Annotated in this window: 86 protein-coding genes, 3 tRNA genes and 1 pseudogene; 51 read left to right on the top strand and 39 right to left on the bottom strand. The window is 72.8% G+C overall.

The window, feature by feature from the left end:
* Window positions 1-45: 45 nt before the first annotated feature.
* The 3 genes from ABT403_RS29730 to ABT403_RS29740 form a co-directional block, all read right to left on the bottom strand.
* Window positions 46-1,341 carry a hypothetical protein gene (locus ABT403_RS29730; protein WP_344156394.1) on the bottom strand — a complete coding sequence of 432 codons (1,296 nt, stop codon included), beginning with the start codon at window positions 1,339-1,341 and terminating at the stop codon, window positions 46-48.
* A 219-nt stretch (window positions 1,342-1,560) separates the two neighbouring features.
* Window positions 1,561-3,033 carry a S8 family peptidase gene (locus tag ABT403_RS29735; protein ID WP_344156391.1) on the bottom strand — a complete coding sequence of 491 codons (1,473 nt, stop codon included), beginning with the start codon at window positions 3,031-3,033 and terminating at the stop codon, window positions 1,561-1,563.
* 330 nt (window positions 3,034-3,363) lie between these two features.
* The gene (locus tag ABT403_RS29740; protein ID WP_344156388.1) at window positions 3,364-4,065 is read right to left on the bottom strand and encodes a 4'-phosphopantetheinyl transferase family protein; all 702 of its coding nucleotides are present in this window, start codon (window positions 4,063-4,065) and stop codon (window positions 3,364-3,366) included.
* An 81-nt stretch (window positions 4,066-4,146) separates the two neighbouring features.
* Here ABT403_RS29740 and ABT403_RS29745 point away from each other — a divergent pair, with 81 nt between their 5' ends.
* A complete protein-coding gene (locus tag ABT403_RS29745) occupies window positions 4,147-4,917 on the top strand; it encodes an alpha/beta fold hydrolase (protein WP_344156385.1) in 771 nt (256 codons plus the stop codon).
* A gap of 4 nt (window positions 4,918-4,921) precedes the next feature.
* On the opposite strand, the gene ABT403_RS29750 is transcribed toward ABT403_RS29745, so the two are convergent.
* The gene (locus tag ABT403_RS29750) at window positions 4,922-5,464 is read right to left on the bottom strand and encodes a hypothetical protein (RefSeq protein ID WP_344156382.1); all 543 of its coding nucleotides are present in this window, start codon (window positions 5,462-5,464) and stop codon (window positions 4,922-4,924) included.
* Window positions 5,465-5,722: 258 nt separating this feature from the next.
* Here ABT403_RS29750 and ABT403_RS29755 point away from each other — a divergent pair, with 258 nt between their 5' ends.
* Window positions 5,723-6,217 carry a phospholipase gene (locus tag ABT403_RS29755; protein ID WP_344156379.1) on the top strand — a complete coding sequence of 165 codons (495 nt, stop codon included), beginning with the start codon at window positions 5,723-5,725 and terminating at the stop codon, window positions 6,215-6,217.
* Window positions 6,218-6,340: 123 nt separating this feature from the next.
* On the opposite strand, the gene ABT403_RS29760 is transcribed toward ABT403_RS29755, so the two are convergent.
* Window positions 6,341-6,413 (bottom strand) — tRNA-Arg (locus tag ABT403_RS29760).
* A 322-nt stretch (window positions 6,414-6,735) separates the two neighbouring features.
* On the opposite strand from ABT403_RS29760, the gene ABT403_RS29765 reads away from it, so the two are divergent.
* From ABT403_RS29765 to ABT403_RS29785, 5 genes are all read left to right on the top strand, one after another.
* Window positions 6,736-8,358: a dynamin family protein gene (locus tag ABT403_RS29765; protein WP_344156376.1), complete on the top strand. Its 1,623-nt coding sequence runs from the start codon at window positions 6,736-6,738 to the stop codon at window positions 8,356-8,358.
* Between the two features lie 4 nt (window positions 8,359-8,362).
* Entirely contained in the window at window positions 8,363-10,450 is a 2,088-nt protein-coding gene (locus ABT403_RS29770) for a GTPase (RefSeq protein WP_344156373.1), read from the top strand.
* A gap of 102 nt (window positions 10,451-10,552) precedes the next feature.
* Window positions 10,553-10,960, top strand: a complete 408-nt coding sequence (locus tag ABT403_RS29775) for a single-stranded DNA-binding protein (protein ID WP_344156370.1) — start codon at window positions 10,553-10,555, stop codon at window positions 10,958-10,960.
* 68 nt (window positions 10,961-11,028) lie between these two features.
* Window positions 11,029-12,447, top strand: a complete 1,419-nt coding sequence (locus ABT403_RS29780; protein WP_344156367.1) for a TQXA domain-containing protein — start codon at window positions 11,029-11,031, stop codon at window positions 12,445-12,447.
* 59 nt (window positions 12,448-12,506) lie between these two features.
* Complete coding sequence (locus tag ABT403_RS29785) at window positions 12,507-14,042, top strand: bifunctional phosphatase PAP2/diacylglycerol kinase family protein (RefSeq protein ID WP_344156364.1); 1,536 nt, start codon at window positions 12,507-12,509, stop codon at window positions 14,040-14,042.
* A 1-nt stretch (window position 14,043) separates the two neighbouring features.
* On the opposite strand, the gene ABT403_RS29790 is transcribed toward ABT403_RS29785, so the two are convergent.
* Window positions 14,044-14,601, bottom strand: a complete 558-nt coding sequence (locus tag ABT403_RS29790; protein ID WP_344156361.1) for a hypothetical protein — start codon at window positions 14,599-14,601, stop codon at window positions 14,044-14,046.
* A 251-nt stretch (window positions 14,602-14,852) separates the two neighbouring features.
* On the opposite strand from ABT403_RS29790, the gene ettA reads away from it, so the two are divergent.
* Genes ettA through ABT403_RS29805 form a run of 3 tightly spaced genes read left to right on the top strand, consistent with a single transcriptional unit; the run spans window position 14,853 to window position 17,725 of the window.
* On the top strand, window positions 14,853-16,517 hold the full coding sequence (gene ettA / locus ABT403_RS29795) for an energy-dependent translational throttle protein EttA (RefSeq protein WP_344156359.1): 1,665 nt from the start codon (window positions 14,853-14,855) through the stop codon (window positions 16,515-16,517).
* Between the two features lie 9 nt (window positions 16,518-16,526).
* On the top strand, window positions 16,527-17,006 hold the full coding sequence (locus ABT403_RS29800; protein ID WP_344156356.1) for an acyl-CoA thioesterase: 480 nt from the start codon (window positions 16,527-16,529) through the stop codon (window positions 17,004-17,006).
* Window positions 17,003-17,725, top strand: coding sequence for a DUF8010 domain-containing protein (locus ABT403_RS29805; RefSeq protein ID WP_344156353.1), 723 nt, complete (start codon window positions 17,003-17,005; stop codon window positions 17,723-17,725). Before ABT403_RS29800 ends, ABT403_RS29805 begins: the two co-directional genes overlap by 4 nt.
* 52 nt (window positions 17,726-17,777) lie before the next feature.
* Here ABT403_RS29805 and ABT403_RS29810 read toward each other — a convergent pair whose 3' ends face one another.
* Window positions 17,778-18,182: a globin gene (locus ABT403_RS29810; protein ID WP_042818584.1), complete on the bottom strand. Its 405-nt coding sequence runs from the start codon at window positions 18,180-18,182 to the stop codon at window positions 17,778-17,780.
* Between the two features lie 109 nt (window positions 18,183-18,291).
* Here ABT403_RS29810 and ABT403_RS29815 point away from each other — a divergent pair, with 109 nt between their 5' ends.
* Entirely contained in the window at window positions 18,292-19,335 is a 1,044-nt protein-coding gene (locus ABT403_RS29815) for a methyltransferase domain-containing protein (protein WP_344156344.1), read from the top strand.
* A 5-nt stretch (window positions 19,336-19,340) separates the two neighbouring features.
* Here ABT403_RS29815 and ABT403_RS29820 read toward each other — a convergent pair whose 3' ends face one another.
* From ABT403_RS29820 to ABT403_RS29885, 14 genes are all read right to left on the bottom strand, one after another.
* Complete coding sequence (locus ABT403_RS29820; protein ID WP_425580153.1) at window positions 19,341-20,387, bottom strand: FHA domain-containing protein; 1,047 nt, start codon at window positions 20,385-20,387, stop codon at window positions 19,341-19,343.
* Between the two features lie 16 nt (window positions 20,388-20,403).
* Window positions 20,404-21,729, bottom strand: coding sequence for a vWA domain-containing protein (locus ABT403_RS29825; protein WP_344156341.1), 1,326 nt, complete (start codon window positions 21,727-21,729; stop codon window positions 20,404-20,406).
* Window positions 21,730-21,771: 42 nt separating this feature from the next.
* A complete protein-coding gene (locus ABT403_RS29830; RefSeq protein ID WP_344156338.1) occupies window positions 21,772-23,670 on the bottom strand; it encodes a PP2C family protein-serine/threonine phosphatase in 1,899 nt (632 codons plus the stop codon).
* Between the two features lie 3 nt (window positions 23,671-23,673).
* Window positions 23,674-26,670 carry a serine/threonine-protein kinase gene (locus tag ABT403_RS29835; RefSeq protein WP_425580162.1) on the bottom strand — a complete coding sequence of 999 codons (2,997 nt, stop codon included), beginning with the start codon at window positions 26,668-26,670 and terminating at the stop codon, window positions 23,674-23,676.
* 5 nt (window positions 26,671-26,675) lie between these two features.
* Window positions 26,676-27,938: a coiled-coil domain-containing protein gene (locus ABT403_RS29840; protein ID WP_344156824.1), complete on the bottom strand. Its 1,263-nt coding sequence runs from the start codon at window positions 27,936-27,938 to the stop codon at window positions 26,676-26,678.
* A 68-nt stretch (window positions 27,939-28,006) separates the two neighbouring features.
* The gene (locus tag ABT403_RS29845; RefSeq protein ID WP_502966018.1) at window positions 28,007-28,993 is read right to left on the bottom strand and encodes a glutamate ABC transporter substrate-binding protein; all 987 of its coding nucleotides are present in this window, start codon (window positions 28,991-28,993) and stop codon (window positions 28,007-28,009) included.
* Between the two features lie 47 nt (window positions 28,994-29,040).
* The gene (locus tag ABT403_RS29850; RefSeq protein ID WP_425580151.1) at window positions 29,041-30,426 is read right to left on the bottom strand and encodes a GlnX family signal transduction membrane protein; all 1,386 of its coding nucleotides are present in this window, start codon (window positions 30,424-30,426) and stop codon (window positions 29,041-29,043) included.
* A gap of 202 nt (window positions 30,427-30,628) precedes the next feature.
* On the bottom strand, window positions 30,629-31,618 hold the full coding sequence (locus tag ABT403_RS29855) for an N-acetylglucosamine kinase (RefSeq protein ID WP_344156335.1): 990 nt from the start codon (window positions 31,616-31,618) through the stop codon (window positions 30,629-30,631).
* Window positions 31,609-32,874 (bottom strand): 6-phospho-beta-glucosidase, encoded by a 1,266-nt coding sequence (locus tag ABT403_RS29860; protein WP_344156332.1) that lies wholly within the window; start codon window positions 32,872-32,874, stop codon window positions 31,609-31,611. Before ABT403_RS29860 ends, ABT403_RS29855 begins: the two co-directional genes overlap by 10 nt.
* Before the next feature lie 5 nt (window positions 32,875-32,879).
* Window positions 32,880-33,722 carry a carbohydrate ABC transporter permease gene (locus ABT403_RS29865; RefSeq protein WP_344156329.1) on the bottom strand — a complete coding sequence of 281 codons (843 nt, stop codon included), beginning with the start codon at window positions 33,720-33,722 and terminating at the stop codon, window positions 32,880-32,882.
* On the bottom strand, window positions 33,719-34,660 hold the full coding sequence (locus tag ABT403_RS29870) for a carbohydrate ABC transporter permease (RefSeq protein ID WP_344156326.1): 942 nt from the start codon (window positions 34,658-34,660) through the stop codon (window positions 33,719-33,721). Before ABT403_RS29870 ends, ABT403_RS29865 begins: the two co-directional genes overlap by 4 nt.
* Before the next feature lie 4 nt (window positions 34,661-34,664).
* Window positions 34,665-36,008 (bottom strand): ABC transporter substrate-binding protein, encoded by a 1,344-nt coding sequence (locus ABT403_RS29875; protein WP_344156323.1) that lies wholly within the window; start codon window positions 36,006-36,008, stop codon window positions 34,665-34,667.
* Between the two features lie 88 nt (window positions 36,009-36,096).
* A complete protein-coding gene (locus ABT403_RS29880; RefSeq protein ID WP_344156320.1) occupies window positions 36,097-37,308 on the bottom strand; it encodes an ROK family transcriptional regulator in 1,212 nt (403 codons plus the stop codon).
* A gap of 119 nt (window positions 37,309-37,427) precedes the next feature.
* A complete protein-coding gene (locus ABT403_RS29885; RefSeq protein WP_344156317.1) occupies window positions 37,428-38,510 on the bottom strand; it encodes a mechanosensitive ion channel family protein in 1,083 nt (360 codons plus the stop codon).
* 248 nt (window positions 38,511-38,758) lie between these two features.
* Between ABT403_RS29885 and ABT403_RS29890 the strand changes: the two genes are divergently transcribed.
* Window positions 38,759-39,307 carry an HNH endonuclease gene (locus tag ABT403_RS29890; protein WP_344156314.1) on the top strand — a complete coding sequence of 183 codons (549 nt, stop codon included), beginning with the start codon at window positions 38,759-38,761 and terminating at the stop codon, window positions 39,305-39,307.
* A 45-nt stretch (window positions 39,308-39,352) separates the two neighbouring features.
* On the opposite strand, the gene ABT403_RS29895 is transcribed toward ABT403_RS29890, so the two are convergent.
* Complete coding sequence (locus tag ABT403_RS29895) at window positions 39,353-42,355, bottom strand: beta-N-acetylglucosaminidase domain-containing protein (RefSeq protein WP_344156311.1); 3,003 nt, start codon at window positions 42,353-42,355, stop codon at window positions 39,353-39,355.
* A gap of 228 nt (window positions 42,356-42,583) precedes the next feature.
* On the opposite strand from ABT403_RS29895, the gene ABT403_RS29900 reads away from it, so the two are divergent.
* Genes ABT403_RS29900 through ABT403_RS29910 form a run of 3 tightly spaced genes read left to right on the top strand, consistent with a single transcriptional unit; the run spans window position 42,584 to window position 45,089 of the window.
* Entirely contained in the window at window positions 42,584-42,814 is a 231-nt protein-coding gene (locus ABT403_RS29900) for a hypothetical protein (RefSeq protein WP_344156308.1), read from the top strand.
* Window positions 42,815-42,831: 17 nt separating this feature from the next.
* Window positions 42,832-44,829, top strand: coding sequence for a 4-alpha-glucanotransferase (locus ABT403_RS29905; protein ID WP_344156305.1), 1,998 nt, complete (start codon window positions 42,832-42,834; stop codon window positions 44,827-44,829).
* 20 nt (window positions 44,830-44,849) lie between these two features.
* Entirely contained in the window at window positions 44,850-45,089 is a 240-nt protein-coding gene (locus tag ABT403_RS29910) for a hypothetical protein (RefSeq protein ID WP_344156300.1), read from the top strand.
* A gap of 162 nt (window positions 45,090-45,251) precedes the next feature.
* Here ABT403_RS29910 and ABT403_RS29915 read toward each other — a convergent pair whose 3' ends face one another.
* Window positions 45,252-45,761 carry a MarR family winged helix-turn-helix transcriptional regulator gene (locus tag ABT403_RS29915; protein WP_344156297.1) on the bottom strand — a complete coding sequence of 170 codons (510 nt, stop codon included), beginning with the start codon at window positions 45,759-45,761 and terminating at the stop codon, window positions 45,252-45,254.
* A 178-nt stretch (window positions 45,762-45,939) separates the two neighbouring features.
* Between ABT403_RS29915 and ABT403_RS29920 the strand changes: the two genes are divergently transcribed.
* From ABT403_RS29920 to ABT403_RS29930, 3 genes are all read left to right on the top strand, one after another.
* A complete protein-coding gene (locus ABT403_RS29920) occupies window positions 45,940-46,860 on the top strand; it encodes an EamA family transporter (protein WP_344156294.1) in 921 nt (306 codons plus the stop codon).
* Between the two features lie 168 nt (window positions 46,861-47,028).
* Window positions 47,029-47,973, top strand: coding sequence for a DMT family transporter (locus ABT403_RS29925; protein ID WP_344156291.1), 945 nt, complete (start codon window positions 47,029-47,031; stop codon window positions 47,971-47,973).
* A gap of 9 nt (window positions 47,974-47,982) precedes the next feature.
* Window positions 47,983-48,882, top strand: a complete 900-nt coding sequence (locus ABT403_RS29930) for a LysR family transcriptional regulator (protein ID WP_344156288.1) — start codon at window positions 47,983-47,985, stop codon at window positions 48,880-48,882.
* Between the two features lie 604 nt (window positions 48,883-49,486).
* Here ABT403_RS29930 and cyaB read toward each other — a convergent pair.
* A pseudogene (cyaB, locus tag ABT403_RS29935) lies at window positions 49,487-50,035 on the bottom strand (class IV adenylate cyclase); the annotation flags it as partial.
* Between the two features lie 165 nt (window positions 50,036-50,200).
* Between cyaB and ABT403_RS29940 the strand changes: the two are divergent.
* Window positions 50,201-51,415, top strand: coding sequence for a helix-turn-helix domain-containing protein (locus ABT403_RS29940; RefSeq protein ID WP_344156285.1), 1,215 nt, complete (start codon window positions 50,201-50,203; stop codon window positions 51,413-51,415).
* An 85-nt stretch (window positions 51,416-51,500) separates the two neighbouring features.
* Window positions 51,501-51,758, top strand: a complete 258-nt coding sequence (locus ABT403_RS29945) for a hypothetical protein (protein WP_344156282.1) — start codon at window positions 51,501-51,503, stop codon at window positions 51,756-51,758.
* Window positions 51,759-52,283: 525 nt separating this feature from the next.
* On the opposite strand, the gene pepN (ABT403_RS29950) is transcribed toward ABT403_RS29945, so the two are convergent.
* Entirely contained in the window at window positions 52,284-54,857 is a 2,574-nt protein-coding gene (pepN, locus tag ABT403_RS29950) for an aminopeptidase N (protein WP_344156279.1), read from the bottom strand.
* Window positions 54,858-55,041: 184 nt separating this feature from the next.
* Entirely contained in the window at window positions 55,042-56,070 is a 1,029-nt protein-coding gene (locus tag ABT403_RS29955) for an aspartate-semialdehyde dehydrogenase (protein ID WP_344156276.1), read from the bottom strand.
* 264 nt (window positions 56,071-56,334) lie between these two features.
* Here ABT403_RS29955 and ABT403_RS29960 point away from each other — a divergent pair, with 264 nt between their 5' ends.
* Window positions 56,335-57,816: a M28 family metallopeptidase gene (locus ABT403_RS29960; protein ID WP_344156273.1), complete on the top strand. Its 1,482-nt coding sequence runs from the start codon at window positions 56,335-56,337 to the stop codon at window positions 57,814-57,816.
* An 82-nt stretch (window positions 57,817-57,898) separates the two neighbouring features.
* On the opposite strand, the gene ABT403_RS29965 is transcribed toward ABT403_RS29960, so the two are convergent.
* Both ABT403_RS29965 and ABT403_RS29970 read right to left on the bottom strand, forming a co-directional pair.
* Complete coding sequence (locus tag ABT403_RS29965; protein ID WP_344156270.1) at window positions 57,899-61,231, bottom strand: S8 family serine peptidase; 3,333 nt, start codon at window positions 61,229-61,231, stop codon at window positions 57,899-57,901.
* A gap of 273 nt (window positions 61,232-61,504) precedes the next feature.
* Window positions 61,505-62,074, bottom strand: coding sequence for a CGNR zinc finger domain-containing protein (locus tag ABT403_RS29970; protein WP_344156267.1), 570 nt, complete (start codon window positions 62,072-62,074; stop codon window positions 61,505-61,507).
* Between the two features lie 130 nt (window positions 62,075-62,204).
* On the opposite strand from ABT403_RS29970, the gene ABT403_RS29975 reads away from it, so the two are divergent.
* Together ABT403_RS29975 and ABT403_RS29980 are read left to right on the top strand one after the other, a co-directional pair.
* Window positions 62,205-62,666, top strand: a complete 462-nt coding sequence (locus ABT403_RS29975) for a VOC family protein (RefSeq protein ID WP_344156264.1) — start codon at window positions 62,205-62,207, stop codon at window positions 62,664-62,666.
* 23 nt (window positions 62,667-62,689) lie between these two features.
* Window positions 62,690-63,598, top strand: a complete 909-nt coding sequence (locus tag ABT403_RS29980; protein WP_344156261.1) for a pyridoxamine 5'-phosphate oxidase family protein — start codon at window positions 62,690-62,692, stop codon at window positions 63,596-63,598.
* Here the strand turns inward: ABT403_RS29980 and ABT403_RS29985 are convergent.
* Both ABT403_RS29985 and pepN (ABT403_RS29990) read right to left on the bottom strand, forming a co-directional pair.
* Window positions 63,574-64,536: a hypothetical protein gene (locus ABT403_RS29985; RefSeq protein WP_344156258.1), complete on the bottom strand. Its 963-nt coding sequence runs from the start codon at window positions 64,534-64,536 to the stop codon at window positions 63,574-63,576. The genes ABT403_RS29980 and ABT403_RS29985 overlap by 25 nt on opposite strands.
* Window positions 64,537-64,694: 158 nt before the next feature.
* On the bottom strand, window positions 64,695-67,241 hold the full coding sequence (gene pepN / locus ABT403_RS29990) for an aminopeptidase N (protein WP_344156256.1): 2,547 nt from the start codon (window positions 67,239-67,241) through the stop codon (window positions 64,695-64,697).
* A gap of 126 nt (window positions 67,242-67,367) precedes the next feature.
* On the opposite strand from pepN (ABT403_RS29990), the gene ABT403_RS29995 reads away from it, so the two are divergent.
* Complete coding sequence (locus tag ABT403_RS29995; RefSeq protein ID WP_344156253.1) at window positions 67,368-68,015, top strand: mycothiol-dependent nitroreductase Rv2466c family protein; 648 nt, start codon at window positions 67,368-67,370, stop codon at window positions 68,013-68,015.
* Window positions 68,016-68,136: 121 nt separating this feature from the next.
* Here the strand turns inward: ABT403_RS29995 and ABT403_RS30000 are convergent, their stop codons facing one another.
* The 3 genes from ABT403_RS30000 to ABT403_RS30010 form a co-directional block, all read right to left on the bottom strand.
* A complete protein-coding gene (locus ABT403_RS30000; RefSeq protein ID WP_344156250.1) occupies window positions 68,137-68,793 on the bottom strand; it encodes a superoxide dismutase in 657 nt (218 codons plus the stop codon).
* A gap of 171 nt (window positions 68,794-68,964) precedes the next feature.
* A complete protein-coding gene (locus ABT403_RS30005) occupies window positions 68,965-70,365 on the bottom strand; it encodes an amino acid permease (RefSeq protein ID WP_344156247.1) in 1,401 nt (466 codons plus the stop codon).
* A 156-nt stretch (window positions 70,366-70,521) separates the two neighbouring features.
* Window positions 70,522-71,919: an amino acid permease gene (locus ABT403_RS30010; RefSeq protein WP_344156244.1), complete on the bottom strand. Its 1,398-nt coding sequence runs from the start codon at window positions 71,917-71,919 to the stop codon at window positions 70,522-70,524.
* 286 nt (window positions 71,920-72,205) lie between these two features.
* On the opposite strand from ABT403_RS30010, the gene ABT403_RS30015 reads away from it, so the two are divergent.
* Window positions 72,206-72,790, top strand: coding sequence for a biotin transporter BioY (locus ABT403_RS30015; protein WP_344156241.1), 585 nt, complete (start codon window positions 72,206-72,208; stop codon window positions 72,788-72,790).
* Window positions 72,791-72,877: 87 nt separating this feature from the next.
* On the opposite strand, the gene ABT403_RS30020 is transcribed toward ABT403_RS30015, so the two are convergent.
* Window positions 72,878-74,344 carry an amino acid permease gene (locus tag ABT403_RS30020; protein ID WP_344156238.1) on the bottom strand — a complete coding sequence of 489 codons (1,467 nt, stop codon included), beginning with the start codon at window positions 74,342-74,344 and terminating at the stop codon, window positions 72,878-72,880.
* A 219-nt stretch (window positions 74,345-74,563) separates the two neighbouring features.
* Here ABT403_RS30020 and ABT403_RS30025 point away from each other — a divergent pair, with 219 nt between their 5' ends.
* Complete coding sequence (locus tag ABT403_RS30025) at window positions 74,564-75,052, top strand: ribose-5-phosphate isomerase (protein WP_344156235.1); 489 nt, start codon at window positions 74,564-74,566, stop codon at window positions 75,050-75,052.
* Between the two features lie 74 nt (window positions 75,053-75,126).
* On the top strand, window positions 75,127-75,933 hold the full coding sequence (locus tag ABT403_RS30030) for an Fpg/Nei family DNA glycosylase (protein ID WP_344156232.1): 807 nt from the start codon (window positions 75,127-75,129) through the stop codon (window positions 75,931-75,933).
* A gap of 31 nt (window positions 75,934-75,964) precedes the next feature.
* Here the strand turns inward: ABT403_RS30030 and ABT403_RS30035 are convergent, their stop codons facing one another.
* Complete coding sequence (locus tag ABT403_RS30035) at window positions 75,965-77,200, bottom strand: GNAT family N-acetyltransferase (protein ID WP_344156229.1); 1,236 nt, start codon at window positions 77,198-77,200, stop codon at window positions 75,965-75,967.
* Between the two features lie 116 nt (window positions 77,201-77,316).
* On the opposite strand from ABT403_RS30035, the gene ABT403_RS30040 reads away from it, so the two are divergent.
* From ABT403_RS30040 to ABT403_RS30055, 4 genes are all read left to right on the top strand, one after another.
* Complete coding sequence (locus ABT403_RS30040) at window positions 77,317-78,462, top strand: SpoIIE family protein phosphatase (protein WP_344156226.1); 1,146 nt, start codon at window positions 77,317-77,319, stop codon at window positions 78,460-78,462.
* A 198-nt stretch (window positions 78,463-78,660) separates the two neighbouring features.
* A complete protein-coding gene (locus ABT403_RS30045) occupies window positions 78,661-80,049 on the top strand; it encodes a pyridoxal phosphate-dependent decarboxylase family protein (protein ID WP_344156223.1) in 1,389 nt (462 codons plus the stop codon).
* On the top strand, window positions 80,046-80,501 hold the full coding sequence (locus tag ABT403_RS30050) for an HD domain-containing protein (protein WP_344156220.1): 456 nt from the start codon (window positions 80,046-80,048) through the stop codon (window positions 80,499-80,501). The genes ABT403_RS30045 and ABT403_RS30050 overlap by 4 nt, the downstream gene beginning before the upstream one ends.
* 188 nt (window positions 80,502-80,689) lie before the next feature.
* Window positions 80,690-80,884 carry a hypothetical protein gene (locus tag ABT403_RS30055; protein WP_030229627.1) on the top strand — a complete coding sequence of 65 codons (195 nt, stop codon included), beginning with the start codon at window positions 80,690-80,692 and terminating at the stop codon, window positions 80,882-80,884.
* A 74-nt stretch (window positions 80,885-80,958) separates the two neighbouring features.
* On the opposite strand, the gene ABT403_RS30060 is transcribed toward ABT403_RS30055, so the two are convergent.
* Window positions 80,959-81,029, bottom strand: a tRNA-Gly gene (locus tag ABT403_RS30060).
* A 181-nt stretch (window positions 81,030-81,210) separates the two neighbouring features.
* Here ABT403_RS30060 and ABT403_RS30065 point away from each other — a divergent pair.
* The 5 genes from ABT403_RS30065 (at window position 81,211) to clpX (ending at window position 85,927) form a co-directional block, all read left to right on the top strand.
* Window positions 81,211-81,287: transfer RNA gene (locus ABT403_RS30065), tRNA-Pro, on the top strand.
* Between the two features lie 165 nt (window positions 81,288-81,452).
* Window positions 81,453-82,847 carry a trigger factor gene (gene tig / locus ABT403_RS30070; protein ID WP_344156213.1) on the top strand — a complete coding sequence of 465 codons (1,395 nt, stop codon included), beginning with the start codon at window positions 81,453-81,455 and terminating at the stop codon, window positions 82,845-82,847.
* Between the two features lie 276 nt (window positions 82,848-83,123).
* A complete protein-coding gene (locus tag ABT403_RS30075) occupies window positions 83,124-83,741 on the top strand; it encodes an ATP-dependent Clp protease proteolytic subunit (RefSeq protein WP_344156210.1) in 618 nt (205 codons plus the stop codon).
* Window positions 83,742-83,819: 78 nt separating this feature from the next.
* Window positions 83,820-84,488, top strand: a complete 669-nt coding sequence (locus ABT403_RS30080; protein ID WP_045947945.1) for an ATP-dependent Clp protease proteolytic subunit — start codon at window positions 83,820-83,822, stop codon at window positions 84,486-84,488.
* Window positions 84,489-84,640: 152 nt separating this feature from the next.
* Window positions 84,641-85,927, top strand: coding sequence for an ATP-dependent Clp protease ATP-binding subunit ClpX (gene clpX / locus ABT403_RS30085; RefSeq protein WP_030297265.1), 1,287 nt, complete (start codon window positions 84,641-84,643; stop codon window positions 85,925-85,927).
* Window positions 85,928-85,997: 70 nt separating this feature from the next.
* On the opposite strand, the gene ABT403_RS30090 is transcribed toward clpX, so the two are convergent.
* Together ABT403_RS30090 and ABT403_RS30095 are read right to left on the bottom strand one after the other, a co-directional pair.
* Window positions 85,998-86,957 carry a hypothetical protein gene (locus ABT403_RS30090; protein WP_344156201.1) on the bottom strand — a complete coding sequence of 320 codons (960 nt, stop codon included), beginning with the start codon at window positions 86,955-86,957 and terminating at the stop codon, window positions 85,998-86,000.
* A gap of 93 nt (window positions 86,958-87,050) precedes the next feature.
* Window positions 87,051-87,353, bottom strand: a complete 303-nt coding sequence (locus tag ABT403_RS30095) for a hypothetical protein (protein ID WP_344156198.1) — start codon at window positions 87,351-87,353, stop codon at window positions 87,051-87,053.
* A gap of 193 nt (window positions 87,354-87,546) precedes the next feature.
* Between ABT403_RS30095 and ABT403_RS30100 the strand changes: the two genes are divergently transcribed.
* Window positions 87,547-90,168: a valine--tRNA ligase gene (locus ABT403_RS30100; RefSeq protein ID WP_344156195.1), complete on the top strand. Its 2,622-nt coding sequence runs from the start codon at window positions 87,547-87,549 to the stop codon at window positions 90,166-90,168.
* Window positions 90,169-90,326: 158 nt separating this feature from the next.
* Window positions 90,327-91,475, top strand: a complete 1,149-nt coding sequence (locus ABT403_RS30105; RefSeq protein ID WP_344156192.1) for a histidine kinase — start codon at window positions 90,327-90,329, stop codon at window positions 91,473-91,475.
* A gap of 22 nt (window positions 91,476-91,497) precedes the next feature.
* Here ABT403_RS30105 and ABT403_RS30110 read toward each other — a convergent pair whose 3' ends face one another.
* Window positions 91,498-92,547, bottom strand: coding sequence for a rod shape-determining protein (locus ABT403_RS30110; RefSeq protein WP_344156189.1), 1,050 nt, complete (start codon window positions 92,545-92,547; stop codon window positions 91,498-91,500).
* Window positions 92,548-92,664: 117 nt separating this feature from the next.
* Here ABT403_RS30110 and folC point away from each other — a divergent pair, with 117 nt between their 5' ends.
* The 13 genes from folC to ABT403_RS30175 all read left to right on the top strand — a co-directional run.
* A complete protein-coding gene (gene folC / locus ABT403_RS30115; protein ID WP_344156186.1) occupies window positions 92,665-94,191 on the top strand; it encodes a bifunctional tetrahydrofolate synthase/dihydrofolate synthase in 1,527 nt (508 codons plus the stop codon).
* Between the two features lie 7 nt (window positions 94,192-94,198).
* Window positions 94,199-94,549: a DUF4233 domain-containing protein gene (locus ABT403_RS30120; RefSeq protein ID WP_344156183.1), complete on the top strand. Its 351-nt coding sequence runs from the start codon at window positions 94,199-94,201 to the stop codon at window positions 94,547-94,549.
* A gap of 64 nt (window positions 94,550-94,613) precedes the next feature.
* Window positions 94,614-95,024, top strand: coding sequence for a nucleoside-diphosphate kinase (ndk, locus tag ABT403_RS30125; protein ID WP_344156180.1), 411 nt, complete (start codon window positions 94,614-94,616; stop codon window positions 95,022-95,024).
* Between the two features lie 306 nt (window positions 95,025-95,330).
* Window positions 95,331-96,350 (top strand): rod shape-determining protein, encoded by a 1,020-nt coding sequence (locus tag ABT403_RS30130; RefSeq protein ID WP_008738981.1) that lies wholly within the window; start codon window positions 95,331-95,333, stop codon window positions 96,348-96,350.
* Window positions 96,351-96,515: 165 nt separating this feature from the next.
* On the top strand, window positions 96,516-97,463 hold the full coding sequence (gene mreC, locus ABT403_RS30135; protein ID WP_344156177.1) for a rod shape-determining protein MreC: 948 nt from the start codon (window positions 96,516-96,518) through the stop codon (window positions 97,461-97,463).
* A 12-nt stretch (window positions 97,464-97,475) separates the two neighbouring features.
* Window positions 97,476-98,180, top strand: coding sequence for a rod shape-determining protein MreD (gene mreD, locus ABT403_RS30140; RefSeq protein WP_344156174.1), 705 nt, complete (start codon window positions 97,476-97,478; stop codon window positions 98,178-98,180).
* A gap of 13 nt (window positions 98,181-98,193) precedes the next feature.
* Window positions 98,194-100,368, top strand: a complete 2,175-nt coding sequence (mrdA, locus tag ABT403_RS30145) for a penicillin-binding protein 2 (RefSeq protein WP_344156171.1) — start codon at window positions 98,194-98,196, stop codon at window positions 100,366-100,368.
* A 7-nt stretch (window positions 100,369-100,375) separates the two neighbouring features.
* Complete coding sequence (rodA, locus tag ABT403_RS30150; protein WP_344156168.1) at window positions 100,376-101,575, top strand: rod shape-determining protein RodA; 1,200 nt, start codon at window positions 100,376-100,378, stop codon at window positions 101,573-101,575.
* Window positions 101,576-101,654: 79 nt separating this feature from the next.
* A complete protein-coding gene (locus ABT403_RS30155) occupies window positions 101,655-103,244 on the top strand; it encodes a CYTH and CHAD domain-containing protein (RefSeq protein WP_344156165.1) in 1,590 nt (529 codons plus the stop codon).
* A 72-nt stretch (window positions 103,245-103,316) separates the two neighbouring features.
* Window positions 103,317-105,242 (top strand): TIGR03960 family B12-binding radical SAM protein, encoded by a 1,926-nt coding sequence (locus ABT403_RS30160; RefSeq protein WP_344156162.1) that lies wholly within the window; start codon window positions 103,317-103,319, stop codon window positions 105,240-105,242.
* 117 nt (window positions 105,243-105,359) lie between these two features.
* Window positions 105,360-106,301, top strand: a complete 942-nt coding sequence (locus ABT403_RS30165; RefSeq protein WP_344156159.1) for a hypothetical protein — start codon at window positions 105,360-105,362, stop codon at window positions 106,299-106,301.
* Window positions 106,302-106,410: 109 nt separating this feature from the next.
* The gene (locus tag ABT403_RS30170) at window positions 106,411-107,190 is read left to right on the top strand and encodes a TIGR03936 family radical SAM-associated protein (RefSeq protein WP_344156156.1); all 780 of its coding nucleotides are present in this window, start codon (window positions 106,411-106,413) and stop codon (window positions 107,188-107,190) included.
* Window positions 107,191-107,425: 235 nt separating this feature from the next.
* A partial coding sequence (locus ABT403_RS30175) for a hypothetical protein (protein WP_351650265.1) occupies window positions 107,426-107,621 on the top strand: 196 nt, incomplete at its 3' end.

The following is a 107,621-nucleotide window of genomic DNA, read 5'->3' on the forward strand; positions in this document are numbered from 1 at the left end:
GGTGCGGCGCCCGGGCGCCGCACCACCCCGGGGCTGCGGTGCCGGTCAGGCGATCGAGAAGGTCACGACCGACTGGTAGGTGTCGGCGAACATGAACGGCGGCAGCTGGAGCATCGCCGCGCCGCCCACGGCGAACTCGCCGCCGGTCAGCTCGTCACCGCCGGCCGTCTGCGAGGCGACCTTCATCGGGGTCTCCGTGATGGCGCCCGGCGCACCCGCCGTGCAGGTGCTGGGGCTGTCCGGGTTGGTCACGGTGCAGGACGGCTGGATGCCGATCTGCGCCTTGGCCAGGGAGTGGCCCGTCGTCTGGTTCAGGAACGGCGTCCGGGTGGCCGTCACGTCCCAGCCGAGGGTGCCGCCGCGGAAGTCCTGGACGGTCGCCGCGTTGAACGCGCCGAACACCGACTGGGCCTTGCCGTTGATGGTCACCGAGCCGAAGCTGACGGCGGGCTGGCCGTCCTTCGGGCCGAGAGCCAGCGGCCCGGGCAGCACCTCGACGTCCACCGGGTTCTTCACGCCCGCCTGCTCCTCGACGAACACGAAGGGCTTGGCCGGCGGGACCGAGCCGTCGATCCTGATGGCGTCGGCCTTCTTGGTGACGGTGATGTTGCAGGTGGCGGCGCCGGAGGCGTCCGCCGTGCCGGTGCCGGTGTCACCGGTGGCCGCGCCCGCGAGGAGGGCGGAGCAGGTGACCGGTCCGGCCGGGAAGTTGGCGCCGGTGGCGACGACGGCGGTACCCGCCTTGCCGCTGTTGGGCGTCAGCCTGGTGGTGACCGGGTCCTTCGGGAGGGCCTCGACGGCGATCTGGGCGACGGAGGCGCTGGGGCGCGGGTCGGGGGTACAGGTCGTGGTGTAGACCGTGCCGCCCAGGTCGGCGTCCGTGACCACCTGGTCGATGGTGATCTGGACGGTGGTGCCCTCGCTGCCGTCGGGGATCTTGACGGTGCCGGAGAAGGCGGGCGGGTCGGACTTCTTGTTGGCTTCCTGGTGGCTGGGGACGGCGGGGCTGGTGACGGTCTGGGCGACCCCTCCGACGAGCAGCTTCGCCTTGATGGTGTTGACCGTGTCGATCGTGAACATCGGGATGACCGGCGTCTCGCCCGGGTCGATGGTGATCGGTACGGTCTCACCCGCCTTGGCGGTGTCCGGCACCGTGATCGTGTAGTCCTGGTTGCCGTTGGCGCCCGGCTGCGGGGCGGGGGCGACGCACTTCACGGGGACGGAAGTGGTCTTGGTCGCGGCCTGCGCCGGCCCCGTCAGGGCCACGACGCCGCCCGTCAGGGCCAGGGACAGGGCGCCCGCCCCGGCCAGCACTCTTCGTCTGAGCGTTCTCGTACTCACTGGGTCGCGACTCCTTCGTCATGACGAACCCTCCCCCCACCCGCTGTGCGGGGGAGGCCGAGCCGGTGCGGATGGCCGTCATTGACGCGTCGCGGTGCCGAGAAGTCAATGGATTGCCCGGGCGCGAAGCACACAGACATTGATGTCCCATCAGACCCGGTCTGATGGGACATCGGATACCGACCGGTCGGTGACCGGTGGTGGGGTGTCTGGCTGCGCTCAGGCCCCCTTCGGTACCTGGAGGAGCAGGTTCGGGGTGCCGGCGGGCAGACCCGTGATCAGGTCCGGGGCGGCGTCCCGGAGCAGGGCGGCACGGACCTGGTCGGGGCTGTGCGCCGTCCCGCCCGCCAGGAGCAGCGCGGCGGCGCCCGCGACGTGCGGGGCGGCCATGGAGGTGCCGGTGGCCCGGGCGAGGGCGGTCGGCGACCCCTTCCAGGCGGAGACGACGGCCACGCCCGGCGCCGAGAGGTCCACGCAGGGGCCGTGGTTGGAGAAGGAGGGGTGGCGGTCGGCGGCGTCGGTGGCGGCGACCGTGAGGGCCTGCGGGACGCCGGAGGGGGAGCCCGCGCAGGCGTCCCGGCCCTCGTTGCCGGCGGCCACGGTGACGGTGATCCCGTAGGCGACGGCACGGATGACCGCCGCGTCCATGGAGTGGCTGCGGGAGCCGCCCAGGCTCATGTTGGCGACGGCGGGGCGCAGCGGGAGGCCGGCCCGGACGGCGTCCCTCACCATCCAGTCGAGGCCGCGCAGGATGTGCGACAGCCGCGCGTCGCCCCGGCAGTCGGCCACCTTCACCCCGACGAGGGAGACCCCCTTCGCGACCCCGTACGAGGCCCCGCCGACGGTCGACGCGACGTGCGTGCCGTGGCCGTTGCAGTCGGCGGAGCCCTCCATCCAGAGGGCGTTGTAGCCGGCGCGGGCGCGGCCGCCGAACTCCTGGTGGGCGGTGTTGATGCCGGTGTCGACGACGTAGACCGTGACGCCCTCACCGGTGGCCGGGTACGCGTACGACCCGTCGAGCGGCAGCGCGCGCTGATCGATCCGGTCGAGATGCCAGGGCGCCTGCGCCTGGCTCCCACCGCCAGCAACGGGCCGCCCGGCGGCCGGACCGCCGGGAGGCACGGCGGGGCGCCCGGCGGGCGGGGCGGCGGGGTCGGTCGCGGGGCGGTCGGCGGGCGGGGTGGCGGGGTCGGCCGCGGGGTGGTCGGCGGCCGGGGTGGCCGGGGAGGCGGGGTCGGCCGCGGGGTGGTCGGCGGGCGGGGTGACGGGGCGGGTTGTGACCGGGAGGGTCGCGGGATGGTCGGAGGCCAGGCGGTCGGCGGCCGGGGCTGCGGGGAGGGGTGCGGTACGGCCGGTGGCCGGGGCGGCGGGGTCGGAGATCCGGTACACGGTGTCCGGTTCGACGGAGGCCACCCGGGGGTCGGCGGCGAGCGCGGCGGCGCGGGCCGCGGTGGTGCGGACCGCGAAGCCGTTGAGGGCGGTGTCGTAGACCGCCTCGACCCGGTCACCGGCCTCCTCCGCCTCGGAGGCCAGCGCCCGGGTCGGGGCGCGGGTGGTGGCGTCCTTGAGGACGACGACGTAGGGGGCGGTGGGCGCGTCGGCGCCGTCGGCGTACGCGGCGGTCGGGGCCGGCAGGACGGTGGCCGCCGCCAACAGGGCGGCGGCCGGGAGGAATGCGGTCATCGCGGTCATGCGCCCGATGCTCTGCCCGCCCGGGCGGGCTCGCGCGGAGGGTGCGCCGACTGGCCGCACGACACGCCGCCCCGCCGGGCGCGGCGCGCCGGCCCGAGCAAGGGGGAGCCGGAGCGCGCCTCGGCCCGCCGCCCCCGCCCACCCCTGCCGCACGACGCCCCGGCCTGCCGGGTCGTCAGGCGCCGCGCGCCGCCCGCCGCCTGCCGCGTCCGCCTCAGGCCGTCCGCTGTCTGGCTGCCGGTGTGAGGTTGCCCGCCGCCCGCCGCCCGCCGCCCGTCGCCCGCCGTCAGGCATCAGCGGCCGGCCCTCGGCGCCTGTGTCAGGTCGTCGTCAGGCCGTGTGGACGGCCAGGGCGGCGGCGTAGCCGGGTGGGGCCTGGACGTCGCTCAGGGTCCAGCCCGGGATCCGGGCGGGGTCGGCCGCCGCGCCCACGTACGGCTCGACCAGCCCCTCGGCGAGGCCCGTGCCGATGCCCTTGAGGCATGCCTCCTTGCGGGACCACACCCGGGCCAGCGCGGCCCGCCGGCCGTCCTCCGGCAGGGCGGTGATCTCGGCGGTCTCCGCAGGGTGCAGGCTGCTCAGGATGTCTGCCACGGCCTCGGCGCTCGGCAGCCCCTCCACGTCCACACCCACCGGCACCCCCGCGAAGGCGAAGTACGCCAGGTCCCCGCTGTGGGACAGGGAGAAGTGCACCCCGCCCCCGGCCACCGCCGGCCGCCCGTGCGGCCCCCCGCAGCCCGGGCAGTCCTCGCGGACGAACCGGACCTCGCCGGGCGCCACCCCCAGGTATCCGCCGAGCAGAATCCGTAGCCCCAGGTGCGAGGCCAGGTAGGTGCGCCGGTCGCCGGGGCGCAGCAGCCGGGCCGCCCGCTTGCGCTCGTCGTCGTCGAGCAGCGCCTCGGCCCCGCCGGCCTCGTGCCCGCCGATCACCCCGCGCGTGGTGTCCAGCGCCCACACCGCCGAGGCGGAGCCCGTCGGCAGGGCCCCCGGCCGGGGCTCAGCGCCGTCGAGTTGGTTCAGTTCCGCGATCACCTCTTGAGAGTAGTCGGGCCCGTCGTCGCCGCGGTTAACCTCGTGCTCGGCCGACCGTCGACGATTCAGGGGGAACACATCGTGCGCAGTGCCGCAGTGACACTGGAAGGCGACCGCGTCCGCTGGGTCGAACTGCCGGGCGAGGAGCCGGCCCGTCTCTACCTGCACGGTCTCGGATCCACCGCGCCCGCCTACTTCGCGGCGAGCGCGGTACACCCCCTGCTGGCCGGGCGGCGCTCGCTGCTGCTCGACTTCCTCGGGCACGGGCACAGCGACCGGCCCGAGGGGTTCCCGTACACCCTGGAGGCGCACGCGGACACCGTCGCCCTGGCGCTCACCGCCGCCGGCGTCGGCGCGGCCGAGGTGATCGCCCACAGCATGGGCGGGGCGGTGGCCATCGTGCTGGCCGCCCGGCACCCGCACCTGGTCTCCCGGCTGGTCCTGGTCGACGCCAACCTGGACCCCCTGCCGCCCGTCCCGGCCACGGCGGGCAGCAGCGGGATCGCCTCCTACACGGAGGAGGAGTTCCTGGCCGGCGGCTGGGCCGAGGTACGCGACCGGGCCGGGGCCCACTGGTGGTCCACCATGCGGCTGGCCGGCCGCACCGCCCTGTACCGCAGCGCCGTGCACCTCGCCGCGGGTACGACGCCCACCATGCGGGAGCTGCTGCTGGAGCTGAAGGTCCCGCGCGGCTTCCTCCACCCGGAGGCGGACGGAGCCCCCGACGGGGCCGAGGCCCTGGAGGCCGCCGGGGTCGCCGTCGTCGCCGTACCGGAGTGCGGGCACAACATCATGCTGGACAACCCCGAGGGCTTCGCCCGGGCCACCGCCGCGGTGCTCGCACGGGACTGACCCGTCAGCGGCGGCCGACCGGGACGGCCCCCGGCTGGGGGACGGCCGGTACGCCCTCCGGTATTCGCGCGCCCGGGGAAGGCGTCCCGTCGGTCCAGGCGTAGACCTTCTTCCCCCGTACCGACACCTGGTACTGATAGCGGTCCCGGCACTCGGGCCGCTCCTCGCCCCGGATGTCGCGCGGCCACCAGCGGGCGCCCAGCCGGGGGCCGCCCGCCTTCCTCGGGGTCTCCGCGGCGCACTGCGGCCCGTCGAGGGGCGTCTTGCCGAGGGTGAACCTGATGAGCCGGGCCTTGCCGTCGGTGCGGGCCTGGATGCGTATGTCCGTGGCGTCCCTCGGCATCCAGCTGGGCAGCGCGAGGTTGTGGTCCCCGCGCGTGTGCGACTCGGCGGCGCGGGCGGTGGCGAAGTGCCGGCCCTTCTCCTTGAAGAACCGGTCGTTGAGGGCGTTCGTGACCGGGTTGGGCGGGAGGTTGGGCAGCGCGAAGGCGGCCGTGGTGAGGACTCCCACGATGGCGGCGGCGATGACGAGCGGACGGCGGTTCATAGCGACAAGTGTTCGCGCCGGGGGCCGTTCACGCGTCCCTCCCGGGTACGAACTTCGAATCTGCCGCAAGTCGCATACGGAGTCATACCTGAGAGTGGTCCGTCCGGCCGTCAACCGTCGTAGGAAGAAACGCCCGGGCCGGGGCGGCGTTATAGGGGCAGCCCCCGTCAACTCCCGGCGCGGCGGCGGCTTCCGGCTCCGGGGCGGCTTCCGGTGCCGCGGCGGCCGTCCGCCGGCCGCCCGCCCCGCAGGGACACCATGCGCCGCAGCCCCCTCCCCCTCCCCCTCCTCGCGTCGGCCGCCGCCGTGCTCGCCCTCGCCGTGCCCGCGTCGGCGGTGCCGGCGGTGCCCACGGACAAACCGCAGGTGCTGAGCCGCTGGACGCGCTCCGACGCGGCCAGCCAGGACGCCTGGCTCGCCGCCCGTGCGCACCGGGCCGACTGGGCCGCCTACGGTTTCGACTGGTCGACGGACTACTGCACGTCCTCCCCGGACAACCCCTTCGGCTTCCCCTTCAAGGAGGCGTGCGCCCGCCACGACTTCGGATACCGCAACTACCGGGCGGCGGGCGCCTTCCAGGCCAACAAGTCCCGGCTCGACGACGCCTTCCACGCGGACCTCCAGCGGGTCTGCGCGCGGTACACGGGTGGCAGGAGGGCATCCTGCGAGGGCACGGCCTGGACGTACTACCAGGCGGTCAGGGCCTTTGGCGCCTCAGCGGAACCCGTCCCGGCGCAGCCGCCCGCGCCGTGAACCGCCCGTCCGGGCGACGGCCCTTTTGCGCCTGCAAGGATCCGGTCGGGTGATTTTCCGCCACCGCTGGACGGCGTCCCGAGGGACGCCCGTGCGGCGCTCCTCGGGCAGGAGGAGAAGAAGTGCCCCCGGCAGGACTCGAACCTGCGGCCAAGCGCTTAGAAGGCGCCTGCTCTATCCACTGAGCTACGGGGGCCGGTGGTGACCGTGGTGGCCTGGAGCCCCTTGGTGGGGGTGGGACTGCGGTCCGTACCGGGTCAAGGATAGGGCTCCGGTTGCCTTGTCCCGGTTGCTTCGCTCGCGTGCCACGTTGTGGAGGTTCGGTGAAGCGGTCCCGATAATCGCAGGCAGGTGCGATTCTCGCACCGCTTTTGCGCCGCGGCGGCCTGGGTGTTGTGCACTCGTTATGCCTGCGTCCCACTCGTCCTCGGTGTCCATGATGTCCCACTGGAGTCGCGGTCGGCGCGCAGAGGGCGTATAAGCTTCAAAAATGGTCCCAAATTGGGCATTCTTCGCATGTGGTGACCTTGGATGTTCGGCCTCAGCTGCTCGATGCCCTGTCCGCCCTGCGCGACCGGGTCGCGTCCGTGCGTCTGCCGCTGCCTCTGCCCGGCGCCCCGCGCGCCCGCCAGACCAGAGCCGAGCTGCTCGCGCAGCTCGACGACTACCTCGTACCCCGGCTCAAGGCGCCCGAGGCGCCGATGCTCGCCGTCGTCGGCGGGTCCACCGGGGCCGGTAAGTCCACCCTCGTCAACTCCCTCGTCGGCCGCCAGGTCAGCGAAGCCGGAGTGCTCCGCCCCACCACCCGCACCCCGGTGCTCGTCTGTCACCCGGACGACCACCACTGGTTCGCCGGGATGCGGGTCCTGCCCGACCTCATGCGCGTCTGGACCCCCCAGGACGAGGACGACCTGCTCCCCGCCTCCCGCAAGGGCCGCCGGCCCGGAGCGCACCATGGCTCCCCGGCCCGCGAACTGCGGATCGAGACCGTCGCCACCCTCCCGCGCGGCCTCGCCCTCCTCGACGCCCCGGACATCGACTCCCTCGTCGTCGAGAACCGGACCCTCGCCGCCCAGCTCATCTGCGCCGCCGACGTCTGGGTCATGGTCACCACCGCCTCGCGGTACGCCGACGCCATCCCCTGGCACCTGCTGCGCACCGCCAAGCAGTACAAGGCCACCCTGGTCATCGTCCTCGACCGGGTCCCGCACCAGGTCCTCGCCGAGGTCTCGCGCCAGTACGGCGCCCTGCTCACCCGGGCCGGGCTGGGCGACGTACCGCGGTTCACGGTGCCGGAACTTCCGGAGTCGGCCGGGGGCGGCGGGCTGCTGCCCGCCAGCGCCGTCGCACCGCTGCTCGCCTGGCTCAGCCACCACGTCCAGGACCCGGCCGCCCGGCAGTACGCCGTCGGCCGGACCGCCCTCGGCGCGCTCGACTCCCTCGGGCGGCGCATGCCGGAACTGGCCTCCGCCGTCGCCGCCCAGCACGCCGCCGCCGTCCGGCTGACCTCGGCCGTCGAGGACGCGTACAAGAGGGAGGGCAAACGGGTCCAGGGCCGCCTCGACAGCGGCGCCGTCCTCGCGGGGGACGCCCTCACCCGCTGGCGCGGCTACCCCCTCGACACCAGCGCGGACGAACTGCTCGACTCCCTCGCCGAATCCCTCGCCGCCCTGCTCCAGTGCGCCGTCGCCGCCGCCGACGAGCGCATCGCCGCCGCGTGGCGCCGTGAGCCGGCCGCCGGGGCGCTGCCGATGCCCGGGCCCGACCGGGAGGCGGCGGAACGTATCGGCATGGCCGTACGGCGCTGGCGACGCGTGCTGGAGGAACTCGCGGAGGAGGAGGTCGCCAAGCTCGACCGGCAGCCCGCTCCCGACCCCGACGGCATCGCCGCCCTCCTCGTCGCCGCCCTCCTCGGCGGCAAACGTGCCCGCCCGGCGGGGGAAAAGCTCGCCGAACGGATCGGCGTACAGGCCGCCGTACGGCTGCGCGACCGGGGCGGGGAGGTCGTCAGCGACCACCTCGACCAGGTCCTGCGCGCCGAACGGGACCGCCGGCTCGCCCCGCTCCAGGCGCTCGAAGTGACCCCGGAACCACAGGCCGAGCTGATCGCGGCGCTGTCCGTACTGCAGAAGGAGAGGTGAGGGGGTGACCGCCTTGACCGACCGCGACCAGGCCGGGGACCGCGACCACGTCGGCGACCCGGCCGGGGACGGCACGCGCGTGCGCGCCAGGGCCGGCGAACGCGCCCGGGACCGGGCCGCCGGCCGGACCGCCGACCCGGGCGCGGAGCGCCCGGACGGCCGTACGGACGTCCGGGCCGCAGCCCGGGCGGCCGACCGCTGGGACGACGGCTTCATCGCGCGCTCACGCCACCGGACCACCCGCAAGGGGGGATTCGGCAGGACCCGCCCGCGCGGCGCCGCCGACGAGCCCACGGCCGAGGAGCTCGACGACGCGCTGGACGCGGACGCGGACGTCGACGCGGAGGCGGACGAGGGCGACGAGGCCCTGGTCCGGGCCGTCTCCGGCGCCGGGAGCGACGGCGGCAAGGCCCCCGCGCCGCCGCTCAGCCCCGAGGCCCAGGCCCTGCGCACCCGCCTCGACGCCCTCCGCCAGCTGGTCGGGCTCTCCCGCACCCGCCTCGACGGCAAGACCCTCGCCGAAGCCGGCCGGGTCCTCGACGAGGCCGCCGCACGCCGGGGCCTGTCCGCCCAGCACACGGTCGTCGCCGTCGCAGGAGCCACCGGAAGCGGCAAGTCCACGCTCTTCAACTCACTCGCCGGAGTGCAGATCTCCGAGACCGGGCTGCGCCGTCCGACCACCGCCGCGCCGATCGCCTGCAGCTGGTCGGACGGGGCCGCCGGACTGCTGGACCGGCTGGAGATCCCCGGCCGGCTGCGCCGCCGCCCCCGCGAGACCTCCGAGGCCGAGGCGCTGCGCGGGATGGTCCTCGTCGACCTGCCCGACCTGGACTCGGCGCTCGGCGTGCACCGCGAACACGTCGACCGGGTCCTGGCGCTCGTCGACGCCGTCATCTGGGTCGTCGACCCGGAGAAGTACGCGGACGCGGTGCTGCACGAGCGGTACCTGCGGCCGCTGGCCGGGCACGCGGAGGTGACGTTCGTCGTGCTGAACCAGGTGGACCGGCTGCCCGGCGAGGCCGCCGACCTGGTCCTGGACGACCTGCGAAGGCTCCTCGACGAGGACGGCATCGCGCTCGGCGAGCACGGCGAACCCGGCGCCACCGTCCTCGGCCTGTCCGCCCTGACGGGTGAAGGGGTCGGGGAACTGCGCGAGCTCCTCGCACAGTTCACCCAGGAGAAGGGCGCCGCCACCCGGCGGATCGCCGCCGACGTCGACCGGGCCGCCGCCCGCCTGCGCCCGCTGTACGTCGCAGACGGGCAGGGAGCGCCCTCCGGGCCCGAGATCGGCGAGGCGGCGCGCGCCGAGTTCGAGGACCGCCTCGCCGAGGCCGTCGGGGCGTACGCCGCCGGGCTCGCCGCCGAACGGGCCTGGCGGCGCAATGCCGGCAAGGCCTGCGGGACGCCCTGGCTGCGGCTGTGGCGCTGGTACGAGAGCCGGCGCGCTCCCCGCTCGCTCGCCGGCCTGTCCGCCCTCGCGGTGATCGGCCGCTCCACGGCGGCCGCACCCGCGCCGGTCGAGGAGGAGGTGACCGCCCGGCAGCGGGTGGAGCAGGCCGTGCGGACCGTCGCCGACGAGGCCGCCGTCGGGCTGCCAGAACCCTGGGCGCAGGCCGTACGGGAGACGGCGGTGCGTGGTGCCGCCCGGCTGCCGGAGGCGCTGGACGAGCTGGCGGTGACCCTCGGCCCGGCCGTCCCGGCCCCCGGTACGAAGCCGCCCCGGCCCGCCTGGTGGCCGGCGGCGGTGCTGGCGCAGGCGGCGATGACGCTGGTGCAGGTCTTCGGCGGGCTGTGGCTCGTCGGGCAGATCGCGGGGGTCCTGGAACCGAAGCTGCTGCCGCCCGTGCTGTTCATGGTGGCGGGCATCATCGGCGGTCCGCTGGTCGAGTGGGCCTGCTCGATCGCCGCCCGGGGGCCCGCCCGCAGGTACGGGCAGGACGCCGAGCGGCGGTTGCGGCAGGCCGCGGCCGGCTGTGGGCGGGCCCGGGTGCTGGAGCCGGTGGCGGCGGAGTTGCTGCGCTACCGGGAGGTCCGGGAGCAGTACGCGACCGTCTCCGCAGGGGGGACGAGGTTGTCCACAACCCGCCAGTAGTCCACAGGCCGGAGCGGCCGGTCGGGGAGCCGGGCCAGCATGGTGCGTACCTCGTGCGGATGGTCCGCACGAGCCGTACGGAACGTGGGGAGGGCGACCGGGATGAACGACACCCTGGTGACGCTGGTGGGGCACGTGGCGACGCGGATCGACTTCAAGGAGACGGCGACCGGACCGTCGGCGAGGTTCCGCTTCGCGGTGACCCCGCGGTACTTCGACCGGCGGGCCGAGGCCTGGACGGACGGCACCACCAGCTTCTACACCGTGTGGGCGCGACGGGTACTGGCGGTGAACCTGGCCAGCTCCGTCTCGGTGGGGGAACCGCTCGTGGTGCACGGCCGGTTGAGGGTCCGGGAGGGGCCGCCCGACGGCGAAGGAGGCCGCTGGTTCTCGGCGGACATCGACGCGATCACCGTCGGACACGACCTGAACCGTGGAACTGCGGCCTTCCGCCGCGTGGTCAAGACGGAGACCCCGCTGATGGGCCCTCAGAAGGCGGCGGTGGTCTGAGTGTTCGATGGGGCTAGGATTCCCCGGTATTCACGGGCACCTGGGTCTTTGGCCCGAAGGGGAAGACTGTGTCGATTGCTGTTCCCGCGTCCTGCGCGTCCTTCGAGTCCCACGCCGCGTCCACGGGCGGACCGGCCTCCGCCCCGGCGGCCGACGAGGTGGCCCCGCCGGTGGTTCCGCTTCCGGGTGCGCCCGCCGCGCCCGCCGGTCCGGCGGGCCCCGTGCCCGCTCCCCGTGCCGCTTCCGGGCCCGGCCCGGGTGCCGCCTCGGGCCCTTCCGCCGCCGGCGGCGGGGTGCGGGGCTCCGCGCGGCGGCCGCTGGCCGCGGCCCTGCTGGCCGCGGCCCTCACCGCCGCCCCGGGCGCCCGGGCCTGGGCCGACGCCGACCCGGCGGCCTCGGCCGGGCCATCGGCCGGTGGCGCGCGCGCCGTGCTCGACGGACTGAAGACCTACGGCCAGGCGGTCCTGCGCGCCCGGGACGGGTCGGTCCGCCAGATCCCCGCCGGGCTGTACGAGATGCGGGTGGACGGCGGCGGCATGCTCCAGACGTACGGGGTCGGCGTCGAGGGCAACGCGCAGCCCCAGGCCCGCTACACCGAGAGCGGCTGGGGCGGCAGCCCCCTCGCCGGGAGCAGCGAGGCGGGCGGCCGGATCCGCTGGGTGCTGGAGCACTCCTACCCGCAGCACAACGACCTGGCCGGGCTGGCGAAGGCGGCCGGGGCCGGGACCCTGACGGCGGAGAGCGCGGCCGCCGGCACCCAGGTGGCCATCTGGCGGCTCGCGGACGGGGCGCAGGTGGAGGCGGCCGACCAGGCGGCCGCGAAGCTGGCCGAGTACCTCCAGCGGGAGGCGGGCCGGCTGCCGGAGCCGCCGGCCTCGCTGGGGCTGGACCCCGGCCGGGTCTCCGGCCCGGTGACCGGCCCCACCGGCACCCGGCTCGGCCCGGTCACCGTCCGCACGGGGGCGCAGAGCGTCACCGTCACCCCCGACGCGGCGGCCGTGGCCATGGGCGTGCGGGTGGTCGACGAGGAGGGGCGGGTGGTGAGCACCGCGGCCAACGGCAGCCGGCTGTTCTTCGAGGTGCCCGCCGGCACCCCCGACGGGACCGCCTCGGTCAGGGTGCAGGGCTCGACGAAGGTGCCGGTCGGGCGGGTCTTCAGCAGCGGGATCCCGGCCGAGGCGCAGGTCGTGGCCGGCTCCAGCGAGTCGGCCGCGGCCGCCACCGCCACGGCGGTCTGGCCGCAGCCGCCGGCCGGCCCGGCGGGGAAGGTGGGCACGCTCGCCGGCAGCGCCGAGGTGGCCCCGGCCCCCGACGCCGGGCCGGAGACGCAGTCCCCCGAGGAGGAGCGGCTGGCCGTCAGCGGCAGCTCCGCCGCCACCCCGGTGATCGCCTCGCTCGCGGTGGGCCTGGTGGTACTGGGCGGCATGGTGGTCCTGCTGCTGCGCAAGCGGCCGCTGGAAGGGGAGGAAGGGGAGACGGAGGGCTGAACGGGGGTGGAACGCGGGCGGGCTGCTTCACGCGGCCCCGGCCCGGGTAAGCGCGGGAAATGGCAGACCGGGAGCAGCGACTGACCTGGCGGGGCACCGCCGCGCAATGGGACCGGCGGCTGTTCGACGCCGTGGCCCGACGCCACTGGCCGGCGGCCGAGCGGGTGCTGCCCGCGCTCGGGCGGGCGGCCGACCACGGCGTGCTGTGGGGCGGGATCGCGGCGGCGCTCACCGCCCTGGGCCCCGCGCGGACCCGCAAGGCCGCACTGCGGGCGGCGGCCTCGCTCGCACTGGCGTCCGCGACCGTCAACACCGTCGGCAAGTGGTCCGTCCGCCGTCCGCGCCCGCTGCTGGACGGGGTGCCCGTGGTGCGGCGGCCGGCCGTGCCGCCGTGGACCACCTCCTTCCCGTCCGGGCACTCCGCCTCGGCCTTCGCCTTCGCGGCCGGACTGGCGCTGGAATCCCCGGCGTGGGGCGCCGTGGTGGCGCCCGTGGCCGTGTCCGTGGCGTTCTCCCGGATCTACACCGGAGTGCACTACCCGTCCGACGTCGCGGCGGGCGCCCTCCTCGGGGTGGCGGCGGGGCTCACCGTGCGCGAGCTCGCGCGGGGAGCGCGGCGGGCGCGGGCCGTCCCGGGCGACGAGCGGCCGGCCGCCGGGGTGCCCGCGCTGCCGGACGGGGCCGGGCTGACGGTGGTGGTGAACACCGGCGCGGGCACGGCCGGGGACGCGGTGCTCGGCGTCCTGCGGGACCGGCTGCCGGCGGCGGAGGTGGTGGAGTGCGGGGGCGAGGAGCTGGAGGCGGAGCTCGCGGCCGCCGCGGCCCGGTCGCAGGTCCTCGGGGTGTGCGGGGGCGACGGCACGGTCAACGCAGCCGCGACCGCCGCACTGCGCGCCGGGGTACCGCTGGCGGTGTTCCCCGGAGGCACCCTGAACCACTTCGCCCTCGACTTCGGCCTCACCGGCCCGGAGGACACCTGCCGGGCGATCACCGAGGGCCAGGCGGTCCGCGTGTCGGTGGGCCGCTTCACTCCGACAGACACCCCGGCAGCCACCCCGGCGGGCACCCCGGAAGGGGACGGCGGGGGCGAGGGCGGGGGCGAGGGCGGGTACTTCCTCAACACCTTCAGCTTCGGGGTCTACCCCCAGCTGCTGCGCCACCGGCTGCGCTGGGCGCCCCGGATCGGCGGCGGGCCGGCCGCGCTCGCCGCCGCCTGGCGGGTGCTGCGCGCCGAGCGGCCCGTACGGCTGACCCTGGCCGGGCGGCCCCGCAGCGCCTGGCTGCTCTTCGCCGGCAACGGCACCTACCACGGCTCCGGCCCCACCCCCCGCCGCCGCGACGGCCTCGGCGAGGGCCTGCTCGACCTGCGGCTCGTCCACGGCGGCGGTCGTCCCGGACCCCGTCTCCTCGCCGCCGCCCTGGCCGGACCGCTGACCCGGTCCCCGGCGCACACGGCCGTCCGCCTGCGCCGGCTGCGCATCGAGGACATCCCCCCGGGCACCCCCTTCGCCTACGACGGCGAGTACGCCAAGGCCCCGCCGGCCCTCGTCCTCGACGTCCTCCCCGACGCCCTGCCCGTCTACCGCCCCCGCTGAGTCACGGGCCGGCCCGCCCCGGCACCCCCAGGTCGGCCCGCATCACCCCGCGCATCCCCACCCACTGCTCGTTGGCGTGCAGCAGCGACATCCGTATCTCCTCGAACGTCCCCTCCGGCGTGTCGGCGTCCTCCTCCAGCCGCATGACCCGGTCGTACGCCCGGGCAAGGGTCTGCGCCATGGCGTCCAGCTCCGCCAGGACCGGGTCGGAGGCCGCCATCTGGGCCTCGGCGAAGGCGCCGTGCATCGTGTGCCGCGCCTCGTCCAGCGCCTCCCGCGCCTCCGGGGTGACCTCCCCCTTGTGGACCCGCCACAGGTAGTTCATCAGCTCGACCCGGTACCGCCGGTAGCCGGAGTTCGCCGCCACGTAGCACTCGCGCCGCTTGTCCAGCTCGGCGACCCGCTGCTCGCGCGCCCACTGGGCGTCGGCCGCCCGCTCCTGCCGCTCGAACTGGTCCGACTGCGCCCGTGACAGCAGGCGCTGCGACAGGACGGGGGCCAGGAGCGTCCCCACCACGGCGACCGTCGTACCCGCGAGCGCGACCAGGGTGCTTTCCATTGCTGCTGCGTCCTCCGAGAGAAGCGGACCGACGGACCGGACCGGACGGCCGGACCGGACGGCCGGACCGGACGGCCGGACCGGAACCGGCTGCCATCCTGCCGCCCGCCCCCGGCCCCCGCCGGGCTTTTCCGCCACCGGCCGCCCCCAGGCGCAGATCAGGGCCCTGACCATGCGCGTTTCCCCCCGGGGATGGACGTACGGCAAGATGGGGTGTATCTGCCCACCATCGATCTGCCGGACGGTTTCTCTTGGCTGAGTTCATCTACACCATGCGCAAGACGCGCAAGGCGCACGGCGACAAGGTGATCCTCGACGACGTGTTCCTGAACTTCCTGCCGGGGGCGAAGATCGGCGTGGTCGGCCCGAACGGCGCCGGCAAGTCGACCGTCCTGAAGATCATGGCGGGTATCGAGCAGCCGTCCAACGGTGACGCCTTCCTGTCGCCCGGCTACTCCGTCGGCATCCTCATGCAGGAGCCCAAGCTCGACGAGTCCAAGACCGTTCTGGAGAACGTCGAGGACGGCGTCGGCGAGATCAAGCAGAAGCTCAACCGGTTCAACGCGATCGCCGAGGAAATGGCGACGAACTACACCGACGAGCTCATGGAGGAGATGGGCAAGCTCCAGGACGACCTGGACCACGCCAACGCGTGGGACCTCGACGCCCAGCTGGAGCAGGCCATGGACGCCCTGGGCTGCCCGCCCGGCGACTGGCCGGTCACCAACCTCTCCGGTGGTGAGAAGCGCCGCGTGGCCCTCTGCAAGCTGCTGCTGGAGGCCCCCGACCTGCTGCTCCTCGACGAGCCCACCAACCACCTCGACGCCGAGTCCGTGAACTGGCTGGAGCAGCACCTGGCCCAGTACAAGGGCGCCGTCGTGGCCGTCACCCACGACCGCTACTTCCTCGACAACGTCGCCGAGTGGATCCTCGAGCTCGACCGCGGCCGTGCCCACCCCTACGAGGGCAACTACTCCACCTACCTGGAGAAGAAGGCCGAGCGCCTCAAGGTCGAGGGCAAGAAGGACGAGAAGCGCGCCAAGCGCCTCAAGGAAGAGCTGGAGTGGGTCCGCTCCAACGCCAAGGGCCGCCAGGCCAAGTCCAAGGCCCGTCTCGCCCGCTACGAGGAGATGGCGGCCGAGGCCGACAAGATGCGGAAGCTGGACTTCGAGGAGATCCAGATCCCGCCGGGCCCGCGTCTGGGCTCGATCGTGGTCGAGGTCAACAACCTCTCCAAGGCGTTCGGTGACAAGGTCCTCATCGACGACCTGTCCTTCACGCTGCCGCGCAACGGCATCGTCGGCATCATCGGCCCCAACGGCGCCGGCAAGACCACGCTCTTCAAGATGATCCAGGGCCTGGAGACCCCGGACTCCGGCGAGATCAAGGTCGGCGAGACCGTCAAGATCTCGTACGTCGACCAGGGCCGCGCCAACATCGACCCCAAGAAGACCCTCTGGGCGGTCGTGTCGGACGAGCTGGACTACATCAACGTCGGCAACGTCGAGATGCCGTCCCGCGCCTACGTCAGCGCCTTCGGCTTCAAGGGCCCGGACCAGCAGAAGCCGGCCGGCGTGCTCTCCGGCGGTGAACGCAACCGCCTGAACCTCGCGCTCACCCTCAAGCAGGGCGGCAACCTGCTGCTCCTCGACGAGCCCACCAACGACCTCGACGTCGAGACCCTGGGCTCCCTGGAGAACGCGCTGCTGGAGTTCCCCGGTGCGGCCGTGGTCGTCTCCCACGACCGCTGGTTCCTGGACCGGGTCGCCACCCACATCCTCGCCTACGAGGGTGACTCGAAGTGGTTCTGGTTCGAGGGCAACTTCGAGTCCTACGAGAAGAACAAGATCGAGCGGCTCGGCCCGGACGCCACCCGTCCGCACCGCGCCACCTACAAGAAGCTCACCCGGGGCTAGGTCGAGCACATGGCCAGACACCACTACCGGTGCCCGCTGCGCTGGGCGGACATGGATGCCTTCGGGCACGTCAACAACGTGGTCTTCCTCCGCTACCTGGAGGAGGCGCGCATCGACTTCATGTTCCGCCTGGCGCCCGGTGAGGGCAGCGAGTCCTTCACGGGCGGCTCCGTCGTGGCCCGTCACGAGATCGACTACAAGCTGCCCCTCGTGCACCGGCACGAGCCGGTGCTCATCGAGTCCTGGGTCACCCGGATAGGCGCCGCGTCCCTGACCATCCGCTACGAGGTCAAGGACGAGGCGACCGAGGACGCGCCCGAGACGGTCTACGTCCGGGCCGAGACGGTCGTCGTTCCCTACAACCTCGCCGAGGGGCGGCCCCGCCGCATCACGGACGAGGAGCGGGTCTTCCTCCAGGAGTACCTGGAGGAGCCCGCGGGCCGTGTCTCCGACCGCTCCAAGAGCGCGGAAGGGCGCCTCGCGGCATGACCGACCAGCTGCACTTCGCCGACTCCGGGGAGGCGGCGGACCTCGCCGCCTTCCTGGGCCGGCTGGTGCACTACGACCGCGCCGCCGCGGTCCGCCTGCAGGCGCCGGCGGGCGGCGGCGCGCTCGCCGTCTTCGGACGGCCCCCCTCTTTCGAGGTCCTCGCCGTCCGCGCGGTGCGGCTCGCCGCACCCCTCGCGGCGCCGCTGGACGTGACCGTCTCGGCGGGTGAGCTGCTGGAGTCGGTCGACGAGACCGGCGCCGGGGCCCGGGTGCCGGGCGCCGTCACCGGCCCGCCCTGGACCGGCGTCCTGCCGCCCAGGGGAGGCTGGACGCCCGTGCCCGGACTGCCCGCCCCCGAGGCGGTACGCGCGGCCCTGGCCGCGGCCGTCGCCGAGTTCCGGTCCCGGGACGAGGCCCTGCCCCCGCAGCACCGGACCCGCTCCGAACGCGACCGCATCGGCCGCGAGATCTGGTCCCGGACCGTCGGCGACACCGCACTCCCGCTGCGCGCCGCGCACGCCGCGCAGTCCCTGGGCTTCCTGCGGCCCGTACGCGTACCGGCACCCTCCGGCGGCGGCGCCGCGCCCGGCGCACCCGCCCCCCTGGCGTTGTTCGCCTCCGCCGGCTGGCTGCGGCTGAGCACCCCGTACGGGTCCGTCGCGACCCGCCTGCCCGGACCGGGCGGCGGACTCGGCGCCCTCCAGGTACGGCCGGTCTGACGGTCTCCGCGGCCCCGCCCGGGGCCGCGGAGACCACCGGCTCCTACGGCTCCTAGCCCGCCGTGTTGATCATCGAGGCGGCCGCGTAGGTCAGGTACCGCCACAGCTGCGCCTCGTGCTCCGGCGCCAGGCCCAGCTCGTCCAGGGCCTCCCGCATGTGCTTCAGCCACGCGTCGTGGGCGGCGGAGTCCACCTGGAACGGGGCGTGCCGCATGCGCAGGCGCGGGTGCCCGCGGTTCTCGCTGTACGTGCCCGGACCGCCCCAGTACTGCATCAGGAACAGCGCGAACCGCTCCTCGGCGGGCCCGAGGTCCCCCTCCGGGTACATCGGACGCAGCAGCGGGTCTTCCGCGACACCCTGGTAGAAGCGGTGGACCAGACGGCGGAAGGTCGCCTCGCCGCCCACCTGCTCGAAGAAGGTCGTCTCCTGGACGTTGCTCTGCGGATCGTCATTCACCCGACCATCGTCTCAGACACCCGGACGGAGGACCCCGGTCCTAGGACCACTCTCCGGCCGGGATCCGGGAGGGCTCGCACGCGGCGCCCGCCCGCCGCACAGTGGAGACATGGGCACGGGCGGCAAGAGCGCACACGCGGCACACACCCCGCGGGAACCGGAGGAACCGGTTCGCGACCTGCGGGAGATCGCGCACGCCGCCCAGGTACGGGAGCTCACCGCCGCCGGGGTGCTGGAGGACCCCGCCTGGCGGGCCGCCTTCGCGGCCGTGCCCCGGCACCTCTTCGTCCCGTATTTCTGGACCGGCCGCGGCGCCGGCCACGAACGGCTGTGGGCCGAGGACCCCGACCCCGAGCGGCGGGCCCGCTGGCTGCGCGGGGTCTACACCGACGCCCCGCTCGCGACCCGGCTGCGTGACGGTGAGCTGCTCTCCTCCAGCAGCCAGCCCTCCCTGATGGCGCGGATGCTCGACGCCCTCGACGTCCGCGACGGCGACGACGTGCTGGAGATCGGCGCGGGCACCGGCTACAACGCGGCCCTGCTCTGCCACCGGCTCGGCGACGAGCACGTCACCACGGTCGACCTGGACGAGGAGATCACCGAGTCGGCGCGGGCGCACCTGGCACTGCTCGGCTACCGCCCCGCCGTCGTCACCGGGGACGGGGCGCGCGGCTGCCCCTCCCGCGCCCCCTTCGACCGGATCCTGGTGACCTGCACCCTGCCGCTGATCCCGCACGCCTGGCTCGGCCAGTGCCGTCCGGGCGCCCGAATCCTGGCCCCGCTGTCCACCGGGCTGATCGCGCTCACGGTCCGCGACGCCGACTTCGCGGAGGGCCGTTTCCTGCACACCTCCGCCTACTTCGTCCCGCTGCGCGGGGCCACGGCCGGCCCGCCGCCGCCCGGGATGGGCGGCCCGCTGCACGGGGTCCCGTACGAGCTGGTGGAGAACGAGCGCTTCCAGTTCCTGCTGATTCTGACCGCGGGCGTGCTGCGCCCCCGGGAGGCGCTGGACCTGTGGCGCGGCGAGGGCCGGCCGGCGCGCGAGCGGTTCGGCGTCACGGTCACCGCCGAGGGGCAGTGGGCCTGGCTCGACGACCCCCGGGGGCCCTACGTGTGGCCCCTGGGGGAGACCGCCGGAGCGGCGGGGAGCTGAGCGGCTCAGCCCCGCCGGATGGTGATGGTGGTCCAGGCGCCCAGGTGGACCCGGTCGCCGTCGGCGAGGGGCACCGGGACGTAGGGCTGGATCGGGTCCTCGCCCATGTTGACGGTGGTGCCGTTGGTCGAGTTCTGGTCCACCACGGCCCAGCTGAGGTCGGGCTGCTGCACGAGCACCGCGTGGCTGTGCGAGACGCCAGGGTCCTCCGGCGGCACCGACAGGTCGACGTCCGGGGACTCGCCCGTGGAGGCGCGGCGCCGGCCGATGGTGATCTGGCCGCCGGACAGCGGCAGGTGCAGCTCGGGGGAGTACGCGGGCAGGTTGAGCCCGGCCGCCTCGGGGCCGCTGCGCCGCATCATCGCCATGAAGTACGAGCGGTCGGGCCCGATCGTCGCCGTCCAGGTCGCGGCGGCGGGCTGCTGCTCCGGGACGGGCGCCGGCGCGTACTCCGCCGGCGGGTACTCCGGCTGCACGGGCGGCCGCACCGGCGGCGGTACGGGCGCCTGCGCCACCGGCGGAGCGGGCGGCTCCGGGGCGGCGGGCGGCGGCAGCAGCCAGTCGTCGTCGGCCTGGAGCGGCTCGGCCGGGCGGTTGACCCGCGAGGGCCGCGAGCCCTGGTACTCGAAGTGGTCCTGGGAGTACACCGGCTGCGGCGGGAGCGGCGGCGGGGGCGGCGGGGCACCGGCGCCGGCCGGGGCCGCCGGGGGCTGCGCGCCGCCGACGGGGACGGGCGGGGCCGCCTCAGGGACGGGCGGGGCCGGCGGAGGGGTGTACGGGGTCGCCGTCCGCGTCAGGAAGTTGTACCGGCACTCCTCGCAGAACGGGGCCATGGCCTCGCGCGGGGTCCGGCACTGCGGGCACAGCTCCGCCTGGGCGGTCGGCTCACCGGTGGTGGGCGGGTAGCCGTAGCCGTAGGAGGGGGCCGCAGGGGGGCTCGTCGGGGCGGCCATACGGTGGCCGCAGACCTCGCACCAGTCGTCGGAGGCGGACTGGTGCCCGTTCGGGCAGGTCGGCATCGCGGCGCTTCCCCCTTCTTCGCCCTGCGCCATCGCGGCGGGCTTCTTCTCAGGTCTTCTTCACTCGGACGGTCTGTGTCGAACGGGTTTCAAGGGTCATCTCGTCGGCATCGGCGACCTTGGCTTTCAGGCGCACAGTACCCGCCGCCGCGTCCACGACATCCACCACCTTGGCGAGCAGTCTGGCGGTGTCGGCGTTCCCGGAGGCGCTCGCCAACTGCACGGCACGGCCCAGCTTGGCCGTGGCGCCGTCGACATCGCCCATTTTGCGGGCTTCCAGGCCCTGCTGGATAGCCTGCGCGAGCTCCGCCTGCCCCGTGTAGTGGGCCACCTGGGGGCTGATCGCGGTCGAGGCGGCGAGATCGTTCGTCCACACCGCCCTGACCAGCCCCTGAGCGATCGGCGCCTGCGGCTCGCCCGCCGGACCCGGCAGCACGAGCGAGGCGCGGGCGGCCAGCATCTCCTGGCCGACGGAGGCCTGCGGCACCCGCACGCACACGTGGTAGTCCCGGGACTCGTCCCCCCAGGAACCCGTCGGGTAGTCCCCGGCGCGCGGGCCCGCCTCGGTACGGCGGGCCGTGAGGTCCCGGACGGACGGCGAGACCTGCTTGACGTACCGGATCTCCGCCCCGACCGGTGTCCACACGCGCAGCGCGACGTCCGCGACCTCCTTGCCCATGACCTTCTCCATCATGAGCGTGAAGTCCTCGGCGAGGTGGGCCGGATCGGCCACGATGTCGGCGGAGCCGAGCAGGGCGTTCGCGATCCCCGTCACCTCCTTGACCTCCCAGTCGGTGCCCACCCCGCGCGCGTCGCAGGTGAAACGGCCGGCGCAGGCGTCGAGGGTGGCGCGCAGCACGGCCGGGTCCTCGTGCTCGTTGCGGCCGTCGGTGAGCAGGATGCCGTGCCGGATGGCGGCCGGGGAGCGGCGCAGCAGCCCGTCGGCCAGCCGCAGCCAGGTGCCGATGGCGGTGCCGCCGCCCGCGCTCAGGCCCCGCAGGGCCTCCTTGGCCCGGGCGCGGGTGTCCGGGCCGGCGGTGGCGAGGAGGCCCTGGCCGGGGTAGACCTCGCGGGCCTCGTGCGTACCGGCGATCACGGCGAAGGCCGTGCCGTCGCGCAGGGTGTCGATCGCGGCGGCGGTGGCCTCGCGGGCCCCGCGCATCTTCTCCGGCGGGTACTCCATCGAGCCGGAGCAGTCGACCATGATCACGACGGCCGCGTCCTGGCCGAGCGCCCGCGCGGTGGTGGCGGTGGCGCCGCCGGTGGAGGTCACCGTCACGATGGCGTGCACGTCCCGCCCGCCCTCGGGGAGGAACTCGTTCTGGTACACCTCCACGCTGAAGCGCGGGGCGCGCGGCTTGGCGAAGTTCGCCATCGGGGTGACTCCTCGGGGGCTGTCGGGGCGGGCGGTTCGGGATCAGGCCGCAGGGCGCGGCCGCTCGGCCGCCGGACCGGCTTCCGCTTCCGCTTCCGGTTCCGCTTCCTCCTGCGGCGGGACGGCCGTGAACGGCACGACGGCCACGGTGATGTTGTCGTGCCCGCCCCCGTCGAGGGCGTGCCCGACCAGCACCTGGGCGCAGTGCAGGGGCCGTTCGGCGGCGTCCGCCGGCAGGATCCGGGCCATGTCGGCCGCGGACTCGGCGTAGTTCCACAGTCCGTCGGTGCAGACGACGACCACACCGGGGTGGTCCGGTCTGAAGCTCGCGGTGTGCGGGTCGAGGTCGTACGCGTCGGCCCCGAGCCAGCCGGTGATGGCGTGCGCCCGGACGTCGGAGTAGGCCTCGGCCTCGCCCATCAGCCCCGCCGCGACCATCTGGGCGGCCCACGAGTCGTCCTCGGTGAGCCGGCGGGGCAGGACGGCGCGGTCGTCGGGGACCCAGTAGGCGCGGCTGTCGCCGACCCAGCCGATGGTCAGCTGCCCGCTGCTGACGACGGCGCCGACCAGGGTGCACGCGGGGGCGTTCTGCGCGCCGGGCGGCTGCGGGGCGAGGGCGCTGACGGCGGCGCCGGCCGCGAGGATCGCCTCGTGCATGGCCTCCGCCGGCTGCGCGCCCCGGGGCAGGGCGTCGAGCAGCGCCTCGCTGGCGGCGCCGGCGGCGGCCGCCGACGCGTCGTCGGGGCGGCTGGCGGAGGAGACGCCGTCGCAGACGATGGCGACGGTGGCGGCGGAGCCGTCGGGCAGGGCGGTGGCCGCCACCGCGAAGGAGTCCTCGTTGCGGTGGTGGCGCAGCCCGCGGTCACTGACGGCGGCGACGCTGCAGAGCTCCTCCTCCTGATGGTCCCGCTCACGCGGCTGGGCGTGGCCGCAGTGCTCGCAGTAGCCGTCGGTGTCCACGTACCCGGTCCGGCAGGCGACACAGGTCCGCGCGCCGCCGCCGCTCCCCTGCGGGTCCCCCTGCGGGGTGGCGTACGGGTCCTCGTGGGGGTCCGCCCGGGGCCCCTGCGGAGTGGCGCCGTACGGGTCCTGGTGCGGGTCCCCCTGCGGGGGGCCGGAGGGGGCTTCGTACGGGGCCTCGTGCGGGTTCGCGTACGGGCCCTGCTGCGGGTCCCCCTCGCGGGTGCTGTCGTACGGGCCCTGCTGCTGCTCCCCCTGGGGGGTGCCGGGCGGGGCCGTCTGTGCGGGGGCGCCGTACCCGGCTGCCTGGGCGGCCGGGTAGGGGTCCGCTTGCGGGTCCGGTCGCGGGGCGCCGGCGTACCGGGCCGCGTGCGGGTCCTCCCGGGCGGCCTCGTACGGGGTTCCCTGCGGGGCGGTGCCGTACGGGTCCCCGGGTGCGGTCGCTGCGGAGCGGCCGTGGTGGGCGTCGTCCGCGCCGCCGTAGGGGGTTCCGGGCCCGCCGGCCGTGGCGCCCCAGGGGGTGTCGCCGGCGGCGGGCGCGGAGCCCGGCGTCACGGGAGTGCCCTCCCAGCCTGGCGCGGGCACCCCGGCGGCGGACCCGCCGGAGTAGCCGCTCGCCGGGACGCCGTAGCCGGGGGCGGCCGGGGAGCCGGAGTCCCCGGCCGAGGCGGACGCACCGGACCCGGCGGGGGCCCCGCCGCCGGCCGGCGCCGGGACGCGGGCCGGCCGGGCGGGGCTGCCGAAGCCGGGGGTGGGGTCGGGCCCGGCGGCCTCCGCCGGCGCCGGGACCCGGGCCGCGTACGCGGGACCCGCCGCCGCGTCCGCGGACCCGCCGGCCGGGCCCGGGTCGGGCAGGGTCGGCGTGCGGTCCGGGGGAGGGGTCGGGGAGGAGAGGGCGTAACCGCACACCCCGCAGAAACGGTCACCCTCCTCCAGGGGCTCCGCGCAGCTGGGGCAGCCCGACGGCCGATGCATCGACATCTCTCACACCCACGTCCGGGGACGGAAACGGTTGGCCCGCTCCACCAGTTCGATCCTCTCCTCGCCCCGCTGCGCCAGCCGGGCGAGGACGCGGTAGGAGCGCTCCAGGCCGAAGCGCAGCCCCCGCTCGTCCAGTTGACTGCCGAGCAACGAGCTCCGGCCGGGGTCGGCACCCCGGCTACCCGACAGTACCCAGTCCAGGGCCGCGCCCAGAACCTCCGTTGCCAGCCGCTCCTGCCGTTCCGGGTCCAGCCCGAACCGCCGCAACGCCTCGACCTGGTCCGACGCGGCCCCCAGGTCGGCCAGCAGCTCCTCCTGCGGGGACCGGTCGCGCAGGCGTGCCCGTACCGCCGCCACCCGGGCGGCGGTGTAGTGGATGGAGGATTCCGGTACGGACTCCAGCGTACGGACGGCCGCCGCCCGGTCCCCGGCGGCCAGTTGGACGCGGGCCAGCCCGAAGGCCGCGCTCACGAACCCCGGGTCGGTGATCCAGACGAGCCGGTAGTACTCGGCGGCGTTGTCCAACTGGCCCAGGATCTCCGCGCACAGCGCGAGCGCCAGCTTCGGCGCGGGCTCGCCCGGGAAGGCGTCGTAGATGGCGTCGAAGGACAGGGCCGCTATCTCGTCGTCCCCGGTGGCCAGCGAGGCGATGCCGCGCGCCCACACCACCCGCCAGTCGTCCGGGTACGTGGCCTCCAGCTCGGCCAGGGTCCGCGCGGCCAGGGCCAGTTCGCCCAGTTCGAGCCGGGCCCGCAGCTCCCGCAGCCGCAGCTCCGCCGAGTCGGCGGGGGCCGCGCCCAGGGCGCCGAGCAGGTCGGCGGGGGCGGAGGCGAGGAGCCCCGTCAGGAACCCGGCGTTCGGGTCGGACGCGTCGACCAGCGGTACGGGCAGAGCCAGGGCCGTGTCGCGCACGTCGAGGGGACCCGGCCCCGCCGCCGCCGTGCGGAGGGGGACGGGGAAGGCGGCAGCGGCCGGAGCCTGCGCGGCCACCGGAGCCTGCCGCGGCCCGGGCACGCCGACGCCCCCCACGTGCGTGGCGGTCGTCCCGAGCACCGAGACCCCGCCACCGGCCCCGCCCTCGGCGCCCCCGGCGGCCCAGGATCCGGGCGCGCCGGTCCCGGCCGTCACCGCCCCGCCCCCGGGCACGCCGGTTCCGGGCACCCCGGCCCCGCCCCCGGCGGCACGGGAGCCCGAGGCCCCGGCCGGCACGGCGCCGGCGGTACCGGCCGCGGGCACTCCCGCAACGGCCTTCCCGGCCCCCGGTCCGCCGGTGCCGAAGCCCCCGGCCCCCGGAGCACCGAAGCCCCCGGCCCCCGGAGCACCGGACCCGGCACCCGGAGCGCCCAAGCCCCCGGCCCCCGGTCCGCCGGACCCGGCGGCCGCGAGTTCCGGCCCCTCGGCCACCGGCACCGGCGCGCCCGCTTCCGTGAGGCCTTCCGCCGCCGTGGCCCTGCGGCGGCGCAGGGCGAAGCCCCGGCGGGGGAGAGGGCGTGAGCCCAGACGGGAGACCTCCGCATCCGGGGTGTCCTCGTACAGCCGGGTGTCCGGAACACGCGTCTCCGGGCCGAACAGGGTCGACAGCTGCGGCCGCGGCCGGCCCGTCTGGAGCGCGACCACCTCCCGCAGCACGCCCGTCAGCTGGTCCGCCATCTCCTGCGCGGACGCGAACCGCCGTCCCGGATCCGGGTCGGTGGCCCGGACCAGCAGCCGGTAGAAGGACTCGTACCGCTGGAACACCTCGATGTGCTCCGGATTCGGCAGCGAGTCCACGAACACGTTCGTGTAGCCCTGGAAGTCGAACGTCAGCACCGCCAGCGTCCGCGCCACCGTGTACAGGTCCGAGGCCACCGAAGGCCCCAGTTCCGCCACCTCCGGCGCCTGGTAGCCCACCGTGCCGTAGATGGCCGACTCCTCGTCGTCCATCCGCCGCACCGCGCCCATGTCGATCAGCTTCAGCTGGTCCTGCTGCTGGATCGCGTTGTCCACCTTGAAGTCGCAGTACAGCAGGTTGCGGCTGTGCAGGTGCCCCAGCGCCTCCAGAGCCTCGATGCCGTACGCGCAGGCCTGCTCCACCGGCAGCGGATCGCGCCGCCCGTCCGGCCGGCGGCGCTCGTTCGCGATCTCCTTCAGCGACTTGCCGCCCACGTACTCCATGACGATGTAGCCGTCCAGCGAACCCGTCCGCTGGTCGAGGTGCTCCACGAAGTTGTAGATGCGCACGATGTTGGAGTGCTCGATCTCCGCCAGGAAGCGCCGCTCGGAGATCGCCGCCTCCATCGCGTCCTGGTCCCCGGTGTCCAGGAGGCCCTTGAGCACCACCCACCGGTCCGCCACCGCCCGGTCCACCGCCAGGTACACCCAGCCCAGACCGCCGTGCGCCAGACAGCCCGCCACCTCGTACTGGCCGTGCACCACGTCCCCGGCGCGCAGCTTCGGCACGAAGGAGTACGGGTGCCCGCACTTGGTGCAGAACCCCTCCGTCCGCCCCGGCCGGTCCCCCCGCGCGCGCCCCACCGGGGCCCCGCAGTCCGAACGCGAGCAGAACCGCTTGCGCTCCGGCACCTCCGGGTTCTCCAGCACCGCCGTCGAAGGATCCGGACGCGGCACCTCCGGCACGCTGACCAGGCCCGCGCCCAGTCGGCTGCGCCCCGAGGGCCCGGTCCCCGCACCCGAACTGCGCACCGACACCGACCGGCTGGACCCCGCGCCCGCCAGGGAGCGCGACAGCCGGCCCGACACCGAGCGGCGCGAGGACGAGGACCGGGAGGACGCCGAACGCGCCGACGCCGAGGAACGGCCGGAGCCGCGCGAGCCCGCCGAACCCCGGGAATCCCCGTGCCGGGCGGCGCTCGTCATCCCCGTCGGCGGGGACAGCAGCTCCTCCGCACCCGCCGCGACCGCGCCCACCGGCGCCAGCCCGCAGGTGTCGCAGTACACCTCGCCGCCGCCCATGTCCTCGTACGCGCCCGGGCAGCCGGAGCGCAGACAGGCCGTTCCGATCAGGCTCACGCGTCCTCCTCCCCCGGCCCCCCGGGCCGGTGGTCCTCCGGCGGGGCCAGGGCCTCGGCCGCCGCCCGCTGGTAGCGCAGCACCGCCCCCTCCGCCACCCGCAGATCGCACGGCGCGCTCCACAGCATCCGCCGGGCCGCGTCGTACCGCTCGACCAGCACGGGATCCTCCGCCAGACCGAGCCGGGCGACCTTCGCCTTGTACGCGTCGAGCCGCCCGCGCAACTCGGCCCGTACCGCCAGGGGCGCCGTCACAGCCGTCAACGATTCGCGGGCCCGCCGCAGTTCCTCGTCCGCCCGGTCCTCCAGTGCGTCCAGCAGCGGGGACAGCCGGTGCCACTGCGACTGCCGCCGGTACTCGGCCGCCGCCGCCAGCTGCTCCTGCAGGGCCGTCGGCGGACCGCTCACGGCCGGGACCTCCGACGCCGCGATCTTCGCCAGCACCTCACCGCGCGCCGTCCGCGCCTCCGCCAGGGTCCGGTCGGCCCGCGACAGCACGTCCCGCAGGGCGATCAGCCGGGCCTCCGCGTCCTGCCGCACGGTCAGGACCGCCTCCACCTCACGGCGTACGTCGTCCAGCGCGCGGGCCGCCCGGTCGTAGCGGGCGGTGTCGGGACGGCCGCCGCCCGGGGCGGAACTCCCCGCAGCGGGCACCCAGAAGGCCAGCGGGTCCGCGATCACCGCCTCGCGCAGCTGCGCCAGCTCGGCCGTGATCTCCTCCAGCTCGTCCCCCGCCGGGTGCTCGCCCGGCCGGACCCCCACCGAACGCGCCAGCGAACGCGTCCGGTGCAGCTCGGCGGCGAGCAGGTCGATCCGCGCCGGCAGCGCCGACCACACGGCGTCGGCCGCGACCACCACGTCCAGCGAGGCGGCGTACAGCTCGTTCATCCGGGCCACCAGCTCGGCCAGCGAGAACCGCTCCGCCAGCGAGGCGCCCTCCGCCCCGGCCCCCGCGATCGTCACGCCCGGCCCGCGCAGCCGCTCCGTCAGCTCGGCCAGGTCCTCGCGGGTCGGCCACCGCCGCCGCTCACGGATCTCCCGCGCGGCGGCCAGCGCCCCGCTGTAGGCGTCGAAATACGTCCACAGCCGGGTGACGGCCGCGTCGGCGACGGCCCAGCGCTCCTTGGTGACCCCGCTGAGCGCCGCGCCCTCCAGCAGCCGGCGCCCCGCGTGGTCCTGGAGCGCGAGCAGCGAGGTCTCGACGGCCTCGTGCTCGGCGCCGAGGCGCGTCAGCGCCCGGTCGACGTCGTCCCGGTCCATCAGCCCCGACTGGTTCACGTACGGCTCCGATCCTGTCCCGCGAGCGGGCGGTACCCCCACCACCGGCCTCAGCCCTCCCGGTACTTGGGCGCGGGCGGCACCGCGGCCTTCGGCAGCACGTCCTCGAAGTGCTTGCGGTACGACGTCGCCCACGGGCTCTGGTCACCGCCCGCGCGGTAGTTCTCCAGCACCTTGTTGACCCGGCGCACCAGGTCCGAGGCGTCCTTGTTCATCGCCACACCGTAGAACTCGCGGGTGAACGGCGCGCCGACCAGCTGCACCGACGGGTCCTGCGCCGCCTGCCCGGCGGCCAGCGCGTTGTCGGTGATGATCCCGTCGACCTCGCCGAGCTGGAGCCGCACCAGGCAGTCCAGCTGGTTCGGCACCGACACCGGGACCGAACCGTAGCCCTGCGCCTTGAGGGCGGCCTCCGCCGTGGACCCGGCGGCCGTGCAGATCCGGCGGCCCTTCAGCGAGGCGTCGTACCCGGTGATCGGGGAGCCCTTGGGCGCCAGCACCTGCTGCCCCGCCTCGAAGTAGGCGGTGGAGAAGGCCACGTCCTCCAGCCGCTTGCAGTTGATCGTCATCGTCCGCACCACGATGTCGACGCGGCCCTCCTGGAGCGCCGGGATGCGCTGACTGGTGGGGATCGCCCGGTAGATGACCGCCTCCTCGTTGCCCAGGATGTCCTTGGCTATGGCCTTCACCAGATCGATGTCGAAGCCGTCGAGGTGCCCGTCCGGATTGCGGTAGCCCCACTTGAAGCTGTTCTGGTCCACCCCCGCGACCAGCTTGCCCGCCCTGCGGATCCGCTCGATCGTCGGCCCGTCCAGCGCGGACGGCCGCAGGCTGGCCTCCGGGTCCGGGCAGGTGTCGGTGAGGGTGAAGGGCGCCGCCGCCATCGACGCGGGCTCCCGCACCACCCCCGGGTGGTGCCCGGTGCCCGGCGAGGACTGCGCCAGCGGCAGCAGCACCGCCGCGGCCGTCATCGCACAGGCGGCGGCCATCGCGCTCACCCCGCCCCAGCCGCGCAGCCGTCCCGCCGCGCGCCGCAGCCGGCCGGGCCGCCGCTCCGCCTGTGTCCGCCGTATCCGCACCGCACTCACCTGTACTCCGAAAGCCTGCGACCGATGCCGAGGAGGGCCGCGCCCGCGCCGACGGCGGCCAGCGCCGCCGACCCCGTCACCAGCCCGCCCAGCGCACCGAGCCCGCCCCGGGCGGCCGCGGTGAACTGCTTCTGCTCATGGGCCACGGCCTGCTCCAGGGAGGCGTCCACCGTGTCGAACGAGGCCCCGCTGCTGTCCGTCCGCCCCTTGCCCCCGATCACCTGGGGCAGCGCGAGGTCGTAGTCGCCCCGCACGTCCGTCTCCCGGGCCGCCGCGTGCCGCTGCTTCCACTGCGCCACGCCCGCCACGGCCTTCGACACCGGGTCCCGGCCGCTCGCGTCGTCGGCCAGCTCCAGCGCCCGGGCCAGCCCCGCGTCGAGCTGCCTCATGTTCTTCGCGTAGTCCACGTCGTACTTGTCGGACTTCTTGTCCTCGGCCAGGACGGCGCCCCGCGCGATCAGCGTCAGGTTCTCGTTCGCCCGCGCCTGGAGGGAGGCGATCCGGGCGTCGTTGAGCACCTTCAGCGACTCCTGCCCGTCCGCCCGGGCCTCGCCCAGCCCCGACCGGGCCAGCGTCTGCCCCACCGTCAGCCACAGCAGCACCACGGCCGTCGCCGCCGTCGCCGCCAGCAGACCGTGGTTGAAGACCCGGTTGGTCCGCAGGAAGTCGCGCCGCTGCGCCCACACCAGGGCGGCGAGCGCCAGCAACCCCGCGCCCGTCGCGGCCAGCGGCCAGCCCCGGGCCTCGTCGTAGTCCGTGTACAGCCGCCCGGTCTCCGCCTCGTACAGCCGCTGGGCGGCGGGCAGCAGGACCGTGCTCATCTGCTCGTTGGCGTAGCGCAGGTACGCGCCGCCCAGCGGCAGCCCCTGCCGGTTGTTCGCGCGCGCCTGCTCGATCAGGCCCGTGTAGCGGGGCAGCTGTTCGCCCAGCAGCGCTATCTCCTTGCGGGACTCCCCGCCGGCCCCCGTGCTGGCCGCCGCGTTCACCAGCAGCCGGGAAGCGTTCGCCATGTCCTTCTCGTAGCGCTGGCGGACCTCGCGGGGTTCCTGCGCACCCGCGAGGAACCCGCTGGAGGAAGCCGTGTCGGCATCGGCCAGGGAACGGTAGATGCTCGCCGCGTCCGCGCTCAGCGGCTGGCTGCGGCCCACCACGTCCTGTGCGGCCGTGACCCGGCCCGAGACCTCCCAGACCGCCACCAGGCCGAACAGCAGCACCAGCGCCGCCAGCACCGCGCCGATGATCCGCAGCCGGCCCGGCTCGGTCGTCGCGGCCGCGCGCAGCCGCTCCACGCCCTCGGCCCAGGCCGTACTCCGCCCGGCCGGCCCGGCGGGTACCCCGGAGGCACCGCCCCCGGGCGCGGACGGGCGTGTCGTGATGGCCACCCTGACCTCCCCCTCGGTCCCTCTGCTCCGCAGCAGTATGGCCGTAGTGACGCCGGACCACAGCACCCGGTGCTCGATCTTGGGTGATCCCCTCCCCGGACCGCCCCGATCACCCTCCCCCCGGCCTCGCCCGCCACCCCTTCACCGTGAATACGCCGGCCCCGCCCCCACGGTTCCCCGCGAGGGCGCCCCCGGCACCGGTTCACCCGAAATGGGCACGGAGCCGCTCGTGTGCCCCGGGCGGGGCGCCCGTCGCGTCCAGGCCGAGCAGAGCCGCGCCCAGAACCGGCGGGGACGTGACCACCGTGGGCCGGGCGAGCGGGGCGCGGGACGACAGGAGCTCCCGGATCCGGGTGTCGAGCCGCGGGTGCCGGGCCGCGAGGACGCCGCCGCCCAGCAGCACCGGCGCCTCCTCCGCCAGCAGCCCCAGCCGCTCCAGCGCCACCGACGCCAGCGCCACCACCTCCTCGGCCTGCCGCTCCACGATCGCCGACGCCACCGGATCGCCCGCCGCCGCCACCTCGAACAGCACCGGCACCAGCTCGTGCAGCCGCCCCCGGGGGATCCCGCCCAGGTGCACCGCCTCGATCAGGGGGGCCATCGCCGCCAGCCCGAAGTGCGCCGGCAGGGCCTTCGCCAGCCCGGTGGGTCCGCCGCGCCCGTCCTCGGCCCGGGCCGCCCACCACACGGCCTCCTCCGCCAGACCGCTCCCGCCGCCCCAGTCCCCGGAGAGCCGCCCCAGGGCGGGGAAGCGGGCGGTGCGCCCGTCGGGCAGCATGCCCACGCAGTTGATGCCGGCCCCGCACACCACGGCGACCCCGCGCGGCCGGTCCACCCCCGCCCGCAGGATCGCGAAGGTGTCGTTGCGCACCTCGACGGCCCCGGCCCAGCCGCGCGCGGCGATCGCGTCGGCCAGCTGCCGCTCCTCCACCGGCAGGTCGGCGTTGGCCAGGCAGGCCGAGATCCGCACCGCGTACGGCGGGCCCGCCAGGCCGGCGGCCGCGGCGGCCCGCGCCACGGCCTCCCCGAGGACGTCCACGGCCGGCCCGACGCCCGTCCGGGGCGGCTGGAAGCCGCCGGAGCGGCCGGTGCCGAGGACCGTGCCGTCGGCGCCGATCAGGGCCGCGTCCGTCTTGCTGTTCCCCGCGTCCAGCGCGAGCACGGCGGCGGGGGAGGGGCGGTTCACGCCCATGGCAGGTGCTCCTTGTTGTGGGCGAGCAGCCGGTCCGTCAGCCCCTCGGCCAGGTCGAACTGCCCGATCAGCGGGTGCGCGAGCAGGGCCCGGGCCACCCGTTCGCGCCCGCCGCGCAGCGCGGCGTCCAGCGCGAGGTCCTCGTACGCGGTGACGTGCGCGAGGAGTCCCGTGTACAGGGGGTCCGGGCGGGGCACGGCCAGCGGCGCCGGGCCGGAGCCGTCGACGAAGGCCTGGACCTCGATGACGGCGTCGTCGGGGAGGAAGGGCAGGGTGCCGTCGTTGCGGGTGTTGACCACCTGGACGCCCGGGCCGCCGCCGCCCAGCAGGGCCGCCGCGAGGTCCACGGCCGCCTCCGAGTAGAAGGCCCCGCCCCGCTTGGCCAGCAGCGCGGGCTTCTCGTCGAGGGCGGGGTCCCCGTACAGGGCGAGGAGTTCGCGTTCCATCGCGGCGACCTCGGCGGCCCGCGAGGGCTTCTCGCCGAGCTCGCGGACCACCGCGTCGTGGGCGTAGAAGTAGCGCAGGTAGTACGAGGGCACCACGCCGAGCCGGTCCAGCACCGTGCGCGGCATGCGCAGGTCGGCGGCGATCGCCTCCCCGTGCTCGGCCAGCAGCCGGGGCAGCACGTCCTCGCCCCCGGGCCCGCCGAGCCGTACCCCGAACTCCCAGGTCAGGTGGTTGAGGCCGACGTGGTCGAGGTGGACCTCGGCGGGCCGCGCGCCCAGCAGCGCGGCGAACTTCCGCTGGAAGCCGATGGCGACGTTGCACAGCCCGACCGCCTTGTGCCCGGCCCCCAGCAGGGCCCGGGTGACGATCCCGACGGGGTTGGTGAAGTCGATGATCCACGCCTCGGGCGCGGCCCGCCGGACCCGTTCGGCGATGTCCAGCACCACCGGGACGGTGCGCAGGGCCTTGGCCAGCCCGCCCGCGCCGGTGGTCTCCTGGCCGACGCAGCCGCACTCCAGCGGCCAGGTCTCGTCCTGGAGCCGGGCGGCCTGCCCGCCGACCCGCAGCTGGAGCAGGACGGCGTCGGCGCCGTCGACGCCCGCGTCGAGGTCGGAGGTGGTGGTGATCCGGCCGGGGTGCCCCTGCCGGGCGAAGATCCGCCGGGCCAGCCCGCCGACGAGCTCCAGCCGTTCCGCGGCGGGGTCGATGAGGACGAGTTCGGTGACGGGCAGGGTGTCGCGCAGCCGCGCGAACCCGTCGACGAGTTCGGGGGTGTAGGTGGAACCGCCGCCCACCACTGCGAGTTTCATCGGGTTCAGCCTTTCACGCCGGTCAGGGTGACTCCCTCGACGAACGCCTTCTGGGCGAGGAAGAAGAGGAGGATCACGGGCGCCATGACGAGCACGGTCGCCGCCATGGTGAGGTTCCAGTTGGTGTGGTGCGCGCCCTTGAAGGACTCCAGCCCGTAGCTGAGGGTCCAGGCGGCCGGGTTGTCGGAGGCGTAGATCTGCGGGCCGAAGTAGTCGTTCCAGGCGGCGAAGAACTGGAAGAGGGCGACGGCCGCGATGCCGGGCTTCGCCATCGGCAGGACCACGCGCAGCAGGGTGCGCAGTTCGCCGCAGCCGTCGACGCGGGCCGCGTCGAGGTACTCGTCGGGGATGGTCAGCAGGAACTGGCGCAGCAGGAAGACCGAGAAGGCGTCGCCGAAGGCCATGGGGACGATCAGCGGCCACAGGGTGCCCGACAGGTCGAGCTGCCGGGCCCAGAAGAGGTACATGGGGATGACGACCACCTGCGGCGGCAGCATCATCATGGCGATCACGAGCAGCAGGGCGAGCCGCCGGCCCCGGAAGCGGAACTTGGCGAGGGCGTAGGCGACGGGTACCGAGGACACCACGGTCAGCAGGGTGCCGAGACCCGCGTAGAGCAGGGTGTTGCGCCACCAGGTGAGGAATCCGGGGGTGTGCCAGACCGTGGCGTAGTTGCCCCATTCCCAGGTGCGCGGCCACAGGTCGCGGGTGAGGGCCTGCTGGTCGCTCATGAGGGAGGTGAGGAGCAGGAAGACGAAGGGGAGGACGAAGAACAGGGCGGCGGCCACGGCCAGGGCGTGCACGCCGATCCAGTGCAGGAGGGCCCCGGGGCGGCGGCGGGCGCTCACCGTCCGGCTCCCGTCAGTGCGCCGCGGCGGCGCATCAGCAGCGCGGTGAAGGCCATCGACAGGGCGAACAGGACGAGGGCGAGCACGCAGGCGGCCCCGTAGTCGAAGCGCTGGAAGCCGAGGTTGTAGACCAGCTGGGGGAGGGTGAGCGTGGACCGGTCGGGGTAGCCGGGTTCGAACTGCTGCCCGGAGCCGCCGATGACCCCGGCGGCGGCCTTTCCGGCGACGAGCGGCTGCGTGTAGTACTGCATGGCCTGGATGACCCCGGTGACCACGGCGAACAGGATGATCGGGGAGATGTTCGGCAGGGTGATGTGCCGGAAGCGGGCCCAGGCGCCGGCCCCGTCCAGCTCGGCGGCCTCGTACTGCTCCTTCGGTACGTCGAGCAGCGCGGCCATGAAGATCACCATGAGGTCGCCGACCCCCCACAGCGCGAGCGCGGTCAGTGCGGGCTTGGACCAGGCGGGGTCGGTGAACCAGCCGGGGCCGGGCAGCCCCACCCCTTCGAGGAGGGTGTCGACGGGGCCGGTGCCGGGGTTGAGGAGGAAGACGAAGGCGAGGGTCGCGGCCACCGGCGGGGCCAGGTAGGGCAGGTAGAAGAGGGTGCGGAAGATCCCGGCCCCGGTCCTGACCTTCGTGACGAGCAGCCCGACGCCGAGGCCGAAGACCACCCGGCAGCTCACCATGACGACGACCAGCCACAGCGTGTTGCGCAGGGCCGGCCAGAAGAGCGGGTAGTCGGTGAGGACGTAGCTCCAGTTGGCCGTGCCGTTGAAGGAGGGCGGCCGGAAGCCGTCGTAGCGGGTGAAGGAGAAGTAGGCGGTGGACAGCAGCGGGTAGGCGAAGAAGACGGCGAAGCCGATCAGCCAGGGTGAGAGGAACGCGAGGGTCCGCAGGGCGGACCGGCGGTGTTTGGCGGCGAGGGCGGTCGGGGCCATCGGGCTACCCGGCCTTGGCGATGTCGGTGTCGATCTGCCGGTCGGTGGCGGCGAGTCCGGCCCGCAGGTCGGGCACCTCGCCCTTCTCGGTGCGGTAGGCGAAGTTCTGGAAGGTCAGCTGGTAGGTGCCGCCGTCGGCGCGGGCCGGGGTGGTGCCGGACTTCGGGTGCCGGGCGATGTCGAGGAAGGTCTTGAACTCGGGGGTCACCTCCAGCTGCGGGGATTCGAGGGCGGCCAGCGTCGAGGGCACGTTGTGGATGGCGTTGGCGAAGGAGACGACGGCCTCGGTGTCGGTGGTCATGTACCGCACCAGTTCCCAGGCGGCGTTCTGCTTGCGGCTCGCCGCCGATATCCCCATGACGGTGCCGGAGAGGTAGCCCTTGCCGTAGTCGGCGGCCTGGTCGTCCGGTACGGGCAGGGGCGCGGTGCCGATCTCGAAGCCGACCCCGGCCTCCCGGGCCATCGAGGCCCGCCACTCACCGTCGACCTGCATGGCGACCAGCTTCTTGTGGAAGGGGTGTTCGGCGCTCCACTCGTCGCCGAAGCCGGCCCGGAACCGTTCCAGCCGCTCGTACCCGCCGAGCTGGTCGACGAGGTCCTTCTGTGCGGTGAGCATCTTGGCGAAGGCGGGGTCCCCGGCCAGGTTGGAGCGGCCGTCGGGGGTGAAGTAGGAGGGGCTCCACTGGGCCGCCAGGCGCATGGGGGTGGTCTCGTAGCCGTGGAACGTGGGCATCACGCCGAGCTGTTCGTAGGAGTCCCCGGCGGGTTTGGTCAGCTTGCGGGCGTCCTCGGTGAACTGGCTCCAGGTGCGGGGCGGTTCGGTGATGCCGGCGGCGGCGAAGGCGGTCTTGTTGTAGACGAGCCCGTACGCGTCGCTCAGCAGGGGGAGCGTGCACTGGTCGCCCTTGAACTGCGTGTACTCCAGCAGGGTCGCGGGGAAGACCTTCGTCTTGTCGACCCCGGACTTGCGCAGGAAGGGGTTGAGGTCGGCGAAGGCGCCGGAGTCGCAGAACTTGCCGACGCTGTCGGTGCTGAAGGAGGAGACCACGTCGGGGGCCTTGTCGCCGCCCGCGCGCAGCGCCTGGTTGATCTTGTCGTCGGTCATGTTGCCGGTGACCTTGACCTTGATGTTCGGGTGGGCCTTCTCGAAGCGGGCGATGTTCTCCTCGATCGCCTTGACCTCGCCGGGCGCGGACCAGCCGTGCCAGAAGGTGAGGGTGGTGTCCGCCTTCGGGTCGTCGGAGGCGGTGGCGGCGCCCTGGCCGGTGCAGGCCGTGGCGAGGAGGGACAGGGCGGACACGACGGCGAGCAGGGCTGCCGCGGTGGTGGGACGTCCGGCTGGGGGCATGGCGGGGCTCGCTCTCTGGGGGGAGGAACTTCCGAGGGGGTATGCCGGTCGGGGGGTGCGGGGTGGAGCGGGGCGGGCGGGGGCGGTGCTAGCGGGAGGTGTCGAACACTTCCTGGCGGGTGGCGGTGAGCGCGCTCTCCAGGGCGCCGCGCAGGACGGGCCGTTCGAGGACCTCGCCGGAGACCAGCCGGGGCCGGGAGGGGGCCAGCTCGGTGAGTTCGGCCTCCAGGAGCGCGCGCAGCGGTTCGCCGCCGGCGGCGATCGCGTCCCCGGCGAGGACGACGATCTCCGGGTCGAGTACGGAGACCAGCGAGGCCAGACCGGTCGCGAGGGCGGTGGCGTACGAGCGGAGGAAGTCCAGGTGCGCCCCCTCGGGCCCGGCGGCGGCCCGCCGCAGCAGGGCGACGGCGGCGGGCACCTGCGCGTCGGCGGGGAGCCCGGCGGTGTCGACGCCGGCCCGGGCGGCGAGCGCGGGCAGCGCCTGGACGCCGGCCAGCTCCTGGTAGCCGCCGGTGTTGGCCCGGGCCACCTGGCGGACCAGGGGGTGTCCGGGCACGGGCAGGAAGCCGACCTCGCCGGCGCCGCCGGTCCAGCCCCGGTGCAGCCGGCCGCCGAGCACCAGGGCGGCGCCGAGGCCCTCCTCGTTCCACAGCAGGACGAAGTCCTCGTGGCCGCGGGCCGCGCCGAGGCGCTGTTCGGCGACGGCGGCGAGGTTGACGTCGTTCTCGTACTCGACCGGTACGGGCAGGGCCGCGGCCAGTTCTTCGAGGAGGGTGGGGGAGTGCCAGCCGGGCAGGTGGCTGGCGTAGCGCAGCCGGCCCGAGCGGGGGTCGAAGGCGCCGGGGGTGGCGATGACCACGCGGTGCAGGGCGTCCGGGCCCAGACCGGCGTCCGCGAGGGCTCCGGCCAGGGCGCCGGTGACCTGTCCGACGGCGTCGGAGCCCTCGGTGTAGGGGAGCTCGAAGCGCCCGGTGACGGTGCCGGTGAGGTCGGCGACGGCGGCGAGCACCCGGTCGGGGGTCACGTCGAGGCCGCCGACGTGGGCGGCGCGGGCGTCGAGCGCGTACAGCTGGGCGTTGGGGCCGGGCCGGCCGCCGTCCGTTCCGGTGGCCACGACCAGTCCGGCGGCCTCCAGGCGGGCCAGCAGCTGGGAGGCGGTGGGCTTGGAGAGGCCGGTGAGCTGCCCGATCCGGGTCCGGGACAGGGGGCCGTGCGCCAGCAGCAGCTCCAGGGCGGCGCGGTCGTTCATGGCGCGCAGCAGGCTGGGCGTTCCGGGTGTGGCGGGCGTTCCGGCGGGCATGACGAGGCTCTCCCTCACCGAGGCGAACTGTTAGGTAAGTTTCCTATCGCTCGCCGAGCCCTGTCAATGAAACCGCCCCGCCGGAAGACCGGCGGGGCGGGGGCCCGGGGGCCGTGGGGTCACTTGGTGACCGGGGGCGTGGTGGCCGGCGGCGGAATCGGGGCCGTGGCCAGCGACTGCGGAGAGGCGGGATTGGCCAGCACCGACGGCGCGGCGACCGAGGCCGACGGGTCGGCGGGGGCCTCGTCCTCACCGGCGGCCTGGAGGCCGCCGATGATCCGGATGCCGGCGGCGTCGAAGGCCTCCTTGATCCGCCAGCGCAGCTCGCGCTCCACGGCGAACTGCTGGCCCGGCATCGTCTTCGCCGACACCTTCACCGTCATCGAGGCCAGCAGCACCTCGTCCAGGCCCAGCACCTCCACCGGGCCCCACAGGCGCTCGTCCCACGGGGACTCCTTGGCGAAGGCGTCGGCCACCTCCTGGAGGGTCTCGCGGAGCCGGGCGAGGTTCTCCGTCGGCTTGACCTGCACGGCCACGCCCGCGGTCGCCCAGCCCTGGCTGAGGTTCCCGATGCGCTTGATCTCGCCGTTGCGGACGTACCAGATCTCACCGTTGTCGCCGCGCAGCTTCGTCACGCGCAGACCGACCTCGATCACCTCGCCGGAGGCCACCCCCGCGTCGATCTTGTCGCCGACCCCGTACTGGTCCTCCATGATCATGAACACGCCGGACAGGAAGTCCGTCACCAGGTTGCGGGCACCGAAACCGATCGCCACACCGGCCACACCGGCACTCGCCAGCAGCGGGGCCAGATCGATCTTCAGCGCGGCCAGCACCATCAGCGCGGCCGTGCCGAGGATCAGGAACGAGGCCACCGAGCGCAGCACCGAACCGATCGCCTCGGAACGCTGGCGCCGCCGCTCGGCATTGACCAGCAGCCCACCGAGCGCGGTGCCCTCGACGGCCTCCGCGCTGGTGTTCATCCGGCTTATCAGCTTGGTCAGCGCCTTGCGGACGACCGAGCGCAGCGCGGCCGCGATCACGATGATCAGCAGGATCCGCAGGCCGATGCTCAGCCAGGTGGCCCAGTTCTCCTCGATGAAGCTCGCGGCGTTGGTCACGCTCTCGGCCGCGTCGTCGGTGGTGGTCGCTGCCAACGGGAACGGAGTGGCGGGCGAGGGCACGGGGGAACCTCCAGGCATGGCGTCCTGCCCGCGGAAACGGAACGGGGTGTACGGGCAGGCCTTCCACACTAACCGGGCACGGCGCCGACCTCGTTGCCGTGTTCGAGGGAGAGACCGCCCTCACCTGGGGATGAAGGGAGTGTGGTTGAAAACACCTCGGGCCCGTTACCGGCGCGTGGTGGCGTTTCGACCAGCCGTAAGGGGAGACTGGAAAACAGATCGTCCCGGCGCGAGCCACGCGCCGCCGGCGTACAAGGAGGCAGTCCGTGCCGCACGTCCTGGTCCTCAACGCGTCGTACGAGCCCCTCGGCGTCGTACCGCTCCGCCGCGCGCTCGTCCTCGTCCTGGAGAACAAGGCCATCTCCCTCGAGGAATCCGGCGCCTTCCTGCACAGCGCGACACAGGCCGTCCCCGCGCCCAGCGTGGTCCGGCTCAAGCGCTTCGTGCGGGTCCCCTACCGGGGGCCCGTTCCACTCACCCGCCGCGCGCTGTTCGCCCGCGACGGCGGCCGCTGCATGTACTGCGGGGCCGTCGCGACGAGCGTGGACCACGTCATCCCGCGCAGCCGGGGAGGGCAGCACGTCTGGGACAACGTGGTCGCCGCCTGCCGGCGCTGCAACCACGTCAAGGCCGACCGCCACCTGCTGGAACTCGGCTGGCGGCTGAGGCACCAGCCGGCACCCCCGTCGGGGCTGGCGTGGCGGATCATCGGGACGGGGCACCGCGATCCGCGGTGGATGCCCTACCTCCAGCCGTACGGGGCGCAGGACGCCCTGGAACGCATCGGGATCGGGGTCACGGCCGCCGCCTCCTGACGGGCCGCCGCCGCGCGGGGCGCGGCGGCGACCGCCCCGGCAGGGCTACGGCGCCACCGCGAAGGCCGTCGCCGACCAGAGGCTGCAGCCGTACGGGGTCGCGCGGCGGTCGCAGGTGACGCGGAGGTAGCGGGTCTCCACGGCCGGGTCCAGACGGATCGTGTCCGTGCCGCCCCGGGAGGAGACCGAGGCGGCCGGCCGCCAGGTGAACCCGTCCGGCGAGGTCTCCACCCGGTACGCCGACGCGTACGCCTCCTGCCAGTGCAGGCTCAGCACCCCCACCCGCGCCGGGGCCGCCAGCTCCGCCTGCCACCACGCCCCGTCCACCGGCTTCGAGGACCACCGGGTCAGCTCCGAGCCGTCCACCGCCGCCGACGCGGGGAAGCGCGCCGACTCGTCCCCCGAGGACGTCACCCGGGCCGTGCGCAGCAGGTCGGGGCCGCCCGTGCGCGGCACCGCCCGCACCGTCAGGGTGCGCACCTGGCCGTCGAAGACCAGGGGGACCGCGTACGTGCCCGCCGGGGTGGACGCGGGGACGCGGACCTCCACCGGGAGGGAGAGCCGGCCCCCGCGCGGGAGCGTGACCGGGCCCGGCAGGCGGACCTCGATGCCCGCCGGCGCGGGCCCCGACAGCGTCAGCGCGCCCTTGACCTCCCCCGGCCGCACCGCCGACAGCTGCGCCGACACCGTCCGCGCCGCCCCGCCGGCCTCCACGTCCACCCGGCCCTCGTCGGACAGTTCGAACCCGGCCTGCGGGTCGTCCGCGAACCACGGCACCACCTGGTGGACCACCGGGTCCTCACCCGCCCACGTCAGCCGTACCGCGTCCGCCCGTACACCGCCCGCGTCCGCCTGGGTCCACCCGGAACCCGCCGCCTCGCCGATGCGCCGCCAGCCCTCACCCGGGACCCGCACCTCCACCGAAGCGCCCCGCGACCCCGGCCCCAGCGGGTCCGTCATCACCGTGACCGCCGCGAGCGGACGCGGCTCCTCCAGCCGCACGGTCCACGAGCCCGGCTCCCGCCGCACCGTCCCGGCGGGCCGGTCCGCACCCGTCCAGGCGTCCGACTCGGCCGCCGCCTTCGCCAGGAACGGGTCCAGCACCGAGGCGTCCACCCGGACCCCCTCCTGCTCCGCCAGCGCGCTCCGCGCCGCCGCCAGGTCCCGCGAGGCCTGCCAGGCGGCGGCCCCGTCGCCCCGGGCCTCGGCCCGCAGCAGGTCCACCGCCAGCTCGCCCGCCGCCCCGTACCGCGAGAGCCGCTCCAGCCACGGCCCCGCCTCGCCCGCGAGGGAGGGCAGCCGCGCCGGGGCCTCCCGCAGCACGGTGAACGCCGCGCGCAGCTTCTCCCCGGCGTTCTTGTCCCCGGCCGCACGGGCCCGCCAGAACTCCTCCACCAGCGGCTTCAGGTACGCCGACTCCTCCATCTTCAGCCCCGAGGAGGCCGTGTTCCCCGCCAGTGCGGCCAGCGCCGCCCGGGTCCGCTGGTCGGGGCCCGACAGATCGCGCACCGCCGCCGCCCAGGACTCCCCGGGGCGGTACCCGCTCGGGTTCCAGGCGTAGTCGGCCGCCGTGAACAGCGGGATCCGCGACAAGGTGCCCTGCGCCATCGCGTTGGCGAGCACCGCCGCCGACCCGCTCGCCACCGCCGGCTCCCGCCCGGCGTACGGGCCGAGGAAGATGCGGTCCGGGTCCCAGTCGTTGACCGGGTAGTTGTCCATCGTCACCAGCGGATGCCCGAGCGCGGAGCGCGCCCCGGCCAGCTCCTTGCCGGTGATGGTGCGCGGCACCACGCCCACGCCCGTCCAGGCCACCTCCACCCGCGCGTCCAGCGCCCCGGCCAGGGCCGTCCGGTAGGCGGTGGCGCCCTCCTGGAAGTACTCCGTCGGCAGCAGCGACAGCGGCGCCGCCCCCGGATGGTGCCGGGCCAGGTGCGCCGCCAGCTCGCCCGCGACCTCCGCGTGGGCCTTCGCCGCCGCCACCGGCCCCGTCCCGTACCGCACCCGGTCGGCCCGGCAGCCCCATTCGGCGTAACTGACGTCCTGGAACTGGAGCTGGAACGCCCGGAAGCCCAGGTCCCACATCGCGTCGACCTTGCGCAGCAGCGCCGCCCGGTCGTCCGCCGACGCCAGGCACATGGACTGGCCCGGGGAGACCGCCCAGCCCAGCGTCACGTGATCGGCCCGCGCCCGCTCGGCCAGCTCCCGGAACTCCTCGCGGGCCGCCGCCGGGTACTCCTCGCGCCAGGCCGTCGTTCGGTACGGGTCGTCACCGGGCGCCAGCAGCAGCCGGTTCTGCTTGGTGCGGGCCAGGAAGTCCAGCTGCGCGAGCCGCTGCTCCCGGCTCCAGGGCTGTCCGTAGAACCCCTCGGTGACCCCGCGCACCGGGGCGATGGGCCAGTCCCGCACCAGCATCCCGGGCACCTTCCCGCCCCCGGCCGCCAGCAGCTGACGCAGCGTCTGCGCGGCGTGGAACAGCCCGTCCCCGCCCACTCCGGCCAGCGCGACGGTGTCCCGCCCGCCGGTCCTCCCCACCGCCAGCCGGTACCCGCCCCCGGGCAGGTCCCCGGCCGGGGCCGCGCCGAGCGCCAGCAGCGCCGCCTCCGCGTCCGCCCCCTGGAGCCGTACGACGAGGGCCCCTTCGGGCAGCACCGCCCCCGGCGGCCGGTCGTGCAGGGTCCGCACGCCGGCCGCGCGCAGGGCGGCGCGTACGACGTCCACGGCGTACGGGTCCACGTCGTACGGCGCCACCAGGACGGCCTCCGCCGCGACCGGCACCTCGCGGGCCGGATCGGCCGACGCCGACTGCGGCCGAGGCCACACGGCGGGACCCTCGGAGGGGGCTCGCGGAACGTCCGAGGCCGGGTCGAGGAGGGGTCCCGGGCCGCCGGAGGCCACGGCGGCCGACCCGCCGTCGGGACGCGGCACGGCCGGGGACTTGGGGGTGGCGGCCAGCATGCCCTCGGGGACCGAGGCCACCGCCCCGCCCAGCAGCGAGCCTATGACCGCGACCGCCGCCGCGGTGCTCCGCTTCCTGCCCCTGAGCTGCACGGAGCCTCCCCGTCCCGAGTCGTCCCCCGCCCGTACGAATGAGCCCGAGCCCACCACCCGTGCGGCTGAAGTGTCAATGCGCGCGGGGCGATCTGACCAAGATCGGCCAGGAATGCGATGCCCCGGACTGGGTATGGCTGCGGTGTCCGGCACAGGTGTTGCATGGGCGGATCCGCCGGACCAGCCGGGTCCGGAGCACCGGTCCCCAGCACGTACGAGGGAGCCCCCATGGAAGCCCGCACCGCGCCGCCCGCCACCCGCACCCGTGCCCCGCTCGCCCACCTCCCCGCCCGGTCGGGCCCGGCGGACGTGCCCCCGGCGGGCGCCTCCCCGTTGTCCGGGTGCGCGCAAGCGCCGCTGACCAGCGAGACCCCGCTGCCCGGTGCCGCGTACGCCCCGCTGACCAGCGAGACCCCGCTCGTACAGGAGGCCCCGCTCACCAGCGAGGCGGTTTCATAACCCTCCCAGCCCCAAGGATGCAGATGGACGACCTCGCCCGGCTCGCGGCCCACCACGGCGTCGCCACCTCCTACCAGCCCGCCGAGGACGTCACCGTCCAGGTGCCCCCGGCCACGGTCCGCACCGTGCTCGGCCTGATCGGCGTCCCCGTCGGCACCCCCGAGGACGTACGGGAGAAGGCCGATTCCGCCGAACGGGAGGCGGCCGGGCGGCTGCTCCCGCCGACCCTGGTCCAGTGGCGCGGTGAGCCCGCCCCCGCAGCCCTGGCCGCGCTGCCGGCCGGGACCCGGCTGCGGGTCACCCTGGAGGACGGGGCCGGGGAGGCCGCGTGGGACCCGCGCCTGCCCCTCGGGGTGCACCGGGTGACCGCCGAGACCCCCGACGGCCGCACCGCCGGCGCCACCCTGATCGTGGCCCCGGACCGGGCCCCCGCCGCGCCGGAACGGTCCCACGGCCTGCTCGTCCAGCTGTACTCCCTGCTCTCGGAGCGCTCCTGGGGCATGGGCGACCTCGCCGACCTCGCGGAACTGGCCCGCTGGGCCGCCCGCACCCACGGCGCCGGGTTCATCCAGGTCAACCCCCTGCACGCGGCCGTCCCCGGCACCCCGACCGACCCCTCCCCCTACCGGCCCGCCTCCCGTCGCTTCCCCGACCCGGTCCACCTGCGCGTCGAGGACCTCCCCGAATGGGAGGCCTGCCCGGACCGCGAGGCCCTCGCCCAACTGGCCGCGCGGGGCGGGGAGCTGCGCCGCGAGGTGCTGGAGAAGGGCGCCCTGATCGACCGGGACGCCGTCTGGGCCCTCAAGCGGGCCGCCCTGGAACTGCTCCACGCCGTCCCGCGCACCCCCGCCCGCGAGGCCGCCTACCGGGCGTTCCGCGCCGCCCAGGGCCAGGGGCTCGACCTGCACGCCGCCTGGTGCGCGGCCGCCGCCGGGGAGCCCGCGGAGCGGGCCGAGTTCCACGCCTGGCTGGTCTGGCTGACGGACACCCAGCTGACCGCCGCCCAGCGGGCCGCCCGGGAGGCGGGGATGGAGGTGGGCATCGTCCACGACCTGGCCGTCGGCGTGCACCCCGAGGGCTCCGACGCCCGGTCCGGCCCCTTCCACGCCCGGCACGTCTCCGTCGGCGCCCCGCCGGACGCCTTCAACGCGCGCGGCCAGGACTGGGGGCTGCCGCCCTGGCGTCCCGACGTCCTGGAGGCCCACGCGTACGCCCCCTTCCGGGCCCTGCTGCGCGGGGTGTTCCGGTACGCGGGCGCGGTGCGGGTGGACCACGTCATGGGCCTGTTCCGGCTCTGGTGGATCCCGGAGGGCACCCCGCCCGCCGAGGGCACGTACGTCTCCTACGACGGCGAGGCCATGCTCGCGGTCCTGGTGCTGGAGGCCCACCGGGCGGGCGCCGTGGTGGTCGGCGAGGACCTGGGGACGGTCGAGCCCCGGGTACGGGAGGCGCTGGCCCGGCGCGGGATCCTCGGCACCTCGGTGCTCTGGTTCGAGCGGGACTGGTCCGGGGACGGGCTGCCGCTGGCCCCCCGGGCCTGGCGGGCCGACTGCCTGGCCACCGCCACCACCCACGACCTGCCGCCCACCGCCGCCAAACTGGCCGGCGCCCACGTCGAACTCCGCGACCGGCTGGGCCTGCTGACCCGCCCCGTGGAGGAGGAGCGGGCCGAGGACGCCGCCGACACCGCGCAGTGGCTGAGCGTGCTGGACGGCCTCGGGCTGGAGGCCAAGGACGAGGAGGGCGCCGTACGGGCCCTGTACGCCTTCCTGCTGCGCACCCCGGCCCGGTTGGTCGGCGTATGGCTGCCGGACGCGGTGGGGGACCGGCGGCCGCAGAACCTGCCCGGCACCTGGGACCAGTACCCCAACTGGCGGCTGCCGGTGGCCGACGCGGCGGGCCGGCCGCTGACCCTGGAGGCGCTGACGGCCTCCCCTCGGGCGAACGCCCTGCTGAGCGCGGTGCGGGAGGGCGCACGGACCCGTACGGCACCCCCGGGCGCGCGCCCGCTTTAGGTGTTCGCTACGTTTGCACCGTGGACAAGAAGAACGCTCTGCGCGCCGGCGCCGTCTCGGCCGGAACCGCGCTGATGATGCTGCTGATGACGTCTCCCGCCCTGGCGCTCACCCGCGACGACGGCGACGACCCGGGCAAGGGGCTGAGCATCGGCGAGACGCTCGGCCTGTACGTGGCCGCGCCGATCGTGATCTTCCTGATCATCGCGGGTCTCGTGATGGTCGGCGACAAGTCGCGCAAGCAGCCGAACCAGGGCTGACCCGCCCCCGGGCGGTCCTACGACTCCAGCACTTCCGGGCGCCGGAGGTCCGCGGAGCCGGCATGAGCCGGCCCCGTGCCGACCTCCGGCGTCTTGGCGTACCCGGACGCGGGCGGCCGGGACGCGCGGCGCCCGGACGCGGGGTACTGCGGCCCGCCGGTCTCAGGGCATGCCGGCGAGGAGCTTGCGCAGCAGCCCGCCGAGCGCCTCGACCTCCTCGGGGCTGAACTCCGCGAGGCCGGCCCGGTTCACCTCGATACCGTCGTTGACCGCCTCGTCCACCAGGGCGAGCCCCCGCTCCGTGAGGGTCACCTGGAGCCCGCGCCGGTCGTGCGGATCGGGGCTGCGGGTGAGCAGCCCGGCCTTCTCCAGTTTGTCCAGGCGCCCGGTCATACCGCCCGTCGTGAGCATCAGCGTGGCCGACAGCTCGCGCGGCGAGAGCGTGTAGGGGCTTCCGGATCGCCGCAGCGTGGCGATGACGTCGAACTCCCCGCGGGAGACCCCGTGGCGGTTGTACGCCCGTTCCACCGCGTCCCCCATGGCCTTGGAGATCCGGTAGATCCTGCCGAAGACGGCCATCGGCGTGGTGTCGAGATCGGGGCGCACCGCGAACCACTGGTCGGTGATCGCGTCGACGGCGTCCGGGGCGGTGTCGTTCTTCAGTGCGGTCATGCCCACCAGTATCCGGGTTCCGTTTACTCAGCCACAAGAAAGTAGCTTGCTAAAAAGTAGCTTACTGCTAAGCTACTTATCAGCGACCTACCCGGGGAGGCCGGGACGGGCCCCCGGGTAGGTCGCGGCCAAGATCTCCGCCCGCCGTACCCATCACCTGCCCGAGGAGTGAGTGACCGTGAACCGAGTCACCACCATCGTCCTGACCGCACTCGCCCCCGTCTCCTGGGGCTCGACCTACTTCGTCGCCAGTGAGCTGCTGCCGCCGGACCGGCCGCTCTTCACCGGCGCGATGCGGGCCCTGCCCGCCGGTCTCCTGCTGGTCGCCCTCTCCCGGGCCCTCCCCAAGGGCGCCTGGTGGTGGAAGTCGGCGGTCCTCGGCACCCTCAACATCGGCGCCTTCTTCCCGCTCCTCTTCCTCGCCGCCTACCGCCTCCCCGGCGGCGTCGCCGCGGTCCTCGGCTCCGCCGGCCCGCTGTTCGTCGTCGGACTGGCCGCCCTGCTCCTGGGGGAGAAGGCCAAGCTGCGCAACGTCCTCGCCGCGATAGTCGCCGCGCTCGGCGTGAGCATGGTAGTCCTGACCTCCCAGGCCCAGCTCGACCTCGTCGGCGTCATCGCCGGCATCGTCTCCTCGGCCTCCATGGGCGCCGGCACCGTGATGACCAAGCGCTGGGGACGCCCCGAGGGCGTCGGCCCGCTGGCCGTGACCGGCTGGCAGCTCACCGCGGGCGGACTCGTCATCATCCCGATCGCCGCCCTGATCGAAGGCGCCCCGCCGGCCCTCGACGGCAAGGCCTTCCTCGGCTACGGCTACATGATGCTGATCAACACCGGCGCCGCGTACTTCCTCTGGTTCCGCGGCATCGGCAAGCTCTCCGCCACCTCGGTCACCCTGCTCGGCCCGCTCTCCCCGCTCACCGCCGCCGTCATCGGCTGGGCCGCCCTCGGCCAGGCCCTGAGCCCCGTCCAGGTCCTGGGCATGGTGATCGCCTTCGGCGCCACCGTCTTCGGACAGCTCCCGGGCCGGGCACCGAAGCCGAAGGCCACCGAGCCGCAGAAGGCCCCGCGCACCGAGACGCCGAAGGTCAAGGTCGCCTGAACCCCCAGCCACCTCTCTCCCCCGGGTCCCCGGGAGGTCGCCCCCGACCTCCCGGGGACATTTCATTTTCCCTGAATCAATCCATCGAAATCTTTCGATAGACCTGGACGGTCAAGGAGTGCGACGGTGATCCCACCACACCCGCACCACCGAAAGGGGAGACCAGCAGTGGCCGTCACGGACCGCGCCCGGACCACATCTCGAGAGGACCGGCAGCAGACCACGAGCAGCACGGGCAGGAAGGGGGCCGTCGGACTCGGCGTACTCCTCGCCCTGCTGGCCACGGTCGTCTGGTCCGGCAGCTTCGTCGCCACCCGCGGCATGTCCGGGACCGTCCCCCCGGTCCAGGCCGTCTTCTGGCGCTGGATCATCGCCGCCGTCGCGGTCACCCCCTTCGCCGCCCGCCAGGCCTGGCGGCAGCGGGCCCTGATCCGCGAGCACATCGGCTACACCAGCCTCGCCACCCTCTTCGGCGTCACCCTCTACAACACCATCGTCCACCAGGCCGGACTGACCACTTCCGCCTCCAACATGGGCACGATCATGGCGGCTTCGCCGGTCATCATGGCCCTGTACGCCCGCCTTGGCGGCGAACGGCTCGGCGCGCGCCGCGTCTTCGGCATGCTGCTCGCGGCCCTCGGCGTCCTGCTCCTGGTCGGCAAGGGCTCCCTGCCCCTCGACTTCGGCGCCGGTGACCTGTGGATGTTCGCCGCGGCCTTCTCCTTCGCCACCTACAGCGCCCTCCTCAAGCGCAAGCCGGCCGAGATCGGCGGACTCGCCTTCCTGATCACCACCTTCGTCCTCGGCGCCCTGATGCTGGCCCCGGCGTACGCGATATCCCTCCACGTACAGGGCGGCTTCGAGGCGACGCCCGCCACCATCGGCCCCCTCCTCTACGTCGGCGTCTTCTCCTCCGCCGTCGCCTTCTTCTCCTGGAACAAGGCCGTCTCCCTGATCGGCGCGGCCCGCGCGGGCGTCGTCTACTACCTCCAGCCGGTCTGCGTCGCCGGCCTCGGCCTCCTGCTCCTGGGGGAGCGGACCGGCCCCGCCCAACTCCTGTGCATGGCACTGATCCTGGGCGGCGTGGCCCTGGCCAGCGCGACCCGCCGGTAGTTTCAGCCCGTGACGGACTGGGACATCAAGAAACTCCGCATCCTCCGGACCCTGGCCGACCGGGGCACGGTCACCGCGACGGCCGAGGCGCTGCACATGACGCCCTCGGCCGTCTCGCAGCAGCTGACCAACCTCGCCCGTCAGCTGGGAGTCCTCCTGCTGGAGCCGCAGGGCCGGGGTGTGCGCCTCACCGACGCGGCCCACCTGGTCCTGCGCCACACCGACGCCGTCTTCGCCCAGCTCGAACGCGCCGACGCCGAACTGGCCGGCTACCTCGCGGGGGACGTGGGCGAGGTCCGCGTGGGTGCCTTCTCCACCGCCATCCCCTCCCTGGTCGTCCCGGCCGTGGCCGCCCTGGAACGGCAGCACCCGGGGGTGGAGGTGAGGATCCGCGAGACGGACGCGGCGCAGTCGTACGACCTCCTCTCCACCGGCGCCGTCGACCTGGCCCTGTCCCTCGCCGCCCACAGCGCGGGCGACGACAGCCGCTTCACCCGGATCCCGCTCCTCGTGGACCCCCTGGACGTGGCCCTCCCGCCGGAGCACCCCCTCGCGCAGGCCCCCGTCGTCCGTCTGGCCGATCTCTCCTCGGACCGGTGGATCTACGGCGGCAGCGGCCCCTGGTCGGAGATCACCCGCTCGGCGTGCGAGGCGGCGGGCTTCCTCCCCGAACAGGCCCACACGGCCTCCGGCTGGACGGCGATCCTGGCCATGGTGGAGGCCGGCCTGGGCGTCGCCCTGGTCCCCCGCATGGTCTCGGCCCGCGCGGCGCGCGTAACCCTCCGTGTCCTCACCCACGACCGCCCCACCCGCCACGTCGTGGCGGCCCTCCGCCGCGGCGCGGAGTCCACCCCGGCGGTGGCCCACGTCCTGGCCGCCCTCCGGACGACGGCGGCTGCCCGGGGGTAGCCGACGGCGGCGGGACAGCGGGCCGGGGGCGGGGGAGGGGCGGGGTCCCGGTGGGGCGGTCTCAGAGACGGCTTGGGGGTTTCCCGTCAGTCTCATCGTCCTTCCGCGTCGGGCCGCCCTGTCAAGGGCGCTCCTTCGTCGCGTCGCTTCGCGATGGCCTTCGGCCACCCTTGACAGACCGCCCCGCCACGAAAAGCCGAAGACTGCCGGGAACCCCCCAAAGGAACGGGACGGACCGGAGAGGGACATGCGGCGGGATCAGCGACCCTTCGGGGTCGTCGGGACACGGCAGACCAGACATCCGGCCCCCATCACCATCAATCGGCGCCACCCCACGCACCAGATCGCTACGCGCTCCTCCCGTCTCAGCGTCCGGCGGCCGTCTGGGGCTGCTACCCGCACGAACGGCCGATGAGATGGGCATCCGGGGCCGGTGGACGCGTCAGATCGCTACGCGCTCCTGTCATCTCGGCGTCCGACGGCACTCCGGGGCTGATATCCGCAAGAAATGACGACCAGGTTGGCGCGCTCGTCGGACGACTGGGCCGTTCCCGGTTCGCCAGTAGCCGCACTTTCGGACTAAGTTGCGAGCGGTTTCGTTCAGGCGGTGGGCCTTAACCGCTGCGGTATACAGCTCGGTCGTGAGGTCGTCCGGGCCGATGCCCAGTTCGGCGAGGACGGTCCTGATGTCGTCGAGGGCTGCGGGTACGTGCTTCTCCTCCACCTGGGTCTCCAGCTCAAGGAAGGTGCCGTCCAGTTCGGGAACGCGGACCAGGGTGGCGAGCATCTGCCGGCCTCGGGCCTGGAAGGAGTAGTTCCTGCACCTTTTCTCGAATGCGATGGCCGGCACGTAGCCGAGACCACGCAGGGTCGCGTGGACCGCTTCGGCGTTTTCGACCCGGGTCTCATGTTCGGGCTTGGACCCGGATTCCTCATCAACGCGGGCGCCCTTGTACGTGAGGAGGGTGCGGGTCTCCTCCGGACCGTGCACGGTCCGGACCCGCAGCTCTTCGTCCCGTGCCTCCAGCGTTCCGTCCACGGTGTCGTAGTAGGTGTCCTGATATACCTCGACCCGGCCCTCGGCCCGTTCGTCCAGCCGCCGCAACGCTTCTTGCGGTGCGTGGACGCATGCTTTCAGCTCCGCCTCGATCACTGCTCGTCCCCTCTCAAACCGCGGGGTCCGCATCATCTTGTAGGTAGCAGACTCGTGCCCTTCCCAGCCCGCATCGAAGGCCCCGACGAACATGGTGGAGTCAGCACCTCCTCGGGTGTTTCCGCCACCGTGTCATCCGACCAGCCCACGGCGTAGCTTTGCGGCATGGCCTCTGAGCACCTGGGTGACCGGCTGAGCCGTCTCCGTCGCTTCGCCGACCTGACCCAAGAAGGTCTGGCGGAACGCGCCGGAGTATCAGCGGATGTCGTCCGCAAGTTGGAACAGAAACGCAAGCACAGCGCACGCCTGCCCACCCTCCATGCCCTGGCCAAGGGCCTGGGCGTCGAGCTGACGAGCCTGCTCGGCGACCCACCAGGCGTCCCGTCGACCGGCGAGGCGGACTCCCCGGCACTCGTCGCCGTCCGACGGGCGATCATGCCGCCGCTGTTCGCTCTTCCCGCCGAACCGGCTGGCGTCGAACGGCTGTCCCTCCCTCTCCTGCGAGCCGAGTTGGCGGACGGCTGGACCCTCTACCACGCGGCGAACTTCGGCCGCCTCATGGAGGTGCTGCCAGGGATCATCGCCGATGCCCGGCTCCTCGCAGCCGTGGGCAACGCCGAGCAGCGGGCGGCCGGTCAGGCGGGCCTCGGCAAGGCACTCCAACTGGGCGGCCACCTGGCCATCCGCCTGGGCAAGACAGACCTCGCCCTTTCGGCTCTGGAGCGCGCCTACGCCGCAGCCGGCGACTCCTCCGACCCCCTGCTGGTACCGATGCTGTCCAACTCCGTGGCCTGGGCCTACCAACGCCAGGCCCGCCTGGACGACGCCCGAAACCTGGCCGTGCACGCCGCCGACACAGTCGAACGGGAACACACCGACACCTCCGAAGGCGTCCGCGTCTGGGGCGGGCTGCTGATGTCCGCAGCAACGTCCTACGCCCGCAGCGACGACTACGCGACCGCCAACGACATGATGGTGACCGCCGAAAAGGCGGCAGGCCGCCTTGCCACCCTGCCTCCCCCGGCCGACGGCAAACTCGTCTCGGTCTTCAGCCGCTCGTCGGTACGCATCGAGCGTGTCCGCCTCGCCGTCCAACACGAGCGCCCGGAAGAAGCGCTGAAGCTGGCCCGAGGCATAAGGCTCAGCAAGGAGACACCCCCCTCGTGGCGCACATGGCTGCTCTTGGACCTGGCCCGCGCCCACACGGACTTGGGAGACGCAGCCGGAGCGGTGAAGGCGCTGGAGAAACTGCGCAAGGTGGCACCTGGGTGGATGCGCTACCACACCTTGGCGGTAGCGATCGTCTCGGACCTCTGGGCAGGCCCGCACCACCCCCCAGGCCTCCGACAGCTGGCCGACTTCCTGGGAGTCGCCAACTAAGCGCACCAAAGTGGGATGTTGCGTCCCTGTAGTCGCCCGCTCGTCGGCTGGGAGCGCTTCTGCGGCTCCTTCGAGAAGCCGCCCCATGAGTGAGCAGTACGAATACGTCCCCCACCGCCTCCTCCGTCGGCGTGTTCGTGACATCGCCTCCGGCGTCGAGGGGGTGTTGATGGCCGTGATCAACGAGGACGTCTCGGACTCGGACACCTACGAGCACTGGATGGAACTGGCCTACATCCGGGGTGCGTCCGGCCGTGAATTCACCACGGCCGTCGCCAACGTCCAGCCCGCCTATGACCAGCCCCAGACGGCCGGGAGACGCCGAGACCTGGGAAGCGCGTAGCGATCTGGGGCGCCGACCACTCCGGATGGGGTCCTGATGGGCATTTCGTGCGGGTAGCGGCCCCAGACGGGCGGCGGACGCCGAGACGGGAGGAGCGCGTAGCGATCTGATGCGTGGGCTGGCACCGGTTGACGGTGATGGGGGCCGGATGTGTGGTCTGCCGGGCCCCGGTCTGCCCGGCTGATCCCTGACACGGCCGTATGTCCAAGGAACGTCCGTCCCGTTCCTTTGGGGGTTTCCCGGCAGTCCTTGTCTTTCCGGGGCGGGTCGGTCTGTCAAGGGTCGCCGAAGGCGATCGCGAAGCGACGCGACGGAGGAGCGCCCGTGACAGGGCGGCCCGAACCGGAAGGACAGTGGGACTGATGGGAAACCCCCAACCCTTCCCTGAGACCGCCCCGCCGCGATACCGCCCCCACCCCACCGGCCCGCAGACGGGGAGGCGGGTGGGCAGGCGCCGACCCGCCCCCGGCCCCTCGCGGGGGAGATGGCGGGCCCGCACCGCGAGTGGCGCGGGCCCGCCCGCCGTCAGGCGCTCGCCGCCGCGTCCGCCGCCTGGGCCTTCAGGGCGCGCTCGATGCCCGAGCGGGACTCCGACACCAGGCGGCGCAGGGCCGCGTTCGGTTCGGCCGAGGCCAGCCAGGCGTCCGTCGCGTCCAGGGTTTCCCGGGAGACTTGGAGCGAGGGGTACAGACCCACCGCGATCTGCTGCGCGATCTCGTGGCTGCGGCTGTCCCAGATGTCCTTGACCACCGCGAAGTACTTCTCCGCGTACGGCGCCAGCAGCTCGCGCTGGTCGCTCTGGACGAAGCCGCCGATCACGGCCTCCTGCACCGCGTTCGGGAGGTCGCCCGAGTCCACGACCGAGGCCCAGGCCTCCGCCTTGGCCTGCGCCGTCGGGCGCGCGGCGCGCGCCGTCGCCGCGTGGCGCTCGCCCGCCGCCGTCGCGTCCCGCTCCAGCTCCGCCGCGATCTCCGCCTCGTCGGCGCGCCCCGTCGCGGCGAGCCGCTCCAGGAACGCCCACCGCAGCTCGGTGTCCACGACCAGGCCCTCGATCGTCTCCGCCCCGGACAGCAGCGCGCCCAGCAGGTCGAGCTGCTCCCCGGTGCGCGCCGTCGCCGCGAAGGCGCGGGCCCACGCCAGCTGGTGGTCGCTGCCGGCCTCGGCCGCGCGCAGGTGCTCCAGGGTGGCGTCCGTCCAGGCGGCCAGGCCCTGCTCGCGCCACGCCGGGTCGGCGTAGACGTCGATGGCCAGCTTCACCTGGCGGTGCAGGGACTGCACGACGCCGATGTCCGACTCCTTGCCGATGCCGGACAGCACCAGCGCCAGGTAGTCGCGCGTGGCCAGCTCGCCGTCCCGCGTCATGTCCCACGCCGAGGCCCAGCACAGCGCGCGCGGCAGCGACTCGCTGAAGTCGCCCAGGTGCGCGGTGACGTTGGCCAGCGAGACCTCGTCCAGGCGGACCTTCGCGTACGAGAGGTCGTCGTCGTTGAGCAGGACGACCGCCGGACGGGTCCGGCCGACCAGCTCCGGCACGGCCGTCAGCTCGCCGTCGATGTCCAGCTCGATCCGCTGGGTGCGGACCAGCTTGCCGCCGTCGAGGTCGTACAGGCCGACCGCGATGCGGTGCGGCCGCAGTACCGGCTCGCCCTTGGCGCCGGCCGGCAGGGCCGGGGCCTCCTGGCGCACGGCGAAGGCGGAGATGACCCCGTCCGCGTCCGTCGTGATCTCCGGACGCAGCACGTTGATGCCCGCCGTCTCCAGCCACGCCTTCGACCAGGCGGTCAGGTCGCGGCCCGAGGTCTCCTCCAGGGCGCCCAGCAGGTCGGACAGGCGCGTGTTGCCGAAGGCGTGCGCCTTGAAGTACGCCTGTACGCCCTTGAAGAAGGCGTCCATGCCCACGTACGCGACGAGCTGCTTGAGCACCGAGGCGCCCTTGGCGTACGTGATGCCGTCGAAGTTGACCAGGACGTCGTCCAGGTCACGGATGTCGGCCATGATCGGGTGCGTCGAGGGCAGCTGGTCCTGCCGGTACGCCCAGGTCTTCATGGAGTTCGCGAACGTGGTCCACGCGTGCGGCCACTTCGAGCCCTCGGCGTAGGCCTGGCAGGCGATCGAGGTGTACGTGGCGAACGACTCGTTCAGCCACAGGTCGTTCCACCACTCCATGGTGACCAGGTCGCCGAACCACATGTGCGCGAGCTCGTGCAGGATGGTCTCGGCGCGCACCTCGTACGCCGCGTCCGTCACCTTGGAGCGGAAGACGTACTGGTCGCGGATGGTGACCGCGCCCGCGTTCTCCATCGCGCCCGCGTTGAACTCCGGCACGAAGAGCTGGTCGTACTTCGCGAACGGGTAGTCGTACGCGAACTTCTCCTGGAACCAGTCGAAGCCCTGCCGGGTGACGTCGAAGATCTCGTCCGCGTCGAGGAACTCGGCGAGCGAGGGGCGGCAGTAGATGCCGAGCGGGACGACCTGCCCGTCCTTGCCCTCGTACGTGCTGTGCACCGCGTGGTACGGGCCCACGATCAGGGCGGTGATGTACGAGGAGATGCGCGGGGTCGGCTCGAAGGCCCACACCCGGTCCTTGGGCTCGGGCGTCGGAGAGTTCGAGATGACCGTCCAGCCCTCGGGGGCCGTCACGGTGAACCGGAACGTCGCCTTCAGGTCGGGCTGCTCGAAGCTGGCGAAGACCCGCCGCGCGTCCGGCACCTCGAACTGGGTGTACAGGTACGCCTGCTGGTCGACGGGGTCGACGAAGCGGTGCAGGCCCTCGCCGGTGTTGGTGTAGGCGCAGTCCGCGACGACGCGGAGCTCGTTGGCCCCGCCCGCCAGGTGGTCCAGGGCGATGCGCGAGTCGCGGAAGACGGCGGCCACGTCGAGGGCCTTGCCGTTCAGCACGACGTCGTGCACGGCCGGCGCGACCAGGTCGATGAAGGTCCCGGCCCCCGCCTCGGCCGACTGGAAGCGCACGGTGGTCGCGGACCGGAAGGTGCCGCCCTCCTGCGCGCCGCTGAGATCGAGTTCGATCTCGTACGAGTCGACGGTGAGCAGCTTCGCCCGCTGCTGAGCCTCTTCACGGGTGAGATTCGTGCCAGGCACGCGTTCATCTCCTTTGATGGTGACGTTGCCCGGCCATCCTTCCACGCGGGACCCGCCGCCGGGCAGGAGTAATCCAGAGGCGAACAGGACGTGCCCTTTTTGAATGCAAATCGAATGCAAAGGGGCGGTGCCGTCACCGGCACCGCCCCTTCCGCGTCAGCGTCAGCGTTCGCGCACGCGGGCGTCAGCCGCGCAGCTCCTCGGCCACGAGCTCCGCGATCTGCACCGCGTTCAGCGCCGCGCCCTTGCGGAGGTTGTCGTTGGAGAGGAACAGCGCGAGGCCGTTGTCGACCGTCTCGTCCACCCGGATGCGGCCCACGTACGAGGCGTCCTTGCCGGCGGCCTGGAGGGGGGTCGGGATCTCGGACAGCTCGACGCCCGGGGCGTCCTTGAGGAGCTCGTAGGCGCGCTCGACGCTGATCGGACGCTCGAAGCGGGCGTTGACCTGGAGGGAGTGGCCCGAGAAGACGGGGACGCGCACGCAGGTGCCGGAGACCTTGAGCTCCGGGATCTCCAGGATCTTGCGGGACTCGTTGCGGAGCTTCTGCTCCTCGTCGGTCTCGAAGGAGCCGTCGTCGACGATGGAGCCGGCCAGCGGCAGCACGTTGAAGGCGATGGAGCGCTTGTAGACGCCCGGCTCGGGGAACGCGACGGCCTCGCCGTCGTGGACCAGCTTGGTCGCCTCGCCGGCCACGGCCTTGACCTGGCCGTCGAGCTCGGCCACGCCGGCCAGGCCGGATCCGGAGACGGCCTGGTAGGTGGTGGCGATCAGCGCGGTCAGGCCGGCCTCGTCGTGGAGGGGGCGCAGCACGGGCATCGCGGCCATGGTGGTGCAGTTCGGGTTCGCGATGATGCCCTTGGGGCGGTTCTTGATCGCGTGCGGGTTGACCTCGGAGACCACGAGGGGGACCTCGGGGTCCTTCCGCCACGCGGAGGAGTTGTCGATCACGACGGCGCCCTGGGAGGCGACCTTCTCGGCGAGGGCCTTGGAGGTGGCGCCGCCCGCGGAGAAGAGGACGATGTCCAGGCCGGAGTAGTCGGCGGTGGAGGCGTCCTCGATGGTGATCTCCCGGCCCTGCCACTCCACCGTGGAGCCGGCGGAGCGGGCCGAGGCGAAGAGCCGCAGCTCGTCGACCGGGAACTTCCGCTCGGCGAGGATGCCGCGCATGACTCCGCCGACCTGTCCGGTGGCTCCGACGATTCCGACCCTCACGGTGACTCCTTCAGCTACGTACGACGCGGGCGCGTGAGGCCATCATGCGTTCGACCCCACGAGGCTTGTCCAATCCATTGTCCGAGGTGCGGACAGTGTCGGGCCCGTGAACCGGGGTGACGAGTCCGTGACGGCAGTGTTTCACCTCGCCCGAACGTCCGTTTTGCCTGGTCGGAGCCGGTTAGCGTCCCTTCAGCCGTGATCGTTATCCGGACGCGGCGCACCAGAGACCGAAACACCGGACACCCCGGGGGGAACACCACCATGCGGACCATCCGCCACCACCGCCGGTCCATACCGGCCCTCGCCGCCCTGGCGGCCGCCGCCGTCGCCGCGCCCGTCCTGCTGACCGCCACCCCGGCGGCCGCCCACCCGCGCGACGGGAAGCTCGCCAGGGAGCTGGTCGAGGAGGTCACCGCGCGCGGGGCCTACCGCCACCTGGCGAAGTTCCAGCAGATCGCCGACGCCAACGGCGGCAACCGGGCCGCGGGCTCGCCGGGCCACGCCGCCTCCGCCGCCTACGTCCACGACACCCTGAAGAAGGCCGGCTACGACGTCTCGTACCAGGACTTCGACATCTACGAGGCGCACACGAAGACGGAGAAGACCACCGTCCTCGGCGAGCAGCCGCGCGAGCTGGCCACCGCCGCCTTCACCTTCACCAAGTCCACCCCGGCCGGCGGACTGACCGCCCCGCTGGCCCTGGCCCGGGTCGACGAGACCCCCGGCTGCACCGCCGACGACTACCCGGCCGGCGCCTTCACGGGGAAGATCGCCCTGGTCAAGCGGGGTGCCTGCACCTTCGTGGAGAAGCAGCGGGCCGCCGCGGCGGCCGGCGCGGTCGGCGTGATCGTCTACAACCACAGCGGTACCAACCCCGTGCGCGGCGGGTTCTCCTCCCCCTCCGAGGGGATCATCCCCAGCGCGGGCATCACCCTGGCCGACGGCGAGGCGCTGACCGCGGCCGCCGCGAAGGGCGAGGTGAAGGTGCGCCTGGACCTGGACCAGGAGCACGTCAAGAAGACCACCCGCAACGTGATCGCCGAGACCAGGGGCGGCCGCGCCGACCGCGTCGTCACGCTCGGCTCGCACCTGGACTCCGTCCCCGAGGGCCCCGGCATCAACGACAACGGCTCCGGCTCGGCCGGCCTCCTGGAGGTGGCCCTCAAGCTCGCCGACGAGGGCGCCAACAAGAAGGGCAAGGGTCCCGCGAACAAGGTGCGCTTCGCCTGGTGGTCGGCGGAGGAGCTGGGCCTGCTGGGCTCGGAGCACTACGTGGCGCAGCTGTCCGAGAAGCAGAAGAAGGACATCGCGCTGTACCTGAACTTCGACATGATCGCCTCGCCGAACCCGGTGCAGTTCGTCTACGACGGCGACGACTCCGACAAGACGGGCGCGGGGGCGGGCCCGGCCGGTTCGGCGCAGATCGAGTCGCTGATCAACGGCTTCCTGGACCGGAAGGGCAAGCCGCACGAGGGCAGCGACTTCGACGGCCGCTCCGACTACGGCCCGTTCATCGAGAACGGCATCCCGGCGGGCGGCACCTTCACCGGCGCCGAGGGCATCAAGACCGCCGAGCAGGCCAAGCGCTACGGCGGCACCGCCGGGGCCCCGTACGACCCGAACTACCACGGGGCGGGGGACACCCTGAAGAACCTGGACCTCAAGGCGTTCGACACCAACCTCGACGTGATCGCGTACGCGGTGGGTACCTACGCGCAGGACCTGAGCTCGCTGGGGAAGTGATGTAGCGGCCCGAGGGGGGCGTGCGGAAGGGGCGGGTGCTCATCGAGCGCCCGCCCCTTCGTCATGCGTTCAGTTCACGCCCTTACGGGGTGACCTTGTCGATCTGCACGCTGCCGGTGCCCGCGGCGGTGCCGCGGCCGTTGAGCAGCTGGACCTGGCCGAAGAACTGACGGCCCTCGGGGGCCGCGGCGGAGACCAGGACGTTCGCCGAGACCTGCGCGGAGGCGCCGGTGGCGAGGCTGACCGCGGCGGCCTCGTCGACCTGGACGGTGCCCAGGGCCGAGGAGAAGTAGACGTCGCGGTAGTCGTACGTGGTGGAGCCGGACGGGACCGCGTAGCCGATCACCTTGACGGTGTAGGTACCGGCGGCGGGCTTGTCGATGCTCACGGACTCGTCCGAGTCGCCGTCGGCCGAGGAGGCGACCTTCACGCCGTCCTTGTAGACCTCGAGGTCGAGGTCGGCGGCGGCGTCGGAGGTGTGGTTGATGCCCACGTCCAGACGGGAGACGCCCTCACCGACGGTGACCTCGGTGGTCTTGGTCTCGCCGGCGGCGATGGTCGGCTTGTCGACCTTCGCGGAGCCGAGCGGGCCGCCCTGGAGCTTGCCGCCGGAGATGGCCGCACCGGTGTTCTTCACGGTCCACTGGACCGGGGCCGGGGTGCCCTGCTTGACCTCGGGGAGGACCTTGACCGCCGGGTCGAAGCCCGCGCCGAGGACGGAGACGTCCAGCTTGAACGGGTTGTCCAGCAGCGGCGACGTACGGCGCGACTCGACCTCGATCTCCCAGACGCCCGGCTGCGGGTTGTCGTAGGAGCGCAGGTCGGGGCGGCACTTGTTCGCCGGGTTGTTGTAGTTCGGGTAGCACTGGGTGGTGGCGCTGTCCTCGACGCCCGTGCCGTACGGGTGGATCGAGATGAAGCGCGTCTGGCTGTCCGCGGCGAGACCGCCGAGCGCGACCTCAAGGGTCTTGGCGCCCTGCGGGACCGTCACGAAGTACGACTTGTGGCTGTTGCGCTGCACGGAGGAGGTGTCCGAGAGCGAGAACGACGGCTGCGCCAGCGGAGTGGAGGCGACGACCGTGGCCAGGATCTGCTTGTCGATGCCCTCGGTGGTCGGGTCGTCGAGCTGCAGGATGCCGCTGTGGACGCCGGCCGACTTGACGTTGGCCTCGACCTTGATGGTGACGGGCTTGTTCAGCGGCAGCGTGACGTAGTCGTAGCCGCCACCGCCGACGACCTTGAAGGTGCCGTCGTTGTTGCGCCAGCTCAGGTTGTGGCGGGTGCCGTACTTCGGGCCGGTGGTGCGGGTGACGACGACGTCGTAGACCTTCTTCTGGCCGACCTTCAGGCCGCCCTCGCGGTCGTAGAGGCCGGTGCCGAAGCCCGGGGTCTTCAGGAACTGGTCGAGCGCGGTGTCGACCGGGGCCTTGACCGTGAACTCGTTGGCCTTGGCGCCGCGCTGGATCGACTCCCAGGCCTTGTTGATGTCGATGAGGCCCGAGCCCTGGGCGTGCGCCGGGACGTCGTCGATCTTCTTGGCGGTGCTGGTCAGCGCCACGCGCAGGTTGGCCGGGGGCAGGGCGATCTTCGCCTGCTTGGCGGCCGAGATCAGCAGGGCGCTGGCGCCCGCCGCCTGCGGCGAGGACATCGAGGTGCCCTGGAGCATCGAGTAGCCGGCCGGCAGGCTGTAGCCCGCCTCCTTGACCGGGCTGCCGGGCAGCCAGGTCTGGGTGGTGTTGATGGCCGCGCCGGGGGCGGTGATGGTGGGCGTGAACCCGCCGTCCTCACGCGGACCGCGCGAGGAGAAGGGGAACATGTTGTACTTCTTGGTCACGCCGGAGCCGTAGTTGGCGGCCCAGGTCTCCTTGGAGACCGCGGCGCCGACCGAGATGACCTTGTCGGCGAGGCCGGGGTCGCCGATGGTGTTGACGCCGGGGCCCTCGTTGCCCGCCGAGATGACGAGCTGGACGCCGTAGGTGTCGATGAGGTTCTTGTACAGCTCGGAACGGGCGTTGTTGCCGTCGTTCAGCGCCGGGAGACCACCGATCGACATGTTGACGATGTCGACGCCGCGGTTGACGACGAGGTCGATCATGCCCTCGGTCAGCGCGATGTTGGTGCAGCCGCCGGACCAGGAGCAGGCGCGCGAGGAGACGATCTTCGCGCCGGGCGCCTCGCCGTTCATCTTGCCGCCGAAGAGGCTGTTGGCGGCGGTGATGCCCGCGACGTGCGTGCCGTGCTCGGACTCGATGATGCCGATGTTGACGAAGTCGGCCTTCTTGCCGACCCAGTCCCCGCCGAACGGGTCCATCGGGACGTCCTTGCGGATCTGGATCACGAAGGGGATCCGCTCGGCGACGTCCGTGGCCGGGTTGTCCGTGCCGAAGTAGCCGATCTGGTAGCCGTCCTTGTACGGCTTCATCGGCTCGTTGTTGGTGAAGTCACCGTCCTGGTCGGTGTCCACGCGGACGGTGCCGGCGACCGGGTCGTACAGCATGCCGAACTTGTCGGTGGTGTCGCCGTCCCGGTTGACGTCGCCCTTCATGTCACCGTTGGCGGTGATCGACTCGCTGAAGCGGCTCCACTGGAAGGTGCCCTCGGGGGCCTTCCAGCTCTGGCCGCCCGCGCTGAAGGTGCCGCCGGCGGAGGTGACCGGGGTGACCTGGGGACGCCAGGTGGCGTCGTTGTCCAGGATCGGGTCGGTCGCGGTGACCCAGTCGACGATCTTGCGCTCGCCGGTGGTGGTCTTCTGCAGCGCCGGGTGGGCGATGTCGACGCCGGAGTCCAGGATGCCGATGGTGACCCCGCGGCCGTCGGCCTGCGGGTTCTTCGCGACGAAGTCCACCGCACCGGTCTCGAAGGACGGGTTGTACGGGTTCTTCGCCGGGGTGTTCTTGTCCGGACCGGGGTAGGTCTCGGAGGCGGTCTTCTGGCCCGCACCGTCCTTGCCCGAGTCCGGGCGCGGGTCCGGCAGCTGGATCTCCTGCTTGAGGTCCATGCCGTGCACCGACTCCAGCTTGGCGGCCGCCTTCAGCGCCGCCTCCGCCTTGTCGGTCGGGAGGGTGGCGCGGACGTAGCCGAGCTTGTCGTACGTCTGGCCCACCGAAGCACCCTGGACGGCGTGCAGCTGGTCGGAGACCTGCTTGGTCTGGCCCGGGGCGGTCGCGACCATGACGGTGACGGTCGCGTCACCCTTGGCCTTGGCCTCCTGAAGCAGTTCGGCGTCCGCCGAACCGAGCTTCTGGTCGGCCGACTTGGCCGGAGCCGGGGCCGACGGGTTGTCGCCGGTCGCCGCGAAGACGGGTACGGCGCCGGTGGCGCAGAGCGCGGCCACCAGGCCCGCGGCCGCCGCGACGCGGGCCGCGCGCCGGGCGCCGGGTATGGCCCCGGTGGTGCTGGGGGATTCGAGGGTCATCAGCATCCCTGGCTAGAGATCGATACGGTCCGGATTTCGGTGCCGGATGACCGGTCAGCTTTGCGCAAGTGACAGCTGTTTGGGGAGGGTTGTCATTGACCGAGACCTGACATGGCGGACACTCGCCAGGGTGGAGTTTCCGCCATCGGGAACATGCCGGGGCAAGCCGGGGCGAGTCGCGACGGTCAAGGAGTGGATTTATCGACTTACAGGCCGTGTAACCGGGGTGTGTCGGGATCGGTTCTCACCCCGGGTGTGACAGATTCCGACCGTTCAGCGCTCGCGCGTGCGCGCGTAGTGACGTGAGGCCTTGGCGCGGTTTCCGCACACCGCCATCGAGCACCAGCGCCGGGTGCCGTTGCGCGAGGTGTCGTGGAAGTGCAGGATGCACGTCTCCGAGGCGCACTTGCGGATCCGGTCGGGCGCCGACCCCAGCAGCTCCAGGTAGTTGCGGGCCGCGGTCCAGGCGGGTCCCCAGGAAGGGTCGTCGAACTCGGCCCGTTCGCCCGGGCCCTCGTCGGTGAGGGTGGCCCGGATGCGGCCGTGTTCCAGCACGGCGTCGACCAGCCGGCGGGCCCCGGCGTCGGCCGGGTCCGCGACGGCGCGGGCGAGGGCCTCGCGCGCGGTCAGCAGGTGGACCAGGGTCGACTTGTCGGCGCGGAAGCGGTCGTCCAGCCCCGTGCTCCGCAGCCAGAGGGCCAGCCCCTCCAGCCGGCTCAGGCCGAAGGCCCCGGCGAAGAGATCGGTGGGCACGCCCTCCGGCCTCCAGCGCGTGTTCACCAGATCGAGGGCGAGCGGCTCCCCGGTGAGCGGACGGGGGTCCGTCGTCGGTACTGCCGTCATGTCCGCCTCCTCGCGCCGCTAACCCCTTAAGGGTACGTGACCGGTTGACGCGCCGATCTCTAACCTCTAATCTCGATTTAGAAGGTTAGAACGCCGGGCAGGCCGGCATTCCTCGGGGAAAGGAACCCTCATGACCACCACCGCCGCCGGCGCCCTCCGCACCGGGCACGTGGGCCTCAACGTCACCGACCTGGACCGCTCGCTCGCCTTCTACCGCGAGGCCCTCGGCTTCGAGCTCCTCGGCGAGGGCAAGGAGGAAGGCCGCCGCTTCGCCTTCCTGGGCCGGGACGGGGAGCTCGTCCTCACCCTCTGGCAGCAGGCGGAGGACCGGTACGCGCCGCAGGCGGCCGGGCTGCACCACCTGGCCTTCTCCGCCGGCGCGATCGAGGACGTCCGGGCGTACGAGGAGCGGCTGCGCGGCCTGGGCGTCGACTTCGCCTACGAGGGCGTCGTCGCCCACCGCGAGGGCGCCGCCTCCGGCGGGATCTTCTTCCACGACCCGGACGGCACCCGGCTGGAGATCTCCGTGCCGACCGGCGCCGAGGGCGCTCCCGCCCCCACGACAGGTGCTCCGACCTGCGGATTCTTCTAGGCCCTCAAGGAAGGGGAGCCGTCATGGACCGGTATCACAAGGGCTCGCTGGCCGTTCAGGAACGGGTCGGCGTCCGCGAGCTCGCCGAACACGTCGGCCGCTCCATCGGCCCGGGCATCCGGGACGTGGCGGCCGCCTTCCTCGCCCTCCAGCCCCACCTCGTCGTCGGCGCCGCCGACGGCGCGGGGCGGCTGTGGGCCTCGCTGCTCACCGGGGCGCCGGGTTTCGTACGGGCCACCGGGCCGGACCGGATCGCGGTCCGCGGCGGCCTGCCGGACGGGGACCCCCTCGCCGGGGCGCTGGCCGCCGGCGGGACCCGGGTCGGCACGATCGCCCTCGACCCGCGCACCCGGCGCCGGATGCGGCTCAACGGCACCCTCGCGGTGACGGCCGGCGGCTTCGCGGTGACGGCCGAGGAGGTCTTCTCCAACTGCCCGAAGTACCTGCAGAAGCGGGAGCCCCTGGAGCTCGTGGCCGAGGGGCCGGGGATCGTCCGGCGCTCCGGGGCGCTCACCCCGGGCCAGGAGCGGGCCGTCCGCGGCGCCGACACCTTCTTCGTGGCCACCGCCGGCGCGGGCGGGGCCGACGCGAGCCACCGGGGCGGGATGCCGGGCTTCGTGGAGGTGCTCTCGCCCACCGAGCTGCGCTGGCCGGACTATCCGGGCAACGCGATGTTCCTGACCCTGGGCAACCTGGCCCTCGACGAGCGGGCCGGACTGCTCTTCCCCGACTGGGAGGGCGGCGGGCTGCTCCAGCTGAGCGGGCGGGCCCGGACCGAGTTCGGTGCCGACGGGAGCCGCGGCGTCCGGTTCCGGGTGGAGGCGGTGGTGGAGAGCCTGCATCAGGGTCGGCTGCGCTGGAGCGCCCCCGAGTACTCCCCGGCGAACCCGGCCCTCCCGGATGGCCCTCACCGGGGCAGTACGACCAGGTAGGCGGCGGGCTCGCGGTCGAAGGACGCCGTCAGCGCGGTCCGTACAACCGCGGCCTGCTGCTCGGGCCAGTCGCGCAGCTTGCGCGGGGTCAGGTAGAGGACGGTCACGCCGAGCCGCTCCAGGGTCTCCCGCTTGCGGACGGCCTCGGCCCAGTCCTCGTCCTCCCCCTGGCGCGGGGCCCGGGTGTCGATCTCGACGGCCACGGCCTGCTCGGGCCAGTACGCGTCCACCCCGCCGAGGTGCGGGCCGCCGGGCAGCCGCAGGTCCACGTTCCAGACCGGCTCCGGGAGCTCGTAGCCCCGTACGAGCTGGTACAGCCGGTCCTCGGCGATGGCCCGGCCCTCGGCGAGCAGGGACTCGACGGCGTCGATCACGTGCGGCCGGTTCAGCAGCCGCGCCACCGTCAGCTCCCTTACGACGGCTGCCGGTTCGCAGTGTCCGGCGCGGACGGCCTCGCTGAGGAGGCCGCGGACGGTCTCGGCGTCGTCAAGCTGTGCGACGGCGTCGGCGACGGCCCGTGCCACCGGGGCCACGGGCACCCCCGTCACCTCCAGCGGGCGGGGCGGGGTGTGGCTGCGGACGATGCGGACATCGCCGGTGGAGCGCAGCCGGCGGGTGTTCGGGACGAGGACGTCGATGTGCGGGAGGCCGAGCAGGGCGGGGGTGGAGGAGAAGCGGTAGAGCGCGAGTGCGGCCAGCCCGGTGATCATGGCCTCGCCGTTGCCCCGCCGGCCGGCGTACAGGAGCGCGGCGTGGAGGCGTTCCTCGCTGGTCGCGGGGCCGGAGTGGAGCAGGAACACCCCGGGGAGCACCTGCTGCCACGGCCGGCCGGCGGCCTCGCTGGCGCTGACGCCGTGCTCGCGCAGCTGTGCGAGGGTCAGCACGCGGGGGCGGCTGGCGGTGAGGTGGGCGAGGGGGAGGGGCGCGTTCTGGTTCATGACGCGGTGATTCCCTCAGGCCATGGCCTTGCTAACGCCTGTTACACGCTCGTCGACAAATCCGGACAAGCCGGGGCTAAAGTACGGGCGTTCGACTGCCGATGGCGCCAGGGGCTCCGCCCCGGACCCGCAGCGGGTCCGGGGCGGAGCCCCACCGGCTAGGCGTCGCGGGACTGGGCTCGGAGGGCTCGGGCCAGGTCGTCGCGGGACTCCAGGACCAGGCGGCGCAGCGCGGGGGCCGCGTCCGGACGGGAGGCGAGCCAGGCGTCCGTCGCCTCCAGGGTCGAGGCCGAGTCCTGGAGCATCGGGTACAGCCCCTTCACCACGTCCATGCCGATCTGGATCGACCGCTGCGCCCAGATCCGCTCGATGACCTCGAAGTACCGGTCGGCGTAGGGCGCGAGCAGCTCCCGCTGCGAGGGCTGCTGCATCCCGCTGATGGTCGCCTCGACCAGCGCGTTCGACAGCGTGTCCGACTCGACCACCACCGCCCACGCCTGGTCCTTGACCGCCGCCGACGGCCGCGCGGCCAGGCAGCGCACCTGGTGCCGCTTGCCCGAAGCGGTGTCGTCGCGGACCAGCTCCGCCGCCAGTACGGCCTCGTCGACCACGCCGTGCGCCGCGAGCGGCAGCAGGAAGTCCCAGCGCAGCTCCTGGTCCACCTCCAGCCCGTCGATCCGCGCCGAACCCTCCAGCAGCCCCAGCAGCAGCTGGAAGTCGCCCTCGCTGGCCGAGCTCGCCGCGAAGAACCGGGCCCAGGTCAGCTGGTGCTCGGAGCCCGGCTCGGCCAGCCGCAGCTCGTGCAGGGCACCCGCCGCCAGCTCCCGGCCGCCCTGCTCGCGCCGGCCGGGCGCCGAGTAGTGGGTGACCGCGCTCAGCGCCTGCGCGTGCAGCTGCTGGAGCACGCCGACGTCGCTCTCGCGGCCCGCGTGGGCCAGCACCAGCGACAGGAAGTCCCGGGCGGGCATCACCGCGTCGCGCGTCAGGTTCCACAGCGCCGACCAGCACAGGGCGCGGGCCAGCGGGTCCGTGAGGTCGCCCAGGTGGGCGCGGAGCGTGGCCAGCGAGGCCTCGTCGAAGCGGATCTTGCAGTAGGTGAGGTCGTCGTCGTTGACCAGGACCAGGTCGGGGCGCTCCAGCCCGGCCAGCTCCGCGACCACCGTGCGCACGCCCGCGACGTCGGCCTCGGCCCGCGCGTAGCGCACCAGCGAACCGTCGGCCTCCAGCCGGTACAGGCCCACCGCGACCCGGTGCGGGCGCAGCTCCTCGCCCTCCTGGACCACGGCCAGCTCGGTCAGCCGGCCGGCCGCGTCGGTGGTGACCTGGGGGGTGAGCGAGTTGACGCCCGCCGTCTGGAGCCAGGCGCGCGACCACTCGGCCATGTCCCGCCCGGAGACCTCGCCGAGTACCGACAGCAGGTCGTCCAGGGTGGTGTTCCCGTACGCGTGCGCCTTGAAGTAGCGCCGCGCGCCGTCCAGGAACGCCTCCCGGCCCACGTACGCGACGAGCTGCTTGAGGACGGACGCGCCCTTGGCGTAGGTGATCCCGTCGAAGTTCAGCTTGGCGTCCTCCAGGTCACGGATGTCGGCCGTGATCGGGTGGGTGGACGGCAGCTGGTCGGCCCGGTAGGCCCACGCCTTGCGGTTGTTGGCGAAGGTGACCCAGGCCTGGTCGAAGCGGGTGGCCTCGACGAGCCCGAAGGAGCCCATGAAGTCCGCGAAGGACTCCTTCAGCCACAGGTCGTCCCACCACTTCATGGTGACCAGGTCGCCGAACCACATGTGCGCCATCTCGTGCAGGATGACGTTCGCGCGCCGCTCGTACGAGGCCTGCGTGACCTTGCCGCGGAAGATGTACTCCTCGCGGAAGGTCACCATGCCCGGGTTCTCCATGGCGCCCAGGTTGTACTCGGGCACGAAGGCCTGGTCGTACTTCCCGAAGGGGTAGGGGTAGTCGAAGATCTCGTGGAAGAGGTCGAAGCCCTGCTTGGTGACGAGGAACACGTCGTCCGCGTCGAAGTGCCTCGCCAGCCCCTTGCGGCACATCGCGCCCAGCGGGATCGTCAGGTCCCCGCGCGTGTAGGTGTCCGTGACGTAGTGGTAGGGGCCCGCCACCACGCAGGTGATGTACGTGGAGATGGGCGCGGTCTCGGCGAACCGCCACACCCCGCCCTCGCGGGATTCCTCCGCCCCGTTGCTCCACACGGTCCAGCCCTCGGGGGCGGTCACCTCGAAGCGGTAGGGGGCCTTCAGGTCGGGCTGCTCGAAGTTCGCGTACACCCGCCGGGCGTCCGCCGGCTCGTACTGGGTGTAGAGGTAGACCTCGCCGTCCTCCGGGTCGACGAAGCGGTGCATGCCCTCGCCGGTCCGGCTGTAGGCGCAGTTCGCGTCGACGACCAGGACGTTCTCGGCGGCCAGCCCGTCCAGGGCGATGCGCGCGCCGTCGAAGACGACGGCCGGGTCCAGGGCGCGCCCGTTCAGGGTGACCGCGTTCACCGAGGGGGCGATGAGGTCGGCGAACGAGGAGGCGCCGGGTGCCGCGGCACGGAAACGCACGGTGGTCACCGAGCGGAACGTACGGGGACCCTCGGCCGGTTCGGCCTCGTCCACGGCGGACCTCAGGTCGAGGACCACCTCGTACCCGTCGACGGACAGCAGCTCGGCCCGTGCGCGGGCCTCGTCGCGGGACAGATTCTCACCGGGCACGTAAGCACTCCTTCGTGCGTGATCGCTTCTTCGGCCGAATCCTCCCACGGGGGGAATGCGGGCGGCTTCGGCCCGGTTGGGCAGGAGGAACCTGACGCAGACGCCGCACGTGACCCGAGGAGAGACATGACCGACACCCAGGTGCGCGAGAAGACCCCGGTCGACTTCTGGTTCGACCCGCTCTGCCCCTGGGCCTGGATGACCTCCCGCTGGATGCTGGAGGTCGAGAAGGTCCGTGACGTCGAGGTCCGCTGGCACGTGATGAGCCTGGCGGTGCTCAACGAGGACAAGCTCGACGAGCTGCCCGAGCGCTACCGCGAGCTCCTCGGCCCCAAGGGCTGGGCCCCGGTGCGCGTGGTGGTCGCCGCGCAGCAGAAGTTCGGCGAGGAGGTCACGGGCAAGCTGTACACCGCCCTCGGCACCAAGATCCACAACGAGGACCGGGGTGCGACCCGCGAGGTCATCGCCGACGCCCTGGCGGAGGTCGGCCTCCCGGCCGAGCTGCTCGCCTACGCCGACTCCGACGAGTACGACCAGGTGCTGCGCGACTCCCACAACGACGGCATCGAGCGCGTCGGCCAGGAGGTCGGCACCCCGGTGATCTCCGTGCCCGGCGCCGACGGCGAGGAGGTGGCCTTCTTCGGCCCCGTCGTCACCCCGGCCCCGCGCGGCGAGGCCGCCGCCCGCCTGTGGGACGGCACGCTGCTGGTCGCCTCCACCCCGGGCTTCTACGAGATCAAGCGCACCCGCACCAAGGGCCCGTCCTTCGAGTAGTCCGCGCCCCCGCACACAGAAGACCCCCGTGAGTCATGTCCTCACGGGGGTCTTCCGTTCACCACGCCCGCACGCGAAGGCTGAGAAGACGATCACGAGGCGGGCGGATCAGGGGTGCCGGTCAGCCCTTGACGGGGATCAGCAGCGGGGTGTTCGCCTTGGCGTCGGCGTAGCGGCGGGCCACGTCCTGCCAGTTGACGACGTTCCACATCGCCTCGATGAAGTCCACCTTCTGGTTCTTGTACTGCAGGTAGAAGGCGTGCTCCCAGGCGTCGAAGACCAGGATCGGCGTGCTCGCGACGCCCACGTTGCCCTGGTGGTCGTAGACCTGCTCGACGACCAGGCGGCCGCTGACGGGCTCGTACGCCAGCACGCCCCAGCCGGAGCCCTGCGTCGCGGAGGACGCGAAGGTCAGCTGCTTCTTGAACTTGACGAAGGAGCCGAAGGACTCGGTGATCGCGTCGGCGAGGTCGCCCACGCCGTCGGCCGCGGTCGGCTCGCCGCCGCCCTCGCCGGTCTTCGGGCTGGCCATGTTGTGCCAGTAGATGCTGTGCAGGATGTGGCCGGAGAGGTGGAAGGCCAGGTTCTTCTCCAGCCCGTTGAGGGCGCCCCAGTTCTCCTTCTCGCGCGCCTCCTCCAGCTGCTCCAGCGTGGTGTTGGCGCCCGTGACGTAGGCCGCGTGGTGCTTGTCGTGGTGCAGCTCGATGATCTGCGGGTTGATCACCGGTTCGAGCGCCGCGTAGTCGTAAGGAAGCTCAGGAAGCGTGTAGATGGCCATGCGTGTATCCGGTCCCCTCGGCGTGCCAATCGCTTATTGCAATTAATGCGCAACTGCACGCTAGCAGTATCTATTCCGAGTCACGCGTAAGGGGCCCGGGTACGAAGAGAGGCGGACCCCGTGGTCGCACACGGGATCCGCCTCGAAGGGGGCCGGGGAGCCGCCGGGCCGTCAGTTCCGGCGCGCCGCCCGGCGCTGCATCAGGTACCCGGTCGCCGCCAGGGCCACCGCCAGGCCGCCGGTGAACAGCACCTGCGAGCGGGTGTCCTCGCCCACGGCCATCAGCACCAGCACCCCGGCCACCCCGGCCAGCGACACCCACGTCAGATAGGGGAAGCCCCACATCCGCACGGTCAGCTTCTCGGGGGCCACCCGCTCCAGCCGCCGGCGCAGCACGAACTGCGAGACCGCGATGAAGCCCCAGACGATGAGGATGACCCCGCCGACCATGTTCAGCAGCCAGGCGAACAGGGTGTCCGGGTACCAGTACGACAGCAGGACGGTGACGAACCCGAAGCCCGAGGAGGCCAGCACCGCCCGGCGCGGCACCCCGCCCGAGACCTTGCCCAGGGCCTTCGGGCCCTGACCCCGGGAGACCAGCGAGTGGGCCATGCGCGAGGAGCCGTAGATGTTGGCGTTCATCGCGGACAGCAGGGCGATCAGGATGACCGCGTTCATGATCTGGCCGGCCGCCGGGATGCCCAGGTGGTCCAGGGCCGCGGCGTACGGGCCCTGGCCGGTGACCGACGGGTCGTTCCAGGGCAGCAGGGTGACGACCACCAGCATCGAGCCGACGTAGACGATCGCGATCCGCCACATGGTGGTCCGCACGGCCTTGGCCACGCCCCGCACCGGGTCGTCGGACTCGGCCGCCGCGATGGTCACCGTCTCCAGGCCGCCGTAGGCGACGACCGAGGCCAGCACGCCGACGAGCAGACCGTCGACCCCGTTGGGCAGGAACCCGCCGTCGTGCAGCAGGTTGGCGGCGCCGGGGGAGGAGGTCCCGGGCAGCAGGCCCAGGACGGCGAGCACGCCCAGGGTCAGGAACAGCCCGATCGCACCGATCTTCAGGGCGGCGAACCAGAACTCGAACTCGCCGAAGTTGCGCACCGCGCCCAGGTTGCTGCCGCAGAACAGGGCCATGAACACCAGCACCCACAGCCACGACGGGGTGCCCGGGAACCAGCCCGTCATGATGTGCGCCGCGCCGATGGCCTCGATGGCCACGCCCACGCACAGCAGGGTCCAGAACATCCAGCCCGCCGTGAACCCGGCCCAGGGGCCGATCGCCCGCTCGGCGTGCACCGAGAACGAGCCCGACGCCGGATCGGCCGCCGACATCTCGCCGAGCATCCGCATCACGAACAGCACCAGCACACCGGACACGGCGTACGCGAGCACGATCGAGGGTCCCGCGGCCGCGATGCCGGCGCCCGAGCCGACGAAGAGGCCGGCACCGATGACGCCGCCGAGGGCGATCATCGAGAGGTGGCGCTGCTTGAGGCCGCTGCCGAGGGGGGATCCGGGCGCGGACGGCCGCAGTTCGGGAGGCGTGATGGTGCTCTGACTCATGGGCCCAGTCTGCCGACCGTCCGTTTATCGGACGTTGACCGTTCAGCATCCGGACACTCGGCTCACGCGCCGTGACCGCCGCCCGCACGCAACGAGAACGGCCCGGGACGCAAAGTCCCGGGCCGTTCTCGTCGCGCGTCCGCGGATGACGGGTGCTCAGCCCCGCCGCGCCCGCAGCTCCCGGTACCCGGCCACCAGGAGCACCACCGCCGCCGCGCCCGAGGACCACAGCAGCTGCGGCCGCGCCGAGTCGTCGAACAGCATCAGCACCAGCACCGCCGCCATCCCCAGCAGCGCCGCCCACGTCAGGTACGGGAACGCCCACATCGGCAGGGTCAGCCGCTCCGGCATCTCCCGCTCCAGCCGGGGCCGCAGCCGCAGCTGCGACACCGCGATCAGCACCCATACGAACAGCAGCACCGCGCCGACCGCGTTGAGCATGTAGAGGAACACCGTGTCCGGCCACAGCAGGTTCAGCACCACCGAGGCGAAACCGAAGACCACCGAGGCCAGCACCGCCCGTCGCGGCACCCCGCCGCCCGAGACCTTCAGCAGCGCCTTCGGCGCCTCACCCCGCTCGGCCAGCGAGAAGATGATGCGCGAGGAGCCGTACAGGTTCGCGTTCAGCGCCGACAGCAGCGCCACGAACACCACGATGTTCATGATCTGCCCGGCCGCCGGGATCCCGATCGAGTCCAGCACGGCCACGTACGGGCTCTCGCCGGGCTTGAGCGAGTCCCAGGGCAGCAGGGTCACGATGACCAGCATCGAGCCCACGTAGAAGAAGAGGATGCGCCACACCGCGCTGCGCACCGCGCGGGACACCGACCGGGCCGGGTCGTCCGACTCGGCGGCCGCGATGGTGACGACCTCCAGGCCGCCGAAGGCGAAGACGACCGCCAGCATGCCGGCGATCACGCCGCCCATGCCCTTGGGGAAGAACCCGCCCTGGCCGGTCAGGTTGTCCAGACCCACCGGGTCGGTGTCCGGCAGGAGCCCGAAGACGGCGAGGGTGCCCAGGATCAGGAACAGCACGATCGCGCCGACCTTGAGCGCGGCGAACCAGAACTCGAACTCGCCGAAGTTCCGCACGGCCGCCAGGTTGGAGACGGTGAACACCACCATGAACAGCAGCACCCACACCCACTGGTCCACCGACGGCAGCCAGCCGTGGGCGATCTTCGCGGCGCCGGTCGCCTCCACGGCGAGCACCACGACCAGCAGGAACCAGTACAGCCAGCCCGCCGAGAAGCCGGCCCAGCGCCCCAGGGCCTTCTCCGCGTAGACGGAGAAGGAACCCGAGGCGGGCATCGCGGCGGACATCTCGCCGAGGGCCCGCATCACCAGCATCGCGAGCGCGCCCGCGAGCAGGTACGAGCAGATGATCGCGGGTCCGGCGATGCCGATGCCGGCGCCGGAGCCGACGAAGAGGCCGGCGCCGATGACGCCGCCGAGGCCCAGCATGGTCAGGTGGCGCTGCTTGAGACTGTGGCTCAGGGGTTCCGGGGGCAGACCGCCCTCGGTGACGGACGGTTCGGGCAATGAGTCGCGCATGAGGAGATGCTCGTACTCTCTCGGTCGGCCAAGCGGCGATGGGGGCTGCGCAAGGGATTGGCGGGACCCTACAGTCTGGCCGGAGGGATCCCATAGGAGCAAAAAGGATGTGTGGCCGGATCTTCCCCGTGATGGGGATCACTTCAACTCAGGTGTAAGACGTGGCCTTTGTGTGGTCCCCACCAAACCGGACAGTATGCCTTTGTCCCGGCCGACGGTGGGGCGGCGCGTCGGCGCGCACTAGCGTCACGGTGTCCCGTCGATCACCACCCCGCGGAGCCCCCTCATGAGCACTGCTTCCGTCTCCTTCCGGCCCGGCGCCGTCCTCGCCGACCTGCTGCCCGCGAGCCGCGTCCGCGACATCGCGCTCGTCGTCGGCGGAGCCGCGCTCACCGGCCTGGCCGCGCAGATCTCCGTACCCGTACCCGGCTCGCCCGTCCCGGTCACCGGCCAGACCTTCGCCGCCCTGCTCGTGGGCACCGCCTTCGGCGCCCGCCGCGGCTTCCTCGCCCTCGGCCTGTACGCCGCCCTGGGCGCGGCCGGCCTGCCGTGGTTCGCGGGCGGCACCGCCGGCGCGGGCGGCGCCTCCTTCGGCTACGTCCTCGGCATGCTGCTGGCCGCCACCGTCGCCGGCGCCCTCGCGCGGCGCGGCGCCGACCGCTCGGTGCTGTTCACGGCGGGCACGATGGTGCTCGGCTCGGCCGTGATCTACGCGGTGGGCGTGCCGTACCTGATGGCCGTCACCGGCATGTCCCTCTCCGCCGCCGTCGCGGCGGGCCTGACCCCGTTCCTGATCGGCGACGCGCTCAAGGCCGCGCTGGCCATGGGCGCGCTGCCGGCCGCCTGGAAGCTGGCCGGCCGCCGCGGCTGACCCCGTACGGAATTCCCTTCCGGCGCCTGCGCGGCAGCCCCGGACCGCGAGAGGGCGGTCCGGGGCTGCTGCCGTGTGCGGGGCCGGTCAGGCGGCGTCGGTGACGGCGTCGGCCGCGGCCTCGGCCACGAGCTCGTTCTTGCGGCGGGCGTTGCGCACCACGCCGATCGCGATCACGACGGCGGCGACGAGCAGGGAGTACAGCACCGTCTCGCGGTTGTCCTTGTCGTAGACCATGTAGCCGAGGACGAAGGTGATCATCGCGGCGGTGGCCCACGTGAGGTACGGGAAGAGCCACATCTTGACGGTGACCTTCTCCGGGGCCTCGCGCATCAGGATCCCGCGCATCCGCAGCTGGGTCAGGCAGATGACCAGCCACACGAAGAGCGCGATGGCGCCCGACGAGTTCAGCAGGAAGTTGAAGACGGTGTCCGGGGAGGTGTAGTTGAAGTAGACGGCGATGAAGCCGAAGACCACCGAGCCCAGGATGGCGATCGTGGGAACGCCGTTCTTGCTGGTCTTGGCGAAGGCCTTGGGCGCGTCACCGCGCTCGCCCAGCGAGAACGCCATGCGGGAGGCCGTGTAGAGGCCCGAGTTCAGGCAGGACAGGACGGCCGTCAGGACGATCACGTTCATGATCTGGCCGGCGTGCGCGATGCCGATCGAGTCCAGGGCGGCGACGTAGGAGCCCTTCTTGACGATCGACTCGTCGTTCCAGGGCAGCAGGGTCAGGACGATGAAGATCGAGCCCAGGTAGAAGACGCCGATGCGCCAGATCACCGAGTTGGTGGCCTTGGTGACCGCGCGGCGCGGGTCCTCGGACTCGCCGGCCGCCAGGGTGACGATCTCGCTGCCCATGAAGGAGAAGACGACCATCAGCACACCGGTGAGGACCGAGCCCCAGCCGTTCGGCATGAACCCGCCGGCGTCGGTGAGGTGGGCGAAGCCCGCGCCCGGGTTGTCCGAGCCCGGCAGCACGCCGAAGACGGCGAGCATGCCGACGACCACGAAGGCGCCGATGGCGACGACCTTGATGCCCGCGAACCAGAACTCGAACTCGCCGTAGGAGGCGACGGAGCCGAGGTTGGTGGCGGTCAGGACGACCATCACGATCAGGGCCCAGGCCCACTGCGGGACGGCCGGGACCCAGCCCTCGAGGATCTTCGCGCCGGCGGTCGCCTCGACGGCGAGCACGACGACCCAGAAGAACCAGTAGAGCCAGCCGATGGAGAAGCCGGCCCAGCGGCCGAGCGCACGGTCGGCGTAAGCGGAGAAGGAGCCCGAGTTCGGGCTGGCGGCGGCCATCTCGCCGAGCATCCGCATCACGAAGACGACCATCGCGCCCACGAGCAGGTACGAGATCAGGATCGCGGGGCCGGCCTTGGCGATACCGCCGCCGGAGCCGACGAACAGGCCGGCGCCGATGACGCCGCCGATGGCGATCATGGAAAGGTGGCGGTTCTTGAGACCGGCCTTGAGACCGTCGGAGGGCTGGGCGGAACCGGGTTCGCCGGTCGGGTCGCCTGCCTTCTGAAGGGTCGTCGTCGTGCTCATGGACGAATCCTTTGGTTCTCGGGTGGAGAGTTCCGGCATTCAAACCCGATTTCCGGCCAGGACGGAAGACCTTCTTCCGATGGTTACCCAAGGCCCCCATCCCGGGATCAAGGTCCCGGCCCCTCCCGTCTGCGTTCTTTGGGTTTACTTGAGGTTTAGAAGTGATTTATGCGACACCCCTCCGACCTCCCTCGAGGTCACCCGTGCCACACTCGACCCATGCGCGTGTATCTCGGATCCGACCATGCCGGCTTTGAGCTCAAGAACCACCTCGTGGACTGGCTCAAGAACAACGGCCACGAGCCCGTCGACTGCGGGCCCCACATCTACGACGCGGTGGACGACTACCCGCCGTTCTGCCTCCGGGCCGCGGAGAAGACCGCCGCGGACGCCGACAGCCTCGGCATCGTGATCGGCGGCTCCGGCAACGGCGAGCAGATCGCCGCCAACAAGGTCAAGGGCGTCCGCGCCATCCTCGCCTGGAGCGTGGAGACCGCCAAGCTCGGCCGCGAGCACAACAACGCCAACGTCATCTCGGTCGGCGGCCGCATGCACACCCAGGACGAGGCCACCGCCTTCATCGAGGCCTTCCTCGCGACCCCGTACTCCGACGAGGAGCGCCACACCCGCCGCATCGACATGCTCTCGGCCTACGAGCAGACCGGCGAGCTCCCCCCGATCCCGGCCCACCACCCGCAGGACCAGTAACCCCCCGTGCCGCCGGACGCGGTCCGTCCGGCGGCACGCTCCCGACCGCCGACCGAAGGAAGCAGGAGCACGGCGTGCCCGAGGGCCATACGATCCACCGCCTCGCCCAGGACCACACCGAGCGCTTCGCGGCCCGCCCGGTCCGGGTCAGCAGCCCCCAGGGACGCTTCGCCGAAAGCGCCGCCCTGCTCGACGGACGCGAGCTGGAGAGCGCCGAGGCCCACGGCAAGCACCTCTTCCTGGAGCTCGGCGACGCCTGGATCCACATCCACCTCGGCCTCTTCGGCAAACTCGGCTTCGGCCCCGCCCCGGCCCCGCCGGCCACCGACACGGTGCGGCTGCGCCTGCTGAACGAGGACCACTACGCCGACCTGCGCGGCCCGACCGCCTGCGCGCTGCTCACGGAGGCCGAGAAGAAGGCGATACACGACCGCCTGGGCCCCGACCCGCTGCGCCCCGCCGACGACCCCGGCCGCGCCTGGTCCCGCATCTCCCGCAGCCGCACCACCGTCGCCGCCCTCCTGATGGACCAGAAGGTCATCGCGGGGGTCGGCAACGTCTACCGCGCCGAGGTCCTCTTCCGGCACGGCATCGACCCCTACCGCCAGGGCAAGGACCTCACCCGCGCCGAGTGGGACGCGATGTGGACCGACCTGGCCGCACTCATGCGCGAGGGCGTCCGCCGCAACCGCATCGACACGGTCCGCGACGAACACCTCCCGGAGGCCATGGGCCGCCCGCCGCGCGTGGACGACCACGGGGGAGAGGTGTACGTGTACCGGCGCGCGAACCTGCCCTGCCACATCTGCGGCGGCGAGATCCGCACGGCCGGCCTCGCCAACCGCAACCTCTTCTGGTGCCCCACCTGCCAGCAGCGCTAGCCGCGCGGGCCGCCCCCTGAGGGGGGCGGGGTCAGAAGCCGTGCGGAAGCCAGGGGGCGACGTCGCCCGCGAAGGCCCGCGAGGCCTCCCGCAGGGCGCCCGCCCGGAGCTCCCGTACGCGGCCGGCCGCCGCGAGCGAGGTCAGCGTCACCCCGCCCAGGTACGCCGAGCCCAGCTCCCGCACCGACAGCTCCAGCTCCGCCGCGTCATCGCTGCGCACGCAGCGCGCCGCCCCGGACCCGTCGGCCGTCAGCCGCCACCGCCCCGCGTTCCACGGACAGAACGCGTCCTCCACCTCCAGCACCACGTCCACCGGAGCGCCGTACCCCCGCGCCTCCAGCGCCCCCGGCAGGTCCACCACCCGCAGGTGCAGCGCGTCCCGCTGGCGCGCCCGGATCCGCCGGACGTCGTTGACCAGGTGCAGCAGCGGATCGTCCGCCGGCCGCCCGTACACCTGTACGTGCCAGGTCAGGTCGATCTCGAACAGGTACCGCCACAGCGCCGCGTACGAGGCCGGATCCAGCGCGTCCACCTCGCCGACCAGCACCTTGCCGTCCGACCCGGTCGGCTCCCAGTCCGGCCGCACCCGGTACCGGGCGTAGCCGACGACCGTGCCGTCGGCGTCCTCCGCCACCACGCACTTCAGCGGCGACGCCCCCTCCCGCCGCGACTCCGGGTCCAGCAGCGCCTGCCGCTCCCAGCCCGGCTGCCGGGCCGGCATCCCCGGCCGGCCCGCGACCAGGGCGGCGTACACCCGCTCGCAGTCGGCCAGCGACTTCAGCGGGTCCACGAGCCGCAGCCGCACCCCGTCCGTCCCCGGCGGCACGTTCAGCCGTACGCGGGTCGTGTCGATGTCGAACGACAGGGCGTAGGCGGCCGTGCCGTAGCCGAAGCGCCCGTAGATCTCCGGCTCCGACGCCGTCAGCACGGCGACCGGTTCGCCACCCGCACGGACGTCGTCCAGCTGGCGCCGCATCATCGAGGTCAGCACGCCCCGCCTGCGGTGGGTCGGCGCCACGCCCACCATCGTCACGCCCGCCGCCGGGACCACCGCCCCGCCCGGCACCGACAGCCGGAAGCTGAAGGCGCCGGCCGAGCCGACACAGGTCCCGCCGTCCCAGACGCCCAGCGAGCGGTCGAGCTCCGTCAGGGACCGGTAGAGCGTCCGCTCCTCGGGGGTTTCCGGCACACCGCCGAACGCCAGTTCCAGATGGTCGTACCAGACATCCCACTCATCAGCCTGCAATACGCGCGTATCAAGAGCCATGTGGTCATCCCTACCAGGGCAAGACGGGCCGGTCGAACTGTTTTCGAGCCTTCCCGGAGCCGCGGAACGGGGGTACCCCTGCGCGCACACAGCCATGATGGATAGGGTCCCGAACGATGGCCGGAGCACGTGTGGAGACGCTCATGGCCCGGGCGCGCATGCTGTCGCACCGGGCACGCACCGCCCTGCGCAAGTCCGCCGTCGACTATTTCCGCGGCGACGCGTCCGACTGGCTGGCCTTCGGGGGCCTGCTGCTGACCGTCCCCGCGATCGCCTGCGGCACGCTGATGCTGCCCGTCTGGTTCTCGCCGTCGGCGCTCGTCCTGCCCATCGTGGCCGGCGGCCTGCTGCTGCGGCCCGCCAGCCTGCTCGGCCTCTATGCCGCCTCCGCGACCGCGCTGATCGTCGAGGCCCTGGTCCTCGGCCCCTACACCGAGGGGCCGGCCCGGGTCACCCCGGGAACCGTCCTCGTCGTCGCCGCCTGCGGGTTCTTCGGGCTGATCATCGCCCAGTTCCGCAGCCGCGTCGGCGTGCCCTGGCGGCGCGGCGGCACCATGCTCTTCGACCTGCGCGAACGCATCCGGGTGCAGAGCAAGCTGCCCGCCCTGCCGCCCGGCTGGCACCGCGAGATGGCCCTGCGGCCGGCCGGCGGCCAGTCCTTCTCCGGGGACTTCGTCGTCGCCGCCCGCACCAACGGGGGGCGCACCCTGGAGGTCGTCCTCACCGACGTCTCCGGCAAGGGCATGGAGGCCGGATCGCGGGCCCTCCTCCTCTCCGGCGCCTTCGGCGGCCTCCTCGGCGCCCTCCCGCCCCAGGACTTCCTCCCCGCCGCCAACGGCTACCTGCTCCGCCAGGACTGGGACGAGGGCTTCGCCACCTCCATCCACCTCGTCCTGGACCTGGAGACCGGCGACTACGAACTCCTCTCCGCCGGCCACCTCCCCGCCCTCCAGCTGTCCGCCGGAACCGGCCGCTGGCAGGAGAGGTCAGGCGAGGGACCGCTGCTGGGCGTCTACGACGGGGCCGAGTTCGAACCGGCCCGCGGGAACCTGCGGCCCGGCGACGTCCTGATGCTCTTCACCGACGGCCTGGTCGAAACCGCCGACCGCGAGATCAGCGAGGGCATCGACCGGCTGACGGGGGAGGCCGACCGGTACGTGGCCGCCGGGTGGGAGGGGGCGGCCTGGCACCTGATCGAAAAGGTCGCGAAGGACGTCAACGACGACCGAGCCCTCCTCCTGATCCGCCGCGCGCCCTTCTAGCCGCGTCGGCGTTTGAGGCGCGGGGGTCTGGGGGCGGAGCCCCCTGGGAACGGAGGAAGGGCGGGGCGGGGAGACGGCTCCGCGCAGCGGCATCCGCACCCGCACCCGCGCCCCCGGCCGGCAGCGGCATGGGCGTTCCGGGCCACCGGGGCGGGATTGGCCCGTTCGGGTGAGCCCCGCCGGGGATACCTTCCGCCCATGGACCCCACCCTCGCCGCCGACCTCGCCCGCCTCCCCGCCCTCCTCGACGCCGTCAGGGACGCCTCCGCAGAGGCCCTCGCCGGGCTGGACGCGCGGCCCGTCGTGCCCCTGCGGGACGGGCCGCCCGAACCCCGCCGCCTCCCCGCGCACGGCGCCGGCGCCGAGGCCGCGCTCGCCGACTTCCGGGACCGCTGGGAGCCCCGCCTCTCCGCCTCCGCCGGCCCCCGCTACCTCGGCTTCGTCACCGGCGGCGCCACCCCCGCCGCCCTCGCGGGGGACTGGCTGACCGCCGTCCACGACCAGAACTCCAACTCCGGCATGGACGGCGCCGGCCAGCACCTCGAACGCGAGACCGTCGCCTGGCTCCGCGAGCTCTTCGGGCTGACCCCCGCCCACACCGGCACCTTCGTCAGCGGCGCCACCATGTCCAACACCGTCGGCCTCGCCCTCGCCCGCGAATGGCTCGGAGAGCGCCTCGGCGTCTCCCCGGCCCAGGACGGCGTCGCCGCGCTCGGCCCCGTCCGCGTCCTCTCCGGCGCCCCGCACTCCTCCATCGCCAAGGCCCTCTCCGTCCTCGGCCTCGGCCGCGCCGCCCTCGTCCCGGTGCCCACGCTGCCCGGCCGCGAGGCCGTCGACCCCGCCGCCCTGGACCGCGCCCTCGCCGACACCCCGGGCCCGGCCGTCGTCGTCGCCAACGCCGGCACCGTCAACACCGTCGACTTCGACGACCTCCGGGCCGTCGCCGCGCTCAAGGACCGCCACGACTTCTGGCTGCACACCGACGCCGCCTTCGGCGCCTTCGCCGCCCTCTCCCCGGACCACGCCCACCTCACCGAGGGCCTCGACGCCTCCGACTCCGTCTGCGTCGACCTCCACAAGTGGCTCAACGTCCCCTACGACAGCGCCGTCCAGTTCACCCGCCGCCGCGACCTCCAGGCCCGCGTCTTCGCCAACTCCGCCGCCTACCTCGGCCCCCTCGGCGCCGACCCCGACCTGGTCCACCTCACCCCGGAGAACTCCCACCGGCTGCGCGCCCTGGCCGCCTGGTTCACCCTGCGCGCCTACGGCCGCGAGGGCCACCGGGAGATCGTCGAACGCGACACCGCCTGCGCCCTCGAGCTCGGCGGGCTCCTGGAGGCGGACCCGGCCCTGCGCCTGCTCGCCCCCGTACGCCTCAACGTCGTCTGCTTCACCCTCGCCGACGACCCCACCCCCGAACGGCTGGCCGCCCTGCGCGAAGCCGTGTCCGCCGAGGTCTTCGTGACCCCCACCGTCCTCGGGGGAACCCCCGGCCTGCGCGCCGCGTTCTCCAACTGGCGTACTACACCTGCCGACGTGCGCCGGGCCGCCGAAGCCCTCCGCGCGGCAACGAAGGAGATCGCATGACCGAACGCTCCCTGACCCTCGCCGAGGTCGAGGCCCTGGCCCGCTCCGCGCACGAGGGCCAGACCGACAAGGCCGGCCGCCCCTACGCCGAGCACCTCGCGGCCGTGGCCGAGGGCGTGAGCAAGCGCGGCGGCACCCCCGCCCAGCAGGCCGCCGCCTGGCTGCACGACTCCGTCGAGGACGACGCGCTCAGCGCGGAGCAGCTCGCGGCGGCCGCCCTCCCGCAAGAGGTCAAGGACATGGTCCTGGCGCTCACGAAGCGCCCCGGAGAACCGGTGGAGGAGTACACGGCCCGGATCCTCGCGACGCCCGGGGCCGTCCTCGTCAAGGAGGCCGACCTCGCGCACAACGCGGACCCCGTACGCCTCTCCGTGCTGGACGCGCCCACCCGGGACCGGCTGACCGCGAAGTACGCCCGCGTCCGCTCCCTCCTCGGCATCACCGCCCCCTGACCTCCCGCCCGGCGCTCCCCTCCCGCCCGAAATGTCTCCGGTTCGTCTCCGTTTGGCGCGAAAGCCGTCTCGTCGATTCGTCACGGGGCGGATAGGAGGGCCCGGTTGGTGGGAGGATGGTCCATGTGGGGGTGTGCACGGGCGCATGCCCCGGGCCGGCCAGGGGACGACCGAAGGTGTGATCAGAAGTGGCCATTTCGCTGTCAGTGGTGGTTCTGTTGGCGGTCATCCTGGTGATCCTGATCCGCGGCAAGCACATGAAGGCGGGCCCGGCGATCGTCGCCGTCCTCTTCGGCTTCTTCCTCGCGTCCAGCTCCATCGCCCCGGACGTCAACCGCTTCCTGAACTCCCTCGCCGACACCATCGCCGGCATCAAGCTCTGAAAGCCCCCACGGGCCGCGAAACGCGTCAGGGCCGGACCGAGGAGCAGTCCTCGGTCCGGCCCTGAGCCGTCCAGAGCGGGTGACGGGAATCGAACCCGCGTAGCTAGTTTGGAAGACTAGGGCTCTACCATTGAGCTACACCCGCAACACGCGCGCCGCAGGTCCGTCGGACCGCGGCACGGACAGCATCCTAGCGGGTCGCGGCGGGGGAGTGCACACCGCTTTCGGGCGCCGTGTCCCCGCCCCGCTCCACGCGCGCGTGCGCCCGGCGGGAAAACCGGGGGCGTCGGAGGGTTTTCGGGCGTGTACCCTACGTGTCGCACCGACGGGGTGTGGCGCAGCTTGGTAGCGCGTCCGCTTTGGGAGCGGAAGGTCGTCGGTTCGAATCCGGCCACCCCGACCACCAGCAGTCCCCCCACGAAGATCGCGTTGTGGGCTGATTGCCGCTTGCGGTTACTATGCAAGCTGCGTGCCCGTGTGTCTGATGTACCGGGCCGAATCCGCCGAGGCCGCTGAATCGCAGCGATCCGGCAGAACCCCCAGCAGTCAGCCACAAGGAGACCGAACCGTGAAGAGCGCCGTGGAGACCCTGAACCCGACTCGGGTTCGGCTCACTGTCGAGGTGCCCTTCGAGGAGCTCAAGGACAGCCTCGACGCGGCGTACAAGAAGATCAACCAGCAGGTCACGGTGAAGGGCTTCCGCAAGGGCAAGATCCCTGCCCGCGTCATCGACCAGCGCTTCGGCCGCGGTGCGGTGCTGGAGGAGGCCGTCAACGACGCCCTCCCGAAGTTCTACACCGAGGCCGTCAACGAGGCCGACCTGAACCCGCTGGGTCAGCCCGAGGTCGACATCACCGAGCTGAAGGACGGCGAGCTGCTGGCCTTCACCGCCGAGGTCGACGTGCGCCCCGAGATCGAGATCCCGGACTACTCCGGCATCGAGGTCGAGGTCGACGCCGTCGAGGTCTCGGACGAGGACGTCGAGAAGTCGGTCGAGCAGCTGCGCAGCCGCTTCGCGTCCACCAAGGACGTCGAGCGCGCCGCCGCCGAGGGTGACGTCGTCACCATCGACCTCGAGGCCAAGGTCGACGGCGAGGTCCTCGCGGACGGCGTCGCCACCGACGTCTCCTACACCATCGGCTCGGGCGAGCTCCTCGACGGCATCGACGAGGCCGTCAAGGGCCTCGAGGCCGGTGGCGAGGCCACCTTCACCTCGCAGCTGAAGGGCGGCTCCGCCGAGGGCAAGGACGCCGAGGTCACCGTCAAGGTCACCAAGGTCTCCGCCCGTGAGCTGCCGGAGCTGGACGACGAGTTCGCGCAGATGGCGAGCGAGTTCGACACCCTCGAGGAGCTGAAGGCCGACAGCCGCAAGCGCCTCGAGAACATGAAGCAGTACGACCAGGCCACGCAGGCCCAGGAGCGCGTCCTGGAGAAGCTGCTGGAGCTCGTCGAGGTCCCGATCCCCGAGAAGCTCCTCGCGGACGAGGTCCAGACCCGCAAGCACAACCTGGAGCACCACCAGCTCGGCCAGATGGGCCTGAACCTCGAGAAGTTCCTCGAGATCCAGGGCAAGACGGTCGAGGAGTTCGACGCCGAGACCTCCGAGCAGGCCGTCAAGGGCATCAAGACCCAGTTCGTCCTCGACGCGCTGGTCAACAAGGAGAAGCTGGGCGTCAACCAGGAGGAGCTCACCGAGCACCTCATGCGCCGCGCGCAGTCCTCCGGCATGTCCCCCGACCAGTTCGCCCAGGCCGTCGTCGAGGGCGGCCAGGTCCCGATGCTGGTCGGCGAGGTCGCCCGCGGCAAGGCCCTCGCGGTCGTCGTCGAGGCCGCCAAGGTCGTCGACACCAAGGGTGAGGTCATCGACCTGTCCGACGACGAGGACGAGGTCGAGACGGCCGCCGAGGTCGTCGAGGCCGCCGTCGAGGGTGACGACGAGGCCAAGGCCGACGAGGCCAAGTAACACCCCGGGCTGAGCCCGCCGAGCAGTGCCGCGAAGGGCCCGGACGCAGTCGCGTACGGGCCCTTCCGCGTGCCCTCGCGGGGCCCTCGGGACCTTGCGCTCCGAGCGAACAGTTCGGGAAGCGGGATGGCGTTGTCCGACCTGCGCGTTAGGGTCCATGAATACGAGGGCACGGGACTACCCGTAGCCGGCGGGGCATCGCACCACCGGCCGGTCCGCGCCCCAGAACGAGACGCTGAGACGGCATGTGGCCGTCGGAGACGAGCAGGTGGATACGTGACGAATCTGAAGCCTTACGCCGCGGGTGAGCCGTCCATCGGTGGCGGCCTCGGCGACCATGTCTACAACCGGCTGCTCGGCGAGCGCATCATCTTCCTCGGCCAGCAGGTCGACGACGAGATCGCCAACAAGATCACGGCGCAGCTCCTCCTCCTGGCCGCGGACCCGGAGAAGGACATCTACCTGTACATCAACAGCCCCGGTGGCTCCGTGACGGCCGGCATGGCGATCTACGACACCATGCAGTACATCCCGAACGACGTCATCACCATCGGCATGGGCATGGCCGCCTCCATGGGCCAGTTCCTGCTCACCGGCGGCACCCCGGGCAAGCGCTTCGCGCTCCCGAACACCGACATCCTGATGCACCAGGGCTCCGCCGGCATCGGCGGCACCGCGTCGGACATCAAGATCCAGGCCCAGTACCTGCTGCGCACCAAGCAGCGCATGGCCGAGATCACCGCGCACCACTCGGGCCAGACCGTGGAGGCCATCATCCGCGACGGCGACCGCGACCGCTGGTTCACGGCGGAGGAGGCCAAGGAGTACGGCCTCATCGACGAGATCATCTCCGCCGCGTCCCTGGTCCCGGGCGGCGGCGGCACCGGGGCCTGACCGCCCCGGGCCCGGCGTACGGCCCCGTACGCCCGCAGGCCCGCTCCAGGCAACCCCAGCCCGCAGAACGCCACCAGGATGGTGAACACCCAGATGCAGAACAACTTCTCCGCGAGCGGCCTCTACTCCGGCCCGCAGGTGGACAACCGCTACGTCGTCCCGCGCTTCGTCGAGCGCACCTCGCAGGGCGTGCGCGAGTACGACCCGTACGCGAAGCTTTTCGAGGAGCGCGTGATCTTCCTCGGCGTGCAGATCGACGACGCCTCCGCCAACGACGTCATGGCCCAGCTGCTGTGCCTGGAGTCGATGGACCCGGACCGCGACATCTCGATCTACATCAACAGCCCCGGCGGCTCCTTCACGGCGCTGACGGCCATCTACGACACGATGCAGTTCGTGAAGCCCGACATCCAGACGGTCTGCATGGGCCAGGCGGCCTCCGCCGCCGCGGTCCTGCTCGCCGCCGGTACGCCGGGCAAGCGCATGGCCCTCCCGAACGCCCGCGTGCTGATCCACCAGCCGTCCGGCGGCACGGGCCGCGAGCAGCTCTCCGACCTGGAGATCGCGGCCAACGAGATCCTGCGCATGCGCGACCAGCTGGAGACCATGCTGGCCAAGCACTCGACGACGCCGATCGAGAAGATCCGCGACGACATCGAGCGCGACAAGATCCTCACGGCCGAGGACGCGCTGGCCTACGGGCTGATCGACCAGATCGTCTCGACCCGCAAGATGAACGCGGCCTGATCCTTGCCGCCAGTTGGCGCGGCCGCAGCGCGGATTCCGCGATGTGAACCGTGCCAAGGGGGCCCCGTACGGGGCCCCCGGCAAGGTACCGTCGGATATGAGGCACCAGGAGCGCTGAACCAAGCGTCTCCCAGGCGAAGGGGAAGCACCTCGTGGCACGCATCGGTGACGGCGGCGACCTGCTCAAGTGCTCGTTCTGCGGGAAGAGCCAGAAGCAGGTGAAGAAGCTCATCGCAGGACCCGGTGTGTACATCTGCGACGAGTGCATCGACCTCTGCAACGAGATCATCGAAGAGGAACTCGCGGAGACTTCCGAGGTCCGGTGGGAGGAACTCCCCAAGCCCCGTGAGATCTACGAGTTCCTGGAGAGCTACGTCGTCGGCCAGGAGCCGGCGAAGAAGGCGCTCTCGGTGGCGGTCTACAACCACTACAAGCGCGTCCAGGCCGGCGAGAACGGCGGCGCGCAGGGCCGCGACGACGCGATCGAGCTCGCGAAGTCCAACATCCTGCTGCTGGGCCCCACGGGCTCGGGCAAGACCCTGCTGGCCCAGACGCTGGCCCGCATGCTGAACGTCCCGTTCGCCATCGCCGACGCGACGGCGCTGACGGAGGCCGGGTACGTCGGCGAGGACGTGGAGAACATCCTCCTCAAGCTGATCCAGGCGGCCGACTACGACGTCAAGAAGGCCGAGACCGGGATCATCTACATCGACGAGATCGACAAGGTCGCCCGCAAGAGCGAGAACCCGTCGATCACGCGCGACGTCTCCGGCGAGGGCGTGCAGCAGGCCCTCCTGAAGATCCTGGAGGGCACGACCGCCTCGGTGCCGCCGCAGGGCGGCCGCAAGCACCCGCACCAGGAGTTCATCCAGATCGACACGACGAACGTGCTCTTCATCGTGGGCGGCGCCTTCGCCGGCCTGGAGAAGATCATCGAGTCGCGCGCGGGCGCCAAGGGCATCGGCTTCGGGGCGACGATCCGCTCGAAGCGGGAGATCGAGGCGAGCGACCAGTTCCAGGAGGTCATGCCGGAGGACCTGGTGAAGTTCGGGATGATCCCCGAGTTCATCGGCCGTCTCCCCGTCATCACCTCGGTCCACAACCTGGACCGCGAGGCCCTGCTCCAGATCCTGGTCGAGCCGCGCAACGCGCTGGTGAAGCAGTACCAGCGGCTGTTCGAACTCGACGGCGTGGAGCTGGACTTCGAGCGCGAGGCCCTGGAGGCCATCGCCGACCAGGCCATCCTCCGCCAGACGGGCGCGCGCGGTCTGCGCGCCATCATGGAAGAGGTCCTGATGTCGGTGATGTACGAGGTCCCGTCCCGCAAGGACGTGGCCCGCGTGGTCATCACGGCGGACGTGGTCCGCTCGAACGTCAACCCGACCCTGGTCCCCCGCATCGTCCCGAAGGACCAGGGCCCGCAGGAGAAGTCGGCGTAGCCGCACGGCAGACACGAGAAGGGGCGCTCCCGGCCGGGGGCGCCCCTTCTGCGTGTGCCGTGCTGCGCGACTACTTCTTCACGCGGGCGGTGTTGTAGATCTTCGCGGCGAGGTCCGCGTCCTGCTCGAGGGTGTAGCCGGCCTTGCCGGCGAGCGCGGAGGCCGTGTCGCCGGCGCTGACCACGCCCAGGGTGCTGTAGTCACCCCAGATGCAGATCGGCGCCGAGAACTCCTTGATGCCGCCCGTCGCCTTCGGGTCCTTCGAGGTGTACTTGAGCTCCTGGCACTTGAGCACCGCGCCCTTGAAGCCCGACGGGGTGATCTCCTTCGGGCTTCCGATGAGATCGGCCGTCAGCTTGTCGTTGGCCTTGGAGAGGTTCAGCTTGGCCATGGCGAAGTAGCCGTCGACCGTCTTCTCCGGATCGGCGATCTCACCGTAGAAGCCGCTGAAGTTCAGGTTCTTGTTGGTCAGCGGGGTCTTGGGGTCGCCGGCCAGGTAGCTCATGCCCACCTTGGTCGGGTTCTTGATGCCCGCGGCCTCGGCTTCCTGCTTGTCCTTGTCGGTGATGGGCGACTCTTTGTAGCTCGGGTTCTTCTGGAACTCGCCCACCGACTCAGGGGCGACCAGCTTGTAGCCCTTCGTCGCGTCCGAGACCGAGCCGCCCGCGCCGCCGCCCAGGAACCACCAGCCGGCGCCGCCGATGACGGCTACGGCCACGACCGCCGCGATGATCGGGCCCGCCTTGGACTTCTTCGGGGGCGTCGGCGGGGGCATGTAGCCCTGCTGCGGGGGCTGCTGGTAGCCGTACGCGGGCTGCGGGGGCTGCTGCGGGTAGCCGCCCTGCTGGGGGAAGGCCGGCGGCGGGGGCGGGGGAGGGGTCGGCTGGGGGTAGGCCGGGGGCGGGGCCTGCTGGGGGTAGCCGTAGCCCGGCTGCGGGGCGGGCTGGCCGTACGGGTTCGGGGGCTGCTGCCCGTACGGGCCCGGCTGCTGGGGCTGCTGCCCGTACGGCCCTGGCTGGTTGTAACTCATCCCGCGTCCCCCTGTGAGGTTTGCTTATCCGTTTCACACATCCTGGCGGAAGCCGTGTTCGACCGGGGCATCGGGGTCCGGGCCGTTACCGAACTACGACCCGGCCGGTACTTCCATCGCCGCCCGCAGGGCGCGGGCCTGGCCGGCCAGGGCTTCGAGCGTGGGCGGCCTGTTCTCGACCGGGACGGTGACCGTCACCAGCGAGCTGTGGTCGGCCCACATGCACAGCGTCACCGGCCCCGCCCCGGACGCCAGGGTGCCGCAGCGCATCGCCCCGCCCGCCGGGGTGCCGGAGTCCTGGGTGACGGCCCCGTCGACGCCCATGTCGTGCAGGCCGCGGGTGAGGACGGCCCCGGGGTCGTCGTCCGTGAAGGTGCCCGCCGCCCCGCTGACCACCAGTTGCGCGGCCCCGCCTGGTCGGCGTAGACCACGGCCACGGGGTCGGTCCCCGGCTTCGGGGCGCCCTGGCCCCGCTTGATCGCGTCCACACGGGGCCCGGAGTCCTGGAGGACCAGGCGGAAGGTCAACGGGAGCGCCCCCGGTGGAATGGATTCGTGACGCGGGCTGGGGCCGCCGTATCCTGTGCCCCGTGACCGAGAACACGCAGACACCCAGTGCCCCCAACTCCGAACTGCCGACCCAGTACGCGCCGGCCGAGGTAGAGGGGAAGCTCTACGAGCGCTGGGTAGAGCGTGGCTACTTCACGGCCGACGCCGCGAGTGAGAAGCCCGCGTACACCATCGTCATCCCGCCGCCGAACGTCACCGGCTCGCTCCACCTGGGCCACGCCTTCCAGCACACGCTGATGGACGCCCTGACCCGCCGCAAGCGCATGCAGGGCTTCGAGTCGCTGTGGCTGCCCGGTATGGACCACGCCGGCATCGCCACCCAGAACAAGGTCGAGCAGCAGCTCGCCGAGGAGGGCAAGTCCCGCCACGACCTGGGCCGCGAGGAGTTCGTCGAGCGCGTCTGGCAGTGGAAGGAAGAGTACGGCGGCAAGATCCTCGGCCAGATGCGCCGCCTCGGCGACGGCGTCGACTGGTCGCGCGAGCGGTTCACCATGGACGAGGGCCTGTCCAAGGCCGTCCAGACCATCTTCAAGAAGCTCTACGACGACGAGCTGATCTACCGCGCCGAGCGCATCATCAACTGGTGCCCCCGCTGCCTCACGGCCATCTCGGACATCGAGGTGGAGTACCAGGAGGACGCCGGCGAGCTCGTCTCCATCAAGTACGGGGAGGGCGAGGACACCCTCGTCGTCGCCACCACCCGTGCCGAGACGATGCTCGGTGACACGGCCATCGCCGTCCACCCGGACGACGAGCGCTACCAGCACCTGATCGGCAAGCTCATCAAGCTGCCGCTCACCGACCGTTCGATCCCGGTCGTCGCGGACGCGCACGTCGACCCCGAGTTCGGCACCGGCTGCGTCAAGGTGACGCCCGCCCACGACCCGAACGACTTCGCCATCGGGCAGCGGCACAACCTGCCCAACATGACGATCATGGACGAACACGGTGTCATCACCGTCCACGGCCCCTTCCTCGGCCTGGACCGGTTCGAGGCCCGGTCCGCGGTCGTCGGCGCCCTGCGCGAGCAGGGCCGCATCGTCGCCGAGAAGCGTCCGTACCTGCACTCCGTCGGGCACTGCTCCCGCTGCAGCACGACCATCGAGCCCCGCCTGTCCCTCCAGTGGTGGGTCAAGGTCGAGACCCTCGCCAAGAACGCCGGTGACGCGGTCCGCGACGGCCGGGTCAAGATCCACCCGCAGGAGATGGAGCGGCGCTACTTCGACTGGGTCGACAACCTCAACGACTGGTGCATCTCCCGCCAGCTGTGGTGGGGCCACCGCATCCCGGTCTGGTACGGCCCGGACGGCGAGGTCGTCTGCGTCGGCCCCGACGAGCAGCCGCCGGCGGGCGAGGGCTGGACGCAGGACACCGACGTCCTCGACACCTGGTTCTCCTCGGGCCTGTGGCCCTTCTCCACCCTTGGCTGGCCGGAGAAGACCCCGGACCTGGCGAAGTTCTACTCCACCGACGTCCTGCTGACCGGCCACGACATCATCTTCTTCTGGGTCGCCCGGATGATGATGTTCGGCCTGTACGCGATGGACGGCGAGGTCCCGTTCAAGACCATCGCCCTGACCGGCCTGGTCCGCGACGAGCGCGGCAAGAAGATGTCGAAGTCCTTCGGCAACGTCGTCGACCCGCTGGACTGGATGGACAAGTACGGCTCCGACGCCGTCCGCTTCACCCTGGCCAAGGGCGCCAACCCGGGCACGGACGTGCCGATCGGAGAGGACTGGGTCCAGGCCTCCCGCAACTTCGCCAACAAGATCTGGAACGCCACGCGCTTCGCGCTGATGAACGGCGCGACGATCGAGGGCGAGCTGCCGCCGGTCGAGAAGATGTCGGCCACCGACCGCTGGATCCTGTCGCGCCTGAACAAGACCGTCGCGCAGGTCGACGCGTACTACGAGGACTTCCAGTTCTCGAAGCTGAGCGAGGCCCTGTACCACTTCGCGTGGGACGAGGTCTTCGACTGGTACGTCGAACTGTCGAAGACGACCTTCTTCGCGGGCGGCGAGGGCGCACAGGTCTCCGGCCGGGTCCTCGGCGAGGTCCTGGACACCATGCTGCGCCTGCTGCACCCGGTCGTCCCGTTCGTCACCGAGACGCTGTGGACCACCCTCACCGGCGGCGAGTCCCTCGTGGTCGCCGACTGGCCGAAGGACAGTGGCTTCCGTGACGAGGCCGCCGAGAAGGAGATCGAGAATCTCCAGGCGGTCGTCACCGAGGTCCGCCGGTTCCGCGCCGACCAGGGGCTGCAGCCGGGCCAGAAGGTCCCGGCCCGCCTGGACCTGGCGGGTACGGCGCTCGCCGCGCACGAGGGCGCCATCCGCCAGCTGCTGCGCCTCCAGCCGGAGGGCGAGGGCTTCAGCGCCACCGCCACCCTGCCGGTCGCCGGTGCCACGGTCGCCCTCGACCTGTCGGGCACCATCGACGTGGCCGCCGAGCGGGCGCGCCTCTCCAAGGACCTCGGCGCCGCCGAGAAGGAGAAGCAGCAGGCCGAGGCGAAGCTCGGGAACGAGGCCTTCCTGGCCAAGGCCCCCGACCACGTCGTGGACAAGATCAAGGGCCGGCTGGCCAAGGCCGAGGCGGACATCGCCCGGATCCAGTCCCAGCTGGACGCCCTGCCCGCCGCCTAGCCGGCACGTGAACGAGGGGAAGGCCCCCACCCACCCGGGTGGGGGCCTTTCGCATGCCCGGACCGGGGGCGTACGCCCCTCTCAGGAGTGCCGTTTATCACTTGATATGTCCAGATGGCTGAGCCGATCCCGGGCACGGACCACGGATGATGGGGGGCATGCACCTGAAGCCCTCCGTCCCGGCATGGAACCGGGCCGTGGCCTGCGGGCGCCGGCTCGCCGAGGGCTGGGGCGCCTCGCCCCGGGCGCAGGACGTCCTCGCGGCACTGAGCTGCCTGGGCCTGATGGCGCTCGACCTGCCCGGCCTGGCCGCCGCCGACAACTCGCTCAACGGCTGGCAGGCCGCCCTGGTGCTGACGGCCGGCTGTACGACCCTGCTGGCACGGCGCCGGATGCCCTGGGCCGCGTACCTCGTCGCCCTGCTGTTCATCGGCTGGCTGCACGAGCTGACGCTGATCCAGTTCGCCCTCTACTCCGTCGGCCGCAACCGGGGCCGCCGGGCCGCCGTCCTGGCCACCACCGGCTACGTCGCCTTCGCGCTCGGGGTGTTCTGCCTGCCGGGCTGGCCCGAGCCCAAGGCGGCGACCCTCAGCGCCTTCCTCAGCCTGATCGTGCCCATCGGGGTGCTCGCCTCCGCCGTCGGCATCGCCGCCCACCGGCACGACCTGGTGCGGGAACTGGAGGCCCGGCGGGCCGAGGCGGCCGTGCTGAACGCCGTCCAGCAGGAGCGGACCTCCGTCGCCCGCGACGTCCACGACTTCGTCGGGCGGGAGCTGACCCTGCTGACCGTGCGCTCCGAGGTGCTGTCGATGCGGGCGCGCGAGACCCCGTACGCGAAGGACTTCGAGGAGCTGTCCGACACCGCCCGCCGGGCCCACCTCGTGCTGAACGAGATCATCGTGCAGCGCGGGGAGCGGGCCTCGACCCCGGGTGTGGAGGGGCTGGCGGCGCTGGCGGAGGAGAGCGGGCGGGCCGGATCGCCGGTCCGGCTCACGGTGGACCCGCAGGCGCACGCCCTGTCCCCGCTGCGGCAGGCGGCCGTGTACCGGGTGGTGCAGGAGTGCCTGACGAACGCGGCGAAGCACGCCCGGGGCGAGACGATCGAGGTGTCGATCCGTGCCGACGGCCCGCACCTGAGCATCGCCGTCAGCAACCGCCTCCCCGCCCGCACCCAGGGCCGGGCTCCGGTCTCGGCGGGCTCGGGCACGGCGAGCATGGCCGAACGCGTCCGCAGCCTGGGCGGCACCCTGACGGCCCGCCGGGGCGAGGACGCCTACGAGGTCCTCGCGACCCTGCCGCGCGGCTGAGCCCGCCGGGGACCCGTACCCGTCAGGCCTTCGCCGGGGACAGCAGGGAGCCCAGGGTGTCGAGGTCCTCCACGCAGCGCCCCGACCCCAGGGCCACGCAGTCCAGGGGGGCGTCGGCGACGAAGACCGGGATGCCCGTCGCGGAGGCCATGCGCAGGTCCAGGCCGGGCAGCAGCGCGCCGCCGCCGGTGAGGACGATGCCGTGCTCCATGACGTCGCCGGAAAGCTCGGGCGGGCACTCCTCCAGGGTGGCGCGGACGGCGGCGATGATCGCTTCGACCGGCTCGTCCAGCGCGGCCCGTACGTCGGTCGCGGTCAGCTCCAGGGTCTTGGGCATGCCGCCGACCCGCTCGCGGCCGCGCACGGTGAAGGTGAGGTTCTCCAGCTCCGGCCGCTCGGGCACCGGCCAGGCCGAGCCGATGGCGACCTTGACGTCCTCGGCGGTGCGCTCGCCGATGAGCAGGGAGTGCTCCTTGCGCACGTGGTCCATGATCGCGGTGTCGAGCCGGTCCCCGCCGATCCGCAGGGACTGCGAGGTGACGATCCCGCCGAGGGAGATGACGGCCACCTCGGAGGTGCCGCCTCCGATGTCCACCACCATCGAACCGCGCGCCTCGGCCACCGGCAGCCCGGCCCCGATCGCGGCCGCCATCGGCTCCTCGATCAGGTGGACGCTGCGGGCGCCGGCCCGGGTGGAGGCGTGGACGATGGCCCGCCGTTCGACCGGGGTGACCCCGGACGGGACACAGATCACCATCCGGGTGCGGGGGCGCCGGCCGGGGACCGCCTTGCGGACGAAGTGCCGGATCATCTCCTCGGCCGCCTCGTAGTCGCAGATCACCCCGTCCTTGAGGGGGCGGATCGCGGTGATGGAGCCCGGGGTGCGGCCGATGGTCTCCTTGGCCTCCGTACCGACGGCGAGGGCGGTGGTCGTGCCCGCCTTGACCGCGACCACGGACGGCTCATTGAGGACGATCCCGTGTCCACGGGCGTAGACGAGGGTGTTCGCGGTCCCCAGGTCTATGCCTATGTCCCGGCTGGAGGCGGTCTTGTCGGTACTGGCCTGCGGCATTTGTTCCCCAATCTCCCGTCCGCAAGGCTTGCATAACGATCCGGTCGCTTTCGCCGCCGAAGGTCCCGAAACGGCCGGGCCGAAAGTCCTCGGGGCCCGCGTCCGTAGACTGGGCCCGTGAGTGAGCAGCAGCCCGAGGGCCAGGACCGCGACCGCGACGGCACGTTCGACGAGTTCGACCAGATAGTGGCGGAAGAAGCCGACCGAGACCCCGACCTGGCGGTGATCGAGGCCGGCAGCCGCACCCTGCGCGCCCAGGCCGGCCCGCCGACGGGTGACCCGGTGCCCTCCCGCCCCGAGGACCCCGAGGTGGCCAAGGCGCTCCAGGAGGTCGAGCAGGAGCTCTCCACCCGCTGGGGCGAGACCAAGCTGGACCCCTCCGTCAGCCGCATCGAGGCGCTGATGGACGTCCTCGGCCAGCCCCAGCGCGCCTACCCGACCATCCACGTCACCGGTACGAACGGCAAGACCAGCACGGCCCGCATGATCGAGGCCCTGCTGAACGCCTTCGAGCTGCGCACCGGCCGCTACACCAGCCCGCACGTCCAGTCCGTCACCGAGCGGATCAGCCTGGACGGCGCGCCGATCAGCGCCGAGCGCTTCATCGAGACCTACCACGACATCAAGCCGTACGTGGAGATGGTCGACGCCGCCGAGGACTTCCGGCTGTCCTTCTTCGAGGTCCTCACCGGCATGGCGTACGCGGCCTTCGCGGACGCGCCCGTCGACGCGGCCGTCATCGAGGTCGGCATGGGCGGCACCTGGGACGCCACCAACGTGATCGACGCCTCGGTCGCGGTGATCACCCCGATCAGCCTGGACCACACGGACCGGCTGGGCTCCACGCCCGGCGAGATCGCCCAGGAGAAGGGCGGCGTCATCAAGCAGGACGCCACCGTCATCCTGGCGCAGCAGCCGGTGGACGCGGCGCAGGTGCTGCTGAAGCGGGCCGTGGAGGTCGACGCGACCGTGGCCCGCGAGGGCATGGAGTTCGGCGTGGTCTCCCGCGAGGTGGCGGTCGGCGGCCAGATGCTGACGCTGCGCGGGATGGGCGGCGAGTACGAGGGCATCTTCCTGCCGCTGTACGGCGCCCACATGGCGCACAACGCGGCGGTCGCGCTGGCCGCCGTCGAGGCCTTCTTCGGCGTCGGCGGGCAGCAGGCGCGCGAGCTGGACGTGGACACGGTCCGGCAGGCCTTCGCCTCGGTGACCTCGCCGGGCCGGATGGAGGTCGTGCGCCGCAGCCCGACGGTCATCCTGGACGCCGCGCACAACCCGGCCGGCGCGCAGGTCACCGCGGAGGCGGTGACCGAGGCGTTCGGCTTCAGCCGGCTGATCGGTGTGGTGGCGGCGAGCGAGGGCAAGGACGTCAAGGGCGTCTTCGAGGCCTTCGAGCCGATCTTCGCGGAGGTCGTCGTCACCGAGAACACCAGCCACCGGGCGATGGGCGCGGACGAGCTGGCCGCGATCGCGGTCGAGGTCTTCGGCCCCGACCGGGTGCAGGTGGAGCCGCGGCTGGACGACGCCCTGGAGGCGGCCGTCACGCTCGCGGAGGAAGAGGCCGAATACGGAGGGGCCGGGGTCCTCGTGACCGGTTCCGTGATCACGGTGGGCGAGGCCCGCCTGCTGTTCAAGAGGGGCTGAGGGATCGATGCGCACGCTCTGCGCGAGCACGCTGATCGGTGAATTCTTCGTCGTCGGCTTCGCGGGCCTGGTGGCCATGAAGAACCCGGACCTGACCCAGGCCGAGGTGTGGACGGTCTGCGGCGTGACGATGCTGCTGTCGGTGCTGCTGTGCGGGATGCTCTCCCGCCGGGGCGCGGTGGAGCTCGGCTGGGCGTTGCAGATCGGCCTGATCGCGAGCGGTTTCGTGGTCCCGACGATGTTCTTCCTGGGCGCGGTCTTCGCGGGCCTGTGGTGGTGCTCGGTGCACTACGGGCGCCGGATCGACGCGATCAAGGCGAGCTGGGCGGCTCGCCAGGCCGAGGCTGACGCTGCGTGACGGGCCACCGTAACGGCCCTGTAGATTCGCCCTACCGCACCCGTATGCCGCAAGGAGTTGGAACATGACCCAGCGCACGCTCGTCATCCTCAAGCCGGACGCCGTCCGCCGTGGCCTGATCGGCGAGATCATCGGCCGGATCGAGCGGAAGGCCGGCTGGACCATCCCGGCGCTGGAGCTGCGCACGCTGGACCAGGAGACCCTGGAGACCCACTACGGCGAGCACAAGGGCAAGGTCTTCTACGAGCCCCTCATGGGCTTCATGGCGAGCGGCCCGGTCGTCGTCCTCGTGGTCGAAGGGGAACGCGTGATCGAGGGTGTCCGCCAGCTGGCCGGACCGACCGACCCGATCGCCGCCGCGCCCGGCTCGATCCGGGGTGACTTCGGGTCCATCACCCGGGAGAACCTGATCCACGCCTCGGATTCCGAGGAGTCCGCGGAGCGCGAGCTGAAGCTGTTCTTCCCCTCCCTCTGAGCGGCCGGGAACATTCCTTTCTGACGCGACATCAGCCGAATAGCGCTCATGACCTGGGGCGACCGAAGTAATTTCGGTCGCCCTTCGGTATTGCGGGCCACGTCCGGGAACGCATGGACAGGACACGACGTCACCACTAAGGGGGCGGGTATCCGTTCCGGCGGGATCGCCGGAGTCCCGTCGCGCGATGTCCGTACGTGCGGCACTACGATGGGGCCTCCACCCACACACCCACCTCGCCGACCTGACAGCAGCCGCTATCAACTGGAAGGCCAGACGCTCCTCATGGGGAACAAGGGGAACAACATGTCGTTCATCGGCCGTGACATGGCGATCGACCTCGGGACCGCCAACACGCTGGTGTACGTGAGGGGCCGGGGAATCGTCCTGAACGAGCCGTCCGTGGTCGCCATCAACACGAACACCGGCGGCATCCTGGCGGTCGGCTCCGAGGCGAAGAAGATGATCGGGCGGACGCCCGGGAACATCGTCGCCGTACGCCCTCTCAAGGACGGCGTGATCGCCGACTTCGAGATCACCGAGCGGATGCTCCGGTACTTCATCCTCAAGATCCACAAGCGTCGCTACCTGGCGCGCCCGCGCGTGGTGGTCTGCGTGCCCTCCGGCATCACCGGAGTGGAGCGCCGCGCCGTGATCGAGGCGTCCACGCAGGCCGGCGCCCGCCAGGTGCACATCATCGAGGAGCCCATGGCCGCCGCCATCGGCTCGGGCCTGCCCGTCCACGAGGCCACCGGCAACATGGTCGTGGACATCGGCGGCGGCACCACCGAGGTCGCCGTCATCTCCCTCGGCGGAATCGTCACGGCGCAGTCCATCCGGGTGGCCGGCGACGAGCTGGACAACGCGATCATCCAGCACATCAAGAAGGAGTACTCGCTCCTCCTCGGCGAGCGCACCGCCGAACAGATCAAGATCACCATCGGGTCGGCGTACGACCTCGACAAGGACGAGCACACCGAGATCCGCGGCCGGGACCTGGTCTCCGGTCTGCCCAAGACCGTGGTCATCTCCGCCGCCGAGGTCCGCAAGGCCATCGAGGAGCCCGTCAACGCCATCGTCGACGCCGTCAAGACCACCCTCGACAAGTGCCCGCCGGAGCTCTCCGGCGACATCATGGACCGCGGCATCGTCCTCACCGGCGGCGGCGCCCTGCTGCGCGGGCTCGACGAGCGGCTGCGCCGCGAGACGGGCATGCCGATCCACATCGCCGAGGACCCCCTCGACTCCGTGGCCCTCGGCTCCGGCAAGTGCGTCGAGGAGTTCGAGGCCCTCCAGCAGGTCCTGGACGCCCAGCCCCGGCGGTGATCAAACCCCCGTAACGGGGCATGCGGAACACAAGGATCCGCCGTACGGGTGCTGCCGCGCCCGTGCGGCGGATCGTTGATATACAGGCACAGTCCGGTGCCGCCCCGGCCCCGCCGGAACGGTTCCGCCGCACGAGTTTCTACGAGGAAGGCACGGCCGCCGCACGTGAGGGACACACGAGAGAGCCGGCTGCTCCTGGTACTGCTGATCGCCGTCGCGTTCGCGCTGATCACGGTGGACATCAGAGCGGGAGAGGCTTCGCCGGTCGACGGCGCCCGGCGGGCCGCCGCCGCCGTCTTCGGCCCGGTCGAGAAGGGGGTGGCGACCGCCGTGGACCCGGTCGCCAACGCCATAGGGGCCGTCCGCGACTCCGACGAGCGCCACAACCGGATCACGGCCCTGGAACGCGAGAACACCGCGCTCAAGACCCGGCTGGGCAGCGACGAGCGCACCAAGAGCCGCATCCACGAGCTCGACGAGATGCTCAAGCGGGCCGGCGCCGGACAGTACGGCATCAAGGGCGCGGAGGTCATCGGGATAGGAGCGGCCCAGGGCTTCTCCTGGACCGTCACCATCGACGCCGGCAGCAAGGACGGCATCGAACGCGACATGACCGTCCTCAACGGGGACGGACTCGTCGGCCGCGTCGCCACCGTCGGCCCCGACACCGCCACCGTCGTCCTCGCCAACGACCCCGGCTTCACCGTCGGCACCCGCCTGGAGAAGACCGGCGAGCTCGGCTTCGCCACCGGCCAGGGCGACCGCGCCCTCTCCGTCCAGATGCTCAACGGCCGCGCCAAGATCAACCCCGGCGACCGGCTCGTCACCTTCGGCTCCCGCGCCAACAAGCCCTTCGTCCCGGGCGTCCCGATCGGCGAGGTCGTCAAGGTCGACCCCTCGCGCGGCGACCTGACCCGCACCGTGTGGGTCCGCCCCTTCGTCGGCTTCTCCCGCCTCGACATCGTCGGCGTCGTCGTCATGCCCCCGCGCGAGGACCCCCGCGACGCCGTCCTGCCGCCCAAGCCCGAGGCGCCCAAGCCCACCCCGACGGTCACCGTCACGGTCACCCCGTCGCCCTCCGCCAGCGTCTCCGGCAAGCCGGCCGACGAGTAGGAGCTGACCGCCATGCGCATCAACCGGATCCTGCTCGCGGGCTCGCTCGTCTCCGTCGCCCTCGTCCTCCAGGTCACCGTCCTCGGCCGGCTCCAGCTGCCCGGAGCCGTCCCCGACCTGGTCCTGCTGACCGTCGTCGCCCTCGCCCTGGTCTACGGGCACGTCAGCGGAGCCCTGATCGGCTTCGCCGCCGGACTGCTCACCGACCTCGCCCCGCCCGCCGACCACGCCGCCGGACGGTACGCCCTCGTCCTGTGCCTCATCGGCTACCTGGTGGGCCTCGTCCGCCCCGACAACGGCCGCTTCCGCTCCGCCTGGGGGCCGATGCTCACCGTGGTCGCCGCCGCGATCGGCTCCACCCTCCTGTACGCGGGCGTCGGCGCCCTCGTCGGCGACACCGCCGCCCGCCACGTCGGCCTGGTCGGGCTGCTGTTCACGGCGACCCTCTACGACCTGCTGCTGGCGCCGTTCACCGTGCCGTTCATCATGGCCCTCGCCCGCAAGGCCGAGAACGACCCGATGGCCGTCGAGGCGAACGGCGGCCCCCCGCAGGGCAAGGACGTCGCCTCCGGCTGGCTGGCCGGCGGCACCGGGCTGCGGATCGGCAGCCAGCGCGGCGGCCTGCGGATGATGACCGCGCGCGGCCGCGCCAACCGGGCCGGCCGCATAAAGGGCGTCAAAGGTGTCAAGGGCGTGAAGAGCGTCAGGAAGCTGTGACGGGGGAGCGGTAGTGACCAACATTCCGGAGACCGGCCGCACCCCCCGGGTGCAGATCCGGCTCGTGATCCTCCAGGTACTCGTCTTCTCGCTGCTGCTCACCCTCTTCGGGCGGCTGTGGTACCTCCAGATCCGCAACGGCGCGGAGTACTCCGACGAGGCCAAGAACAACCACGTCCAGCAGGTCGTCCAGCCCGCCGTGCGCGGCTCCATCCTCGACGCCCGGGGCATCCCGCTCGCCGACAACGAGACCCGTCTCGTCGTCTCCGCCAGCCGCACCGAGCTGATGAAGATAAAGGACAAGGGCAAGGGCGTCCTCACCCGCCTCGCCGGGGTGCTGGACATGAAGCCGCAGGACGTCATGGACAAGGTCCGCCTCTGCGACTCCAAGACCCCCCAGCCGTGCTGGAACGGTTCCCCCTACCAGCCGATCCCGGTCACCCTGGAGGCCACCACCCAGCAGGCCCTCCAGATCCGCGAACGCCCCGAGGACTTCCCCGGCATCACCGCCGAGCCCACCGCCGTACGCCGCTACCCGGCCCCCGGCGGGGCCAACACCGGCCAGGTCCTCGGCTACCTCTCCCCGGTCACCGACGACGAGATCATCAAGGCCAAGAAGACCAACTCGCCGTTCCTGCGCTCCGACCAGGTCGGCCGCTTCGGCCTCGAACGCACCTACGACAAACAGCTGCGCGGCAAGTCCGGCGTCACCCGCTACGAGGTCGACAACCTCGGCCGCGTCATCGGCGAGGCCGAGAACGACCCCGCGGTCCCCGGCGCCAACCTCGTCACCAGCATCGACGCCCGCGTCCAGGGCGTCGCCGAGTACGAGCTCAACGCCGCCATGGTCGAGGCCCGCAAGCAGATCGACCGCAACACCGGCGTCCCCTACAAGGCCGACGCCGGAGCCGTGGTCGTCCTCGAGTCCAAGACCGGCCGGGTCGTCGCCATGGCCTCCAACCCCACCTACGACCCCAACGTCTGGGTCGGCGGGATCTCCGGCAAGGACTACGCCAAGCTCACCGCCAAGGAGTCCAACGTCCCGCTGATGAACCGGGCGATCCAGGGCCAGGCCGCCCCCGGCTCCATCTTCAAGGTCATCCCCACCACCGCCGCCGTCAACGCCGGCTACCCCTTCGACGGCAGCTACCCCTGCCCCAGCTCGTACTCCATCGGCGGCCAGGTCTTCAAGAACTTCGAGTCCCAGGGCCACGGCAACATCACCCTCGGCCAGGCCCTCGAAGTCTCCTGCGACACCGTCTTCTACGCCCTCGGCCACCAGCAGTGGCTCAAGGACGGCGGCCTCCACCCCATCAAGAACCCGGCGCAGATCTTCTACAAGACCGCCCACCAGTTCGGCCTCGGCGCCGAGACCCACGTCGACCTCCCCGGCGAGGAGAAGGGCCGCGTCCCCGACCGCGAGTGGAAGCAGCGCTTCTGGGAGGCCAACAAGGACCAGTGGTGCAAGACCGGCAAGAAGGGCGGCACCTACGTCGAGCTGCTCTCCTACGAGAACTGCCTCGAAGGCAACCTCATGCGCGCCGGTGACGCCGTCAACTACTCGATCGGCCAGGGCGACACCCTCGTCACCCCGATCCAGATGGCCACCATCTACGCGGCCATCTCCAACGGCGGCACCCTGTGGAACCCGACCATCGGCAAGGCCGTCATCAGCGCCGACGGCAAGAAGGTCGAGGAGATCAAGCCGCAGGCCCACGGCAAGCTGCCCATGGACGAGAAGACCCGGCAGCAGATAAGCGAAGCACTGGAGGGCGTCGCCACCCGCGGCACCGCCGCCTGGCGCTTCGGCGGCTGGCCGCAGAAGCAGATCCCCATGCACGCCAAGACCGGCACCGCCGAGGTCTACGGCAAGCAGACGACCTCCTGGTTCGCCACCTACACCGACGACTACACCATCGTCATGACCATCTCCCAGGGCGGCACTGGCTCCGGCGCCTCCGGCCCCGCCGTCCGCAACATCTACAACGCCATCTACGGCCTCGACATGGCCGGCAAGCAGGACACCTCCAAGGCCCTCCTGCTCAAGCCCGAGGCAGGCCTGCCCGCCATCCAGCCCGACGGCTCCATCGACGCCCCCGAGATCCGCCCCTACGTGCCCCCGTCCCCCGAGGACGCACCACCCGCGCTCGCCGGACCGCCGGCTCCGCCCGCGCACAAGCAGGACTGAGGACCCGATGCAGACCGCCAACAAGTTCTCCGTCTCGCGGTACGCACCCGAGCGCGGGGCCGTGGCCAAGCTGACCTCGCGGGACTCCGTCCTGCGCCGGCTCGACTGGCCGATACTGCTGTCCGCGCTCGCGCTGTCCTTCCTCGGCGCCCTGCTCGTCTGGTCGGCCACCCGCAACCGCACCACCCTCAACCAGGGCGACCCGTACTACTTCCTGACCCGCCACGCCATGAACACCGGCATCGGCCTCGTCCTGATGATCGGCACGATCTGGCTGGGTCACCGCACCCTGCGCGGAGCCGTGCCGATCCTCTACGGGCTCTCCCTGGTGCTCGTCCTGGCCGTGCTCACCCCGCTCGGCTCGACCATCAACGGCGCCCACGCCTGGATCGTCATCGGCGGCGGCTTCTCCCTCCAGCCCGGCGAGTTCGTCAAGATCACCATCATCCTGGGCATGGCCATGCTGCTCGCCGCCCGGGTCGACGCCGGAGACCTCGAACACCCCGACCACCGCACCGTCGTCAAGGCCCTGTGCCTGGCCGCCGCCCCCATGGGCATCGTCATGCTGATGCCCGACCTCGGCTCCGTCATGGTCATGGTCGTCATCGTGCTCGGCGTGCTGCTCGCCTCCGGCGCCTCCAACCGCTGGGTCGTCGGCCTGCTCGCCTCCGGCGCCGCCGGCGCGATCCTGATCTGGCAGCTCGGCGTTCTCGACGAGTACCAGATCAACCGCTTCGCCGCCTTCGCCAACCCCGACCTCGACCCCGCCGGCGTCGGCTACAACACCAACCAGGCGCGCATCGCCATCGGCTCCGGCGGCCTGCTCGGCTCCGGGCTCTTCAAGGGCTCCCAGACCACCGGCCAGTTCGTCCCCGAACAGCAGACCGACTTCGTCTTCACCGTCGCCGGCGAGGAACTCGGATTCGTCGGGGCCGGACTGATCCTGGTCCTGCTCGGCGTCATCCTGTGGCGGGCCTGCGTGATCGCCCGCGAGACCACCGAGCTCTACGGGACCATCGTCTGCGCCGGGATCATCGCCTGGTTCGCCTTCCAGGCCTTCGAGAACATCGGCATGACCCTCGGCATCATGCCCGTGGCCGGCCTGCCCCTGCCGTTCGTCTCCTACGGCGGCTCCTCCATGTTCGCCGTCTGGGTGGCCGTCGGACTCCTCCAGTCGATAAGGGTGCAGCGCCCGATGTCGGCCTGAAACGGGCGCCGCGCCGGCCGCTTCACGCCGCCGTGCGCAGCGCCCTGCCACCGCGCCGGATCGGGACTAGATTCGATCCATGGCGGACACCCAGCGCGAGATCGAGCGGAAATTCGAGTTCACCGGGGGCCGTGGCGGCAAGGGCGGCAGCGGCCCCGGCGGCCGGGGGAAGAAGGCGGCACGGGACCGGAAGGACGCCGGCGCCCGGCGCCGCGTCCCCGACCTGACCGGCACCGCCGCCATCGCCGCCGTCCGGGACCGGGGCACCGCCCTCCTCGACGCCGTCTACTACGACACCCCCGACGGAGCGCTCGCCGCCGACGGCCTGACCCTGCGCCGCCGCACCGGCGGCGAGGACGCCGGCTGGCACCTCAAACTCCCCGTTGCCCCCGGCGTCCGCGACGAGGTCCGCACCCCCCTCTCCGACGGCATCCCGCCCGAACTCGCCGCCCTCGTCCGCTCCCGGACCCGCCGCACCGGACTGGAGCCCCGCGTCCGGCTGCGCTCCGAACGCCGCACCGACGACCTCCTCGACGCGGACGGCAACCTCCTCGCCCACCTGTGCACCGACTCCGTCCGCGCCGAACGCGGCAACGCCGCCACCGCCTGGACCGAGATCGAGGTCGAACTCGCCGAAGGCGCCGACCCCGCCCTCCTCGACGCCGTCACCGCCCGCTTCGCCGAGGCCGGCCTGCACCCCTCCGACGCCCCCTCCAAAGCCGTCCGCGCCCTCGCCGCCCTCGGCGCGGCCCCGCCCCCCGACCGCCCCGCCCCCGGCCCCGCCGACGGGACGGCCGGCGCGCACGTCCTGGCGTACCTGCGCGAACAGCGCGACACCCTCGTCGCCCAGGACCCCGCCGTACGCCGCGACCAGCCCGACTCCGTCCACCGCATGCGCGTCGCCACCCGCCGCATGCGCAGCGCCCTCGCCACCCACCGCAAGGTCCTCGACCGCACCGCCACCGACCCCCTGCGCGCCGAGCTGCGCTGGCTCGGCGCCGAACTCGGCGCCGACCGCGACCGCGAGGTCCTCCTCGAACGGCTGCGCGCCCGCCTCGCCGAACTCCCGCCCGCCCTGCGCGCCGGCCCGGTCCGCGACCGGCTCCGCGCCTGGAACACCACCCGCCGCGCCCGCACCCGCCGCCGCGCCGTCGCCGCCCTCGACGGCGAGCGCTACCTCGACCTCCTCGACTCCGTCGACGCCCTCCTCGCCGCCCCGCCCCTGCGCAAGGCCGCCGCCCGCCCCGCCTCCCGTCCCCTGCGCAAAGCCGTCCTGCGCGACTGGGACCGGCTCGCCGACCGGGTCGCCACAGCCCTCGCCCTCGACCCGGGCGAGGAACGCGACCGGGCCCTCCACGAGGCCCGCAAGGCCGCCAAACGCGCCCGCTACGCCGCCGAGACCGCCGCCCCCGCCCTCGGAAAGCCCGCCCGGCGCCTGGCGAAGGCCGCCAAGAAGGTGCAGACCCTCCTCGGTGAACACCGCGACGCGGTCGTCACCCGCGAGGCCCTCCTCGGCCTCAGCGCCCAGGCCTCCGACGCGGGGGAGTCCGCCTTCACCTGGGGCCTGCTCTACGGCCGTGAGGAAGGCCTGTCCTCCCGCCTGGAACACCGGCTTCCGGCCATCTGGGCCAAAGCGGAGTCCCGCCGGTCGCGGGCGGCCCCGAAATGATCACGTGGAGAAGGGGGCCCGGGCCTCAAGGTACGCTTGAGAGTCGCCCCCTGCCCGCTTCACGAAAGTCGCGTGATGTCCGAGTCGGTCTTCCCACAGCTCGAAGCTCTGCTCCCGCATGTGCAGAAGCCCATCCAGTACGTCGGCGGTGAGCTGAACTCCACCGTCAAGGACTGGGACGCGTGTGACGTCCGCTGGGCGCTCATGTACCCCGACGCGTACGAGGTGGGCCTGCCCAACCAGGGCGTCATGATCCTCTACGAGGTACTCAACGAGCGCGAGGGCGTCCTGGCCGAGCGCACCTACTCGGTGTGGCCGGACCTGGAAGCCCTGATGCGCGAGCACCAGGTGCCGCAGTTCACGGTCGACAGCCACCGCCCGGTCTCCGCCTTCGACGTGTTCGGCCTGTCCTTCTCCACGGAGCTGGGCTACACCAACATGCTCACGGCGCTCGACCTCGCCGGCATCCCGCTGGAGGCGAAGAACCGTACGGTCGACCACCCCATCGTCCTCGCGGGCGGCCACGCGGCCTTCAACCCCGAGCCGATCGCGGAGTTCATCGACGCGGCCGTCATCGGCGACGGCGAGCAGGCCGTCCTCGACATGACCGAGATCATCCGCACCTGGAAGGCCGAAGGCCGTCCGGGCGGCCGCGAGGAGGTGCTGCTGCGCCTCGCGAAGACCGGCAGCGTCTACATCCCGGGCTTCTACGACGTGGAGTACCTGGAGGACGGGCGCATCGGCCGTATCGTGCCGAACCGCTCCGGCGTGCCGTGGCGCGTCTCCAAGCACACCGTCATGGACCTCGACGAGTGGCCCTACCCCAAGCAGCCGCTGGTCCCGCTCGCCGAGACCGTCCACGAGCGGATGTCCGTCGAGATCTTCCGCGGCTGCACCCGCGGCTGCCGTTTCTGCCAGGCCGGCATGATCACGCGCCCCGTGCGGGAGCGAAGCATCACCGGCATCGGCGAGATGGTGGAGAAGGGCCTGAAGGCCACCGGCTTCGAAGAGGTCGGCCTGCTCTCCCTCTCCTCCGCGGACCACACCGAGATCGCGGACATCGCCAAGGGCCTCGCGGACCGCTACACGGACGACAAGATCGGCCTCTCGCTGCCCTCCACCCGCGTCGACGCCTTCAACGTGGACCTGGCCAACGAGCTGACCCGCAACGGCCGCCGCTCCGGCCTGACCTTCGCCCCCGAGGGCGGCTCCGAGCGCATGCGCAAGGTCATCAACAAGATGGTCTCGGAAGAGGACCTGATCCGCACCGTCGCCACCGCCTACGGCAACGGCTGGCGCCAGGTGAAGCTGTACTTCATGTGCGGCCTGCCGACGGAGACCGACGAGGACGTCCTCCAGATCGCCGACATGGCGATCAACGTCATCGCCAAGGGCCGCGAGGTCTCGGGCCAGAACGACATCCGCTGCACGGTGTCGATCGGCGGATTCGTCCCGAAGCCGCACACCCCGTTCCAGTGGGCCCCGCAGCTCTCCGCCGAGGAGACGGACGCCCGCCTGACCAAGCTCCGCGACAAGATCCGCGGGGACAAGAAGTACGGCCGCTCCATCGGCTTCCGCTACCACGACGGCAAGCCCGGCATCGTCGAGGGCCTGCTCTCGCGCGGCGACCGCCGCATCGGCGACGTCATCCGCGCCGTCTACGAGGACGGCGGCCGCTTCGACGGCTGGCGCGAGCACTTCTCCTACGACCGCTGGATGCAGGCGGCGGAGAAGACCCTGCCCGCGTACGGCGTCGACGTGGCCTGGTACACCACCCGCGAACGCACGTACGAGGAAGTCCTCCCCTGGGACCACCTGGACTCCGGCCTGGACAAGGACTGGCTGTGGGAGGACTGGCAGGACGCCCTCGACGAAACCGAGGTCGAGGACTGCCGCTGGACCCCGTGCTTCGACTGCGGCGTCTGCCCGCAGATGGACACCCACATCCAGATCGGCCCCACGGGCAAGAAGCTGCTGCCGCTGTCCGTGGTGAAGTGATCTGATCCCGTACGCGAGCGCCCCCCGCCGGAAATCCGGCGGGGGGCGCTCGCGCGTGCGGTGCCGCCATCCGCGGGGTGGCGCAACGGCTCGGCCGGGTCTGGTGTCCTTAGCGGCATGGAAATCGAGAAGCGGCAGACCGTGCCCGCCGGGGACGGGTGTCTGGCCGGGGTCGTCAGGGTGCCGGTGAAGGTCGTCGCCGTGCTGCTGGTGCTGCCCGTGCGGGTGGTGTGGGACCTGGTCGCGGCCTGTGCGCGGGGGCTCGGGCGGCATGTGCTCGCGCCGCTCGGCAACGGCCTCGGGTGGGGGCTCGTACGGCTGTGGCGGTACCTGCTGAAGCCGCTCGTGCTGGTGGTTTTCTATTGGCCCTGGGTGGGAACGTGGCGGTACCTCGTCGCTCCGGCCGGGGCCGCCCTGTACCGCTACGGGCTGCGGCCGCTGGGGATGGGCGTCGCCTGGGTGGCGCTGGCCGTCGGGCGGTACGTGCTCGCGCCCGTCGGGGCCGGGCTCGGATGGGTGCTGCGGGACCTGGTCGCACCGCCGCTGGCCTGGCTCTACCGGCGGGTGCTGACGCCGCTCGGGCACGGGGTGCGGTGGCTGGTGCGCGGGGCCCGTCTGCTGGTGTTCGTCTGGCCCTGGGTGGGGCTGTGGCGGTACGCGGTCCTGCCGCTCGGACGCGGGGCGGCCTGGGTGGCCGTGCACGTCCTCGCGCCGCCCGTCGTCTTCCTCGTCCGGCACGTCCTCGCGCCCGCCTGGCACCTCGCCGGCCGGATCACCCGCGCGCTGGGACGCGGACTGCGCTGGCTGTGGCGCGGCTGCGTCGCCCGGCCCCTCGCCTGGGTCCACCGGCAGGTGGCCGCCCCCGTCGGGCACGCGCTGCGCCAGGTGTGGCGGACCTCCCGCGCCGCCGTGCGCGAGGCGCGCGCCGAGGTGCGGCGGGTGCTCTTCGGGGGGCCCGCCCGGGAACCGGCGAGGTCACGGGCGCGTACTCTGGGTAGTACGACAGCCGCCGACGCGGCACCCGCTCCCGAGATCTCCCTGCCGCACCGGCGGGGGTGAACCGGACGGGTCGACGGAACTCAGGGCGGCGCGCGAGCCGCGACGCCCCGCACAAGGAGAAGAACCACTGGGCAAGCGACAGCCCGAAGGCCCGCCTCCCGCACCGGTGGTGCAGCGCATCCGACTGCGCTACACCAAGCGTGGCCGCCTCCGGTTCACCAGCCACCGAGACTTCCAGCGCGCCTTCGAGCGCGCCCTGCGCCGCGCCGAGGTGCCCATGGCGTACTCGGCGGGCTTCACCCCGCACCCCCGCGTCTCGTACGCGAACGCCGCTCCGACCGGCACCGGCAGCGAGGCCGAGTACCTGGAGATCGCCCTCGCCGCGCCCCGCGACCCCGAGACGCTGCGCAAGCTGCTCGACGAGTCGATGCCGCTCGGCCTCGACATCGTCGACGCGGTCGAGGCCCGCACCTCCGGTCTCGCCGACCGGCTGACGGCCTCCGTCTGGGAGCTGCGCCTGGAGGGCGTGGAGCCCGCCGACGCCCAGCGCGCGGTGGAGGCGTTCCTCGCCGCAGGGACGGTGGAGGTGCAGCGCCGCACCAAGAACGGGATCAGGACCTTCGACACCCGGGGCGCGGTGGTCAGCCTCGAAGCCCTTCCGGCCCAGGTTGATAGGCCGCTGGACAATGCCTGTGCGATACTGCGGCTGGTTGTTCGGCATTTGACACCTGCCGTGCGACCCGACGACGTCCTGTCCGGTCTCCACGCTGTGGCCGACCTGGCGCCGCCGGTCCCCGCTGCGGTGACCAGGCTGGCGCAGGGGCTCTTCGACGAGGAGTCCGGCACGGTGACCGACCCGCTCGCGCCCGACCGCGAGGCTGACACGGCCGCCCCACCCACGGCCGCCGTGAACGCCGACGCGAAGGCGCCGGAAGGTCCCGCCGCGTAGGGATCGTCGTCGTCGCGCCGCCCTGGCACTCGGGAGCCACCTGGGTCGGGCAGCGCACTGACCTGAAGACTTCCGCCAGGCCGTACGGACAAAGACGTACGGAACCGGCGGCCATGGACTACAGCTCCCGTGTGGCGAACGCGCCCCGGAGGCCGGCTCCGCGTACATCGCGCGGAGTCGTGCCGGACCGGATGTCAGCCGCGGCGCCCGGGAGCGTGACGGGAGAACCGCCCGCATGCTCGACAACGAAAACGAGAACACCCCCGCCGCCGACGCCGGCAGCCCCAGCGACAACCTGCCCCCGCGCAGGCGCCGCCGCGCGGCTTCCCGGCCGGCCGGCCCGCCCGGCGGCGCCGCCGCCGAGGCGCCCGCCGAGACCGCCCTCACCGACGGGGACGGCGTTCGCCTGGTAGAGCAGGATGTCGGCGACC

The sequence above is a fragment of the Streptomyces sp. NPDC000075 genome (genome assembly GCF_040301925.1).
GTDB classification, from domain to species: domain Bacteria; phylum Actinomycetota; class Actinomycetes; order Streptomycetales; family Streptomycetaceae; genus Streptomyces; species Streptomyces polychromogenes.

Excerpts from the sequence above, each read along its gene's own strand:
- ABT403_RS29915 (WP_344156297.1), bottom strand. The coding sequence starts at position 45,761 with ATGACCGCACTGAAGAACGACACCGCCCCGGACGCCGTCGACGCGATC.
- ABT403_RS30035 (WP_344156229.1), bottom strand. The coding sequence starts at position 77,200 with ATGGCTCTTGATACGCGCGTATTGCAGGCTGATGAGTGGGATGTCTGG.
- ABT403_RS30015 (WP_344156241.1), top strand. The coding sequence starts at position 72,206 with ATGAGCACTGCTTCCGTCTCCTTCCGGCCCGGCGCCGTCCTCGCCGAC.
- ABT403_RS29800 (WP_344156356.1), top strand. The coding sequence starts at position 16,527 with ATGGCCAGACACCACTACCGGTGCCCGCTGCGCTGGGCGGACATGGAT.
- ABT403_RS29860 (WP_344156332.1), bottom strand. The coding sequence starts at position 32,874 with ATGAAACTCGCAGTGGTGGGCGGCGGTTCCACCTACACCCCCGAACTC.
- ABT403_RS30020 (WP_344156238.1), bottom strand. The coding sequence starts at position 74,344 with ATGAGCACGACGACGACCCTTCAGAAGGCAGGCGACCCGACCGGCGAA.
- ABT403_RS30155 (WP_344156165.1), top strand. The coding sequence starts at position 101,655 with ATGGCGGACACCCAGCGCGAGATCGAGCGGAAATTCGAGTTCACCGGG.
- ABT403_RS29805 (WP_344156353.1), top strand. The coding sequence starts at position 17,003 with ATGACCGACCAGCTGCACTTCGCCGACTCCGGGGAGGCGGCGGACCTC.
- mreD (WP_344156174.1), top strand. The coding sequence starts at position 97,476 with ATGCGCATCAACCGGATCCTGCTCGCGGGCTCGCTCGTCTCCGTCGCC.
- ABT403_RS29840 (WP_344156824.1), bottom strand. The coding sequence starts at position 27,938 with ATGGACCGGGACGACGTCGACCGGGCGCTGACGCGCCTCGGCGCCGAG.
- ABT403_RS29735 (WP_344156391.1), bottom strand. The coding sequence starts at position 3,033 with ATGACCGCGATGACCGCATTCCTCCCGGCCGCCGCCCTGTTGGCGGCG.
- ABT403_RS29960 (WP_344156273.1), top strand. The coding sequence starts at position 56,335 with ATGCGGACCATCCGCCACCACCGCCGGTCCATACCGGCCCTCGCCGCC.
- ABT403_RS29855 (WP_344156335.1), bottom strand. The coding sequence starts at position 31,618 with ATGGGCGTGAACCGCCCCTCCCCCGCCGCCGTGCTCGCGCTGGACGCG.
- ABT403_RS29945 (WP_344156282.1), top strand. The coding sequence starts at position 51,501 with ATGAGTGAGCAGTACGAATACGTCCCCCACCGCCTCCTCCGTCGGCGT.
- ABT403_RS29755 (WP_344156379.1), top strand. The coding sequence starts at position 5,723 with ATGCGCCGCAGCCCCCTCCCCCTCCCCCTCCTCGCGTCGGCCGCCGCC.
- ABT403_RS29820 (WP_425580153.1), bottom strand. The coding sequence starts at position 20,387 with ATGGCGCAGGGCGAAGAAGGGGGAAGCGCCGCGATGCCGACCTGCCCG.
- ABT403_RS29790 (WP_344156361.1), bottom strand. The coding sequence starts at position 14,601 with ATGGAAAGCACCCTGGTCGCGCTCGCGGGTACGACGGTCGCCGTGGTG.
- ABT403_RS29870 (WP_344156326.1), bottom strand. The coding sequence starts at position 34,660 with ATGGCCCCGACCGCCCTCGCCGCCAAACACCGCCGGTCCGCCCTGCGG.
- ABT403_RS30050 (WP_344156220.1), top strand. The coding sequence starts at position 80,046 with ATGACCGAACGCTCCCTGACCCTCGCCGAGGTCGAGGCCCTGGCCCGC.
- ABT403_RS30120 (WP_344156183.1), top strand. The coding sequence starts at position 94,199 with ATGCGCACGCTCTGCGCGAGCACGCTGATCGGTGAATTCTTCGTCGTC.
- ABT403_RS30010 (WP_344156244.1), bottom strand. The coding sequence starts at position 71,919 with ATGCGCGACTCATTGCCCGAACCGTCCGTCACCGAGGGCGGTCTGCCC.
- ABT403_RS29985 (WP_344156258.1), bottom strand. The coding sequence starts at position 64,536 with ATGAACCAGAACGCGCCCCTCCCCCTCGCCCACCTCACCGCCAGCCGC.
- ABT403_RS30080 (WP_045947945.1), top strand. The coding sequence starts at position 83,820 with ATGGTGAACACCCAGATGCAGAACAACTTCTCCGCGAGCGGCCTCTAC.
- ABT403_RS29830 (WP_344156338.1), bottom strand. The coding sequence starts at position 23,670 with ATGTCGATGCATCGGCCGTCGGGCTGCCCCAGCTGCGCGGAGCCCCTG.
- ABT403_RS29880 (WP_344156320.1), bottom strand. The coding sequence starts at position 37,308 with ATGCCCGCCGGAACGCCCGCCACACCCGGAACGCCCAGCCTGCTGCGC.
- ABT403_RS29875 (WP_344156323.1), bottom strand. The coding sequence starts at position 36,008 with ATGCCCCCAGCCGGACGTCCCACCACCGCGGCAGCCCTGCTCGCCGTC.
- ABT403_RS29980 (WP_344156261.1), top strand. The coding sequence starts at position 62,690 with ATGGACCGGTATCACAAGGGCTCGCTGGCCGTTCAGGAACGGGTCGGC.
- ABT403_RS29785 (WP_344156364.1), top strand. The coding sequence starts at position 12,507 with ATGGCAGACCGGGAGCAGCGACTGACCTGGCGGGGCACCGCCGCGCAA.
- ABT403_RS29750 (WP_344156382.1), bottom strand. The coding sequence starts at position 5,464 with ATGAACCGCCGTCCGCTCGTCATCGCCGCCGCCATCGTGGGAGTCCTC.
- rodA (WP_344156168.1), top strand. The coding sequence starts at position 100,376 with ATGCAGACCGCCAACAAGTTCTCCGTCTCGCGGTACGCACCCGAGCGC.
- ABT403_RS29775 (WP_344156370.1), top strand. The coding sequence starts at position 10,553 with ATGAACGACACCCTGGTGACGCTGGTGGGGCACGTGGCGACGCGGATC.
- ABT403_RS30000 (WP_344156250.1), bottom strand. The coding sequence starts at position 68,793 with ATGGCCATCTACACGCTTCCTGAGCTTCCTTACGACTACGCGGCGCTC.
- ABT403_RS29975 (WP_344156264.1), top strand. The coding sequence starts at position 62,205 with ATGACCACCACCGCCGCCGGCGCCCTCCGCACCGGGCACGTGGGCCTC.
- ABT403_RS30045 (WP_344156223.1), top strand. The coding sequence starts at position 78,661 with ATGGACCCCACCCTCGCCGCCGACCTCGCCCGCCTCCCCGCCCTCCTC.
- ABT403_RS29995 (WP_344156253.1), top strand. The coding sequence starts at position 67,368 with ATGACCGACACCCAGGTGCGCGAGAAGACCCCGGTCGACTTCTGGTTC.
- ABT403_RS29905 (WP_344156305.1), top strand. The coding sequence starts at position 42,832 with ATGCAGATGGACGACCTCGCCCGGCTCGCGGCCCACCACGGCGTCGCC.
- ABT403_RS29815 (WP_344156344.1), top strand. The coding sequence starts at position 18,292 with ATGGGCACGGGCGGCAAGAGCGCACACGCGGCACACACCCCGCGGGAA.
- ABT403_RS30090 (WP_344156201.1), bottom strand. The coding sequence starts at position 86,957 with ATGAGTTACAACCAGCCAGGGCCGTACGGGCAGCAGCCCCAGCAGCCG.
- ABT403_RS29965 (WP_344156270.1), bottom strand. The coding sequence starts at position 61,231 with ATGACCCTCGAATCCCCCAGCACCACCGGGGCCATACCCGGCGCCCGG.
- ABT403_RS30130 (WP_008738981.1), top strand. The coding sequence starts at position 95,331 with ATGTCGTTCATCGGCCGTGACATGGCGATCGACCTCGGGACCGCCAAC.
- ABT403_RS30005 (WP_344156247.1), bottom strand. The coding sequence starts at position 70,365 with ATGAGTCAGAGCACCATCACGCCTCCCGAACTGCGGCCGTCCGCGCCC.
- ABT403_RS29900 (WP_344156308.1), top strand. The coding sequence starts at position 42,584 with ATGGAAGCCCGCACCGCGCCGCCCGCCACCCGCACCCGTGCCCCGCTC.
- ABT403_RS29885 (WP_344156317.1), bottom strand. The coding sequence starts at position 38,510 with ATGCCTGGAGGTTCCCCCGTGCCCTCGCCCGCCACTCCGTTCCCGTTG.
- ABT403_RS30105 (WP_344156192.1), top strand. The coding sequence starts at position 90,327 with ATGCACCTGAAGCCCTCCGTCCCGGCATGGAACCGGGCCGTGGCCTGC.
- ABT403_RS30040 (WP_344156226.1), top strand. The coding sequence starts at position 77,317 with ATGGCCGGAGCACGTGTGGAGACGCTCATGGCCCGGGCGCGCATGCTG.
- ABT403_RS30110 (WP_344156189.1), bottom strand. The coding sequence starts at position 92,547 with ATGCCGCAGGCCAGTACCGACAAGACCGCCTCCAGCCGGGACATAGGC.
- ABT403_RS29940 (WP_344156285.1), top strand. The coding sequence starts at position 50,201 with ATGGCCTCTGAGCACCTGGGTGACCGGCTGAGCCGTCTCCGTCGCTTC.
- ABT403_RS29825 (WP_344156341.1), bottom strand. The coding sequence starts at position 21,729 with ATGGCGAACTTCGCCAAGCCGCGCGCCCCGCGCTTCAGCGTGGAGGTG.
- ABT403_RS30025 (WP_344156235.1), top strand. The coding sequence starts at position 74,564 with ATGCGCGTGTATCTCGGATCCGACCATGCCGGCTTTGAGCTCAAGAAC.
- ndk (WP_344156180.1), top strand. The coding sequence starts at position 94,614 with ATGACCCAGCGCACGCTCGTCATCCTCAAGCCGGACGCCGTCCGCCGT.
- ABT403_RS30165 (WP_344156159.1), top strand. The coding sequence starts at position 105,360 with ATGGAAATCGAGAAGCGGCAGACCGTGCCCGCCGGGGACGGGTGTCTG.
- ABT403_RS29970 (WP_344156267.1), bottom strand. The coding sequence starts at position 62,074 with ATGACGGCAGTACCGACGACGGACCCCCGTCCGCTCACCGGGGAGCCG.